We start from the raw sequence: 85,504 nt of genomic DNA, 5'->3' as shown, positions 1-85,504 counted from the left end.
GTACTCTATCAGGCTTTTCCGCCCTCCCTGACCGCCACCCCGCAGGCATGCGGAAGCGGAATCCGGGAGTAGGATCTGCACTCGATAGTTGCCGCCGACCTTCGACTCAATGTCGCGTTGGGGTCAGGCAGGGGTACGACAGTACATGCCGCTGGGACACGAGGCAAATCGTTTCCGGTGCGTCCCAAGAGCCGCCAACCGGCACCAGCCGTGCGGAACTGGGACTTCCTATGACCTACCCTTCTGAACAGTGTGTCGTCGCAGGACAGGCGTGACGACGCCGTACGATTCTCCGCCCCTGGGAGGCCCCATGACCACAGTGACGTCCCCTCTTGCCGGACGTGCCATCGGACTCGCGGCTGTGCCCGATCCCGTCTTCTCCGGTGCGATGGTCGGTCCCGGCACCGCCGTCGACCCCGTGCGTGAGCCCTCGGAGGCTGTTGCCCCGGTGGACGGCATCGTCGTCTCCCTGCATCCGCACGCGTATGTAGTGGTCGACGACCAGGGGCACGGTGTGCTGACGCATCTGGGCATCGACACCGTCCAGCTGAACGGCGAGGGCTTCGAGCTGCTCGTCAACAAGGGCGACACCGTCCAGCGCGGACAGGCCATCGTGCGCTGGGACCCGGCTGCGGTCGAGGCCGCCGGCAAGTCGGCCATCTGCCCCGTCGTGGCTCTCGAGGCCACGGCCGACTCCCTGTCCGATCTCCGTGAGGACGGCGATGTGAAGGCGGGCGACGCGCTCTTCGGCTGGAGCTGACGTCGCGGCCGCGAGAGTGCGGCGAGTGGGACATCCATCGCGGCGGCCCGGGGCCGCCGCTCAATCGGAGACGGGTGAAATGGAGACAACGCTGCGAGGCGTCGGCGTGAGCCACGGTGTGGCGATCGGCGAGGTTCGGCACATGGGCACGGCGGTGCTGGAGCCGCCGGCGAAGCAGATTCCGGCGGAGGACGCGGAGCGCGAACAGGGGCGCGCCCGCAAGGCCGTCGAGGCCGTGGCCGCCGATCTGATCGCCCGGGGCAATCTCGCCGGCGGCGAGGCGCAGGCGGTGCTCGAGGCGCAGGCCATGATGGCGCAGGACCCGGAGCTGCTGGCCGATGTGGAGCGGCGCATCGCGGTCGGCAGCACGGCGGAGCGGGGTGTGTACGACGCGTTCGCCACCTACCGCGAGATGCTGGCGGGCGCGGGCGAGTACATGGCCGGGCGGGTGGCCGACCTCGACGATGTGCGGAACCGGATCGTGGCACGGCTGCTGGGTGTGCCGATGCCCGGCGTGCCGGACAGCGACGAGCCGTATGTACTGATCGCGCGGGATCTCGCTCCAGCGGACACCGCGCTGCTCGACCCGGCGCTGGTGCTGGGCTTTGTCACCGAGGAGGGCGGGCCGACCAGCCACAGCGCGATCCTGGCGCGTGCGCTGGGTGTCCCCGCCGTGGTCGCGCTGCCGGGCGCCGGTGAGCTGAGCGAGGGCACCGTGGTCGCGGTGGACGGCAGCACCGGCGACGTCCATGTGGACCCGAGCGCCGAGAAGCGGGCGGAGCTGGCGAAGGCCGCGGAGGAGCGGAAGGCGGCGCTGGCCGCCGCCACCGGTCCCGGCGCGACGTCGGACGGGCACAAGGTGCCGCTGCTGGCCAATGTGGGCGGCCCCGGCGATGTGGCGGCCGCGGTGGAGGCCGGTGCGGAGGGCGTCGGCCTGTTCCGTACGGAGTTCCTCTTCCTGGACGACAGCAAGCAGGCGCCGTCCGAGGCGAAGCAGGTCGATGCGTACCGGAAGGTGCTGGAGGCGTTCCCCGAGGGCCGGGTGGTCGTGCGGGTGCTGGACGCGGGCGCGGACAAGCCGCTGGACTTCCTGACGCCGGCGGACGAGCCGAACCCGGCGCTGGGCGTGCGCGGGCTGCGTACCCTGCTGGATCACCCCGAGGTGCTGCGGACCCAGCTGACGGCACTGGCCAAGGCGGCCGAGGGGCTGCCGGTGTACCTCGAGGTCATGGCGCCGATGGTCGCGGACCGTACGGACGCCAAGGCGTTCGCGGACGCCTGTCGGGCTGCGGGGCTGGACGTGAAGTTCGGGGCGATGGTGGAGATTCCGTCCGCCGCGCTGCGGGCGCGCGCCATTCTGCAAGAGGTGGAGTTCCTTTCGCTGGGGACGAACGACCTCGCGCAGTACACCTTCGCCGCCGATCGTCAGGTGGGTGCGGTGTCGCGGCTGCAGGATCCTTGGCAGCCGGCGCTGCTGGATCTTGTGGCGCTGTCGGCCGAGGCCGCCAAGGCCGAGGGCAAGAGCTGTGGTGTGTGCGGCGAGGCGGCCTCCGATCCGCTGCTGGCGTGTGTGCTCACGGGTCTCGGTGTGACGTCGCTGTCCATGGGCGCCGCGTCGATTCCGTATGTGCGGGCGACGCTGGCCAAGTACACGCTTGCTCAGTGCGAGCGTGCTGCCGCGGCCGCGCGGGCCGCGGACACGGCGGAGGGCGCCCGCGCGGCGGCCCAGGCGGTGCTGTCCGGCGAGTAGTCGGCGGGTCAAGGAGTGTTCGGAAGGGGCTTCCCGCCTGGTGCGGGGAGCCCCTTCGCGCTGCTACCGGTGGGGGTCGGGGTCGTCCGGTGAGGTGACGGGGAAGCCGGGGCAGTATTCGACTCCCGGCTCCGGGGAGAGCGGTTCTCCGGTGGCCGCGTCGGTGCAGTAGGCGCTGAAGACCTCGCCGGCGGTCAGGGGAACCAGCAGGCCCTGATGGAGCCGCCAGCCATGGAGCCGGTCGGGGGTGTCGGGATTGCTGGTGCGCAGAACGATTCCGCCGGTGGTTTCCAGGGCCATGCCGACTGCGAGGACGGTGGCGAACTCCGCTGCCTCCGCCGGGTCGAGTGCGGCGACCGCGGTCTGTTCGGTGTCGGCGGTCGGGGCGGAGGGGACATCGGCGGATGTGTCGGCGTGCAGGACGGCGAGGAGTTGTTCGTCCGGTGCGGGGACGCTGCAGACCAGATGGTGGATGCCTGCGCCCGCCGTGTCGAGCAGGCGCCTGAGGGTGTGGAAGGCGCGCTGGTAGGCGGCTCGGCCGATGTCCTGACCGCAGTCGGCGCAGGCGCCGAGGCCCGCGAGCAGTTCTGTCGCGTACTCCTGGGTGGCTTGGCGCACCGCTGTGTCGATCAGGACGGGCAGCAGTGTGGTGAGCGGCTCTCCTGTGTAGCGGATGCAGGCGGTGTGGCCCGCGACGTCGGCGGTGAAGCGGCTGCGGCTGGCTGGGCAGTCGGGGTCGAGGCCGGTCGCGTCGCAGTAGTCGGCGAAGTCCTCCGGGTCGAACAGGGCGACGGCGGTGTGCTGTTGCCGCCGGGCGAGGCTGCGGAGCAGATTGTCGGCTTCTTTGAGATAGGCGGTGTGGTCGTCGAAGGCGAAGGTGCGGTACTGGCGCATCGCGCTGAAGTCCTGCTCGTCGGCGAGGACGGCGACGATGCCGGGGACTTCGCGGCGCAGGCTGTGCCTCCTTTCCGCCCTGCGCTTCCTTTCCGCCCTGCGCCTGCTTTGCGCCCTGCGCCTGGACGCGTCTGTGCTCTTCGCCGGGCCGGTGTTCCTGGTGTGCGCCATGCTGGACTCCCCCGTGCGCTCGGTCGATCAGGTGTGACTCACCGTAGCGTTCGGCACTGACAATGCGGGCTCGGCCAGTCGGCGGCGGATGAGTCTGTGCTGGGCGAGACAGGTGGCGGACAGTCCTGCGCCGAGGAGTGCCCAGCCGGCGGGGCCCGCCGCGAGGACGGCGGTGATGAGCAGGGGGCCGATGCCGCGCTGTGCGGACGTGGCCAGTCCGTGAACTCCGAGGTAGGCGCCCTGTGCGGTGGTGGGGGTCAGGGCGATGGAGAGTTCCCAGGAGGCGATGGCGTGCAGCATTTCGGCGAGGGTGAGCGCGGTGGCCGCGAGGGTGAGTGCGGCGGCGGCGAGCCATGGGCCGTTTGCCGTGGAGGGCGTGGAGAGGCTCAGGGCGAGGGTTCCGGCGGCGAAGAGCGCGGCGAGCGGCAGGAGGAGCCTTCTGGCCTGGGGTGTGGTGGCGCCGAAGCGGGCGAGTGGGATCTGGAGGGCGACCACGAGCACGTTGTTCAGGACGAGCAGGAGGGGTGCGAGTCCGGGCGGTGCGTCGGTGGCGTGCACGATCCACAGCGGCAGTCCGACTTTGAAGATCGTGTCGTCGAGGAGGAGGACGGTTTCGGTGGCCGTGTAGGCGAGGTAGGTGCGGTCGCGCCAGGGGCTGGCGGGTTTGTCTGTCGCGGGTGTGCCGTCGGGTCCGGCATGGGCGTGGGAGGTGTGGACGACACGGGTGGCGGAAGGGGCTTCGGCGCAGCGGAGTGTGAGGAGGGCGGCGGTCAGCGAGGCGACGGCGTTGCCGATGAGGAGGGATCGGTATGCGGTCGTGGTGCCGATGCCGAGGGCGGCTGCCGCGGCGATGCCGCCGATGGCGAAGCCGATGTTGGCGACGGTCCGGTTGACGGCCTGATAGCGGACGCGGTCGGGGCCTGCGATGCGAGCGGCGTAGAGCTTGGTGAGGACGTTGGCGGCGCGGTCGCCGAATCCGGCTGCGGACGCCAGGGCGAGGAGGAGTCCGTAGTGGTCGGTGGTGAGCAGGGCGAGTGAGGCGAGGCCGCGCAGCGTCTGCATGACGATGAGGACGCGGGTGAGGGGGAAGCGGTCGGCGAGGAGTCCGCCGATGGGCGCTCCGGCGACGCCGATGCCGGCGGACAGGGCGACGAGGATGCCGACTTCCGCGACGGTGAAGTCGGTTACGTAGGTGAAGTAGAGGGCGGCGGTGGCGGCCCAGAGGCCGGTGCCGGCCTTGTCGACGAGGGTGATCCACAGGAGGCGGCGGCCGTTGGCGCCTCCGGGGATGCGGTCGGCAATGCGGTTCTTCAGTGTGGCCCGGGGTGGCGGCAGGCTCACGGTTCCCCCTTGACGGAAATTATGTACTGATACATAGTTATCTACGTGGCAGCACAATATTCGATCGAGGGTACGACCGCCAGGGCAATCGCCGCGTCAGTGGAACGGGCGGTGTCCGGCGGTGCGTTGGGGCCGGGGGACGCGCTTCCGCCCGTACGCCGGCTGGCCGGGGAGCTGGGGGTCAGCCCCGGCACGGTCGCCACGGCCTACAAGGAGCTGCGCGGGCGCGGGGTGGTGGTGACGCGCGGCAGGGGCGGCACGGCCGTCGCCGCGGCTCCCGCCGTGGCGTCGCGGCGGCCGCCGAAGGTGCCGGAGGGGCTGCGGGATCTCGCGGGCGGTCACCCCGACCCCGCCTTTCTGCCGGATCTCATGCCGCCCGCACAGCTCTCCCCCGGTGCGCGGTCGCACCGTTCCGCCCCCCGGCTGCCGGAGCTGGAGGAGGCGGTCCGGTCGTGGCTGGGCGCGGACGCGGTGCCGGTCGAGCACATCACGTTCGCTCATGGCGCCCTCGACTGTGTGGCCCGGCTGCTCTCGGTGGAGCTGCGTCCGGGTGACGCGGTGGCCATGGAGGATCCCGGTTACCACCATCTGCTCGATCTTGTGCAGGCGTTGGGGCTGCGGACGGCGGCGGTGGCCGTGGACGACGAGGGCATGCGGCCGGAGGCGCTGAGCGCGGCTCTGCGGGCGGGCGCGCGGGCGGTCGTGCTGAGCCCGCGGGCCCAGAATCCGTACGGCGGGTGCTTCTCGGCCCGGCGGCGGGACGCACTGGCCGAGGTGCTGCGGTCGGCGCCCGAGGTGCTGACGGTGGAGAACGACCACGCCGCCGAGATCGCCGGCGCTCCGCTGCGCTCGCTCGCCTCGGCGGGCCTGGAGCGCTGGGCTCATGTGCGGACCGTGACCAAGTATCTGGGCACGGATCTGCGGTGGGCCGCGGCGGCCTGCGACCCGACGACCCTGGCGCGCCATGACGGGCGGCTGCTGCTGACCTCGGGGTGGATCAGCCATGTGCTGCAGCGGACCGTGCTCGGTCTGCTGGGCGACCCGGCGACGAGCGCCCAGGTGGCCGCGGCGCGGGCCGCCTATGCGGAGCGGAGGCGGACCCTGGTGGCGGCGCTGGCCTCGCACGGCATCGCCGCGCACGGTGTCAGCGGGATGAATGTGTGGGCGCCGGTGCGCGATGAGTCCGCGGCGGTGAACGGCCTGCGGTCCAGGGGGTGGTGGGTCGCTGCCGGGGCGCGGTTCAGGATCGCCTCGGGACCCGGTGTGCGGATCACGGCGGCCGGTCTGGAGCCGGCCGACGGCGTACGGCTGGCCTCGGATTTCGCGGAGGTGCTGGGCGAGTCCGAGGCCACGTACGGGGGGTAGTCCGGGACCGGGCGGCTTACCGGTTCTGGCCGTGACGGGTGCGGGCCAGTTCCTCGTAGAACCGCAGCAGTTCGAGGTTGTCGACGGAGCCGGGGTTGACGGCCTTGTCGATGGGCGTCCCCTGGAGGAGACGCTTGACCGGGACCTCGATGCGCTTGCCTGTGAGCGTGTGCGGGATGCCGGGCACCTCGATGACGTCGTCGGGCACATGGCGCGGGGAGAGCTGTGCGCGGATCGTCTGCTTGATCCGTGCGCGCAGTGCGTCGTCGAGCGTCGCGCCGGGTGCGAGGTGGACGAAGAGCGGCATCCAGTACCCGCCTTCCGCCTCCTCCAGGCCGATGACGAGCGACTCCTTGATCTCCGGGAGGCGTTCCACCGCCTCGTAGATGTCGGCGCTGCCCATGCGGACGCCCTGGCGGTTCAGGGTGGAGTCGGAGCGGCCGTGGATGACGACGGAGCCGCGTTCGGTGAGGGTGATCCAGTCGCCGTGCCGCCAGACGCCCGGGAACATCTCGAAGTAGCTGTCGCGGTAGCGGCTGCCGTCCGGGTCGTTCCAGAAGCGGATCGGCATGGACGGCATGGGGTTGGTGACGACGAGCTCGCCGACTTCGCCGGTCAGCGGCTTGCCCTGGGGGTCCCAGGACTGCAGATCGGTGCCGAGGCACGCGGCCTGGAGTTCGCCGATGTGCACGGGCAGCGTGGGCACCGCGCCGGCGAAGCAGCTGCAGACGTCGGTGCCGCCGCTGACCGAGGCGATCCACAGGTCCTGGCCGGCGTCGGCGAACTCATCGTGCAGCCAGCGGAACCCGTCAGGCGGCAGCGGCGAGCCGGTGGTGGCGACGCAGGTCACCCGCGACAGGTCGTAGTCGGCCGCCGGGTGGACGCCCGCCTTGCGGCAGGCCATGACGTAGGCGGCGGAGGTGCCGAAGACGGTCGCCTTCGTGTCCGCGGCGACGCGCCACTGTGCGCCGGTGTCCGGGTGGCCGGGGCTGCCGTCGTACAGGACCACGGTGGTGCCGGTCAGCAGGCCGGAGACGAGGAAGTTCCACATCATCCAGCCGGTGGAGGTGTACCAGAAGAGCCGGTCCCCGGGGCCGAGGTCGTTGTGCAGACCGAGCTGCTTGAAGTGCTCCAGCAGGATGCCGCCCTGGGACTGGACGATGGCCTTGGGGAGACCGGTGGTGCCGGAGGAGTACAGCACCCACAGCGGGTGGTCGAAGGGGACCTGTTCGAAGACCGGCTCGGCGTCGCCCGCGGTGACGTCGGACCACTCCAGGGCGCCCTCGGGAGCCGCGGTTCCCAGCAGCGGCACATGGATCACGGCGCGCAGGGAGGGCAGTTCGCGGCGGAGTTCCGCGACGGTCCCGGTGCGGTCGTGTTCCTTGCCGCCGTAGCGGTAGCCGTCGACGGTGAACAGCACGACGGGTTCGACCTGCTGGAAGCGGTCGAGGACGCTGCGGGCCCCGAAGTCCGGCGCGCAGGAGGTCCATACGGCGCCGACGGCGGCGGTGGCGAGCAGTGCGGTGACCGCCTGCGGGATGTTGGGGAGATAGCCGCTGACCCGGTCGCCGGGGCGTACGCCGAGGGCGCGCAGCTGTGCGGCGAGCGCGCCGACCTGGCGGCGCAGCTCCGCCCAGCTCACCGGCGTCGGCCCGTGTGTCTCGTCCACGTACAGCAGGGCCGGTTCCTGCGCGCGTGCCGGGTCCTCGGCGGTGCGCAGGGCATGCTCGGCGTAGTTCAGGGACGCGCCGGGGAACCAGCGGGCCCCGGGCATCCCGCGGTCGGCGAGGACGGTCTCGTACGGGCTGGAGAACCGCACCTCGAACCAGTCGGCGACCGCCCGCCAGAAGGATTCGAGGTCCTCGACGGACCAGCGGTGCAGCGCGGGGTAGCCGCCCTCGGCCGGGGCTCCGTGGCGCTCCGCGGCCCAGGCCTGGAACCGGGTGATCCGGGCGGAGGCGATCCGCTCGGCGTCCGGCTGCCACAGAGGGGCAGGATTCGCGCCTGAGGTCGCTGGTGTCGCTGAGGTCATGGGGCGGCTCCCGGATGGCTTGCTGGCTGTACGCGGTGTGTGCGTCCGGCTCGCGCACGTGCGGGGTGTGCGCGGGCGCGGCTGACAGGACGATGCCATGTGATCGTCCTTCGCACCAGGGCTCGCCGGGCGGGGAGCGGCCCGGCTCCTGGCAGCGGCCCTGTGGGGGGTGGGCAGGCGCCCGGCGGGGGTTCGGGAGCGGCCCGCCGGGGGGTCGGACAGGGCCCGGCGACATCCGGCCGGGGAAGGCGCGGTCTCGCCACGGGTGAACGGGAGTTGAACAATCCCCGTGTGGACGCAGCCTGATGGCAGGGTGAGCTGCATGGACGGCAGTGGACGGTGGTGGGCGGCGTGGACGGTCGTGATCTGGTGCGTTCGGTGAGGGCCATGGCGACGGTGCGAGGACTGCGAGCGGCGCGGTCGGCGTGGCGGCAGCGCAGAACGGACGCGGAGTGGCTGCCGGCCCGCGGGCCGGAGCGGGCGCGCGTGCCCGGGGCGGTGCAGGGCGCGGAGGCGCTCCCCGGGGGCGGTGTCATCCGGTTCGCCCGTTCGGAGCTGCGCATCCAGGTGGCGACGGGCGGCATGGTCTTCTGGGGGTGGGACGGCGCGGCTCCGGAGCCGTCGTACGCACTGGACGGGTCCCCTCCGGCCCCGGACCCCCGGGTGAAGCTGGAGCCGGACAGGGACGACGGCTGGCGGCTGGTCTCGGAGCGGTTCACGGTCCGGGTCCTCCGGCACGGCGCGGTGGAGATCCGCACGCCCGGCGGCGTCTTGCTGCGCCACGATCTGCCGCCGCGCTGGTGGGAGCCGGTGCGGGGCGGGACCGCGCGGTGGCTGCAGCGGACCGAGACGCCGGCGGACGCGCGGTTCTTTGGTCTCGGCGGGCGGGCGTCGGGGCCCCGGCTGCGCGACGGCGGGTACCGCCTGTGGAACACCGACCCGAAGAAGGCCTTCGGGCCGGGGGACGATCCGCTGTACCTCACCATGCCGGTGCAGTTCGTGGTGGCCGACGCGGGCACGCATCTGGCGTTCCACGACAACTCCTGGGAGGGGCGGGTCACGCTCCGCGAGGGCGAGGAGGGCGCGGGGTCCGGGCATGACCGGCCCGGTTCGGCGGAGGTGCGGATGGACGGCGGCCCGCTGCGCTGCTGGGTGGTCGTGGGCACCCCCGCGCGCGTGCTGGCCGGCTGGACGCAGCTGACGGGCAGACCCGCGGTGCCGCCGTCCTGGGCGCTGGGGCCGCAGCATGCGCGATGGGGCTTCGGCAGCGAGCGGGAGGTGCGGCGGATCGTCGCGGGCTACCGGGAGCGGGGGCTGCCGCTGTCGGCGGTCCATCTGGACATCGACCACTATGACGGCCATCGCGTCTTCACCGTGGACCGGGAGCGGTTTCCCGGCCTCCCGGCGCTGGCGAAGGAGCTCCGCGAGGCCGGGGTGAAGCTGGTGTCGATCGTGGACCCCGCGGTCAAGGCGGAGCCGGGCCATGCCGTCTACGACAGCGGGGCGGCGGCGGACGCGTTCGTACGGGACGGGCGCGGGCGCGAGGTGCGGGGCGTGGTGTGGCCGGGCGACTGCGTCTATCCGGATTTCACCGATCCCGGGGTGCGCCGGTGGTGGGGCGGGCTGTACGAGGAGCGTCTGGCGCAGGGGTTCAGCGGCGTGTGGCACGACATGAACGAGCCGGTGTCGTTCACGCCCTTCGGGGACATGACGCTGCCGCGGTCGGCCCGGCATGCCCTGGAGGGCCGCGGCGGCGACCACCGGGAGGCCCACAATGTCTACGGCCTGGCGATGGCCCGCGCCGGATACGAGGCGCTGCGCCGACTGCGCCCGGACGAGCGGCCGTTTCTGTTCTCGCGCTCCGGCTGGGCGGGCCTGCAGCGGTACGGGGGCACCTGGTCGGGCGATGTGGCCACGGGCTGGCCGGGGCTGCGCGCCTCGCTGGCGCTGGCCCTGGGGCTCGGGCTGTGCGGTGTGCCGTACTCGGGCCCCGACGTGGGGGGTTTCGACGGGCGGCCGTCGCCCGAACTGTATCTGCGCTGGTTCCAGCTGGGCGCGTATCTGCCGCTGTTCCGCACCCATGCGGCGATCGACGCGGGCCGCAGGGAGCCATGGGAGTTCGGGGACGAGGTCCTTGAGCATGCGCGGACGGCGCTGGCCGAGCGGGAGCGGCTGCGCCCGTACTTCGTGACGCTGGCGCATCTGGCGCGGATGACGGGGGCGCCGTATGCGCGGCCCGTGTGGTGGGACAGTCCGGAGGACCGGGTGCTGCGGGACTGTGAGGACGCGTTTCTGCTCGGGGAGGCGCTGCTGGTGGCTCCGGTGCTGGAGCCGGGCGCCGACCGGCGGGCGGTGCGGCTGCCGCGGGGGCGCTGGTACGACACGGCGACCGGGCGGGCCTACGAGGGACCCGGACAGGTGCTCGTTCCGGCGCCGCTCTCCCGGATTCCGGTGCTGGCGCGGGCGGGGGCGGTGATTCCGGTGTACGGGGTGGGCGACGGCGGCGAGGAGCGCCTGGAGCTGGAGGTGTGGGCGCCGGCGGCGGGGCGTACGGGCGGCGGTGTGGTGGTGCCCGACCCGGGCGACGGGTGGGTCCGCGCGGTCGCGGAGCGGTATGCGTCCCGCCGGGTGAACGGGCGGGTGGTTGTCGACCGCATCACCTCGGGCGGGCGGGCGGAGCCGCGCCGGCCGGTGCGGGTGCGGGGCGCATAGGGCCCGCTCCGCGGTCTCGCCGTGGGGCACGCGCGCGTGGCACACTTCTGACGCATCGTCAGGTCGGCCTGTCCGGGGAGGGTTCGTGAGGCGCACGCCCGTCGTGGACGGATGGTTTTCGCAACCGGGCCCCGAAGGGGCGGACCCGGACTTCCGGCTGCTGGGCACCCGCTGTACGGCCTGTGCCGCGGTGTCCTTCCCCCCGGAGGAGTCCTTCTGCCGCAATCCCGCCTGCGCGGGCGGCGAGCTGGTGCGGGTCCCGCTGTCGCGGCGGGGGCGGGTGTGGTCGTACACGGACAGCCGTTACCGGCCCCCCGCGCCATACCCCTCCGACCCGTCGGCCGAGTGGGAGCCGTACACACTCGTCGCCGTCGAGCTGGCGGCGGAGCGGATGGTCGTCCTCGGGCAGGCCGCTCCCGGCGTCGGGGTCGAGGCCCTGGAGGTGGGGATGGAGGTCGAGGTCGTACCCGGCGTCCTCTACGAGGACGGGGACACGGCGTGGACGACATGGCACTGGCGACCGGTGCACGGCGGCGGGCACGCCACGGGAGCCGGGGCATGAGCGGCGGCGACATCGCCGTCCTGGGGGCGGGGATGCATCCCTGGGGCAAGTGGGGGCGCAGCTTCGTCCGGTACGGCGTCGCGGCGGCCAGGGACGCCCTCGCGGACGCCGGGCTGGAGTGGCGGCAGGTGCGGTCGGTCGTCGGCGCGGACACGGTGCGGTGCGGCTACCCGGGGTATGTGGCCGGAGCGACGTTCGCGCAGGCGCTGGGCTGGCAGGGCGCGCGCGTGGCGAGCGTGTACGCGGCCTGCGCCTCCGGCGCACAGGCGATCGCCACGGCACGCGCCCAGATCCTGGCGGGACTGGCCGATGTGGTGCTGGTGGTGGGCGCAGACGCCGCCCCCAAGGGGTTTTTCGCACCCGCAGGCGGCGAGCGGCCCGACGACCCCGACTGGCTGCGCTTCCGGGTCCTGGGGGCGACCAATCCCGCCTACTTCGGGCTGTACGCGCGCCGCCGCATGGCGTGTTACGGCGACACGCCGGACGACTACGCGCGCGTGAAGGTCAAAAACGCGGCCGTCGGGGCACTCAACCCCAACGCCCGCTATCGCAGGGCCGTCTCCGCCGCGGAGGTGGCCGCCTCCGCGGTCGTCGCCGATCCGCTGCGGCTGCTCGACATCTGCGCCACCTCCGACGGAGGGGCGGCGCTGGTGCTGTCCGGCATGGACTTCGCCCGTCGGCACGGGGTCGCGGACCCGGTGCGCATCCGCGCGGTCTCCACGGTCACCCCGGTCTATCCGAAGACCGTGCTCGACCTCCCGGACATCGCCACCGACCCGGCCGTTGTCACCAGCCCGGCCGTTGTCGCCGACGCGGGCATCTCCACGGCCATCGCCGCCGACCCGGCTACCGCGGCGGGGACGACGCCGGCGGTCGGCTCCTTCCGGGCCTCGATCGCCCGCGCCGCCTACGAGGAGGCGGGCATCAGCCCCGAGGATCTGTCGCTTGCCGAGGTGTACGACCTCTCCACCGCGCTGGAGCTCCAGTGGTACGAGGACATCGGCCTGTGCGAGGAGGGCGAGGGCGCCTCGCTGGTGCGCGAGGGCGCGACCGCGCTCGGCGGGCGCGTGCCCGTCAACCCCAGCGGCGGCCTCGCCTCGTTCGGCGAGGCGGTGCCGGCGCAGGCCATCGCCCAGGTCTGTGAGCTGACCTGGCAGCTGCGCGGCGCGGCGGGGCCGCGGCAGGTGGCCGGGGCGCGCGTGGGGATCACCGCGAACCAGGGGCTCTTCGGGCACGGTTCGGCGGTCGTCGCACTTCGCTGACACTTCGCCGACACCCCTTGACACACCCCTTGGCACACCCCTTCCAGCGCGCACGGCACTCCCTGGGGAGCCTCGGACTTACCGCCGTACCCTCCATTCGCCGCCCTGAACTGCACTTGTCGCAGGCGTCCTTGACGCCCCATGACCACCGGTGAACACTGCCTGTTCGTCGGTAACACCGCAGCGCCATGAGCACATATCTCCTGTACGGACGACGGCCCGGGCCGAGCCTCGGGCGAGAGCCTAGGAGCCGCCATGAGCAACGGGGACATCTTCATCGGTGAGGTCATCGGCACCGGTCTGCTGATCCTGTTCGGCGCGGGCGTCTGCGCCGCCGTCACCCTCCACCGCTCCAAGGCCAGGGCGGCCGGCTGGGTCGCCGTCGCCTTCGGCTGGGGGCTGGGGGTGATGGCGGGCGCGTACACCGCCGCGCCCCTGTCGGGCGGGCATCTCAATCCGGCGGTGACGCTCGGCCTCGCCGTGGACACCGGGGAGTGGCGCAAGGTCCCGCTCTACATCGCCGCCCAGCTGACCGGTGCGGTCCTCGGCGCCGTACTGGCCTATCTGGTGTACTTCGCGCAGTTCCGCGCCAACGCCGACGAGGGACTGGCGCAGCCCACACTGGGGATCTTCGCCACGGGTCCGGAGGTCCGCAGCCCCGCCGCCAATGTGCTGACCGAGGTGATCGCCACGGTCGCGCTCGTGCTGCCGATCCTCGCCTTCGGCAGGAACGCCGGCATCGGCGTCGGCCAGATCCCCGGCCAGCAGGCCGGGATCTATGGCTCGGGCATTTCGATCCTGCTGGCAGCACTGCTGGTGGTGGGCATCGGCCTGTCGCTCGGCGGGCCGACGGGCTATGCCATCAACCCGGCGCGCGACCTCGGGCCGCGGATCGCGCACGCGCTCCTGCCGATCCCCCGCAAGGGGACGTCCGACTGGGGCTATGCGTGGATTCCCGTCGCCGGTCCTGCCGTCGGCGGACTCCTGGCCGGGCTCATCTTCAACGCCGCCTTCTGAGACCAGCCTTCTGAGACCAAGCATTCTGAGACCCAGCCCTCCGAAACTCAGCCTTCCGAAACTCAGCCTTCCGAGGGGAACGGACGACGCAGATGACGACGGACAGCACGGTGCGGACGGACCGATTCGTCGCGGCCATCGACCAGGGCACCACTTCCAGCCGCTGCATCATCTTCAGCCAGGACGGGTCGATCGTCGCCGTCGACCAGCGCGAGCACCGGCAGATCTTCCCCAAACCCGGGTGGGTGGAACATGACGCCGCCGAGATCTGGTCCACCGTGCAGGCCGTGGTCGCCGGCGCGCTCGCCAGAGCCGGACTGCAGGCGGGGGCGCTCAGCGCGCTGGGCATCACCAACCAGCGTGAAACGACGCTCCTGTGGGACCGGGCCACAGGCGCGCCCGTGCACAACGCCATCGTCTGGCAGGACACCCGCACCGCGGCGCTGTGCCGTCGGCTCGGCGGCGAGGACGGTCAGGACCGTTTCCGCGACGCCACGGGGCTGCCGCTGGCCAGCTACTTCTCCGGGCCCAAGGCCGCCTGGCTGCTGGACAGCGTGCCCGGGCTGCGCGGCCGGGCAGAGCGCGGCGAGATCGCCTTCGGCACCATGGACTCCTGGCTGATCTGGAATCTCACCGGCGGCGTGGACGGCGGCGTGCATGTCACCGACGTCACCAACGCCTCGCGCACGATGCTGATGAATCTCTCCACGCTGCAGTGGGACCCGGCGATCCTCCGGGCCATGAACATCCCGGAGGCGATCCTTCCGGAGATCCGCTCCTCGGCCGAGGTGTACGGGACGGCTGTGGGACCGCTGGCGGGGGTGCCGGTCGCCTCCGCCCTCGGCGACCAGCAGGCGGCGGTCTTCGGGCAGGCCTGCTATGAGACCGGCACGGCGAAGAACACCTATGGCACGGGCAGCTTTCTGCTGCTCAACACCGGCGCGAGGCCCGTGCCGTCCAAGAACGGGCTGATCACCACGGTGGGATACAAGATCGGCGACGCGGCGCCGGTGTACTGCCTGGAGGGCTCCATAGCGATTACCGGGGCCCTGGTGCAGTGGTTCAGGGACCAGCTCGGCATCATCCGCAGCGCCGACGAGATCGAGTCACTGGCGGCCGGCGTGGAGGACAACGGCGGCGCGTACATCGTGCCCGCGTTCTCCGGGCTGTTCGCCCCGTACTGGCGCTCCGACGCCCGCGGCGTCATCACCGGGCTCACCGGGTACGTCACCAAGGCGCATCTCGCGCGGGCTGTGCTGGAGGCCACCAGCTGGCAGACCCGCGAGGTCGTGGAGGCGATGTACCAGGACTCGGGCGTGCCGATCAGCACGCTGAAGGTGGACGGCGGCATGACCGCCAACAAGTTGCTGATGCAGCATCAGGCCGATGTGCTGGGCGTCCCGGTGATCCGTCCCAGGGTCTCCGAGACGACCTGTCTGGGGGCCGCCTATGCGGCGGGGCTCGCCACGGGCGTCTGGTCGGGGCTCGACGAGCTGAAAACGCAGTGGCAGCCGGACGCGGAGTGGACGCCGCGCATGGAGGCGGGCGTGCGGGAGCGCGAGTACGCCAACTGGCGCAAGGCCGTCGAGCGGAGCTTCGGCTGGGAGGAGGTCCCGGAGGAGGGCGGCGGCGCCGGGGCCTGAGCGAGCTCACGGCTCGTACCCCTGTCGGCGGGGGTACGGGCCGTGTCTCCCCGTGCGCGCCGTGCCCCCGGCGCGGGCCGCGTCCCCGTATGCGGGCCGCATCTCCCGTATACGGGCGGCAGGAGGTCAGGTCGCCGCCGGGCGGCGGATGCGATCGGCCTGTGTCAGCGCGTGTTCCACCACGGCCACCAGCACATCCTTGACCGACTCGCGCTCGCGCGCGTCGCACATCAGCAGGGGCACATCGGCATCGAGGTCGAGCGCGGTGCGCACCGTCTCCGCCGGGAAGCGGGCCGCGCCCTCGAAGCAGTTGACGGCCACGGTGAAGGGGAGTCCCCGGCGCTCGAAGTAGTCGATCGCCGCGAACGAGTCGTCCAGCCGCCGGGTGTCGGCCAGGACGACCGCGCCGAGCGCGCCCTGGGCGAGTTCGTCCCACAGGAACCAGAAGCGGTCCTGGCCCGGCGTGCCGAACAGGTACAGCACCAGGTCGTCGCGGAGGGTGATCCGCCCGAAGTCCATCGCCACGGTGGTGGTCGCCTTGGCCTCTACGCCCTCGGTGTCGTCGACCGGGCGGCCCGCCTCGGTCAGCGACTCCTCGGTGCGCAGCGGTCTGATCTCGCTGACCGCGCCGACCAGCGTTGTTTTGCCCACGCCGAAGCCGCCTGCCACCAGCAGCTTCAGCGTGACCGGTGCGACCGGCGGAGCCGTCCGGCGGCTAGAGCGCCCGAAGACCATTGATCACCTCGCGGAGAATGCTCACATCCGGCAGTTCGGCCGGGGGGATGGGACGGGTTACCTGGACCAGCCGGTCCTGGACGAGATCGCCGACGAGGACGCGGACCACCCCGACGGGGAGGTCGAGACCTGAGGCGAGCTCGGCGATCGACTGCGGGATCTCACCGCAGCGTTCGACGATCTCCACATGCTCGGGCGAGAGCGTCTGGTCGCGGCCGGGGGCGTCGGCCGCAGCGTCCGGCACGACCAGTGCGATCAGGTCGAGCCGGTGGGGGGCGGTGCTGCTGGTGCGGCCGCGGGTCATCGCGTACGGGCGCACCACCGGTCCCGCGTCGGCGTCGAACCACTGGTGCGGCGGCGACGGCGGCCTTGGATAGGGCGGGGGGCCGGGTGGAGGTCCGGGCGGAGTCGGCTGACCGTGCCGGGCCGGGTCACTCATGCCGTCCACGCCCCTGTTCAGCCGTCGGCGGCCAGGCCGGTCCGTGGCGCCGTGCCGAGGTGGGCTCCGACCTTCTTGACCATCAGCGCCATCTCGTAGGCGATCAGGCCGGCGTCGGAGTCGGCGTCGGCGAGCACGGCCAGGCAGCTGCCGTCGCCGGCGGCGGTGACGAACAGGAACGCCTCGTCCAGTTCGACGACGGTCTGGCGGACCTGTCCCGCGTCGAAGTGGCGGCCAACGCCCTTGGCGAGGCTGTGGAACCCGGAGGCGACGGCGGCGAGATGCTCGCCGTCCTCGCGGGTGAGGCCGCGGGACGCGCCGGTGGCGAGGCCGTCGCGGGAGAGCACCAGGGCCTGGCGGATGCTGCCGACGCGGTCGACCAGTTCGTCGAGGAGCCAGCCCAGCTCGCCGGCGCCTGGTGCGGCGCCCCGGACGGGTGCGTCGGCGTCGGTGGCGTTGGATGCTGCGGCGTACGGTGCGGTCATCGACCGTCCCCCTCCGTTGTGGTTCTGGTTGTTCTGGCGTTTCTGGTGGTGCCCGTGTCGTTGCGGTTGCGTGTGTTATCGCGGTTGCGTGTGTCGTCGCCTGTGCCGTCGGGGCCGCCTTCGCTGCGGCCGCGCCGCCAGCCGCGCTGCATGGCTGCCATACGGTCGCGGACTTCCTCCGGATCCCGCCCGGTTTCCTGCCGGGTCCCGAGACGGACGGTCTCCGGGTCCGCTTCGCGCAAGAGCCGGCTGGCCTGTCTCACCCGGCGGGGCAGCCCGTCGGACGGCCCGGACAGAAGCGGGGCGCCGCCCTCCGGAGACGGAGCCGACGGCGGTGGCGGATCCGGCGGATCGGGTACGGGAACGAGCGTCGGCGGCTTGCGGCGCGGCAGCGGCGCCGGTCCCCCGCGCCGCTGCCGGGGCGGCGGCTGTGACGGCTGCTGACGCCTGTCGTCCGACAGGGGATGACGTCGCCCGCGGGGGCCGTCCCAGGAGCCCTCACCGCCGGACAGGTCGTCGACGTCGCCGGGAAGGGACACGGCGGCGTTGAAGGGCGGGGGGTCGAAGTTCGATGTTTCGACAGGACCGACAGGAGGTTCGAGTTCCACGGGGCCGTCCAGCAGGGCCGATTGCTGCGCCGGGAGCACGCTGAACGTGCCGTCGCCGCGCTGTCTGCCGTCGCGGCCCCGTCTCCCGGCGGGGCTCTCGCTCTTGCGGTCGAGCCGGAAGCCCGCGCCCCGGGTCTCGGGGGCTTCGGTGAGCAGCGCGGCCGGGATGAAGACGACCGCGGTGGTGCCGCCGTACGGGGACGGCTGGAGGGAGACCCGTACGCCCTGGCGCTGCGCGAGCCGGCTGACGACGAACAGACCGAGCCTGTCGGTGTCGGAGAGTTCAAACTCCGGTGTCTCGGCCAGCCGGAGGTTGGCGTCAAGCAGGGCGTCCGCTGTCATGCCGAGACCTCGGTCGTGGATCTCCAGGGTGAAGCCGTTGGCGACCTGTTCGCCGTGGACGTGGACGGCGGTGTGCGGGGGCGAGAACACGGTGGCGTTCTCAAGGAGTTCGGCGATGAGGTGGGTGAGGTCGGCTACGGCGGGGCCGACGACGCCCAGCCGGAGCAGTCGGCGCACCTCGATGCGCTCATAGTCCTCGACTTCGGCGACTGCCGCCCGTACGACGTCCATCAGCTGGATCGGCTTGCGCCACTGGCGGGAGGGCGCGGCCCCGGAGAGGATCACCAGTCCCTCGGCGTGGCGGCGCATCCGGGTGGTGAGGTGGTCGAGGCGGAACAGGTCGGCGAGTTCCCCGGCGTCCTCGGTACGCCGCTCCATGGCGTCGAGGAGCGCGAGCTGACGGTGCAGGAGCACCTGGTTGCGGCGGGCGAGGTTGACGAAGACCTCGGAGACGCCGCGGCGCAGCTCGGCCTGGCGGACGGCTGCCTCGACCGCCGCCCGCTGGAGTGTGTTGAGGGCCTGTCCCGCCTGGCCGATCTCGTCCTTGTCGTACTCCAGACGCGGGGCTTCGGTCTCGACGTCCACCTGTTCGCCTGCGGCGAGGCGGCGCATGACGCTGGGCAGCCGTACGCCGGAGACTTCGTGGGCCTCCTTGCGCAGCCGGGTCAGGGAGCGGACGAGGTCGCGTCCGACGCGGACGGAGACGATGACGGAGAGCAGGAGGGCGAGGAAGCCGAGGACTCCGGCGATGCCCGCCTTTATGAAGACCTCGCGGGCGGCGGGTTCGACACGGTCCCGGTAGCGGTCCCCCGCTTCGGCGGCCTCGCGGGCGAGGTCGTCGAGGACGGGGCGGGCGGCCTGCTGCCAGCGTTCGGCCGCCGCCGCGCCGAGGCCGGCGGCCGGGCCCTGGGCGATGAGGCGTTCCTCGGCGTCGCGCAGGGCCGATGTCCGGGGGCTGCGCCAGATCTGCTGGTGGATCTCGCGATCGCGGGCGGGCAGGTTCTCGTACCCGGCGTCGTAGTGGAGGGTGCGCTGGGCGACGAGGTCGGTCAGCGCGCGGATCTCCGGACCGGTGATCTTCCGGGTGGTGAGGGCGGAGGCGATCAGCGCGTCCTCGCGGGAGAGCGTCTCACGGGCGCGCATCAGGCTGACCAGGGCGCGGCCCTGGCGCTCCAGCGCGACGTCGTCCAGCGCATGGAGGGTGGTCAGAAAGCCGTGGCAGGGGTCGACGACGCGGTTGTAGAACTCCAGTGCCTGGCGGCGGGAGATCTCGCCTGCTTCGACGGAGCGGCGCAGGGCGCCCAGACCGTCCAGCGCGTCCAGCAGGGAGTCGAGTTTCCGGGCGCTCTGGGGACTCATGGCGTCACGGACGCCGGATCGGCCGGCGTTCTGTCTGACCGCTGCGACGGCGCGGTCGGTCGCCTCGCGCTGCCGGTGCAGCACGGGCAGGGCATCGGCCGCTCTGGGGTCGGCGAGATAGACCAGGGTCTGGCGGCGTTCTTCCTGGATGACATGGACGGCGTCTTCGACGGGGCGGCCGACTTCGCGGGCGACCGAGCTGACGTCCAGCAGCCTGCCCGCTTCGCGGCCGGTGAGCACGGTGGCGAATCCCCACAGCGCGGTGAGGGAGACAAGAGGGATGAGCAGCAACGTCACGATCTTCCGGCGGATCGACTTACCGCGAAGGCGCATGCCCTCCCCCTGCTCGGACCGGCCGGCGATGGCGGTGTTCCTTCAGCAATGGCGGTGTTCCGTCAACAAACGGCGCGAGCCTACTACTGCGGCAGTAAGGGCTCGAAGGCGCGTCCGGACGATTTTCGGACGGCTGCGGCCGGTCGGGGCGCCCCGGACACCGGGGGTGCGGGGCATCCGGGGAGTTCACATTCCGGGGTGCGGGCCTGCTGCCTGACGGTTCGCCATTTCCCCGAGGTGCGCGGTTGGCTGGAATTCTGCTGTCCGGGACGCTTTCCGAGGAATCTTCCGGCCTGGTCAATCGTCCTTGTGTACGGGGGGATTCACCGTGAGGACGGGGGATTCAGTGCACTTAATGCGGGCATCCCTCCTTATGTCGGATATAGGTGGGGAGTAGCAGGGGCCATGAGTACGGGAGAGCGCCGGCAGCTGTGGGTGGAGGAGCCTGCGGCGAGGCGGCGCATGGCCGACCCGGTGCGCACAGCCGCGGTGCGTGCGGTGCTGATCGCGGCCCTGACGCTGATCCAGGCCATGGTGGCGTTCTTCTGCACCGTCGCCGGATCGTGGCTGGCGTTTCCCATGGTGCTCTCCAGCGTGGCCAGCACGGTGGTGGCGACCTGGGCAGTGCTTGACGTCTGGGTGACCCGCCAGGTGTGGAACCAGCGCCATGGGGTGGTGTCCGAACCCAGCAGCACGGCACGGCGGCTGCGGCGTGAGCGGCGCCGGGCGAGGGTGTCCAGAGCGGTCTGAACAGGCCGCGCCTCGCGCCCCGCCGCGGGGGTGGCGGGGCGCGGGGGCAGCCTACGGCCGGGGCGCGGCGCCGGCCTCCTCCTCTGTGCCGCCGCCCGGAGCCGGGACCGCCTCGGGAGCGTGCTCAGGGGCGTGCTCGGGGGCCTGCTCGGCGGCGGCTTCCGGGGCACGGTCCGGGGCACGTCGGAACATACGGGTAGCGGTGATCTCCCCGTGCACGGTCTCCCCCGCCGGGTCGATCTGCGGCAGCCCGGGCCGCAGATGCTCCTCCACACTGATGTACTTCAGCCCCGCCCGCAGATCGGCGTCGTTGCGCAGCCGGATGACCAGCGGGAACTCCGCGAGCGCCGTGGTGTCGAACAGACCCGTCGTATAGAGCAGCTGCACGCCCAGCGCATCGGAGACGGCGCGCTGGAGCTCCAGCAGATAGGTGGCGTTGGCGCGGCCGATCGGATTGTCGAGGAACAGTGTGCCCGCGTGCCGGTGCCGGTCGCGCCCGCGGTCGTTGCTGCGGAGCGCCGCCATGGTGCAGTACAGGGCGATGGCGGCGGTGAGGAGCTGGCCGCCGGAGAAGACATCGCCCATCTGCCCGACCGGGACCCGCTCGGCGCGGAGCACGGCGTCCGGCTTGAGGATCTCCACCGCGACGCCCTTGGGCTGCAGCGCCGCCTGAACGCCCCGCAGCAGCAGCGACATGCCGTCCCTGCGGCCGTCCCCGTACGCACCGGAGGAGCTCTTCTTCACCGCGGTGCGCGTGGCCTCGTCGATGACCTCGCCGAGCCGCTCCGTGAGGGTGGCCTGATCCGGCTCTTCGAAGCGGATCCGCAGGAACTCCTGTCCCGACCACTCCCCCAGGCCCTCGGGGAGCCGGGACAGCCGCTGCGCCGAACGGAGCGTGGCCAGCGCGGACTCGACCAGGCCGCGCAGCCGGTCGACGATGGTGTCGCGATTGCGCTCCAGCTGCGCCAGCTCGTCGGTGAGCACCCGCAGCCGCGGAGCGAACGCCTCCGCCCACTTGGCCGCATGCTCGGGCAGGGCGGCGGCCGGGAGTTCCCGGATCTGCTGGCGGGCCGGGGTGCGCACCTGCTCGTAACGGGTGGAGTTGGCATGCCGTACGAGTACGTCAGACGCCTCCCGCACGGCCGCCTCCGCGGCCGACAGATCGGTGGCACAGCCCCGCAGCGAGCGCCGGGCCTCGGCGGCGGCGCGGCGTGCCTCCTCCAGGCCCGAGGGGTACGGCTCCGAGTCCTCGGCCGGCTCGTCCTCCGGCTGGTGGTCGCGGAGCAGGTCACGCAGGAGCGCGGCGGTCTCGTCGAAGCCGCTCGCGGCGTCCTCGGCGGCGCGGTGTGCCCGGAGGAGGCTGCTGTGCGCGGCGCGGGACGCCTCCAGCTCGTCCGTGCGGGAGGCCAGTTCGGCGTTGGCCGTGCGCAGCAGGGACTGAGCGTGGTCGGCGTCCGCGGGGGTCAGCTCGTCCGGGAGCCCGGTGTGCGCCTCTCCGTCGGCGGGAGCGAGGCGCTCCGCCTCGCCGCGGAGCCTGCCGAGTTTCTCGCTCGCCTCCGAGGCCCGCTGCTCCAGCAGTTGGACGCGGGACTCGGCACGGGCGGCGGCGGCCTGGCGGGAGGGGCCGTCGGCGCCGTCCATGCTCTCCAGGAGCTGTGCGGCTCGGGTGCGGACCTTGTTGGTGAGACGGTCCAGTTCGGCGAGGGCGGCGCTCTCGTCGCTTTCGGCACGGGCCTGTTCGGCGCGGAGGTCCGCGCCGACGCCCACCTTCTCGTACAGCTGGGACGCCGCCCGGTAGGCCTCCCGCAGGGCGGGGAGGGACGGGCGGGGCGCGTCGGGGCCGCCCGCGGGCTCGTCGCGTGCGGCGTCCTCGTCGTGGGCACTCTCCGGGGCGTCCTCAGGGACGTTCTCGGGGACGTTCTCAGGGGCGCCCGCGATCTCGGCGCGCTCGGCGCGCAGGGCGCGGGCCGTGCGGTGCGCGTCGTCGGCCGCGCGCTGAGCGGCCCTGCGGTCCTCGTCCGCGGCCTTGGCCCGCTCCAGGCAGGCGGCGGCGCGGGACTCGGCCTCGGCGGCGTCATCGGCCAGTTCGCGCAGTTTGACCTGCCAGTCGGCCCGTTCACGCAGCCGGAAGGCGAGCCCCGCGAGGGCGTCGGCGGCGCGGCGGGCACGCTGGGCGGCCTCCTGGCGCTCGTCGCGGACCCGCGCGGCGTCGGCCGCGGCCTCCTCCGCCTCCGTGCGCACGGCTCGCGCCTCGGCCAGGGCCTGCTCGGCCTCTTCAGCCGCCTCGCGCGCCGACTGTGCGGCGTCGGCCAGTTCGGCGAGCATGCCCGCGGGGCAGTCCGCCCGCCATGAGCCGAGGCGGGCCGCGAGCGAGCGGTCGCCCGCCAGCCGCGCCGCCAGCGTGCGGATCTCCTCGTCCCGGGCCGCGGCCCGTGCGCGCAGCGCGTGCCGTTCCTCGTCGGCGGCGTGCTCGTCATGCATGGCGGGGTTCGGCGGTACGAGGAACACCTCGCCGCCGGCGTCGCCCGCGTCGCGGCCCGGCACCGGGGCCAGCAGCGCCGCCGCCGTGCCGACCGCCACGGCGGAGCGCGGCAGCAGCGCCGCGCCCGCGAGCGCCTCGCGCGCGCGGGCGTGCGAGGCGGGGTCCGTGATGACGACGCCGTCGACCAGCTCGGGCCGTGCGGCGAGCACGGCCGCGTGGTCGGCGGGGTCGACTGCCTGTGCGAGATAGCGCCAGCCCGGAAGGGCGGGGATCGCGTGTTCGCCGAGGAACTCCACGGTGGCCAGGACGTCGGGGCTCGGCGGCAGCAGCCCCCCGTCGCCCAGCGCGCCCAGGATCCGCGCGTCGTCCGCGGCAGCCGTCCGCAGCTCGAACAGCTGCCGCTCGGCGGAGGCGATCGAGACGTCGAGCAGCTCCCGCAGTTCGTCCGCGTACCGGTCGAGCTCCTCGGCGGCCAGCGGCCCTTCCGCGGTACGGCGGGGAGTCCTGCCCTTGGCCACGGCCTGTGCTGCCCCAGCCGGGCCGCCGGGCTGCTGATTGTGCGCGGTCTGCTCGGCATGCCCCCGCCCGCTGGCATGCCCGGCGGCAGCCTGCACGGCGTGAGCCGTGGGGGTTTCATGCGCGACGGAGTCTGAACCGGTACCGGCGGTACCGGCGGTACCGGCGGGACCGGCGACGGCCTGTGCTGCCTCCGCGGGGCGGGGCGCGTTGCCGTGCGCGGTCTGCTCGGCGTGACCGGCACCGGTCGCGCCCCCGGCGTTGACGGCGGCGGTACCGCCAGGACCGGCCACATCGCCCGGAGCGCCCCGCTCAGCCTCACCAGCACCCGACACACGTCCGGCGGAGGCAGCAACCACACCGCCAGGACCGGCCACATCGCCCGGAGCGCCCTGCACAGCGTCACCGGCGCCCGACGCACGGCCCGCGGAGGCAGCAGCCACTCCGCCGGGACCGGCCGAGGTGGCGGATGTGCCGTTGCCCTGGCCTGCGTCCCCGGCAGTTGCCGGGGCCTGGTCTGCTGAGCCGGGCGGGGCGACGGCCGCGCTGACGGCATGACCCGAGCCCGTTCGGCCGTCGGCCGCGTACGTCGCCGCGCCTGCGGGGCGGGTGGACGCTTCGGCGGTCGGGCGTCCGGCTGCGGTGTGCGCCGCCGGTCGGCCGGACCGGCCCGCAGCCCCGGCGCCCGGGAGGCCACCGGGCGTATGCGCCGAGGCATCGGCCGTGCCGCTGGCGGCGCTGTCGGCGTGCTCGCGCACGGGACCGCCTCCGGCCGCCGTGGGCTCGGGCGTGCCGGTGCCGTGCGCGGTGTCCGCACGGCCGTCGGCGCCCGACACCGTACGCGGGGCCGGGACGGTCGCGGGCTGGGGCCGCAGGGCGGTGCTGGGCAGGCTGAGCAGTTCCGCCAGACGGTCGTCTTCGGCGATGGACTGGGCGGCGCGCCGTTCGGCGTCGTAGGCGCGTTCCGCGGCCTGGGCGGCGTCTGACGCGCGGGCGGCGGTGAGTTCGGCGCGGGACTCGGCGGCGGCCGCCTCCTTTGCGCGGTCGGCCGTGCCGCGCGCGGCCTCACGGGCGGCGTCCCAGGCGGCCACGGCCGTCTTCTCCGCGTCGCTGGCGGCGAGCGCGGCGCGTGCCGGGTCGGCGTCCGGAGCGCTGTCGTCGAGCCAGCCGGCCCGTACCGCCTCGGCGGTCTCCTGCTCGACCTCGGCGAGCCGCTGCCGCAGATGCCCGATCTCGCTGCGGGCGCGCTGCGCTTCGGTGGCCGCGGCCGTGGCGTCGCGGTGGGCGGCCTCGCCCGCCTCCTGGAGCGCGGCGGACCGCGCCTCCTGTTCGTCGGCCACCCGCTCGCCGTCTTCGGCCGCCCGGTGCAGGGCGCGGACGAGGTCGGTCGCGGCCCTGGCGCGGGCGGCAAGGGCCGGGGCGGCGTCGCGCTCGGCCTCTCGGATCGCCGCGGCGACGCGTGCGGAGCGGTCGGCCGCGGCCCGGTGGCGCAGCACGGCCTCGGCCGCCTGCCAGGCGGAGTGGAGGGTGCGTGCGTCGTTCAGCTCACGGCGCTGGGCGGCGGCGCTCTTCTCCGCCGCGGCGAGTGCCAGCGAGGCGTGGCGGTAGGCCAGTTCCGCGGCGACGAGGGAGGCGCGGCCGCGGGCCTGTTCGGCCTCGGTCACCCGGTGGGCCGCGGAGGTGACCTGCTGGGCGAGGTCCGCGGCGCGTCCGCGCTCCCCGGCGGCGCGGGCGGACAGCTTGCGGGCGAGCGTACGGGTGCGGCGCTCGGCGCTCGCGTGGATCTCGCGGGTGCGGGTGCGGATCGCCGCGGCCTCCACGATCCTGCCGAGCAGTTCCACCGACCCGGCGGTGAAGTCGCGCTCCGCGGTGAGTTCGGCGCGGCGGCCCAGCTTGTTGCCGAAGTTGCCGACGAGGTCGGCGAGCCCGTCGGTGTCGCGGGTGTCGGTGACGGCGCGCAGCAGCAGATCGGTGAAGTCGGAGTCCTTCTTGACCGCGAAGAGGCCGGCCGCCTCGCCCTCGTCGGCGTTCATCTCACGCTGGTAACGGAAGAGTTCGGGGTCGAGGCCGAGGTCTCCGAGGTGTTCCTTCCAGCGGTCGTGGATCTCCTCCCAGTACACCTCCAGATGCGGGTAGGCCTTGCCCGCCTCGGTGAGGGCGTCCTTGAAGCCCTTCATGGTGCGACGGCGGCCCTGCGCGCCGGACGCGCCTTCGACGGGCGGGCGGACGGCGGTGGATTCGGCGACGGGGAGGTTGTCCAGGCTGAGTCCGGGGCCGGGCCGGAAGGAGTACCAGGCTTCGGCGAACTTCCGCGGGTCGTTGGAGACCTGGCGGCCGCGCCATTCGCTGACCTTGCCGACGACGATCAGTTCGCCGGTGAGCGTGTGCTGCCACTCCAGGGCGACATGCCCGCAGTCGTCCGCGAGGAGGAACTTGCGCAGCACTCCGGAGCTGGCGCCGCCCAGGGTGTTGCGGTGGCCCGGCAGCATCACCGAGAAGATCAGCTTGAGGAGGACGGACTTGCCTCCGCCGTTCTCCAGGAAGAGCACGCCGGCGGGCGCGGGGCGGCGCGGCGGGCCGACCGGCTCCTCCTCGAAGAACTCGCCCTGGGCGGGGGCGGGGTTGGGAACGGGTTCGCCGACTCCGCGCAGGTCGAGCACGGTGTCGGCGTAGCGCGCACCGGCCGGCCCGATGGAGTAGAGGCGTACCCGGGACAACTCGTACATGGCGGTCGGACTCTCAGTCGTCTTCTCGGTCGGAGGCTGGGGGATGTGCCGGGGCGGGCGCCCGGCTCATGCGTGGAAGGGCAGTCCCGCGTCGGGGGCCAGCTCCAGGTCGTCGCCCTGGGGCGGGGGCAGGAGGGTGGCGGAGCCGTCCGACACCGGGACGACGCCGAGGTCCAGCAGTTCGGCCATGGCGGCGCTGCCCGCCATGTCGCGCACCTGGAGCTGGTAGCGGGCGGTGGTGCGGTACGAGCCGCCCGCGTCGTCCCCGGTCCGCTGGAGGAAGCCGGAGTCGGCGAGGAAGCCGACGGCCTTGCCGATGATGCCGGTGGTGGAGCCGGCGAGGCGGCGGGCGTCCTTGGTGGCCCCGGTGGCGCTGCGACGCGCATAGATCCGCCAGGCGGCCTCAAGCCCGGGGGCGTCGGTGGCGGGGTCGGTGTTCTCGCCCTGCTGCTCGGCCCGTTCCTCCAGGCGGCGGCAGGCCTGGCGGACGAAGGAGTCGACGCCGTTGACGGTGATACGGCCGATATAGCCGTCGTCGGCGAGGTCTTCGGGGCGGGGGAAGGCGAGGGCGGCGACGGCGAGGTGGGCGAGGCCGTGCAGAAAGCGGTCGGCGGAGTCGGCGGCGGCGCGGCGGGCGTAGTCGCCCATGCGGACGGCGAAGACGGAGTCCTCTCCCGCGGTGACGGCCATCCCCGCGCGCGGGGAGACTTCGAGGACGACGAGCCCGAGGCCGGTGGCGACGGCGTCGGCGAGCCGGGCGAAGGCGCTGTCCTCGCGGTAGCGGCGGAGCAGCTCCGTGTACTCGGCGTCGCGGGCGGGGAGCAGCTTGGGCTGGAGGCCGAAGGAGACGAGCCGGGCGGCGTCGGCCGCGTCCGCGGGGGTGACGGCTCCGCCTGGGGCGGGGGTCGCCGCGGCGGGTGCGTCCGCCTCATGCCACGCGTCGATGCGCTCCACGGCGTGGGAGGGGTGGTCGCTCACGGCTGGGGCTCCTTGTCGGGGGTGGTGCGGGCGGCGGTGCGGCGTGGGGCGGGGACGGGAGCAGAGGCGGGGACGGGGGCCGGAGCGGGGGCGGGGGCGGGCGGCAGGCTCATGCGGTGTCCTTGCGGTCTGCGGCCATGCCCGCCGCGTCCAGCAGTGCCGTGCCGACGATGAGGTCCGCGCCGCCGAACTCCGGGTCGTCCAGCTCCGTGCCGTCGTCGACGGCGAAGAGCAGGCGCTGCTCGCCCTGGCGGTAGGCGGTGCCCACCGGCGGACTGGCCGCGTGGACGGCCAGCAGGGCGACCAGATAGGGCAGTTCGGGGTCGCGCCTGCGGGCTTCGGCGAGCAGCCCGGAGAGCCGCCGCGGCGCGTCGTGTTCCAGATCGAGCAGCTCCATGGCGGCGGCGAGCTGTTCTTCGCTGAAGCGGCTGTCGTCAGGGGTGGCGATGAGGTCCGGCTCTGGCATCTCCGCGCCCAGGTGGGCACGCTCGACGGGCGGGGTGAGCAGCAGGTCGACGAGGTCGCCGAGACGCACCGAGGCGGGGGTGCGCAGCCCGGCGCCGTGGGCGAAGTAGGCGTCGGTGACGCGGGTCGCCTGCTCGACGGGGAGGGGCAGCAGGGGCGCGACGAGCTGCCCGTACAGATCGAGGCCCGTGCGGGCGGCGGGCGGGGCGAAGGCCTGGCGGTCCTGTTCCGCGCGGAACAGGGGGCCGGCCTCCAGGAGCCTGGACTGGAGCTGGGTGTGGCGGCGGATGCAGTCCTTGACGATGTCGACCAGTTCGGCGGCGCGCCTCTTGTGCTCGGGGTCGGTGGCCTCGTCACGTGCCTTGCGGATGTTCGTCAGGATGGCGTTCTCGTGGCGATAGCGGTCGGCGACGTGGTCGAGCGCCTCGGCGATCATGTCGGGGACGGTCTCAAGCCAGTCGACGGCGCGCACATTGCGGCGGGTGGCCTCCAGGGTGCGGCGCAGGGTTTCCGCGTACTGGACGGTGCGGTAGCGGGCCTGCTCGGCGGCGAGCTGGGCGTCGGCGAGACGGCCGCGGCTGATGAGGACCTCAAGCTTGACCTCGGCGGCGATCTGGGCGCTGGTGACGTCCGTGTCGAGCGCGCCGACCAGGACGTTGACGGCTTCGTCGGTGGTGCGGAGGTAGACGCTGCCGCCGTAGCCGGGGACTTCCTCGATGAGCTTGAAGTCGTAGTCACGGCGGGTGTAGGCGCCGTCGGGGCCGAAGGTGCCGTAGACGGCGCGGAAGCCGCGGTCGACGCTGCCGACGTTGATCAGGTTCTCCAGCACCCAGCGGGCCACGCGCTCATGCTCGGCGGCGGGGCGGCGGGGGGTCTGGGCGGCGACGCGCGGCAGCAGCCTGGCCACTATCTGGTCGTGGTCGGCGCCGGTGTCGAAGTCCATGGTGAGGGTGACGAGGTCGATCGCGGCGAGGGCGACCTCGGCCATGGAGTAGACGGAATACTCGCCCGCCAGATTCGCCTTGCGCACGTCGAGGTCGTGCAGCGGCGCGGTGCAGGCGAGCGCGCGCAGCCGCCGCGCCAGCCCTTCGTCGGCGGCCGGGCCCTGGGCGGGCCGCGGCCCCGCGCTGAGCTGGGGCGGAACGAGGTCCGTCGAGGCAGGCGAAGTCACGGTGCACAGGTTAGGTCCTTGCACTGACACCGGTCGAAACGGCACGGAAACCTCGCGGGCGCGGCCCCCTTCGCGGCCCGGCCGGGGTGCCGGGCCCGGTACGCCGGCCGCCGCTGTGTGCACGGGGCCACGGCCGGGTCCGCCGGGGGCGGTTCAGGTCTCGTCGTCGGCCACGATGTCGCCGTAGGCCTCGACGAGCTGCCTGCGGGAGTCGTCGAGGTACTCGATCAGCAGGCGTTCGGCGGCTGTGGGCTCTCCGGCGCGCAGAGCCTCCAGAATTGCCCGGTTTCGCACCAGAAAGGGCTGATGCAGTCGGCGCGGGTCGTCCACGACATGGAAGGCGAGCCGCAGTTCGGCGAGGACCCCGCGCATCAGCTCGTCGGTGCGGGCGCTCCCGGCCAGCGCGACCAGTTCCCGGTGGAAGTGGATGTTCGCGGTCGAGACGCCTTTCCAGTCGCGCTCCCGCGCGGAGCGCTCGCCGTCCGCGACGGCCGCGTCGAGTTCGTCCAGTGTGTACGGGGGGTCGCCGAGGCCCTGGACGACGGCGCACTCGACGAGACGCCGGGTCCGGTAGATGTCCTCCACGTCCTGGACGGCGAGCATGCGGACGAAGACGCCGCGGTTGAGTTCGTGCACGAGCAGCCGCTCGTGAGTGAGCAGGCGGAACGCCTCGCGCAGGGTGTTGCGCGAGACGCCGAGGGCCTTGCCGATGGCATCCTCGGAAAGCCGCTCGCCGGGCGGGAAGTAGCCCTCGGCGATCCTCGTGCGCAGGATGTCCGCGACACGTTCCGCGGTGCTGGTGCGGCCCAGCAGCGGCCGGTCGTCCGCCAGTCCGCCGATGCCCGGCTCCGTCATCCCCACAACGCCCTCTCTCCCTCGCCGGCCGCTGCCGCCGCCGGCGCGCGCAGGTGCTCGGCAGGAATCCTAGAAGCCGCCGGCGAGCAGCCGCGCAGAACGACTGTCCACAGGTCTTGTCGGATCGTTCAACAATCCCCTACTTTGGCGAAACCGCACGGTCTCAGCAGCACCCTCCCTTTCGACTGCGAGGTGCAGATGAGTACGACCCAGCCCCAGTCCCAGCCCCAAACCCAGACCGGACAAGGCCGACTGCCGGACGACACCGGCGCGTTCGCATGGCTGCGCGCCCTCGGACCGCGAGGGCGGCGCGCCTTCGCGGGAGCGTTCGGCGGCTTCGCCCTCGACTCCTACGACTACTTCACCCTGCCGCTGAGCATGGTGGCGATCTCGGCGTACTTCAGCCTGGACCACGGCCAGACGGGCCTGCTCACCACCGTCACCCTCGTCGTCTCCGCGATCGGCGGCGCGCTCGCCGGCATCCTGGCCGACCGGATCGGCCGGGTGAAGGCCCTGATGGTCACGGTGACCACCTATGCGGTGTTCACCGTCGCATGCGGCTTCGCCCCCAACTACGAGACCCTGCTGGTCTTCCGCGCCCTCCAGGGTCTCGGCTTCGGCGGCGAGTGGGCGGTGGGCGCGATCCTGGTCGCCGAGTACGCCACCGCCAGACACCGCGGCCGGACCCTCGGCGCGGTGCAGAGTTCCTGGGCGGCGGGCTGGGCGCTCGCCGTCATCGTCTACACCGTGGTGTTCCACTTCCTGGACCCGGACACCGCCTGGCGGGTGATGTTCTGGACGGGCGCGCTGCCCGCCCTGCTGATCGTCTACGTCCGGCGGAACGTCAGCGACGCACCCGAGGCGGCAAAGCGCCGCACCTCCAGCAGCGGGCGCGGCTCCTTCTCCGCGATCTTCCGGGGCGATCTGCTGCGCATCACCGTGTTCGCCACCCTGCTCTCCACCGGGGTGCAGGGCGGCTACTACACCCTGGCGACCTGGGTCCCGACCTATCTCAAGACCGAGCGCGGGCTGACCGTCGTCGGCACAGGCGGCTATCTTGCCTTTCTCATCTCAGGCGCGTTCATCGGATATCTCACCGGCGGCTATCTCACCGACCGAATAGGGCGAAAGCGGAACATCACCCTCTTCGCGGCGCTGTCGGCGGCCGGAATCCTGGCGTACACCAGCATCCCGGAGGGGTCGAACGGGCTGCTGCTCGTCCTCGGCTTCCCCCTCGGGTTCTGTATGTCGGCCATCTTCAGCGGGTTCGGCTCGTTCCTCAGCGAGCTCTATCCGACGGCGGTACGCGGCACGGGCCAGGGATTCACCTACAACAGCGGTCGTGCGGTGGGGGCTTTCCTGCCGACGCTCGTGGGATTCCTCTCCGACAGCTGGGGCGTGGGCGGAGCGCTGGTCTTCGGAGCGGCGGGGTACGGACTTGCGGTGGCGGCTCTGTCCGGGCTGCCCGAGACACGTGGCAGGGAGCTTGTGTGACACCGGTCTCCATTGACCTCAACGCCGACCTCGGCGAGGGCTTCGGCCGCTGGCGGCTGACCGATGACGAGCAGCTGCTGTCGGTCGTCACCAGCGCCAATGTCGCCTGCGGCTTCCATGCCGGGGACGCGGCCACCATGCGCAGGGTCTGCGGTGCGGCAGCCGAGCGGGGGGTGCGGATCGGCGCCCAGGTCGCCTACCGCGATCTGGCCGGCTTCGGACGGCGCGCGATGGATGTGCCGCCGGACGAACTGGCCGCAGAGGTCGCCTATCAGATAGGCGCGCTGGAGGTGTTCGCGCGGGCCGCCGGGTCCGCCGTCTCCTATGTCAAACCGCATGGCGCGCTCTACAACCGCGTCGTCCACGACGAGCAGCAGGCCGCAGCCGTCGTCGAAGGGGTCGAGCTGACCGGTCTGCGGCTTCCGCTGCTGTGTCTGCCCGGGTCGACGCTGCACGCTCTGGCGGAGAAGGCCGGACTTCGCGTCGTCGCCGAGGCGTTCGCCGACCGTGCCTATACGGCCGGGGGCACGCTCGTCCCCAGAGGGTCGGACGGCGCGGTCATCCACGACCCCGCGGAGGTCGTGGAGCGTTCCGTCTCCCTGGCCCGCTTCGGCGTCCTCACCTCACACTGCGGTCAGCCGGTCGCGGTCCGGGCACGCTCGCTGTGCCTCCACGGCGACACCCCCGGGGCCGTCGGACTCGCCCGGCGGGTACGGGCACAGCTGGAGGGCGCGGGCGTGCGGGTGGAGGCGTTCGTATGAGGGTGCTGCCCATGGGGGACCGGGCGCTGCTCGTCGAGCTGGCAGACGCCGCGGAGGCGCAGGCCCTCCATGCCGAGCTGCTGCGCCGGCGGGCGGCCGGATCGCTGCCGCCGGTGCGGGAGATCGTGCCCGCGGCGCGGACCGTTCTCCTCGACGGCCTCGACGACCCCGCCGCGCTGGCGCGGCAGCTCCCCCAGTGGGCGGTTCCGCCGCTGTCCGCAGCCGCGCAGGAGGTGATCGAGATTCCCGTCCGTTACGACGGGCCGGATCTGGCCGCGGTCGCGGCCTGCTGGCGGACGTCCGAGGAGGAGGCGATACGCATCCACGCGGCCGCCGAGTACCGGGTCGCGTTCTGCGGATTCGCGCCGGGCTTCGGCTATTTGACCGGGCTGCCCGAGCAGTACGCCGTGCCGCGCCGCCCCACGCCGCGCACCTCCGTCCCGCCGGGCTCGCTGGCCCTCGCCGGACCGTATACGGGGGTGTATCCGCGCTCCTCCCCCGGCGGCTGGCAGCTGATCGGGACGGCGGACACGGTGCTGTGGGACCCGGCGCGGGAGCCCGCCGCACTGCTCACGCCGGGCGCCCGGGTGCGGTTCACGGTGGAGCGCCGATGACCGACCGGGCCCTCGCGGTCGTACGGGCCGGGGCGCTGACCACCGTGCAGGACCTGGGGCGGCCCGGCCATGCGCACCTGGGAGTGCCGCGTTCCGGCGCGCTGGACCCGTCCGCGGCCCGTCTCGTCAACCGGCTCGTCGGCAACGCGGACGGCGCGGCCGTGCTGGAGACCACGCTCAACGGGTGTGCGGTGCGGCCCCGTTGTGCGGTGACGGCAGCCGTGGGCGGCGCGCCCTGCGCCGTGACCGTCGACGGGCGGCCGGCGGCCTGGGGCGCTCCGGTGCGCGTCCCCGCGGGTGCGGTGCTGGAAGCGGGGCCCGCGGTCAGCGGGCTGCGGAGCTATCTGGGTTTCGCCGGGGGGATCGCGGTCGACGCGGTGCTGGGCAGCCGGTCGGCCGATCTGCTGTCCGGGCTCGGGCCGCCGCCGCTGTCCGAGGGCTCGGTGCTGCCGCTGGGCACACCGCGCGGGCCGTCGCCCGCGCAGCCGGATGCGGCCCCCTGGCCGGGCCCGCCGGCCGAGCTGGTGCTGCGCATCCGGCTGGGCCCGCGCGACGACTGGTTCACGCCCGAGGCGCCGGCGGCGCTCGCCTCGGGCGCGTACCGCGTCTCATCGGCGAGCAATCGCATCGGGCTGCGCCTTGAGGGCCCTCCGCTGCGGCGGGCGGTGACAGCAGAGCTGCCCAGTGAGGGCTTGGTGCTGGGGGCGGTGCAGGTGCCTCCGGACGGACGGCCGGTGGTGTTTCTGGCCGACCATCCCACGACCGGCGGCTATCCGGTCGTGGCGGTGGTCGATGAGCGGGACCTCCCGGCGGCGGCCCAGGCGCGGCCCGGCGCCCCGGTGCGGTTTGTGCCGGCGGTCCGCCCGAGTCACAGCTCCGGACGGCGTCACAGCTCCGGCCGACGTCTCGACTCCCGCGGGCGTCTCGACTCCCGCGGGGGTCACGGCTCCCGCGGGGGTCACGGCTCCGGCGGGCCGTAACCTCCGCCGCCCGGGGTGGTGATGACCAGGACGTCCCCTGTGCCGACCTCCGCCGCGTCGACGCCGTGCAGCTCGTCCACGGCGCCGCCGGCGCGCTCCACGCGGTTGTCGCCGAGGGCGCCAGGCGCGCCGCCCGCCATGCCGTACGGCGGGATGCGGCGATGTCCGGTGAGCAGGGCCACCGTCATCGGCTCCAGGAACCGGATGCGGCGGACGACCCCGCAGCCGCCGTGCCAGCGGCCGCGGCCACCGCTGCCTTCCCTGATCGCGAAGGCGTCCACGCGCACCGGGTAGCGCCACTCGAGCACTTCGGGGTCGGTGAGACGGGAGTTGGTCATATGGGTCTGCACGGCGTCCGCGCCGTCGAAGCCGTCGCCCGCGCCCGAGCCGCTGGCGACGGTCTCGTAGTACTGGACGCGGTCATTGCCGAAGGTGACGTTGTTCATGGTGCCGGACCCCTCCGCCTGCACGCCCAGAGCCGCGTACAGGGCGCCGGTCACGGCCTGCGAGGTCTCCACATTCCCGGCGACCGTGGCCGCGGGATAGACGGGCGCGAGCATCGAGCCGTCCGGCACACGCACGTCGAGGGGTTCGAGGCAGCCGCTGTTGAGGGGGATGTCATCGGCGACGAGCGTGCGGAAGACATAGAGCACGGCCGCCATGACGACGGACTTGGGGGCGTTGAAATTGCCCGGCTGCTGCGGGGAGGTGCCGCTGAAGTCCAGCACGGCGCTGCGTGCTTCGCGGTTCACCCGCAGCGCCACCTGGATCACGGCCCCGGCGTCGGTCTCGTAGCGGCAGTGGCCGTCGTGGAGCTGGGCGACGATACGGCGGACGGACTCCTCCGCGTTGTCGCGGACATGGCCCATATAGGCCTGTACGACGTCCAGCCCGAACTGGTCGGTCATCCGGGCCAGTTCGGCGATGCCCTTCTCATTGGCGGCGATCTGGGCGCGCAGATCGGCGATGTTGACGTCGGGGGCCCTGGACGGATGGCGTGCGGAGGTGAGCAGCTCGCGGGTCTCCTTCTCCCGCAGCCGGCCGTCGCGCACCAGAAGCCAGTTGTCGAAGAGAACGCCCTCCTCGTCGATCGTCCGGCTGAAGGCGGGCATGGAGCCGGGGGTGATGCCGCCGATCTCGGCGTGGTGGCCGCGGGAGGCGACCAGGAAACGCAGTTCCCCACCCTCGTATACCGGAGTCACCACCGTCACATCCGGCAGATGGGTGCCGCCGTGATAGGGATCGTTGATGGCATAGACGTCGCCCGGGCGCATCGTGCCCTCGTTGCGGCGCAGCACCTCCTTGATCGACTCGCCCATGGAGCCGAGATGGACGGGGATATGGGGCGCGTTGGCGATCAGGTTGCCCGTGGAGTCGAACAGGGCGCAGGAGAAGTCGAGCCGCTCCTTGATGTTGACGGAGTGGGCGGTGTTCTCCAGACGGACGCCCATCTGCTCGGCGATGGACATGAAGAGATTGTTGAAGACCTCCAGCAGTACGGGGTCGACAGCGGTGCCGACGGCGACGCGGCTCGGCCTGGGCCGCACCCGGGTCAGCAGCAGATGCCCGCCGTCGCCGGCCGCGGCGCTCCAGCCGGGGTCGACGACGGTCGTCGCATCGGCCTCGGCGATGATGGCGGGCCCTTCGACGGTGTCGCCCGGCCGCAGGTCGCCGCGGTGATGGAGCGGGGTGTCCCGGCGCTCTCCGTCCACGAACATCCGCACGACGGCGCGCGGGGTCAGGCGGGCGCCCGCACGCCGGGCCGCGCCGTCGGGGACGGTCTCATCGGCGATGACCGGGCCGACGGGGCCCGCCCGGCCCACCGCCTCCACCGAAACCGCCTCGGCGACGACCGGCTTGTCCATGGTGAAGGCGTAGCGTGCGCGATGGGCCGACTCGAAGGCCTCCCGCATCGCGGAGACGCCGTCCAGCGGGACCGGAAGGCCGGCGTCGGTGCCCGCGTAGCGCAGCAGCACCCGGGCATGGGTGGTGATCGCGTCGTCCGGCACGGCGTCGGCGCGCAGTTCGGCGCGGGTGCGGTCGGCGAGGTCGGCGCACAGCTCGCGCACCCGCCGCCCCGTGGCCTCGGTCAGCTCCGCCTCGACGGACTGCTCCCGCATGGCGGTGGCGTCGGCCAGCCCGATGCCGTACGCGGAGAGCACCCCGGCCAGCGGCGGCACGATCACCGTGTCGACGCCGAGTGCGTCGGCGACGGCGCAGGCGTGCTGTCCGCCCGCGCCGCCGAACGAGGTGAGGGCGTAGCGGGTGATGTCGTGTCCGCGCTGTACGGAGATCTTCTTCACGGCGTTGGCCATGTTGAGGACGGCGATCTCCAGGAAGCCGGCCGCGACCTGCTCGGGGGTGCGGTCGGCTCCGCTCTCCTCACGGACCCGTGCCGCCAGCTCCGTGAAGCGGTCGGCGACGGTGCGGGCGTCCAGCGGCTGGTCGCCGTCCGGGCCGAAGACGGCCGGGAACCAGTCGGGCTGGATGCGGCCGAGCATCACATTGGCGTCGGTGACCGTCAGCGGGCCGCCGCCGCGGTAGCAGGCGGGTCCCGGTTCCGCGCCCGCGGAGTCGGGTCCCACACGGTAGCGGCGGCCGTCGAAGTGGAGGACGGAGCCGCCGCCGGCCGCGACGGTGTGGATGTTCATCATGGGGGCGCGCATCCGCACGCCCGCGACCTGGGTGCCCAGTTCCCGCTCAAACTCGCCCGCGTAGTGGGAGACGTCGGTGGAGGTGCCGCCCATGTCGAAGCCGATGACCCGGCCGTGGCCGGCCTGTTCGGAGGTGCGGGCCATGCCGACGACGCCGCCCGCGGGGCCGGACAGGACGGCGTCCTTGCCGCGGAAGTGGGCGGCTTCGCGCAGTCCGCCGTTGGACTGCATGAACATCAGCCGGATGCCGCGGAGTTCGCTCGCCACCTCTTCCACATAGCGGCGCAGGATCGGCGAGAGATAGGCGTCCACGACGGCAGTGTCGCCGCGTGGCACGAGTTTGATCAGCGGGCTGACCTCATGGGAGCAGCTCACCTGGGTGAAGCCGGCGGCGCGGGCGGCCTCGCCGACGGCCTTCTCATGGGCGGGGTGGCGGTAGCCGTGCATCAGCACGACGGCGGCGCTGCGGAAGCCGTCCTCGTAGGCCGCCCGCAACTGCTCAGCCACGGCGTCGGATTGAAGGGGACGCACCGTCTCGCCGTGCGCGCCGATCCGCTCGGGGACCTCGATGACACGGTCGTACACCGCTTCGGGCAGGACGATGCGGCGGTCGAAGATCCGTGGCCGGTTCTGGTAGGCGATGCGCAGGGCATCGCGGAAGCCTTCGGTGATGACGAGGACGGTCGGCTCGCCGCGCCGCTCCAGCAGGGCGTTGGTGGCGACGGTGGTGCCCATCTTGACGCAGGCGACACGCTGCGCGGGCACCGGTTCGCCGGGGCCGAGGCCGAGCAGCAGCCGGATGCCGGCGACGGCGGCGTCCCGGTAGCGGTCGGGGTTGTGGGACAGCAGTTTGCGGGTGGCGAGCCGTCCGTCGGGCCTGCGGCCCACGATGTCGGTGAAGGTGCCGCCACGGTCGATCCAGAACTCCCAGCGCCCGCTCATTCCCCCATTCTGGCAAGCGGAACGTCCAGCGACACGGCGGCGAGCGCGGCGGACAGGGCGTGTTCGGCGCTGCGGTCCAGGCGTGCGCTGGTGCCGCGCGCCCAGTGGCGCACCTCGGAGCCGGCCAGCCGCAGCAGCTGCGGCAGCAGATCGGTGCAGCGGCGGGCGACCCACCCAGTGCCCGCGGTGGCGAGCCACAGGACCGTGTCCGCGCGGGTGGGGGCGGGCTGGTCCGGCGTCAGGGCGGGGGCGGGGCCGTGGGCCAGGCCGCGCTGGGCGAGCAGCTCATGGAAGGAGGCCGCGATCGTCCGGTGTCCGCGCTCCGAGGGATGCAGGCGGTCGGCGCTCCACATGGCGCGGTCGGCGACCCACACGGCGTCGCAGGCGTGCAGATGGACCGCCCCGTAGCGTGCGGAGACCGCGTGCACGACGGCGTTGACGGCCCGCTGACGTCTCGCCAGGGGGCGGGCGAGCGGCGCGGGGAGCGCCAGCATGCTGCCCGGATCGGGGAGACAGGCGGTGAGGACGACGGCCCCGGCCGCGGTGAGCTGCGCGCAGACGGCGTCGAACCGGCGGGTCAGCGCCGCGATGTCGAAGGTGCGGCGGAGCGTGTCGTTGACTCCGACGAGTACGGAGGCGACGTCGGGGCGGCAGGCGAGGGCCTCGGGGGTCTGACGCTCGGCGACGTCCTTGCTGAGCGCCCCGCTGACGGCGAGGTTGTGGAAGTCGGCGGGCGCGTCGGACTGCCCCAGGCCATCGGCGAGCAGCGCGGCCCAGCCGCGCCAGCCGTCGCCTGCGCGGTCGCCGACGCCTTCGGTGAGCGAGTCGCCGAGCGCGACGAAGCGCAGCGGACGGCGACGCGGTTCCGGCTCGGCGGGGTGCACCGCGCCGACGCCGGCGCGCGGTTGGCCGGCTGCGGCCGGTGCGGCGTTCGGGGACCGTGCGCCCGAGGCGTGGACCACCGGCTCGGTGGGGCGCCCGCCGATCCGGTGGTGCGCCGTGCCGGCACGGGCATGCCGCTGGTCGGCGGCGGCCGAGTCGGCATCGCCGGATGCCCCCGCGGCCGAGATGTGAACCGCGGGCTGGGCGGCAGCCGCCCCCGGTGCGTCGGGCGCCGCCGCGGCGGCATCCCCGGCCGGGGAAGCGGGGACAGCCGGGAGCGGTCTCTCCTCGTGTACGGGCTCCACGGCGCCCCGCCGCCCCGGCCGGGTGGAGGAGGGCGGGGTATGCGGTCTCCCCGGGGTCACGCGGTGGGCCGGGCGTCCGCTGCGGGCAGTCGGCGCGCCGGACGGGCCGGGCGCGGGCGGAGTGCGGCTGTCGCCCCGGGGCGGCAGCGGCGCCCCGGCCATGGAGCCGTCCACCGCATGCGCACGCCGTTGGCGCGGATGGGCGGCGGCTGCGCGGCCGCCGGCTGCCCCAGTGGTCGCGTCCGGCTGACGGCTGACCCGCGGGACGCCGCCGAGGGCCTCTGGCAACGCCTCCGGGCAGGCGGCTGACGACCCGGCCGGTGCGGCCCCTCCGCCGGGCGTGTCGGCGGCTCCCGTGCGTATCGGGCGGTCTGCGCCGTGGAGCGTGCCGCGCGGCTCCAGAGGGCGTCTGCCGTCGTCGGCCCCGGCGGGATTCCCCAGTCCGCGGCCCGGCGCGCGGGTCATGTCGTCACCTCCGGGGGAAGGGTCCCCGCGGGCCGGCGACCGGCGGGCCATGCCCCGGCGGGAGGCGGCCCGGCCGGCGGTGCGCCGAATACGGGCAGGGGCTCTGCGGCATCCGCTTCGGCGTCGCCCTCGGCCCTCGCGGCGCGTGCCTTGGCCGGGTGGTCCTCGGCGAACGCGGCCGGGGCACGCGCCCCGGCGGTACGGGGCTGAGCGGACCGAGTCCGGGCGGCCCCGGCCCCGTCGGCCCGGACCTCGCCGGACGGGGCCCCGGCGTTGCGGGACACAGCGTTACGGGCCACAGCGACGCAGGGCGCATCGCGGCGGACCTCCACAGAACGGGACCCAGCGGACCCGGCCGCGCCTGGGGCGTCCCCGGCGGTACGGGACCCGGCGGACAGGACCCCGTCCGACCGGACCCCGGCATTACGGGCCACAGCGACGCAGGGCGCATCGCGGCGGACCTCCACAGAGCGGGACCCGGCAGACCCGGCCGCAACCGCCTCGGCGGGACGGGCCTCAGCAAACCCGGCCGTGGTCGCAGCGTCCCCGACGGCGCGGGACCCGGCAGACCAAGACCCGTCGGGACCAGCCCCCTCACGACGCGCCTCAACAGCCCCGGCCACAGGCACACCGGCGACACGGGACCCGGCGGGCCGGGTGTCGTCCAGCGCAGGCCCCTCGGGGCGGGTCGGCGGGGCGTCGTGGGCGGTGAGGAACGCGGTCACCGAGCGCTGCCAGTCGAAGAGTTCGGCCCGGGCCCGCGCCGCCGCGCGCCGGGTGTGTTCCGGGCGGGCGAGCAGGTCCTGCACCGCGTCCGCGAAGTCCTCAGGGGTGTCGGCGGCGGCCGCGCCCGCGTCGCCGATGACTTCGGGCAGGGCGGAGGAGGCGCTGGCGACGACGGGTGTTCCGCAGGCGAGCGCCTCCAGTGCGGAGAGGCCGAATGTCTCCGCGGGCCCCGGCGCGAGGCACAGATCCGCCGCGGCCTGCAGGTCGGCGACCTTCTCGCGGTCGGCGACATGGCCGAGGAACTCCACCGGCAGCCGCTCGGCAAGCGCCCGGCGGATCAGCGACAGCTTGAGCGGGCCTTCGCCCGCGACCACGAGCGTGGCCCGCACTCCCCGCTCCCGCAGCTTCGCAAGCGTGTCAAGCGCCATGCCGGGACGCTTCTCCACGGAGAGCCGTGAGCACATCAGCAGCAGCACTCGCGCGCCCGCGGCGTGCTTGGCCCTCAGCACCGTGCTGCGCCGGCCCGGCCGGCAGTGCTCCAGATCGACGCCGAGCGGGGCGCGCACCACATTGCGCGCGCCGATCCGGACGAATTCGCGCTCCGCCCACTCGGTGGTGCACACGATGCGCGTATAGGACCAGGCGCTGCGCCGGTTGAGCCGGTCGGCCGCCCGCTCCGCGGCCTTCCCGGGCAGCCCCCAGGTGCGCAGCACGCCGTCCGCCGTCTCGTGCGAGACCATGACCGCGGGGATGCGGCGGCGGCGCGCCCACTCGCCGGTCCAGCGCAGCGTGGTGCGGTCGGAGACTTCCAGCCGGTCGGGCTCCAGGCTCTCCAGCACCTGCCGCAGCCGCCGCCGGCCGGCGAGCACCCGGTAGCCGCCGGTGCCGGGGATCTCGGGTCCGGGCAAGGTGATGATCCGCCCCTGCGGGGTCTGCCGGTCGCTCTCCAGGTCGCCGGGGACGATCAGCACGGGTTCATGGCCCGCTGCCAGATATCCCGCGCCGAGTTCGCGCAGCGCCGTGCGCAGTCCGCCGGAGGACGGCGTGACGAAGTTGGCCAGCCGTACGATGCGCAGGCCCCGGTTGCCGTGCGTGGCGGACGTGGCGGACGTGCCGTTTATGCCGGGCGTGCCGTTCATGCCGCCACCGCCGCCGTGCGCGCACCCAGCACCTCGGCGTAGTGGTCGATCAGCAGATCGCCGATGACGGCCCAGGTCCTGCCCTCGACGGCGGTCCGCGCCGCCTGTCCGCAGGCGGTCCTCAGGTCGGGGTCGGCGGCGAGCCCGCGCACCGCGTCACGCACCGCGTCCGCGTCGCCCGGGGCGACGAGCAGCCCGGTGCGCCCGTGGCCGACCAGGTCGAGGGGTCCGCCCGCGGCGGGCGCGACGACCGGCACTCCGCTGGCCATGGCCTCCTGCACGGTCTGGCAGAACGTCTCGTACGGCCCGGTGTGGGCGAAGACGTCCAGCGAGGCGAAGACGCGGGCGAGGTCGTCGCCGGTTCTGCGCCCCAGGAAGGCGGCCTTCGGCAGCGCGGTGCGCAGCGATGCCTCGCTCGGCCCGTCGCCGACGACCACGACCCGTACGCCTGGCAGCTCGCAGACGCCGGACAGCAGCTCCACATGCTTCTCTGGGGCGAGCCGTCCGACATAGCCGACGATCAGTTCGCCGCCGGGGGCGAGTTCGCGCCGCAGTTCCCCGTCACGCAGCTCGGGGCGGAAACGGGCCGTGTCGACACCGCGCGGCCACAGCCGCACCCGCTCCACGCCGTGCTGCTCCAGATCGCGCAGCGCGGCGGTCGAGGGGGCGAGCGTGCGGTCCGCGGCGCTGTGCACCGCCCGGATGCGCCGCCAGGCCGCTGACTCGCCCGCGCCCACATACGTACGGGCGTATCCGGCCAGATCCGTCTGGTAGACGGCGACGGCCGGCAGTCCGAGCCGGGCCGCCGCCGCCATGCCGCGCACACCGAGCACAAAGGGGCTGGCGAGGTGGACCAGGTCGGCACGGTGGGCGGCGATGGCCGCCGCGACCCGGCGGCTCGGCAGAGCCACCCGGACCTGCGGATATCCGGGCAGCGGGAGCGAGGGGACGCGTACGACGGGACAGGGCGCGGTCCGGTCGCAGTCGTCCGCCGCGGCCGCGGCCGGCGCTATGACAAGCGGTTCATGGCCGCGTGCGGCGAGATGCCGGGCGGTCTGCAGGGCGCAGTGCGCCACACCATTGACGTCTGGCGGGAAGGATTCAGTGACGATGACGACACGCATATCCGTGTTCTCGTCGCGCCCGGGGTGGCTGCGCCAACGTGGATCTTTCCGCCCGTGAAACGTCCCATGAGCGTTTGTCGCCGCCGCGGGCCCATCTCAAGACGAATGGTCACACAGCGGTCGCCTGAGTCACCAAGGCCCCCATGAGGCGATCCGGACATCCCGGGGGCGGCGTCAGACGGGCATCACAGGGGTGGCGTCAGACGGCCGGCGTGTCCGGTCCGATTCTGCTCCGTACGGCGGTCTGCACCTCGGCCTCCTCGACGGGGTCGGCGGCGAGTCTGCGCAGACGTTCGGCGACGCGCACATCGCCGGTCTCGGCGTGCAGCGCGGCGACTTCCCGTGTCGTCTCCTCGCAGTCCCACAGGCATTCCACGGCGAATCCGGTGGGGAAGGAGGGGTCGGTGGCGGCCAGGGCGCGGGCGGCGCGGCCGCGCAGCTGTGAGGAGGCGGTCTCCCGGTACACATGGCGCAACACGGGAGCGGCGCATTCGATGCCGAGACGGCCCGCGCCGTCGACGAGCGACCACAACCGGGGCGCGTCGGGGCCGTCGGCCCGCACGGTCTCACGGAGCGCGCCGAGGACGAGGCCGGCGTCGCGGGCTTCGCCGCGGCAGGCGAGGACTCCGGCGGCGGACGCGCCGAGGGCGTCGGGGCGGTGCACCCAGCGGCGGGCGCGCTCCACCGCGTCGTCGCCGCACATGCGCTCGAAGGCGGAGACGGCGGCTTCGGCGACCGTGCGGGAGGGGCTGAGCGCGGCTGCCTCGATGAGGTCCAGGACGACGGGGTCGCGGGTTTCGGCGAGATAGTGCAGGGAGGCACAGCGTGCGCCGTCCTGGCCGGAGCGAGCGGCCTCGACGATGGCGGGGCGGTCCTCGGGCCCGGCGACGGCCGTGAGACATCGGGCGGCGGGCACATGGAGGACGCTGCCGCGCTCAAGGCCCTGCTCGGCCCAGTCGAAGACAGCCTGCACGCTCCATCCGGGGCGTGGCCCGGCGGGGCGCAGCTGGCGCTGCCAGCGGTCGAAGGAGCCGGCTTCCTGGGCGGCGCGGACCCGGGCGCCGATGGCGTCGCGCTGGTCCTCGGCCCACAGCCGCCAGGGGCGGGGCTCGAAGGCGTCGCGCATGGCGAGGGCGAGTTCGGCGTCGCCCTCGGGGGTGGCCGGGAAGCGGGCGAGGACGGGTGCGGCGAGCGCGCGCAGCCCGGCGTCGGTGTCGCGCAGGGCCAGTTCGTCCAGGGCCCAGGCCCAGTTCGATCCGGCGGCAGCGTACCGGCGCAGCAGGGCGAGGGCGTCCCCCCTGCCGTACGAGGCGAGGTGGCCGAGCACCGCGAGCGCGAGGCCGGTCCTGGTCTCGTCGGGGTCGAGACAGTCGTCGGCGTCGCACAGATGGCGCTCGATCTCCTCAAGGCTGCCGTGGAGATCCAGATAGAGGCGTGCGTAGTACAGGGAGCGGTTCTCGACCTGCCAGTCGTGGCGGGGGTCGTGCAGCACGCAGTGGTTGAGGGCGGCGAGCGCTTCGGCGCGCGGGGCGGCGAGCGCGTGCAGGGTGCCGTCGCCGCGCCCTCTCTGCAGCAGGCCGAGGAGCGTGCCGCTCGGCGCTATGACTGGATCGAACATGGAAAGAGCCTCACATCAAGCTGTCGACGCGACCGGGGAGTGGGGATGCCATGGGGGCAGTTCCTAGGCCGCGCGGCAACATGCTGGGCCGCCCGTCGTCTTCCGCTTGGTGTAGACCATCTTCCTGCCTCTCGTCGGTGGCCCCAGGGGGACGCCCGGATGAAGTCCGGGGTAGGGCCCGACGTCATGATGACCCACCCATATCGCCACCGCGACCACATTTACGGCAGCCCCCTCGCCGCGGTGACGTGGACTTTCCCGGGAACTGCCGCACGGCGTCCCAACTGCCGTTCAGCGGTTGCCGAACAGTTCCAGAAGGTCTGTCTTCCCAAACATCCGCGCCGTATCCATCGCGGACGGAGCGCCTGCCTCCGGATCGGCGCCCCCGGCCAGCAGGGCGCGGATCACGGCATCCTCGCCCTTGAAGACGGCTCCGGCGAGCGGGGTCTGGCCCCGGTCGTTGGGCCGGTCCGGCTCGGCGCCGCGCTCCAGCAGCACCCGCACGGCGTCGGCGTGCCCGTGGTAGGCGGCGAGCATGACGAGCGTGTCGCCCTTGTCGTTGGCGAGGTTCGCCGGGACTCCCGCGTCGACGTAGGCGGCGAGCGCCTCCGTCTCCCCCCTGCGCGCCAGATCGAAGACCTTGGCCGCGAGCTCGATCACCTCGGGGTCGGGTGTTTCGCTCATCCGGGGGACCACCTTTCAACTGCTTGCTTGCCGTGCATGCCGACTGGAGTGAACCGACAGGGTACTGCCCGCGCGCCGCCTTGACGATCAACGAGCCGATCGTCCGCCAGCCGAGTGAAACCCATGACTTTTCACCCATATGCACCTTTTGTCGCATAGATACCTGCTGTGAGCCTGGAACAACTCATGGTGACTGTCCCCATCAACCAGGAGAACACTCATGATTCTGTCGATCTCCGGTGTCGTGCTGCTCGGCATCATCGTCTTCCTGTTCTTCCGGAAGGACGGGCTCAAGGCGTCCCACGCCCTGGTCTGCGCGCTGTTCGGCTTCTATCTGGCGGGCACCGCGATCGCCCCGAGCATCACGGCGGGCGGCGCGAGCCTGGCCAGCCTGCTGGGCGGAATCCAGTTCTGACGTGGCCCGTCGACCGCTCCCCCGCGCCCTTGGCTCCCGGCTCGGCGGAGCCCGGCCTGTCGGCCCCCGGGTCCTCGGCAGCCGCATCGTCAGCGGCGGCGCCGCGCAGATCGCCCGCAGCCGGGAGATCGCGCGCACCGCCGCGGACGGCGCGGCGGACGTGCTCCATCCGCTGATCACGATCGCCCGCGGGCTGCGCCGGCTGGCCGGGGCGGCACGCCGGCGGTGGGCCGACACCCCCAGGGAACGGCGCGGTCCCGCCCTGTGTCTGGCCGCCGGCGGTCTGCTGCTGCTCGCGCTCATCCCGTACGGACCGCTGCTCGGGCTGATCGCGCTGATGGGCGCGGCCGCGTGGCAGGGCCGGGAGCGCACCCCTGCGCGCAGCGGTCCGGACCCTGCCGAGAGCCGCAGGCTGCAGGCGCTGTACGAGGCGCTGGTGCCGTACTTCTCCGTGGCGGAGGACCCCGCGCCGCTGTTCCGGCACGGCGGGGAGTGGGACACGGCGTTCAGCGAGTGCGCCTTTGACGCGAACGGGCGGCTGACCAGGCTGCGGGTGAACTACCCCGCGTACTTCACGGACGGCGAGCCGCAGGCCCGCGCCCGCATCGAGCAGCTGCTGCACGCCAAATCTGGGCGCGGCCGGGAGTACCTCTTCACCTGGGAGGAGGAGGCCAATGAACTGCTGATGACGGTGCTTCCCGCGCTGCCCGCCACCATCGCCGCGCAGCGGTTCGTCACCGTCCCCGGGGAGACGGTGCTCGGCTTCACCGATCCGGACGCGGTACAGCGCACGGTGCCGGTGAGCGACGCCGGCGGGGCGGCGCAGGACGCGCCCGCGGTCGTCTGGCGCACGGGGGCGCGGTCGGCCGAACCGCATCTGCTGGCCGTCGGCACGCCCGGCAGCGGCACCTCCACGCTGCTGAGGTCCATCGCGCTGCAGGCCCTCCAGCACGGGGACGTGCTGATCATCGAGGGCGGAGGCGGCGGAGAGTACGCGTGTCTGACCGGGCGCAGGGGCGTGCTGGCGGTGGAGTGCGGGCTGTCCGGTGCGCTGGCGGGCCTGGAGTGGGCGGCGCATGAGACGGAGCGCCGGTTGATCGCGGTGAACCGGGCGCGGCAGACGGGGCGTCCCGCGCCCGAGGACGTCCGGCGTCCGCTGTGGATTCTCCTCGACCGGCCGAGCGTCTTCGGCCATCTCGCGGCGGCGGACGGGCACACCGATCCGCAGCAGCTGCTGTCCGTGCCGCTGCGGCACGGCAGGGCGGCGCAGGTGACGGTGGCGGTGGCCGAGCAGTTCGACGGGCTGGAGTCGCTGGCCGAGCCGGTGCGCACATACACGCGGGCGCGGGTGGTCCTCGGGGCGGTCTCCTGCGAGCAGGCGGCATCCGTGCTCGGCGTCCAGCCGCACACGACGCCGGTGCCGGCGGTCCCGCCCGGCCGCGGGTACGCCCGGCTGGGTGCGGGGCCGGTGGTCCGCCTCCAGGTGCCCGCGACGCCGGATCCGTACGACGACGCCGCGGCCGAATCGCACCGGCGGGCAGTGCGGGGGCTGCTGCCGGAGCGGCAGGACGAGGGGACGCCGGAGCCGGTGCGGGCGACGGCCCGCGCAGACGGCTGACCGGGGGCCCGCGCCCGGACCCCCGCGCCTCGTACTTCCCCCGGCTACCTCCCCCAGTACCGCTGCGAGGTGCCCTGGGCCGGGCGGGGCTGTTTTCGTACGGCGGCTTCGCGAAGCGGAGACCCATTCCCGGGCCGCGCTGGGAGCGGTAACGCGCGGGCACGCGCGGCGAACGCTGGCGGCCAGTGCCGCGACCGGCAAGCTTTGCCTCCGAGGACCGTCGTCCGATGCCGGGCGCCCCCGCGCCCGAAGGACTGCGAGGGAGACCGCCAGGCGGCCGGAAGCCCCCGCAGCGGAGCTGCTCGGGCTTTTGGCCAGCGCAGTGTGAGAGCGCCTCCCGGGCCCGCAGGGTCAGAGGGAGTGCGTGCAGGGCGGCGCGACGAAGCAAAGCCTGCTGGGAGGGACGCTCGAGAGCGTCGTCGAAGTGGCGTCGTCCGCCCGGAGGGCGGGCCGGGCGGCGTCTGGCGCCGAGGGCGCCCCGCGCCCCAAGGGCTGCGGAGGACCGCAAGGCAGAGGATGGGCGCACCCCCGGCCGAAGGCTGGGGGAGGGTCCATGCGGAGCATCGGCGACCGACGGCAACGCAGCGCAGGGCGCCTCCCGGGCCCGCAGGGCCCAGGGAGAGCGCCTGCCAGGCATCGCCCGGCAGGCGGGACTTCGGCGACACGCCCCAGCCCGCCGCCGCACGGCCAACACCAGCAGACGCACCCGGCATCTCACGCGCACACGCCACGAACACCAAGCCACGCCCAGCCCGCCGCCGCACGGCCAACACCGGGAGACGCGCACGGGGTCTCAGGCCACGAAGGTGCGCGGGGACTCCGCACCCGTCGTCGCGCCCGTTTCGACCAGGCGGGCCGCGGCGGCGAGGCGGGTCGCCGCCTCGTCGGCGACGGGGCCGCCGACGGTGAAGGGGAGGCGGACGTACCCCTCGAACGCGCCGTCGACTCCGAAGCGCGGACCCGAGGGGACGCGCACTCCGACGCGTTCGCCGGCCTCGGCGAGGCGGGAGCCGGAGAGGCCGCCAGTGCGGACCCAGAGGGTGAGCCCGCCGTGGGGCACCCGGAACTCCCAGCCGGGCAGCTCCCGGCGCACCGCGGCGACCAGCGCGTCCCGGTTCTCCCGGGCCTGGGTCCTGCGCACGGCGACCGCCTGCTCCCAGCCGCCGGTCCGCATCAGCCAGTTGACGCCGAGCTGCTCCAGCACGGGCGTGCCGAGATCCGCGTACGCACGGGCCGCGACCAGGGAGCGGATCACATCGGGCGCGGCCCGCACCCAGCCGATCCGCATGCCCGCCCAGAACGCCTTGCTGGCCGATCCCACCGTCAGGACCGTGCTGCCCGCCGGGTCGAACGCGCAGACCGGCCGGGGCATGTCGATGCCGTCGTCGAGATGCAGCTCCGACATGGTCTCGTCGACGACGAGCACCGTGCCGGCCGAACGCGCCGCGTCCACCATCGCCCGCCGCTGGTCCTCGTCTGCCAGCGCGCCCGTGGGGTTGTGGAAGTCGGCGACCACATAGGCCAGCCGGGGCGCCGCCTCCCGCAGCACCTGCCGCCAGCGCGGCAGATCCCAGCCCGCCAGCCCCTCCGCCATGGCGACGGGCACCAGCCTGGCCCCGGCCTCGCGCATCAGCTGGAGGATATTGGCGTAGCTGGGCGATTCGACGGCGATGCGCTCGCCGCGCCCGGCGAACAGATGGCAGATGGCGTCGATCGCCCCCATGGCGCCCGTGGTGACCATGATCTGCTCGGGCATGGTCGGAATGCCCCGCTCGGTGTAGCGGTCCGCGAGCATCCGCCGCAGCGCGGGCAGCCCGGCCGGATAGTCGCCGTGGGTGTGCGCATACGGAGGCAGTTCCTCCAGCGCCCCCTGGATGGCACGGGTCAGCCATGGCTCGGGCGCGGGCAGCGCGGCGCAGCCCAGGTCGATCATCGAGCCGAGGGACTCCGGGGGCAGCGGTTCCAGGCCGCGGGCGGGCAGCGGATTGCCCGCGGGGACGGCCGTCCAGCTGCCCGCGCCCCTGCGGGACTCAAGGAAGCCCTCGCCGCGCAGCGCCTCGTACGCGGCGGCGACCGTCGTACGGCTCACGGAGAGGGCGAGCGCCAGCTCCCGCTCGGCGGGCAGCTTGGCGGCGACGGGCACCCTGCCTTCGAGGACGAGCAGTCTGATCCCGTCGGCCAGCGAGCGGTACGCGGGGAGCTTGCGCGCCCCCGGTCCGCCAGGCCGCGGCTGCTGGGCGCCGAGCTGTCGGGCGAGCTGCGCCGCCCCCACCGCCGAGGTCCACTGCGTCATGGAATTCAGTCCACCTTCCGGAAATTGGCCATGGCTGGCATTCATTCCATGGCCACAGGGTGTCATGCATCAGTCCACGACGACACCCTGGGGGGTTGCTCTGTGTCCAGGCATCTGTCCCGCCGACTGCTCCAGCTGTACGCCGGTCTGGCGCTGTACGGGGCGAGTTCGGCGCTGCTGGTGCGTGCGGGGCTCGGGCTTGAGCCCTGGAACGTGCTGCATCAGGGGCTTGCGGAGCTGACCGGCCTGACCATCGGCGTGGTGTCGATCATTGTGGGCGCCGCGGTGCTGCTGCTCTGGATTCCGCTGCGGCAGCGCCCGGGCCTCGGCACGGTCTCGAACGTCTTCGTCGTCGGTCTCGCCATGGACGCGACGCTGGCCGTCGTGCCGGACGCCCGCACACTCCCCGTACAGATCCCCGTGATGATCACGGGGATCGTGCTGAACGGCGCGGCGACCGGCCTCTACATCGCCGCCCGCTTCGGGCCGGGGCCGCGCGACGGCCTGATGACCGGACTGCACCGGCTCACCGGCCGGTCGATCCGGCTGATGCGCACCCTGGTCGAGGTGACGGTGGTGGCCACGGGTTTCCTGCTCGGGGGGACGCTGGGTGCGGGCACGGTGGCGTACGCACTGGCGATCGGCCCGCTCGCCCAGCTCTTCCTGCGCGTCTTCGCCATCTCCGGACCGGACGGAGGCAGCATGGTGGTCGCCGGCCGGACACCGGGGCGGGTGATACTGCGAAGGTGACACGCGTACGCCATCCCTATCTGGACCATCCGGCCACGCTCGCCTTCGCGCACCGCGGCGGGGCGGCCGACGGGCTTGAGAACACCGCCGCCGCCTTCCGCCGCGCCGCCGCGGCCGGGTACCGCTACTTCGAGACGGATGTGCACACCACCGCCGACGGCAGGCTCGTCGCGTTCCACGACCCGACCCTGGACCGGGTGACGGACGCCCGCGGCCGGATCGCGGACCTCCCCTGGAGCGAGGTGCGCCGTGCGCGAGTGGCGGGCCGGGAGCCGCTGCCGCTCTTCGAGGAGCTGCTGGAGGAGTTCCCCGAGGCACGCTGGAACGTCGACCTCAAGGCGGAGTCGGCGCTGACGCCGCTCGTCGATCTGATCCGCAGGACCGGCGTCTGGGACCGCGTCTGCGTGGGCTCCTTCTCCGAGGGGAGGGTGGCCAGGGCCGCCCGGCTCGCCGGGCCGCGGCTGGCGACGTCGTACGGGGTCCGCGGGGTGCTGGGGCTGCGGCTGCGTTCGCTGGGCATCCCGGCGGCGGTGCGCCTGGGCGCGGTCTGCGCGCAGGTGCCGCAGTCGCAGAACGGCATTCCGGTGGTCGACCGCCGCTTCGTCCGCGAGGCGCACGCCCGTGGGCTGCAGGTCCACGTCTGGACGGTGAACGACGCGGATCGGATGGCGGCGCTGCTTGATCTCGGCGTGGATGGCATCATGACCGATCATCTGGAGACGCTGCGCACGGTGCTGACCGACCGGGGAGTCTGGGTCTGAGCCCGCACGGTCCGAGCCGGCTCGCACGTCTGACGACGGACGAGCGAGAGGGCGCGGCGTGACTGCGGACACCGCGGACCGGGCGGCCGGCCCGGACGGGCCAGGCCATCCGGCAGACCGGATACGCGAGCAGCGGGGCTGGTACTTCTACGACTTCGCCTGCTCCGTCTACTCGACGAGCGTGCTCACCGTCTTCCTCGGGCCGTATCTGACGTCGGTGGCCAAGGCCGCGGCCGACGCCGAGGGGTTTGTCCATCCGCTGGGCATCCCGGTGCGCGCCGGGGCGGTGTTCCCGTACGCGGTGTCGGTGTCGGTGGTGCTGGCGGTGCTGCTGATGCCGCTGGCGGGTGCGGCGGCCGACCGTTCGGGCCGTAAGAAGCCGCTGCTGGCGGCGGCCGCGTACCTGGGGGCGGCGGCAACCGCGGGCATGTTCTTCCTGGACGGCGACCGCTATCTGCTGGGCGCGCTGCTGCTGATCGTCGCCAATGCCTCGCTCGCGGTGTCGATGGTCCTCTACAACGCCTATCTGCCGCAGATCGCGGAGCCCGACGAGCGGGACGCGGTCTCGTCGCGGGGCTGGGCCTTCGGCTATACGTCGGGTGCGCTGGTCCTGGTGCTCAATCTCGCCCTCTACACCGGGCATGAATCCTTCGGCCTGTCGGAGGCCGAGGCGGTGCGGATCTGTCTGGCGTCGGCCGGTGTGTGGTGGGGGGCGTTCACTCTGGTGCCGCTGCGCCGGCTGCGCGACCGGCGGGCCGCGCCGAACGGCGAGGGCGCGGTGGGCTCCGGCTGGCGGCAGCTGCTGGCGACGCTGCGGGACATGCGGCGCCATCCGCTCACCCTCTCCTTCCTGCTGGCGTACCTCGTCTACAACGACGGGGTCCAGACGGTGATCTCGCAGGCGTCCATCTACGGCTCCGAGGAGCTGGGGCTCGACCAGACCACGCTGATCACGGCGGTGCTGCTGGTGCAGGTGCTGGCGGTGGCGGGCGCGCTCGCGATGGGGCGGCTGGCCCGGAGCTACGGGGCGAAGCGCACGATCCTGGGGTCGCTGGCGGTGTGGACGCTGATCCTCGCCGCCGGCTACTTTCTGCCCGCCGGACGGCCGATGTGGTTCTTCGTGCTCGCCGGAGCGATCGGGCTCGTCCTCGGCGGCAGCCAGGCGCTGTCGCGGTCGCTCTTCTCACATCTGGTGCCGCGCGGCAAGGAGGCGGAGTACTTCTCCGCGTACGAGATGAGCGACCGCGGACTGAGCTGGCTGGGGCCGCTGGTCTTCGGGCTCGCGTATCAGCTGACCGGCAGCTACCGGGACGCGATCATCTCCCTGGTGGTGTTCTTCGCCCTCGGCTTCCTGCTGCTGGCGCGGGTGCCGGTGCGGGAGGCGGCCGCCGCCGCGGGGAATCCGGTGCCCGACCGGATTTAGACGTTGAAGTGAAAGGGCGGTAGTGTACGCCTTTGGCCTGCCAGGCGGACCGTTACTGCGCGCGGAAGAAGTGAAATCACGGGGTGACACTTTCTGTCAGATGTGACAAACCGGGCACTGGTGGGTACCCCCATACATTGGGAAAGCAGCGGCACGACGGGCGACGCATGACCCGGAACGGGAATCTTTACCGCCGACCGGACGTTGACCGGATGACGACGACAGCGACACCTGTCCTGTGGGCGACAAGCCCGGGAGGCACGATTCATGAGTGAGCGAGCTCTCCGCGGCACGCGGCTCGTGGTTACCAGCTACGAGACCGACCGCGGCATCGATCTGGCCCCGCGCCAGGCCGTGGAGTACGCATGCCAGAACGGACATCGTTTCGAGATGCCGTTCTCGGTTGAGGCGGAGATTCCGCCGGAGTGGGAGTGCAAGGCGTGCGGCGCGCAGGCACTCCTGGTGGACGGGGACGGCCCCGAGGAGAAGAAGGGCAAGCCGGCGCGGACGCACTGGGACATGCTCATGGAGCGGCGCACCCGCGAGGAGCTGGAGGAGGTGCTGGCCGAGAGGCTGGCGGTCCTGCGGTCGGGCGCGATGAATATTGCGGTGCATCCGCGGGACAGCCGGAAGTCCGCGTGATCGCGTGATCGCGTAGCTCCAGGGCACCGCGAGCCGCGGGGGCGGACCACATCAGGTGTGGTCCGCCCCCGCGGCTTTGGCATGTCCGGGGGATCCGGCCTCCGGCCCCCGCCGGCGGCCGGGCCAACGCCGCGTCGGGCGCAGAACGCCGACGCGCCCCAGAGGGACCCGGGAGCAAGCCCTGCGCAGCAAGCCCCGCCTCCCCGATCAGAGCCAAGGGCACGCGCCCAGCGCGAGCAGTCCGCCCCGGCCACAAGGTCCCGCCAGGAGCCGGACAGGCGCGCGAAGCGACCCCACCACCCCCGACGAGCGACCCAAACCCCAGACACAACACGGAACGCCGAGCCACGCAGCCCCCACCGAGGCGCGGGACCAGCCCGCGCGGAGCACACAACCGCCCCAAACGCACGCCCCAGCCACGCAGCCCCCGCCGCGGTGCGGAACCGGCCCGCGCGGAGCGCCGGGCCGGTGGCGGGGGTGGGGCCACAGCCCCGTGTTCATAGGGCGGGTGGGTGGGAAAGGCCCGTGCCCGGGGCGGGGCGTTACTGCGTCAGGGGCGGGCGGGGAGTGTCCTCGCCCCCGTCCGGCGGCGGGGTGTCACGGATGACCTCGCCCGGGACGACCTTGCCGTCCGGCCGGTGGATGCGGGCCTGCTGGTACGCGTCACCGAACGCCCCCGGCACCGCCGCCCGCCGCACACGCCGGCTCAGCCCCTTCCGCAGCGGCGGGATCAGCAGCAGCAGCCCCGCCGCGTCGGAGATCAGCCCCGGCAGCATCAGCAGCAGCCCCGCGAGCATCAGGAAGCCATTGCCCGGGCTGCCGCCGGCCTGCGGAGCTGCTGCCGGAGCCTGAGACGGAGAATGCGACTGCAGCGCCTCCGTCAGCGCTGTGAACGCCCTGCGGCCCGCCCGCTTCATGACCGCCGCGCCCAGCACCGCCCCGCCGACCAGCAGCAGGAGCACCGTGAGCCCGCCGGCCGCCCGGCCGACGATCATCAGCAGCCAGATCTCCAGCACCAGCCAGGCGGCGATGGCGAGGGGGAGCAGGGAGCGGGGGCGGGAACGTCGGTGGGCCGTCGGTGTCGGTGCGCCGGTCGTCATGCTCCCAGTGTGCCTGGGAGGGGGCCGAACCGGCGATCAGCCCTTGCCACGGCCGAGGAGACGATTCGCCCGCCCCGTCACACCCCACGCGGTGACCCGCCACAGCGCCTCGACGACGATGTCCCGGCTCATCTTGGAGTCGCCCAGCTCGCGCTCGACAAAGGTGATCGGGACCTCCACGACGTGGAATCCCGCCGCCACGGCCCGCCGGGCCAGATCGACCTGGAAGCAGTAGCCCTGGGAGGCCACGTCGCCGAGGCCGAGGCCCTTCAGGGTGTCGGCGCGGAAGGCCCTGAATCCGCCCGTGACGTCCCGGATCGGCACTCCGAGGACCAGCCGCGAGTAGGTGCTGCCGCCGCGGGAGAGGAACTCCCGGTACTTGGGCCAGTTGACGACCCGTCCGCCCGGCACCCAGCGCGACCCGAGGACCAGGTCCGCCCCCTTGAGGGCGGTGAGCAGCCGGGGCAGTTCCTCGGGCTGGTGGGACCCGTCCGCGTCCATCTCGATCAGCACGTCATAGCCGTGCTCGATGCCCCACTCGAACCCGGCGAGGTAGGCCGCGCCGAGCCCCTCCTTGCCCTTGCGGTGCAGCACATGCACCTGCTCGTCATCGGCGGAGAGCTCGTCGGCGAACTTGCCGGTGCCGTCGGGGCTGTTGTCGTCGGCGACGAGGACGTCCGCGTCGGGCACGGCGGCGCGCACCCGGGCGACGATCGGCCTGATGTTCTCCGCCTCGTTGTAGGTCGGGATGATCACCAGGGCCTTGCCGAGCGGCGTGTACCGCCTCTCCTGGGCTTCTCCCCCGGGAACCCCACCACCGTTTGTCACTGCTGCCCCTTTGTTTCGTACGCAGAGACCAACCATAGCGAGCACCTGTGCCCGGGCTGCGGACCAGGACCCGGCGTCCTTCGGGCCGACCTGGTACCCGCTGGCTGCGGATCGACCGAGAGCCGTTGTCTACTGAACGCCGGGCCCCACCCGAGTCACACCTGCCGGCCGGCTGAAACCTTCCCTCGCCCCCGAGGCGCGGGCGCTGAACCTGGCTCCCAGTGGCAGTGCCCGGTGCGGTGCGCTGCCCCATGGCCCAGCGGCGTTCGACGACTGCGTGGGGGTCTGCCGGCCGGACGTCCCGTGGTGGACTCGGCCGAACCTACCCGCCGGTGGGCGCTGGCTGTCAACACTCCCCCGACCTGCGGTGTTGCGCCGTGCCACCAGGTCAGCGACGAAGATCCGCAGGTCGCGGGGCGAGCGCGGGCCCGCAGTCGGCGACTGTGCGAAATGCCCGCACGTCACTCATTCAGCCGGTCGAAGACCATTTGTCCGAAGACAACGGTACGCAGACAGACGGGCAGGTCGGCGCCGGGGCTGAGATCGGGCAGCCCCGGGGTGCCCGAACGGGGGTCGGTCGACCAGCGGGCCACACGGTCGTCGGGGGCCTGCACCACGAGCTCCCCGGTGTGCCAGACGGCGTAGTCGGCGGGGGCTCCGGGGACCAGGACGCCCGCGTCGTCCCGGCCGACGGCCCGCCAGCCGCCGCGCGTATGGGCGGTGAACGCGGCACGCACGGAGATCCGGTGCTCCGGGGTGTGGTGGAAGGCGGCGGCGCGGACCGTTCCCCAGGGGTCCAGGGGGGTGACCGGGCTGTCGGAGCCGAAGGCGAGCGGAACTCCGGCGCGCAGCAGCGCCGCGTACGGGTTGAGGGTGCGGGCCCGCTCCACCCCCAGGCGCTGGGCATACATGCCGCAGTCGCCGCCCCAGGCCGCGTCGAAGGCGGGCTGGACGGAGGCGGTGAGGCCGAGCTCCGCGAAGGCGGCGACGGTCTCGGGGGTGAGCATCTCCGCGTGTTCGACGCGGTGCCGCGCGGCGCGGACGCGGGCGAGGCCCAGCCGCTGGGACGCGGCCCGCACCCCCTCGACGACGGCGCTCAGCGCGGCGTCGCCGATGGCGTGGAAGCCTGCCTGCAGCCCGGCCTCGGTGCAGGCCGTCACATGCGCGGCCACGGCCGCCGCGTCGAGGTACGCGGCGCCGGTGTGCGGGGCGTCGGCGTACGGCTCGTGCAGACAGGCCGTGTGCGAGCCGAGGGCGCCGTCGACGAAGAGGTCTCCGGCCGCGCCGATCGCGCCCAGCTCGCGAATGCGCTGGGCGTCCTTCGCGGATGCGACCTCCTCGGCCCAGTAGCCGAGGACGCGCGGGCCGGGCTCCGCCGCCGCGAGAGCCAGCAGCGCGGTGAAGTCGCCCTCGTCGCTGATGTCCGGGCCCGCGCACTCATGGACGGTGCCGATGCCGAGGGAGGCCGCGCGGGCGAGTGCCGCACGCTGGGCGGCGGCGCGCTGCGCCGGGGTGACCGCGCCGTGGGCGGCGGCCCGCACGGCGTGGTGGGCGGCGCGGGTGAGCGGGCCGTCGGGGTGGTATCCGTCGAGGCCGGCGACGCCGGGAACGAGGTCGAGCAGCGCGCTCGTGACGACCGCCGAGTGGACGTCCACGCGGGGCAGATACGCCGGCCGTCCGCCGGCGGCCTGGTCGAGTTCCAGGCGGGAAGGCGGCCGCTGCTCGGGCCAGCGCGACGCGTCCCAGCCGTGTCCGAGGAGAACCCGGTGCTCGGGGTGGGCGGCGCTGTGGGCCCGCAGCAGCGCCAGCGCCTCGCTCAGACTGCGGGCGGCCGACAGATCGAGCCCGGTCAGCGCAAGACCGGTGCTCGTGGTGTGCACATGTGCGTCGGTGAACGCCGGAGTGACCAGGGCCCCTTCGAGGTCGACCACCTCGTCGGCTCCGGAGGCGAAGGCGTCGGCGGCGCCTTCGGAGCCCACCCAGGCGATATGCCCCTTCTCCACGACCATCGCGGTGGCGAAGGGGTCGGCGGGGCTGTGGACTTCTCCGCGGCGCAGCAGCACGGTGCGGTGTGCGTGCGGGTCGCCCTCGGGGGCGGGGGCGGGACGTTCGGCAGTCATGGAGCCAGCCTAGAGATCGGGCGGGCCACCGCCTGCGGCGGGCCGTTTCCCGGGGGCTCCGCCCCCGGACCCCGCGCCTCAAACGCCGGCGGGGCTGGATTCTGGCCCTCGCCCCTCGGATCGCCGGCGAGGCTGAATGTGCGCGTCCGATGCTGGCGAGGCTGGGTTTCTGACTCTCGCCCCCAAGCACCGGTGGGGCTGAATGCGCGCGTCCAACGCTGGCGGGGCTGGAGCCAAATCAAGCCTGTTGGGTGCACCTCCGTGGGGGTACTCCCGGACGGAGGTGGGGGAGGTAGCTGGGGAGTTGGAGGACACGGCCTTCAGGCCGTGCCGGGGGCGGCGGCGCGAAGCTGCCGCCCGCCAGGGGGCGCGGGGCGCGCCAGCCCCGCAGCCCCTCCCCCCGGAGGGGGGTCTGGGGGCTTAAGCCCCCAGTTACGGGAACCCCGACACCGCGGCCCCGCCCGGCCGGCCGCGCTAAATCCGGGGCGGTCGCGCCTCATACGGCGTGGACAGCACGACCGTGGTGCGCGTGGAGACGCCGGAGAGCGAGCGGATGCGGGTGAGGAGGTTCTCCAGCTCGTGCGGGGTCGACACCCTCACCTTGAGGATGTAGTTCTCGTCCCCGGCCACGCTGTGGCAGGCCTCGATCTCGGGGACGCCGGCCAGCCGGTCCGCGATGTCGTCGGGGGCGCTGGGGTCGAAGGGTTTGACCGAGATGAACGCGGTCAGCGGCAGCCCCACGGCCTCGGGGTCGACGACGGCGGCATAGCCGCGGATGACTCCGCGCTGCTCCAGGCGGCGTACGCGCTGGTGCACGGCCGAGGTGGACAGGCCGGTGGCCTTGCCCAGGTCCGTGTAGCTCATACGCCCGTCCTTGACGAGCAATTCAACGATCTGGCGATCCAGCTCCTCCATGCGGATCAACCTATTGCCCCGGACGCGTTCCGGCACAGTCGGAACGCGTCGGCGGTCGCCCGCGGAGCACTCCGGGGGCCGCCGTCCGGCCCGGACGCGCCCGCGCGGCGGCATCTGCGCCAGGCATGTGACGAATGCCACAGCTCGCCCGTCGAGTGGATCGTGACCCGACGGTTACCTGCCTGGCGCGAGGGGAATTGCTTGCTGTGGCCGAGGCCGCATGTGCCCGATCGGCCCACGTGAGGGGGAGATTCTCCATGCAGAGCACCGAGAACACCGGACGCACCGAACCGGAGCCTGTTGATCCGGGCGGTCCTCTCGATCGCATCGATCCGCATGAGCAGCTGGACCAGGGCGAGCCGGACGCCGACGCCTACGACACCTACGAGATGTACCGGGTGATCTGCCCGGACTGCGCCCAGCCGATCGCGCTGCTGGCGGACGAGGACGCCCTTCCGGAGCATGCGCTGTGCCCCACTCCGTGGAACCCGTTCGGGTTGACGGTGTGCGCGGGCACCGGGCGCGCGGCGTCCGAGGCCCATCCCGCGGACGACACGCGCGGGGCCCAGGAGCAGGACACGGCCCTGCTGCTGACGCTTCCTCAGGGCCTCGACTGGCGGACACAGCCCTTCTCCCATGTGGGCGGGCCCGGTTCGCGCCCGCTGAAGGCCCCGGTGACGCCGCGGCAGCGCCGCGCGGCCTGACCGCGCTCCCCGCTCAGCCGGTCACCAGTAGGCTCCCTGCACCATCGCGGCGAGAGCCGCATGGTGCAGGATCAGGCTGTCCGGGTTCGCGGGGGGCTCGATCTCACCGAAATGGATCTGCCGGTAGGCCACCCTGAGCATGACGATCGCATGGCGCAGCGCCGCGTAGAGGGTGTAGAAGTCCATATCGCGCGGGGTGTGACCGGTCAGCTCCGCGTATCTGCGCTCGACCCTGTCGCGGCGGAGCAGTTCGGGCAGCCCCCGCTGGCCGAAGGCGACCGTCAGGTCCTGGAAGAAGCGGTGCAGATAGACGGTCCAGCCGAGGTCGACCTCGCGCGGGGCGTATGCCGCCATCTCCCAGTCCAGCACGGCCGCCGGTGCAAAGCCGTCGTAGATCACATTGCCGATGCGGGCGTCGCCCCAGTTCAGCACGGACGGGCCGGGGTCCGCCGGCCAGTGGTCCGCCAGCCACTCGAAGGCCGACTCGATCAGCGGCGAGGGCGGCAGACCGTCCACGACCCAGGCGTAGTAGGCGCGTTGGCCCTCGACATGGCGGTGCAGCGCGCTGTCCGCTCCGGGTGCCGCGTGCTCCACGGGGAACTGGTCGTGCAGCCGGGCGAGGAGGCTGAGCGTCCCTTCTTCGAGCCTCGCCCGCTCGGCGTCCGACGCGGCGTGCAGCCAACTGCCCTCGTAGGTGTACGGCATGACGTCCGGCGGGACACGCCCGGCGACGCGTTCCATCACAAAGAAGGGCGCACCGAGCGGTCCCGGGTCCTCTTCCAGCCACAGCACGCGCGGCACAGGCACATCGGTGTGGCGGGCGACGTCCCGCATGGTCTCGTACTGCCGCCGCATGTCGTACACGGGGAAGACCGTGTACGCGTCCGGGTCGGCGGCCAGGCGCAGCGCGCAGGACCGCAGGGGCGGCCGGGGGTGCTCGATGTCGAAGAGCAGGGTCTCGCTGGACATGCCGTTGGCCTCGGGGGCGGACAGTCCGGTGACCCGGGCGCCGGGCAGCCGGGCGGAGAGCCACCGGGTGAGCCTCTGGCCCAGCTCTTCCGGGTCGCGGGTGGTGGTGCGGGGACGTGGCGCCGTGGCCATGGCGTGCTCCTCGCGGGGGGAGGTCGTGGGGACGGGGGTGTCAGGGCGCGACGGAGTCATAGCCGGTGAAGCCGCTCGGGTCATGGCGGCCGAACGAGCCGTGTTCGAAGATGCCGTAGCCGGTCCGGCCGTCGAAGACGACCCGGGCGGAGTGGTCGGTGACGCCGTAGGCGGCCATCGGATGCACGGAGGGGTCGAAGGGGTCGGAGACGTCGTAGCTGCGGCGGTCGGTCCAGTCCCGCCCCTGCCAGGTGCCGTGCTGCCAGTCGGCGGCGGGCGGATACCCGGCCCCCACGGCGAGGGGCGAGGAGGCGAGGATCTCGACGCGGGCGTCGAGGGGATCGCCCGCCGGGCCGTCCAGCCGGATCACGGCATGGTCGGGGCTGCGGGTGCCCGGGCGGTAGGAGATGCCCGCGCGCGGCCAGCCGAGCTGTACATCGCGGACCCCGCCGTCCCGCACGAGCACGGCGTCGTTGAGTGTGCGGTATCCGTCGGCGTCCTCCTGAACGACGACCATCAGGAAGCGGTCGTCGAAGCGGACGGGCATCCAGATCCAGTGGAAGCCCTCGGGCGCCGACTCCGCGGCGCGTCCGGGCTCCTCTCCGGGGATCGGGCGCACGCCCCAGCTCCGGTCGCGGGTGCCGGTCCACCGGCCCTCGGAGACGGTCAGCTCCTCACCCGCGACCGAGATGACGCCCGCGCATCGGCCCGCCTGGACGAAGCGCCGGCCTTCGAGCGTCAGCCTGCCGTCCCGGCGCTGGATGTGGTGCGGTTCCCACAGCGCCGGGAAGTCCGCCGTCCAGACCAGGTCGTACGCGAGGCCCCGCGGGTCGTCCGGGTCCGGCTCGCAGGTCAGTCTCAGCCGGTGCAGCGGCTTGTCGACAGCAATGCGAAGAGGGCCGACGGCGAGGTTCATCCGGTCGTCGGCCAGCGCGTCGGAGGCCCGTACGCAGTGCAGCCGGTCGCCGAGGCGCAGTGTGGCGAAGGCGTCGATGACCCCGGTGTTGGGGTAGACCCCCAGGCCCGTGATGAGCAGTGCCCGGCCGTTGTGGTCGAAGATCTGGAAGATGCAGCGGTCGTATGCGTTGCGGTCGCCGGTGGCCACATGCTTCATGGACAGGGGCACCTGGTGGACCGGGTATTCGTCCAGGGGTACGGGGCGGTCGTCGGGCACGGGCGGCCTCCTGTGACCTTCCGGCGCGGCAGGGGCGTCTGACGGTAAGTCAGAAATCTTGAGGGCGCCAGAGGCCGGACGCCCCCCTGTGCACCACGGCGCGCGGCGACGTCGGCCGCCATGCCGGGTACAGTGCGAACTGGCACTCGGTTCGCACCTCCGGTAACCCGCCCCGGATGCCGGGCGTTGGCCCGATATGACCCTGCTGTACTCCGCGACCGGTCACACCAGAGCCACACCGATGAGCGCCGCGCCCGCCCCGGCCCCGGCGCACCGCGCAGCTGCCGAAGAATCGCTTCGTCACCCGGCCGTCCATCCGCGGCCGCCCGATCCGCCCATCTATGCGGAGCTGCTGCGGCTGTGGGCGAGCCAGGGCAGGGCCGTGCCGGGGCGTCGCGACCCCGAGTGGAGCAGGCTTGCGACGCCCCCGCGGTGGAGCGGGCGGATCAGCGGCTCTCCGGCCCGGCCAGATGGCGGGCGATGACCATGCGCTGAATCTGGTTGGTGCCCTCGACGATCTGCAGCACTTTGGCCTCGCGCATCAGACGCTCGACCGGGAAGTCCTGTGTGTAGCCGTATCCGCCGAGCACCTGGACCGCATCGGTGGTGACGCTCATGGCGGCGTCCGTGCAGAACAGCTTGGCCATCGCCGCCTGCTGGGAGAAGGGCAGCCCGGCGTCGCGCCGCCTAGCTGCGGTCAGATACAGGGCGCGGCCCGCCTCGATGCGGGTGGCCATGTCGGCGAGCATAAAGCGCAGGCCCTGGAAGTCCGCGATGGGCCGGCCGAACTGCTGTCTGCCGGTGGCGTAGGAGACTGCCTCGTCCAGCGCGGCCTGGGCCACGCCGACGGCGCAGGCCGCGATGCCGAGGCGGCCCGAGTCAAGGGCGGAGAGGGCGATCGAGAAGCCCTGCCCCTCCTCGCCGATCCGCCGGGTGTCGGGGATGCGGACCCCGTCGAAGTTGACCAGGGCGGTGGGCGATCCCTTCATGCCCATCTTCTTCTCCGGGGCCCCCGCGCTCAGACCCGGCGCGTCGCCCGGCACCAGGAACGCCGTGATGCCGCGGGCGCCCTCCTGGCCGGTGCGGGCCATGACCGTGTAGAAGTCGGCGACGCCGCCGTGGGTGATCCACGCCTTGGCGCCGGTGATGACCCAGTCGTCGCCGTCGCGCACGGCCTTGGTGCGCAGGCTGGCGGCGTCCGAACCGGACGCGGGCTCGGAGAGGCAGTACGCGCCGAGCAGCCCGCCGCCCAGCATGGCGGGCAGATGCTCGGTCTGCTGCTCCTTGCTGCCGTATCCGGCCAGGGCGTGGCAGGACAGGGAGTGCACGCTGACGCCGAGGCCGACGGTGAGGCGGGCGGCGGCCAGCTCTTCGAGCACCTGGAGATAGACCTCGTACGGCTGGTCGCCGCCGCCGTACTCGGAGTCGTACGGAAGGCCGAGCAGCCCGGACTCGGACAGCAGGGAGAAAATCTCGCGCGGGAAGCGGCCGGCGTCCTCCTCCTCAGCCGCCCGGGGAGCGATCTCCCGCTGGGCGATGTCGCGTACCAGGGCGATCAGATCCCTGGACTCCTCCGTGGGCAGCTGACGTTCCACCGGCTGCGGGGCGCGGTCGGACATTGCGGCGCTCTCCTCCCTGTCGGGCGCGGCGGCGGACGCGCACTGAGGGTGAGGGCGCGCCGCCGGGTCTCTCTGCCAGGCCGATGCTGCCCCTCCGGGTCGCGGAAGTGGCTCGGCGGCGGCTGTGGCGCGTTGAGTATGCCCGATCAGCGGACTTCCGTCACGGGCTGTGGACAGCGGCCGACCGCAGCCGCGGGCCGCGGACCGCTCAGCGGATGCCGACGGCCGCCAGGGCGTGACGCTGGGCGGGGCCGGGGAAGGCCGGCCAGTAGACGTAGCAGACGCCTCCGGTGCCGGAGACCACCTTTCCTTCGGCGTTGTGGCGCTTGGTGCGCAGCCAGATCTTCTCCCACTCGGCGCGGCGGTAGACCCGGCGCACGGCCTCGTTGCCCGGCGACGCCGGGTCATTGGCGATCACGTCGCCCGTCTCGGTGAAGCCGATGACCGTCATCAGATGCCCGGCCGTGCCATAGCCCGCGCCGGTCAGCTCCTCCTCCCGGAAGGACTGGGAAGTGATCACCGGGATGCCGGCCCGGATCAGGGTCTCGACGTCGGTCAGCGTGTGCAGCCGGGTGACGACGGCGCTCATATCCCGGTAGGAGGCCGCGTAGGCGGCGTTGAAGGGCCAGTTGCCGCAGCCTTCGTACTGGTAGTCGTAGGTGAACCGGGCGGCGTGGCAGACCTGGGGGTCGTCGAAGTCCGGGTTCACCCACGCGAGGTCCTCGGCCGTGGGCCTGCGGCCCCAGTACTCGATGATCATCTGGGAGGAGGTGGGGCTGCACCAGGCCTCGCCGCCGTTGTCGTACTCCGGGTACCGGCCGATGTGGATGTTCTGCGAGTACCGGGGCACCCGCAGCTCCCGGGCGACGCACGGCCGGGACTCCGGGACTCCAAAGCGGTCCGGGATGTCGGAGGCCATGGCGCCCAGCCGCCGGACGACGGGTGTCAGACGGGTGCCGGGGGCGCGGAAGAGCGTGATCCGGAGCCGGTACGACTCCAGGCGCAGCCCGCTCGCCGGGTCGTCGACGGCGAAGGTGTCCGTCCAGACGGTCGCCCTGCCGTCGCTCTGGCCGTCGACCGAGGTACGGCGGATGTCTCCGTCGCCCGCTGCCCACCGGCCCATGGTGAACCAGGGTGTCAGACCGCCGTCGGAGTAGCGTCCGCGCAGCTCGATCCCGATCCAGGTGCCGGCCGGGGTGTCGGCGTTCCACGAGGCGATCACCTCGGTCGCGGGGACGCGGGAGCGGTGGACCGGGGAGGTCCAGGTGGCGTACTCCCACAGGGAGGTCCGCCCGGTGTGCGGGTCGGCGTACTCCGTGCGGCCCGCGGGGGCGGCGATGACGAGCCCGGGCCGGCGGCCGCCGACCGGGCGGGTGCCGGCCTGCTCGCCGCAGCGCCAGTCGGTGTACGAGCTCCAGAAGCGGTTGTCGATCAGCGGCGCGGGGTGCGGCGGCCGGCCTCCCCGCGCGGCGGTCCGCTGCGCGGCGGCCGCGGGACCCGTGGCCTCGGCAGCCGCGGCCTCAGGCGCCGCCGAGGCCAGCGGCAGGGCCCCGGCCCCGGCCGCCGCGGCGGCGCTGAGCACGGTACGTCGGGATGCGTGTCCGGTCATGGCTCCCCCAGGAAGCGGGTGCAGAGGTCAGGTGCACGTCAGTGGCACAACTATCCGGGGTGCGGACGCACTTCTGCCAGAAGCCGCGCGACGCGTCGCGTTTTCGCTCTCCCGCTTAGGGTGGCGGCATGGACGAGACCCCCCGGCTCGCGGCTGAGCTGCACCGCCTGGCCCCCTCCTGCGGGCCGGTGCGGCTGATCGCCGTGGACGGGCACGCCGGGTCGGGCAAGAGCACCTTCGCCGCGCATCTGGCCACGGCCCTCGGCCCGGCCGCCGACGAGAATGCCGCCGCGGCGCCTGTGCTGCACCTCGACGACCTCGCCACCCACGAGGAGCTGTTCTCCTGGACCGAGCGGCTGCTGGAGGCGGTGATCGGCCCGTTCTCCCGCGGGGAGTGCGCGCACTATGCCCCGTACGACTGGATCCGACGGCGCTTTTGCACATCGCAGCCGCTGCCCGCCGCGCCCGTCGTGATCGTCGAGGGGGTGGGGGCGGGGCGGCGTGCGCTCCGCCCGTACCTCGCCCGGCTGTTGTGGATGGAGCGCGGGCCGGAGAGGTCCTGGGAGCGCGGCCGACAGCGGGACGGAAGCGGACTTTCCGCCTTCTGGGACGAGTGGACCGTGGCGGAGACCCGCCATTTCGCCGGCGACCCCTCGCGGCCGTTCGCCGATGCGCTGATTCATGAGCGCCGTGAGGGTTACGAGTGGCTGCCGGGACCTGTGACGTCAGCACGATCGCACCATGTCGTCACACTGGGTGATGAATCCCATCGGGTGCGCTGAGCGGCCGGAAACGATGGCTCGAGTGTGCCTCAACCCTGCTTGACCGGGAGGGCGCAGAGGTCTTACGTTCTCAATGTGCGGCTTTCCGAAGCCGCCGCGTACGCGAAGCCCCCGGTTGTTCCCCCGTGACCGGGGGCTTCGTTCTGCCCTGGCACGTGTCCCCCTCCGCCCCCCCCTGCTCCGTTCACCCGATTCGTTCACCCTGGGTCACCTTCACCGGATCGGTCGCGGCGGTCTTCGTGGCGCGCCCTTTGCGCAGGTACGATGCACCCCGGCGGGGTGAAGTCCCCTCCACGGCAGGGTGGTTCAGCACTCGGCCGACGGGCCCCCGCCCGGCGGGACGAGATCCGGTGCACAGTTTGTGGGGGGATATGGGCAGCCCTATGGACAGCGGCACTCAAGGCGTGCACGCCCCCGCCGACCTCGCCTGGGTGCGGGGAGTCGACGCCTACACGATGGGCGCCTATCCGCAGGCCGAGGAGGAGTTCCGGACCGCCGTGCGGCTGGACCCCCAGATGGCGGACGGCTGGCTCGGGCTGCACGCCCTGCGCATCGACACCGCCACCGCGCTGCTGCGCATGTACGGCGCCCGTGACCGCTTCGGCGAGCAGCGCACCCGCCACCGCCGCACCCTGAACTCCTGGTACTGGCTGGGCTGGTGGGTGCAGCCCGTGCTGGAGAGCCCCCGCGATCTGCTGCTCGCCCATGCCTCGCACTGGCTCGACGGCCGCCATGTCCCGGAGCTTGACCGGGCGCTCGCCGCGCTCCCGCCCGTCGACGCCGACCCCCAGGTGCGCTTTCTGCACGCCTGCCGGGCCTATCTGGTCAAGGACTGGGAGCAGCTCGTACGCCATACGGAGCCGCTGGTCGACGATCCCGTGCTGGGCATCGAGGCCGGGCTGTTCGGCGGGATGGCCCGGGTCAGGCTGGAGATGTACGGTCAGGCGGAGCCGCTGCTCTCGGCCGCGCTGATGCGCTGCCGCAGCGAGCAGCCGCAGCGCAAGGAGCTGCGGTACTGGCTGGCCCGGGCGCACGAGGGCACGGGCCGCAGCGCGGCGGCGCTTCCGCTGTACCGCGCCGTGCACAAGATCGACCCCGCGTTCATGGACACCTCCGCCCGGCTCGCCGCGATCGCGGAGTACGACGCCGGCATCGACGGGGTCGACGGGGCCGACGCCTTCAACGCCTACGCCGGACCCGCCGGGCTGGCCAGCGTGTCGCTGACGGGGATCGGCCCGGACCTGCCGGAGACACAGTCGGAGGGCGAGTCGCTCCCGGCCGAGGCCAGGCCGGGGCCGGACGCACAGCCGCCGCTGCCGGGGGCGCCCCCGCCCGACGCCGCCTCCGGATTACACCGCAGGGCGACCGTGCCGCAGCAGCCCGCTCCCCCGCCGTTCCCGGCCGGGCCCACCGACCCGCTGGCGCTGGAACAGGCACTGGCGGAGCTGGAGCGGATGGTCGGTCTGGAGCCGGTGAAGCGCCAGGTCAAGGCGTTGTCGGCACAGTTGAGGATGGCGCGGCTCCGGGCGGGGCAGGGGCTTCCCGTCCAGCCGCCGAAACGTCACTTTGTCTTCTCCGGTCCCTCCGGCACCGGCAAGACCACGGTAGCGCGGATTCTCGGCCGGGTCTTCTACGCCCTCGGGCTGCTGCACGGCGACCATCTGGTGGAGGCCCAGCGGGCCGATCTGGTGGGCGAGTTCCTCGGCCAGACGGCGGTGAAGGCCAATGAGCTGATCGACTCGGCGCTGGGCGGGGTGCTGTTCGTGGACGAGGCGTACAGCCTGTCCAACTCCGGCTACAGCAAGGGGGACGCCTACGGCGACGAGGCGCTCCAGGTCCTCCTCAAGCGGGCCGAGGACAACCGCGACCACCTGGTGGTCATCCTGGCCGGCTATCCGGAGGGCATGGACCGGCTGCTGGCCGCCAACCCGGGGCTGTCGTCCCGCTTCACGACCCGCGTGGACTTCCCTTCGTACCGCCCCCTCGAACTGACCGCGATCGGCCAGGTGCTGGCGGCGGAGAGCGGTGATGTGTGGGACGAGGAGGCGGTCGACGAGCTGCGCTCCATCAGCGGCCATGTGGTCGACCAGGGCTGGATCGACGAACTGGGCAACGGCCGGTTTCTGCGCACCCTGTACGAGAAGAGCTGCGCCTATCGGGATCTGCGGCTGTCCGGGTATGCGGGCACGCCGACGCGTGAGGATCTGGCGACGCTGCGGCTGCCGGATCTGATGCAGGCGTATGGCGAGGTGCTCTCGGGCCGGGGCCCACAGGCCCCGTAACCCGGGGGCTCCGCCCCGGACCCCCGCGCCTCAATCTCCCCCAGACTCCGTCCGGGGGGACCCCAGGCGGGGCTCATTTTGTCCTCAAGCGCCGGACGGGCTGGATTTTCCAGCCCGTCCGGCGCTTGAGGACACGGCCGAAGGCCGTACCGGGGGCCGGGGGCGGAGCCCCCCGCGCGGGGTCTGGGGCGGAGCCTCGGCTATGCGCCGGCGCCGTCCTGGCTTGTGCCGCGTTCCTCAGCCAGGGCACGCAGTGCGCGTGCGTCGCGGATGGCCTGCTTCTTGGCGATGCCGGGCTGGATGCCGAGGGCGGGCAGGCTGGTGCCGTCGCTGAGGTCCAGGAAGACCCAGGGGTCGCCGGGCCGCAGATTGACCCGGAGGATCTCCGCCCAGTCGAGGCGGCGCGTCCGGGTGAGGTTGACGACGGTGACGCCCGTCTCGTCGGCGACGACCTTGGGCCGGCTGAGCAGCGCCAGCACGCCGAAGAAGAGCAGCGCGGTGACGATGAAGCTGACCCGCTCCCCCGGGTTGAGGCGCTCCAGCGTCACGGCGACGGCGGTGATGACCGCGAACATGACCGCGCCCACGGAGAGCAGGACGACACGGGTGCGGGTCGGCCGGAAGGTGACCGGGAGCGCGGGGGTGCGGGGGTCGGAGGCGGCGGCGGTCATGGCGTCGGGGGCATCCTGGGGTGAGCGGCCCGGCGGCCGCGGAGGGACGGCCGCCGGAACCGGGGACGGTCGGTCAGAGACGGCAGGCGTGGATGGCCGTGGTGAGGATGGCCCGGGCGCCCAGCGCATACAGATCGTCCATGATCCGCTGCGCCTCCTTCGCCTCGACCATGGAGCGCACCGCGACCCAGCCCTCGTGGTGCAGCGGGGAGATCGTCGGGGACTCCAGACCGGGGGTCAGGGCGACGGCCTTCTCCAGGTCCTCGACCCGGCAGTCGTAGTCCATCATCACGTAGCTGCGGGCGACCAGGACGCCCTGGAGGCGGCGCAGGAACTGCTGCACCTGGGGGTTCTCGGCATCGGCGCCGGTGCGCCGGATGACGACCGCCTCGGAGGTGAGGATCGGCTCGCCGACGATCTCCAGGCCCGCGTTGCGCAGGCTGGTGCCGGTCTCCACGACGTCCGCGATGACCTGGGCGACGCCCAGCTCGATGGCGGTCTCGACCGCTCCGTCGAGGTGGACGACGGAGGCGTCGATGCCCTGGTCGGCGAGGTGCTTGGCGACGATGCCCTCGTAGGAGGTGGCGATCGTCATCCCGCCGAAGTCCGCCGGGCCCTTCGCCGTGCCCGGCTTGGCGGCGTAGCGGAAGGTCGAGCGGGCGAAGCCAAGCTGCAGGATCTCCTCCGCGTTGGCGCCGGAGTCCAGCAGCAGATCGCGGCCGGTGATGCCGATGTCGAGCTTGCCGGAGCTGACGTAGATCGCGATGTCGCGGGGGCGGAGATAGAAGAACTCGACCTCGTTCTCCGGGTCGACCAGGACGAGTTCCTTGGACTCCTTGCGCTGCTGATAGCCCGCCTCATGGAGCATCGCCGACGCAGGTCCGGACAGTGAACCCTTGTTGGGGACGGCGATGCGCAACATGAGACGGGCTTCCTTTGCTCTTCAGTGGGGTGATGCGGGACTTAAGACGTGAGGGCGGGGTGTTTCACAGGTGGGCGTAGACGTCGTCGAGGGAGATTCCGCGGGCGACCATCATCACCTGGACGTGGTAGAGGAGCTGCGAGATCTCCTCGGCCGCTGCCTCCTTGCCCTCGTACTCGGCGGCCATCCACACTTCGGCGGCCTCTTCGACGACCTTCTTGCCGATGGCATGGACGCCCTTGTCGACCAGCTCGGCGGTGCGGGAGGTGGCGGGGTCGCCATGGGCGGCCTTGTGCTGGAGCTCGGTGAAGAGCTCCTCGAACGTCTTCTTGGACATGGTGCTCCCACCCTACGCGGAAACCCCGGCGCCTCAGCGCCAGGGTTCAGATACTGAACGCAGGGTGGCCGCGGTGGCCACGGCGGCGGTGACCGCCTCATGGCCCTTGTCCTCACTGGAGCCCTCAAGGCCCGCACGGTCCAGCGCCTGCTCCTCGGTGTCGCAGGTCAGCACGCCGAAGCCGACGGGGACGCCGGTGTCCACGCTGACCTGTGTGAGGCCCTGGGCAACGCCCTGGCACACATAGTCGAAGTGCGGGGTGCCGCCGCGGATGACGACGCCGAGGGCCACGACCGCGTCATAGCCGCGGCCGGCCAGCACCTTGGCGACGACGGGCAGCTCGAAGCTGCCCGGGACGCGCAGCAGCGTGGGCTCGTCGATGCCCAGCTCGTGCAGGGCGCGCAGGGCGCCGTCGACCAGTCCGTCCATCACTTTCTCGTGCCACTGTGCCGCGATCACCGCGACCCGCAGGTCGCCGCAGTTGCGTACGGACAGTTCGGGTGCGCCCTTGCCGCTCACGTTGCTCTTGCTCCTTGTGATCTGGTTCTGCCGGTTGTCACTGTGCTCTGGTTCTGCCGGTTGTCACTGGTTGCCGCAGGCCGCCGCCGGGGCGGCGTCCAGCCCGGGCAGGTCATGGCCCATGCGGTCCCGCTTGGTGCGCAGGTACCGCAGATTGTGCTCGCCCGCCTGGACGGGCATCGGCTCCCGGCCGAGGACGGTCAGCCCATGGCGGGTGAGCGCGGAGATCTTCTCGGGGTTGTTGGTCATCAGCCGCAGGCTGCGTACGCCGAGGTCGGCGAGGATCTGCGCGCCGGCCGCATAGTCGCGGGCGTCGGCGGGCAGGCCTAGTTCCAGATTGGCGTCGAGGGTGTCGCGGCCGCGCTCCTGGAGTTCGTATGCCCGCAGCTTGGACAGCAGGCCGATGCCGCGTCCCTCGTGGCCGCGCAGATAGACGACCACGCCGCGCCCGGTCTCGGTGATCTGCCGCATGGACGCCTGGAGCTGGGGGCCGCAGTCGCAGCGCAGGGAGTGGAACACATCGCCGGTCAGGCACTCGGAGTGGACGCGGACGAGCAGGTCCTCGCCGTCGCCGACGTCGCCGTGGACGAGGGCGACATGCTCGACGCCATCGACGGTGGAGCGGTAACCGTAGGCGGTGAAGCGGCCGTAAGCGGTCGGCAGATCGACCTCGGCCTCGCGCCGGACGGTGGGCTCGCTGGAGCGGCGATAGGCGATCAGATCCTCGATGGAGATGATCGTCAGTCCGTGCTTGCGGGCGAAGGGGACCAGCTCGGGCAGACGCAGCATGACCCCGTCCTCGCCGGCGATCTCGACGATCGCGCCTGCGGGGCGCAGCCCGGCGAGCCGGGCGAGGTCCACGGCGGCTTCGGTGTGTCCGTTGCGCACCAGCACACCGCCGGGCTTGGCGCGCAGCGGGAAGATATGGCCCGGACGTACGAAGTCGGACGGCTGGGCGGCGCGGCTCGCCAGGAGCTGCAGGGTGGCAGCGCGGTCGGCGGCGGAGATGCCGGTGGTGACGCCGTGGGCGGGGCCCGCGTCGACGGAGACCGTGAAGGCGGTCTTCATGGACTCGGTGTTGTGGTCCACCATCTGCGGCAGCTTCAGGCGGTCCAGCTCGTCGCCCTCCATGGGGGCGCAGATCAGCCCGCGGCACTCGCTCATCATGAAGGCGACGATCTCGGGGGTCGCCTTCTCGGCGGCGATGACGAGGTCGCCTTCGTTCTCGCGGTCCTCGTCGTCGACGACCACGACGGGCCGGCCGAGGGCGATGTCGCGGATGGCCTGCTCGACCGGGTCGAGGGAGAGGTCCTCGGCGTCGGTGGAGTACCAGGTGGGCAGTGCGCTTGTCATGCCGCCGCTCCTTCCAGGACGGGCTTGGCGCTCCCTCGGGAGCGGAGCCACCAGTCGCGCATGCCCCACAGGACGAGCGCGAAGTAGATCACATAGACGATGCCGGAGAACGCGAGGTCGCTGCGGAACGCCAGGGGTACGCCGACGATGTCGACGAGCAGCCAGGCGAACCAGAATTCGACGAGTCCACGGGCCTGCGCGACCATGGCGACGAGCGTGCCGACGAAGATGTAGGCGTCCGCCCAGGGGCTCCAGGACAGCGAGGGGTACAGGGTGAACAGTCCGCCGACGGCGAGGGTGCCGAGCACCGCGGCGGCGGCCAGCGCGGCCCGCTCGCGCCAGGTGGCGAAGCGGACGGCGATGGAGCCGTCCTGGGCCTGCTGCCGGCCGCGGGTCCACTGCCGCCAGCCCCATGCCGCGACGCCGATGACCAGCAGCTGCTTGCCGACGCCGCCGGAGAGCTGGGCGGAGGCATAGGCGCCGACGAGGATGACGCCGGAGAGCAGCTGGGCGGGCCAGGTGAGGACGGAGCGCCGCCAGCCGAGCGCCAGGGCGATCAGCCCGATCACATTGCCGGTCATGTCGGACCATTTGATGTGCTGGCCGAAGGCCGTGAAGGCCTCCGTGTTCAGCCAGGACAGCGCGCTCACCGGGCGGTCCCCTCGGCCGTGCGGTCGTCGTCAGCGCTGCCGTCGCGGGCGGCGCGGTGGCCGAGCATCCGCTCGACGTACTTCGCGATGACGTCGACTTCGAGGTTGACCGGGTCGCCGGGGCCCTTGATGCCGAGGGTGGTCAGGGCGAGCGTGGTGGGAATGAGGCTGACGGTGAAGTAGTCGGGGCCTGCGTCGACGACGGTGAGGCTGATGCCGTCGACGGTGATGGAGCCCTTCTCCACGACATACCGGGCGAGGTCCGCGGGGAGGGAGATCTTGACGATCTCCCAGTTCTCGGAGGGCTTGCGTTCCAGGACGGCGCCGACGGAGTCGACGTGTCCCTGGACGATATGCCCGCCGAGCCGGTCGCCGACCGCCGTGGGCCGCTCCAGATTGACGCGGGAGCCGACGGCCAGCGCGCCGAGGCTGGAGCGGTCCAGGGTCTCGGCCATCACATCGGCGGTGAACTCCCCGTCCGCGGTGTCCACGACGGTGAGGCAGACGCCGTTGACGGCGATGGAGTCGCCGTGCTTCGCGCCGTCGGTGACGACGGGTCCGCGCAGTCGGAAGCGGCAGGCGTCGCCGAGTTTCTCGACGGCGGTGACCTCGCCCAGCTCTTCGACGATTCCGGTGAACACGCTCAGCGCTCCTTGGTGGTGGCGGGGGTGGCGGTGATGCGGAGATCGGGGCCGATGCGGACGGTCTCGGTGATGTCGAGCCGTGCTGCCTCGGCGATCGTGGCGATGGAGGGGTCGGCGAGGGCGGCGGGGCCCGCGCCGAGGAGTACGGGGGCGAGATAGCCGACGACCCGGTCGACGGCTCCCGCGGCGAGGAAGCTTCCGGCGAGCGTCGCCCCGCCTTCGAGGAGGACGGAGCGGATGTCACGCTCGTACAGGGCGCGCAGCAGGGCGGGAACGGACAGACCGCGGTCCGCCCTCGGCAGCCGTACGACGTCCGCGCCGGCGGGCGGTTCGCCGCCCGCGTCCTCGGCGACCGCGATCAGGGTGGGTGCGGCGTCGTCCAGGACGCGTGCACCGGGCCTGACGGCCGTGGCCTCGGTGTCGACGACGACGCGCAGCGGCTGGACGGGGGCCGCGCCGGCGCCGGCCGCGGTGCGCACGGCCAGGTGCGGGTCATCCGCGCGGGCGGTGCCGGAGCCCACGATCACGGCGTCGGCGAGGGCGCGCAGCCGGTGGACGTCGGCGCGGGACTCGGCGGAGGTGATCCAGCGGCTGGTGCCGTCCTGCGCGGCGATCCGGCCGTCGAGGCTCGCGGCGTACTTCCATGTCACATGGGGGCGGCCGAGGCGTACGGCGGTGAGCCAGGCGGCGTTCCCGGCCGCGGCCTCGTCTTCGAGGAGGCCGGAGGCGACCTCGACCCCGGCGGTGCGCAGGGTGTCCGCGCCGCCCGCCGCCTGCCGGTTCGGGTCGGCGACGGCATAGACGACGCGGCGGACTCCGGCGTCGATCAGCGCCTGGGCGCAGGGGCCGGTGCGGCCGGTGTGGTTGCAGGGTTCGAGGGTGACGTACGCGGTGCCGCCGCGGGCGCGCTCGCCCGCCGCGCGCAGGGCGTGGACCTCGGCATGCGGTCCGCCCGCGCGCTGGTGGCAGCCCTCGCCGACGACAGCTCCGTCGGGACCGGCGATGACACATCCGACGACCGGGTTGGGACTGGTCGCGCCGAGTCCGCGGGCGGCGAGCTCGATGGCTCGGCGCATGGCGGCGATGTCGGCTGCGGTGGCCACCGGGTCCTCCTGCCTCTCGGGCACGGACTCCGGGGCCTGTCGATCAGTGAACGACAGAGAGCGGAAACGACTCGGCACACGGGGACGCCGGGCCCGAGACGCCCCGCCGCCTGGACACGGCGAACGGCGCGTTCGGCCGGCGAATCGTGCCGACTCGCCCGCCGCGCACTGCCTCCCATCCGGACTTTCACCGTCGGTCCAGGAATTTCACCTGGTCAACCGGCCGCTGGCTGCGGACGGGTCGCGGACTGTAACCGCCGGTTCGGAATTGCACCGACCCCGGAGTGCGCTGCTGCTGATACAGGGCAAGTCTGCCACGACTGATCCGCAGGCATGCTTGAGAACGGCTGTGGCCTGACTCACACAGCGGTCCGACGATATGACCGCCGATGGCGACTTCCGAGTATTGGTACAGACCTATTGACTCACTGGTCTAGTCCTCTTAATCTCTGCGTCACCTCCGAGGAGGCGGCCCGTCGGTGTGCGCACGCCCGGGCCCCAACACGACCCACCTTTACCGCCAGTTGTGTTCCGCCGATCCCTCCCCAGGAGGCCGACCGTGCACTCCCCCACCCCGCTCGCGCGCCCGCGCCGAGCGAGATCCGCGCTGCTCGCATCCGCCGCGGCGCTCGCCGGGCTGCTGTTCAGCTCGCTGACCGGCGGCGTCTCACACGCCGCGGACCATGAGTCCTGTCGCCCCGACGGCCTGTATACGACCCCGGGCGTCGACGTCCCCTACTGCTCCGTCTACGACGCCGAGGGCCGCGAGAAGATGGGCGCGGACCACCAGCGCCGCGTCATCGGCTACTTCACGGGCTGGCGCACCGGCGAGAACGGCCAGCCGGCCTATCTCGCCTCCGACATCCCATGGGACAAGATCACTCACATCAACTATGCGTTCGCCCATGTCGACAGCGCCAACAAGCTGTCCGTCGGCGCGGACGGCCCGGACAACGCGGCCACCGGAATGACCTGGCCTGACGTCGCCGGGGCCGAGATGGACCCGGAGTACGCCTATAAGGGCCACTTCAATCTGCTCGGCAAGTTCAAGAAGCAGCACCCCGACGTCAAAACCCTGATCTCGGTCGGCGGCTGGGCCGAGACCGGCGGCTACTTCGACGCCAGCGGCGACCGGGTGGACTCCGGCGGCTTCTACACCATGGCTGCCAACGCCGACGGCTCGGTCAACCAGGCGGGCATCGACACCTTCGCCGACTCGGCCGTGGACTTCATCAAGACCTACGGGTTCGACGGCGTCGACATCGACTACGAATACCCGACGACCATGAAGGACGCGGGCAACCCGCTGGACTGGCAGGTCGCAGGCGGCCGGCGCGCGGGCCTGGTGAAGGGCTATGCGGCGCTGATGAAGACGCTGCGCGAGAAGCTCGACCGGGCGGGCGCGGCGGACGGGCGGCACTACATGCTGACCGTGGCGGCCCCGTCCTCCGGCTATCTGCTGCGCGGCATGGAGACCTTCCAGGTCCAGAAGTACCTGGACTACGTCAACATCATGTCGTACGACCTGCACGGCGCGTGGAACGAGTACGTCGGCCCGAACGCCTCGCTGTTCGACGACGGCAAGGACGGCGAACTCGCCGCGGCCGGCGTCTACACCACCTCCCAGTACGGCGGCATCGGCTATCTCAACACCGACTGGGCGTACCACTACTTCCGCGGTTCGATGCCCGCGGGCCGCATCAACATCGGCCTGCCGTACTACACCCGCGGCTTCAAGAATGTGCAGGGCGGCACGGACGGGCTGTGGGGCAAGGCCCCCTCGTCGAGCTGCCCGGCCGGCTCCGGGCTGACGAAGTGCGGAGACGGCGCGGTCGGCATCGACAATCTCTGGCACGACCTGGACACGGAGGGCAACGAGTCCCCCGCGGGCTCCAACCCCATGTGGCACGCCAAGAACCTTGAGGCGGGCGTCGTCGGCGACTATGTCACCCAGTACGGCTTCCCCGCCGACACCCGGCTGACCGGCGACTACGTCCGCAAGTACGACTCCACCCTGGTCGCGCCGTGGCTGTGGAACGCCGAGAAGAAGGTCTTCCTGTCCACGGAGGACGAGCAGTCGGTCAGCGCCAAGGCCGACTATGTGGTGGACCGGGGCATCGGCGGCACGATGGTCTGGGAGCTGGCCGGCGACTACGGCTGGAACGCGGCCAAGGGCCAGTACGAGATCGGCTCCACGCTCACCACGGCGATGTACGAGAAGTTCAAGAACGCCTCCCCGTACGGGGCCGAGCGGGCGACGATCGCGATGCCGAGCGAGGCGGTCGACATCGATGTGGAGTTCGGGCAGTTCCCGCTGGGCGACTCCAACTACCCCATCAGCCCCAAGCTGAAGATCACCAACAATACGTCGGCGACGCTGCCGGGCGGCACGGAGTTCCGGTTCGACTATGCGACGTCGGCGCCGGACAACGCCAAGGACCAGTCCGGCTGGGGCACGACGGTCATCCGCAGCGATCACACTGGGGACAACGTGGGCGGCCTCAAGGGCGACTATCACCGCGTGTCGCTGAAGCTGCCCGGCTGGCAGTCGCTGGCGCCCGGGGCGTCCGTGGAGCTGGACTTCGTGTACTACCTGCCGACGTCGACGCCGTCGAACTGGACCGTCTCCTTCGACGGGAAGACCTACGGACTGGCCGGGGACCTGGCGCGCGGCACGACGGTCGTCGAGCCCGGATCGGGCACGGACCCCTCGCCCGAGCCGTCGCCGGACCCCACTCCGGACCCCTCTCCGACGCCTGACCCGACGCCGGGCGAGTGCACCGCGCCCGCCTGGGACGCCTCGACCGCGTATGTCGGCGACACGACCGTCTCCCACGACGGGCACACCTGGAAGTCCAAGTGGTGGACCCGGGGAGAGGAACCCGGCACCACAGGCGAGTGGGGCGTCTGGCAGGACCTGGGCGCCTGCTGACAACCTGGCAGACCGGCCCGGCGGCGCGTCCCGGCCCTTGCCGCCGCCGGGCCCCTGCCACCCTGGCCGTATGACGTCGAGACGGTGACAGGCGGCACGGGCACGCTGGGACGCCGGGTCACCGGCCTGCTGACCGAACGCGGCCAAGACGTGCGGGTGCTGAGCCGGCATGCGCAGCCGTACGCGGTCGGTTGCGCGACGCCCGCGACGAGTCGGCTCTGCACCCGGCGCTTGACGGCGCGGCACCCATGAGTCCCGGCCGGTCCGGCCTTCGGCGAAGCGGCCCAGCCGTCGTAAGGGACGGCGGCGACCGGCGGGCGCCGAGGACCGCGGCCGCCTCGGCGGCCCGGGCACCTGCGGGACGTCCGCGAGCAGGGCCCGGCAATGTCGGCCCGTCAAGGTCCGTCGTCCTGCGCTGAAAGCGCCCTCCCGTGCCCGGAGCGCCGCGAGGCAGAGCATGTGCCGCGCGACGAGACCCAGGGGTTCAGGCCCCCGGTGTGAACAGGTCGTCCTGGGCCGCGTCGCGGGCGGCGAGGAGGGCGCCGCTGAGGATCGCGCGGCCGCCGAGGGAAGCCGGGCGGACCTCCGTGTGGAGCGGGGAGAGTTCGGCGAGCCGGGCCTCGACACGGCGGGCCAGGGGCTCGCCGCCCGCGTGGCCGATCTCGCCGCCGAGGACCACGCAGCCGGGGTCCAGCACCGCGGCCACCGCCGCAGCGCCCAGGGCGATGCGGTCCGCGAGGGCGTCGAGGAAGTCATCCCGGCCGGCCGCGACCGCGCGCTCCGCGCCGCCCGAGGCGTCGGCGCCGTACTCCTCAGCGAGCGCGCACACGGCCGCCGCGCCGACCAGGGAGTGGAAGCCGCCGCCGCAGTCCGCCGCGGACGGCAGCCCGGACGGGCCGGGGACCGGGAGAAAGCCGATCTCCCCCGCGCCGCCGGACGCTCCGCGGCGGAGCTTCCCGTCCAGGACAAGCGCCGCGCCCACGCCCTGGCCGAGCCAGAGCAGCGCGAAGGTGTCCCGGTCGCGGGCGGCCCCCATGCGCTGCTCCGCGACGGCCGCGAGGTTGGTCTCGTTCTCGACGAGGACCCGCGCGGGCAGCCGCTCCTGGAGCGCGGCGACCAGCCGCCGGTGCCAGGCTGGCAGTTTGGCGCTGTCGCGCAGCTGACCGCCGGCCGGGTCGATGAGTCCGGGCGCGCCGATGCCCACGCTGTGCAGCCGCCGTGCGCCGGCCTCCCGCGCGGTCCGCTCCAGCAGGGCCACGGCCTGCTCGACCGCGGCATCGGTGCCATCCTCCATGTCGGTCCCGGCGCCGCCGGAGTCGCCGGAGTCGTCGATCGGGAGTGCGGCCTCGGCGAGCGTACGGCCGAGCAGATCGGCGACGATCACACTCACCCCGCCCGTCCGCACATCCAGCGCCGCCAGATGGGCGCGGTCGGCGACGATGCCGTACAGCCGGGCGTTGGGCCCGCGGCGCTGTGCGCCGGACTCGCCGACGACGGTGATCAGCCCGGAGCCCTGGAGGCGTTCCACGAGGTCGGCGACCGTGGGCCGGGACAGCCCGGTCAGCGACTTCAGCTGCCCTGCCGTCAACGGGCCCTCCTCCTGGAGGAGTCGGAGGGCGAGCCGATCGTTGATGACCCGGGCGGTGCTCGGTGATGCCCGCATACCCAGATCCTTTCAGACGCCTCTGGGAACTATTTATCAGGCAGGGTTCCTGATAGTTTACTGGCCATTGCGACCCTTCCGGGGGAGGACAGGGGAGGACATCCATATGCCGATCGAGACGGCCTCAGCAGCGCCGGCCCAGCTGAAACGGGCGAGGTACGCCGTGGCCGCGGTCTTCTGCGTGCACGGGGCGGTCACCGGCAGCTTCGCCACCCGCATCCCGTGGATCCAGGACCACACCGGGGTGGGCGCGGGCCAGCTCGGCCTCGCGCTCGCCTTCCCCGCCATCGGCGCTTCCCTGGCGATGCCGCTGGCCGCCGCGGTCGCACATCGCTTCGGCGCACGCGCCGCACTGCGCGGGCTGCTCGCCCTGTGGACGCTGTCCCTGACGCTGCCCGCCCTCGCCGTCGATCTGCCGACCCTCTGCGGGGCGCTGTTCGTGTTCGGGGCGACGGCGGGCATGTCCGACGTCACGATGAACGCCCTCGGCGTCGAGGTGGAGAACCGGATGGGCCGCTCCATCATGTCCTCGCTGCACGGCATGTGGAGCGCGGGCGCGCTCCTCGGCTCCGCGGGCGGCACGCTCGCCGCCCATCTGGGCGGTGACGCCCGGCTGCACCACGCGCTCGCGGCCGCCGTCCTCACCGTCTGCGGACTGATCGCCTGTCAGGGGGCGCCGGATCCGCGCAGCGCTCCGGAGGACGACCCTCCGCCGCGGTTCGCGCTGCCGCCGAAGTCAGCGGTGCTCATCGGCGCGGTGGGCTTCTGCGCGGTGTTCGCCGAGGGCGCGAGCCTGGACTGGTCGGCGGTCTACCTCCGGGATGTGATGGACACGTCCGCGGGGCTCGCCGCAGCCTCCACCACCGCGTTCGCGCTGACCATGGCGGTGGCGCGGCTCGCCGGGGACCGGGTGGTGGACCGGTTCGGCGCGGTGCGCACCGTGCGTACGGGCGGTGTGCTGGCCACGGCGGGCGGTCTGCTGGTGGTGGCCGGACCGCACCCGGCGGCGGTCATGGCCGGGTTCGGGCTGATCGGCCTGGGGGTCTCGGTCGTGGTGCCGCTCGCCTTCGCGGCGGCGGGGCGCAGCGGCCCCAACCCCAGCCAGGCCATCGCCGGAGTCGCCACCATCACCTACACCTCCGGGCTGATCGCCCCCTCGGCGATCGGCGCGGTCGCCGACGCGACGAGCCTCGTGGTGTCCTTCGGACTGGTGACGGCGCTCGCTCTGGGGCTGACGGCGGGCGCCGGAGTGCTGCGCTCCGCAGGGCGGGAGGCCGTGCAGTCCCCCGCGGCGCAGGAGCCGGCGGCGAGGTGAAGAGGCGGAGAGGTGAAGGGCTGAGGCGCGGGCCGCGCAGGGCGCTGGATTCCCCCGTTCCGGGCATGGCGCGGTCCGTGTATGGCCGCTTCCGCCATACGCCTGGGACCCTGCCTGCATGGCGCAGACGGAGCACTTCCCGGCACTCTCGGTGGACGGCGTCGTGAAGCGGATGCGGGCGCTGCACGACAGCCTGCCCGCGACGGACGGGGTCGCGGTCTTCAACCGCGTCTATCTGTCGGTCACCGAGGAGATCGGCAGGCGTATCGAGCGGGGTGAGTTTCCCGACCGGGCGGCGGCCGTCACCCTGGACGTCCTGTTCGCGGAGCGCTATCTGTCGGCCGTGGACACGGCGGCTGCGGGCGGTCGGCCGCCGGCGTGCTGGCGGCCGCTGTTCCAGCACCGCCGCCACCCCGGGCCGAGACCCGTGCAGTTCGCCCTCGCGGGCATCAACGCGCACATCGGGCACGATTTGGCGCTCGCCGTGGTGGACGCCTGCCGGGCGCTGGGCTGCGTACCCGGCGATCTGGAGGACGAGTTCGAGCACGTCGGCGACATCCTCGTCCTGCTTGAGGAGCGCATCCGTGAAGATCTGATGCCGGGGCCCGACCTGCTGGAGGTCGCCGACCCGCTGACCCATCTGCTGGGCTCCTGGAGTCTGGAGCGCGCCCGGGACGCCGCCTGGTCGGCGGCCCGGCTGCTGTGGGGGATGCGGAAGTTGCGCGGTCTGGCGGAGGAGTTCACCGAGCGGCTCGACACCGGTGTCGGGCTGGTCGGCCGTTGTCTGCTGACGCCCCTTCCGCAGGCGCGCTGAGTGCGACCTGGCCGGCCCGTGTGCCGTCGGGCAACACGGCGGCGCGGGCGCGGCGCCGCGGGCGCATGGCCTGCCGTGAGGGGCGTGGGCGTGCCCGGGCCCGGGCTGCCCGGCGGACAGGCAGAAGGCCGGGCATGGCTTCGCCCGGGGCCGGCCGGATCGCGGCCGCCCCGGGCGGGTCCAGGGGGCCGGGCTGCCGCCCGGTCAGTCCTCCGGCAGCTCGACCGGGGCGATCTCGTCGTACAGATCGCCGGGGCCGGGGTTGGACGGGTCGGTGGCCCCGCCGAGCTGGTGCATCACGCCCCACACGGCGTTCAGCGCGGTCTGCACGGCTCCTTCGGCCCAGCCGGCCGTCCAGGAGATGTCGTCGCCCGCGAGGAAGATCCCCCGCTTGTCCTCGGGCAGCCGGTCCTGCATGAAGTGGGTGAACAGCCGCCGCTGGTAGCGGTAGTGGCCGGGCAGGTTCGCCTTGAACGCGCCCATGAAGTACGGCTCGTTCTCCCAGGACACGGTCACCGGGTTGCCGATGATGTGCTTGCGGATGTCGACATGGGGATAGATCTCCCCCAGTGACTTGAGCATGACCTCCATCCGCTCGTTCGCGGACAGCGGCAGCCACTTCAGGCTGTCGTCGCACCAGGTGTACGAGAGGCAGATGACGGCCGGCTTGTCGGGGCCGTCGTCCAGCAGATACGTGCCGCGGGTCATCCGGTCGGTGAGCGTCATCGACATGGTGTCGCGCCCCGTGGCCTCGTCCTTGTCCAGCCAGAAGGGCCGGTCCACGGGCACGAAGAGCTTTGACGACTCCATGTAGTGCGTGCGCTCGATCGCCGTCCAGTGATCGATGGGGAAGAGCGAGTCATCGCACTCGATCTTGGACAGCAGCATCCAGGACTGCGCGGTGAAGATCGCCGCCCGGTAGGTGCGGATGTCGCCGGCGGCGTCGGTGACGGTGATGCGGTTCCCCGCGGTGCGGTGCAGCCGCGTCACGGCCGGGCGCGGCTCGCCCTCGTGCAGGGACTTCAGCGAGGTGCCCGGCGACCAGTGCACGATCTTGGCCGGTTCGCGCTCCCACAGCCGCAGCGGGAGCTGCTGAGAGCCGCCGACGATGCCGCGGTGGTGGTCGTCCGCCTCGGTGTAGACGACGCGGAGGATCTCCAGGATCGAGTTGGGGAAGTCGGTGTCCCAGCCGCCGGTGCCGAAGCCGACCTGGCCGAAGATCTCGCGGTGGCGGAACGACTTGAAGGCCTCGGACTCGCAGAGGAAGCCGTAGAAGGTCTGGTTGTCCAGCTTCTCGACGAGCCGGGCCCAGATCTCCCGGATGCGCGGCACATCGCGCTCGCGCAGGGCGCGGTTCATGTCGGAGAAGTCCGCGCCCTCCTCCAGGCAGTCGTTCCACGCCTGAGCCACATCGCGGTAGACCTGAGGCAGGTCGTCGATGGTCTCGGCGTAGTGCGACTCGCCCTTGAGGTCGACCACGGTCGACGGCGTCGCCGCGGCCAGCGGGTTGGGGAACGCCTTGGTGGTCAGCCCCACCAGGTCGATGTAGTGCTGCAGCGCGGTGGACGACGGCGGGAAGCGCATCGCGCCCATCTCGGCGGTCAGCGAGGGGTCGCAGCCCTCGAAGCCGACCGTGCGCAGCCGGCCGCCGATCTGGTCGGCCTCGTAGACGACGGGCTTGAGGCCCATCTTCATCAGCTCGTACGCGGCGATGATCCCGGAGAGCCCGCCGCCGATCACCGCGACCTCCGCGCCGTGCTCGGTCGCGGGTATCTGGCCGAGGCCCGCCGGATGGGCGAGGAAGTCGTCGTAGGCGTAGGGGAAGTCCGGGCCGAACATGGTGATCGGCGGCTGCTGCGCGTCGGTGTGCTGGACGGCGTTGGGCACCGTGGACGTCATGGGGCGGGGACTCCTGGTCGTGCGGGCCGCCGGGGAGGGGGCGGGCAGGCGGGGGTCGGGAGGGCTGTCAGGTCTGCGGATACGGCGGGGCTGTCGGGTCTGGCGGGGCTGGCTCCGGGCCGGGCGGGCGGGCCGCTCAGGTGAGGGAGCCGTAGAGCCCGGGGCGGCGGTCGCGCAGATAGGTGTTCTCGGCGCGGGAGGCGGCCAGCAGGGCGGGGTCCGCCTCACCGGCGATCAGTTCCTCGCCGCGTCCGGCGCGGGCGCGCACCGTCCCGTCGGGGGAGGCGAGGCAGCTGAGCCCGGTGAACTCGAACTCGCCTTCCCGGCCGGTCCTGTTGGCGTACGCGACATACATCTGGCTCTCGAAGGCGCGCACCGGCACCAGCTTCTCGGCGACGAACGGGAAGGGATGCATCAGGGCGGTGGGCACCGCGAGGAGGTCGGTCCCGGCCAGTGCGTGGGCGCGGACGTTCTCCGGGAACTCCACGTCGTAGCAGATGGTGATGCCGATCCGCAGTCCGCCGAGCTCCGCCTGGACAACCGGCTCGTCGCCGGGCGTGAAGTGGTGCTGCTCGAACGGTCCGAAGAGATGCGTCTTGCGGTAGTTGGCGAGAGGCACTCCGTCCGGGCCGATGAGCTGCGCCGCGTTGTGGACCAGATCGCCGTTGCGCTCGGGGTAGCCGTAGAGGACGGCCAGGCCGTGGCGGGCGGCGAGGTCGCCGACGGCGCGGGCGCAAGCGCCGTCGGCCGGTTCTGCGAGGCGGGGGACATCGTCGCCGATGGCGTACCCGGTCAGGAACATCTCGGGGCAGACGAGCAGCCCGGCGCCCGCGCCGGCGGCCTGAGCCGCGTATGCGTCGAGGATCTCGAGGTTCTTCGTCACGTCGCCGGGGATGCCGGAGCTCTGGAGCAGGGCGGTGCGCAGCGGCGGCATGGGCATACCTCGCGAAGGGGTGTTCGGGGGACGCATCGACGGTACGGTCCGCTGCTCGTCCGGGACAAGGCGCGACCGTTGCACAGGGGCCGGTGATCTGTTGCGCATTGCGGGGCGGTCCCGGCGATTCATTGCGCGGTCCGTGTTTCCGCTGGCCGTGTGGGGGCGGAGGCCGTGGGTTCCGCGGGCGCTACGCGGGCGCGCCGGAGGAGAAGCGCCGCAGCAGCGGCGAGAGCACCAGCACCGACTTGGTGCGCTCCACGAACGGCTCGCCCGCGATGCGCTCCAGCACCCGTTCGAAGTGGCGCATGTCGGAGGCGAAGACCTGGACGATCGCATCCGCCTCACCGGTGACGGTGGAGGCGGACGCGATCTCCGGGTAGCGCTTGAGGCCGCGCTCGATGGCCTCGGGCGAGGTGTTGCTGCGGCAGTAGATCTCGATGAAGCCCTCGGTCTCCCAGCCGAGCGCGGCCGGGTCCACCCGTACGGTGAAGCCGGTGATCGCGCCCTCGGCGCGCAGCCGGTCCACGCGCCGCTTCACGGCGGGCGCGGACAGGCCGACCATCGCGCCGATGTCCGCGTAGGAGCGGCGCGCGTCCTCTGCCAGGGCGTGGACGATGCGTTCGTCGAGGTCGTTCAGTCGCACGGAGGGTGGATCACTTCTCTGCGGTGGCCAGTCGGGAGCGGCGCATGCCGTACAGGAAGTAGACCATGAGCCCGGCGGCCATCCAGACAGCGAAGACCACCCAGGTGACGGCGTCGAGCTGCAGCATGTTGTAGGCGCAGAACAGGAAGCCCAGTACGGGGAACAGCCAGCCGAACGGCACCTTGAAGGTCCGCTCCATGTCGGGGCGGGTGCGGCGGAGCACCACGACCGCGATATTGACCAGCGCGAAGGCGAACAGCGTGCCGATGCTCGTGGCGTCCACGAGCTTGCCGAGCGGGACGACCGCGGCGAGCAGCCCGCAGAACAGCGACACGATGACGGTGTTCAGGCGCGGGGAGCCGGTCTTCGGGTCGACCTTGCCGAAAGCCTTGGGCATCAGTCCGTCGCGCGACATCGCGAAGAGGATGCGGGTCTGGCCGTACAGGACGGCGAGGACGACGCTGGCGATGGAGATCACCGCACCGGCGGCGAGCAGGGTGCCGTAGACGGTCTGGCCGCTCACATCGTTGAGGATCGCGGCGAGGGATGCCTCGGAGCCCTCGAACTTCGTCCAGTTCCAGGCGCCCACGGCGACGCCCGCGACGAGTACGTACAGCGTGGTGACGATGATCAGCGAGAGCATGATCGCGCGGGGCAGGTCGCGCTTGGGGTTCCTGGCCTCCTCGCCCGCGGTGGAGGCCGCGTCGAAACCGATGTACGAGAAGAACAGCGTCGCCCCGGCGGCGCTGACGCCCGCCATGCCGAGCGGCATGAAGTCGGCGTAGTTGCCGGATGTGAAGCCGGTGAAGCCGACGGCGCAGAACAGCAGCAGCGCGGCGATCTTCACAACCACCATGACCGTGTTGGCGCGGGCGGACTCGCGGGCTCCGCCGATCAGGAACACCATCGCGAGCAGTACGACGATCAGCGCGGGCAGATCGATCAGGCCGCCTTCGCCGGGCGCCGTTGAGAGCGCCTCGGGGAGGGTCACGCCGATCGTGCCGTGGAGCAGTTCGTTGAGATAGTCGCCCCAGCCGACCGCCACGGCGGCCACGGACACCCCGTACTCCAGGATCAGACACCAGCCGCACACCCAGGCGACGAGTTCGCCCATCGTCGCGTAGGCGTACGAGTAGGAGGAGCCGGAGACGGGGATCGTGCCGGCCAGCTCGGCGTAGGAGAGCGCGGAGAACAGCGCGGTGAGACCGGCGATCACAAAGGCGACGGTGACGGCGGGGCCGGCGACGGGCACCGCCTCGCCGAGGACGACGAAGATGCCGGTGCCGAGGGTGGCGCCAATGCTGATCATGGTCAGCTGCCACATGGAGAGCGAGCGGCGGAGGCTGCCGCCGTCGCCCTGTCCGCCCTCGGCGACCAGCTGCTCGACCGGCTTGCGCCGCATCAGCCGGGAGGCGGCCGGCCGGCTCCGGGCGGTCGCGGGCCCTGAGGCGGTCACGGGCCCTGAGGCGCTCGCCGGCCCGGTCGCGGGGCGTGGCTCGGTCGCGGACGGGGCTGCGCCGTGGTCTGGCATCGGGGCTCCTTCATGGCCGCGGGTCGGCGGCGGGGACCGCGGCGGCCCGCGGGCATGACGGAGAGAGCCCGCGCATGAGGGGGAACCGCCGAGCAGGCGGTCACCGCCACTCCTGGTACGGGCAGTGAGCCTATGAGCCGCTGGCCGTACGGGTAATGCAGGGTTGTTGCGCATCCGTGGATGATCATTGCGCGGTGAACGGCGGGCCGGGGAATCATTGCGTTCCGCCGCCGGTCCGCTGAACGATCAGCCGAACGATCAGCCGAACGATCGGCTGAAGGACCGCCGAACGAGCGGCCTACAGCTGGCGCAGCCGGTCGGCGATCTCGCGCAGCAGCTCCGGGTCGTGCCGGGCCGCCTCGCCGGCCGCCGGGGGCGCGGCCGTGACAAGCCCGGCCTCGACGAGATCGGCGAGCAGGACGCGGACGACCGTCAGCGGCAGATCCGCGTCGGCGGCGACCTCCGCGACAGTGTGCGGCCCGCCGCGGAGAAGGGTCAGCAGCGAGCTGCGGGCATGGTCGAGCCGCGGCTCGACGCCGGGCGGTAGGTCCTCCGCCGGGACGGCCGCGACCCGCGACATCAGATCGAGGCTGTGCGCGGCGGCAGGGCGGGTCCGGCCGCGGGTGACCGTGTACGGGCGCACCATCGGCCCGGTCTCGTCCTCGTACCAGGTCTCGCTCACGGCGAATCTAGGCGTCGCCCTCGCCGTCCGCGGCACGGGCGGTCACGGCCATATGGCGTCCCACCCGCCTGACCAGCAGGGCCATCTCATGGGCGAGCTGACCGACATCGGTCTCGGCGCCGGAGAGTACGGCGAGGCGGCTGCCGTCCCCGGCCGGGGTGACGAACAGGAACGCGTCATCGAGCATGACCATGGTCTGGCGGACGTCCCCGGCGTCGAAGCGGTCGCCGGTCTCTTTGGCGAGGCTGTGGAAGCCGGCGCAGACGGCGGAGAGATGCTCGATGTCCTTGCGGGCCATGCCCTTGGAGGAGCAGATCGCGAGGCCGTCGGCGGTCAGCAGCACGGCCTGGCGGACATGGTCGGTCCTGGCCAGCAGATCGTCCAGCAGCCAGCCGAGGTCCGCCTGTGCCCCGCCGGTGGGTGCCTCAGCCATCGTGCCCCGTCCTTTCGTCGGTGGTGCGGGCCTCGCCGCCGCGGCCCCGGTCGAGGCCGCGCTGGAAGGACCCGAAGATCGAACGCATCTGCTCGGGCGTGACCTCACGCCCGGCCCCTTCACCCCGCGCGGGCGCCCCACCGCGCAACGGCTCGGCAAGCGACGCCTGCCGCACCCGC

The 85,504-nt window shown here is 72.9% G+C and carries 66 protein-coding genes, 1 pseudogene and 1 riboswitch; of the genes and pseudogenes, 25 read left to right on the top strand and 42 right to left on the bottom strand.

Annotation, left to right across the window (positions count from 1 at the left end; all coding sequences use genetic code 11):
• The first annotated feature begins 310 nt into the window (after nt 1–310).
• Both OF819_RS22275 and ptsP read left to right on the top strand, forming a co-directional pair.
• On the top strand, nt 311–760 hold the full coding sequence (locus OF819_RS22275) for a PTS sugar transporter subunit IIA (RefSeq protein WP_267245384.1): 450 nt from the start codon (nt 311–313) through the stop codon (nt 758–760).
• Nucleotides 761–839: 79 nt separating this feature from the next.
• A complete protein-coding gene (ptsP, locus tag OF819_RS22270; RefSeq protein ID WP_267245383.1) occupies nt 840–2,510 on the top strand; it encodes a phosphoenolpyruvate--protein phosphotransferase in 1,671 nt (556 codons plus the stop codon).
• 63 nt (nt 2,511–2,573) lie between these two features.
• Here ptsP and OF819_RS22265 read toward each other — a convergent pair whose 3' ends face one another.
• Nucleotides 2,574–3,575, bottom strand: a complete 1,002-nt coding sequence (locus OF819_RS22265; protein WP_267245382.1) for a hypothetical protein — start codon at nt 3,573–3,575, stop codon at nt 2,574–2,576.
• Nucleotides 3,576–3,602: 27 nt separating this feature from the next.
• The gene (locus tag OF819_RS22260; RefSeq protein ID WP_323748953.1) at nt 3,603–4,916 is read right to left on the bottom strand and encodes an MFS transporter; all 1,314 of its coding nucleotides are present in this window, start codon (nt 4,914–4,916) and stop codon (nt 3,603–3,605) included.
• Nucleotides 4,917–4,961: 45 nt separating this feature from the next.
• Here OF819_RS22260 and OF819_RS22255 point away from each other — a divergent pair, with 45 nt between their 5' ends.
• Nucleotides 4,962–6,281 (top strand): aminotransferase class I/II-fold pyridoxal phosphate-dependent enzyme, encoded by a 1,320-nt coding sequence (locus OF819_RS22255; RefSeq protein WP_267245381.1) that lies wholly within the window; start codon nt 4,962–4,964, stop codon nt 6,279–6,281.
• Nucleotides 6,282–6,297: 16 nt separating this feature from the next.
• Here OF819_RS22255 and OF819_RS22250 read toward each other — a convergent pair whose 3' ends face one another.
• Nucleotides 6,298–8,313 (bottom strand): acetoacetate--CoA ligase, encoded by a 2,016-nt coding sequence (locus OF819_RS22250; RefSeq protein WP_267245380.1) that lies wholly within the window; start codon nt 8,311–8,313, stop codon nt 6,298–6,300.
• Between the two features lie 351 nt (nt 8,314–8,664).
• On the opposite strand from OF819_RS22250, the gene OF819_RS22245 reads away from it, so the two are divergent.
• The 5 genes from OF819_RS22245 to glpK all read left to right on the top strand — a co-directional run bounded on the left by OF819_RS22245 (nt 8,665) and on the right by glpK (nt 15,509).
• Nucleotides 8,665–11,025, top strand: coding sequence for a glycoside hydrolase family 31 protein (locus tag OF819_RS22245; protein ID WP_267245379.1), 2,361 nt, complete (start codon nt 8,665–8,667; stop codon nt 11,023–11,025).
• Between the two features lie 85 nt (nt 11,026–11,110).
• A complete protein-coding gene (locus OF819_RS22240; RefSeq protein ID WP_267245378.1) occupies nt 11,111–11,587 on the top strand; it encodes a Zn-ribbon domain-containing OB-fold protein in 477 nt (158 codons plus the stop codon).
• The gene (locus OF819_RS22235) at nt 11,584–12,849 is read left to right on the top strand and encodes a lipid-transfer protein (RefSeq protein ID WP_267245377.1); all 1,266 of its coding nucleotides are present in this window, start codon (nt 11,584–11,586) and stop codon (nt 12,847–12,849) included. Before OF819_RS22240 ends, OF819_RS22235 begins: the two co-directional genes overlap by 4 nt.
• Nucleotides 12,850–13,104: 255 nt before the next feature.
• Complete coding sequence (locus OF819_RS22230) at nt 13,105–13,866, top strand: MIP/aquaporin family protein (RefSeq protein ID WP_267245376.1); 762 nt, start codon at nt 13,105–13,107, stop codon at nt 13,864–13,866.
• 92 nt (nt 13,867–13,958) lie between these two features.
• Nucleotides 13,959–15,509, top strand: a complete 1,551-nt coding sequence (gene glpK, locus OF819_RS22225) for a glycerol kinase GlpK (protein WP_267245375.1) — start codon at nt 13,959–13,961, stop codon at nt 15,507–15,509.
• 126 nt (nt 15,510–15,635) lie between these two features.
• Here glpK and OF819_RS22220 read toward each other — a convergent pair whose 3' ends face one another.
• From OF819_RS22220 to OF819_RS22205, 4 genes are read right to left on the bottom strand one after another with little or no spacing between them, the layout of a single operon-like run.
• Nucleotides 15,636–16,244 (bottom strand): GTP-binding protein, encoded by a 609-nt coding sequence (locus OF819_RS22220; protein WP_267245374.1) that lies wholly within the window; start codon nt 16,242–16,244, stop codon nt 15,636–15,638.
• A complete protein-coding gene (locus OF819_RS22215) occupies nt 16,225–16,683 on the bottom strand; it encodes a DUF742 domain-containing protein (RefSeq protein ID WP_267245373.1) in 459 nt (152 codons plus the stop codon). Before OF819_RS22215 ends, OF819_RS22220 begins: the two co-directional genes overlap by 20 nt.
• A 17-nt stretch (nt 16,684–16,700) precedes the next feature.
• A complete protein-coding gene (locus OF819_RS22210; RefSeq protein WP_267245372.1) occupies nt 16,701–17,168 on the bottom strand; it encodes a roadblock/LC7 domain-containing protein in 468 nt (155 codons plus the stop codon).
• Nucleotides 17,165–19,810, bottom strand: coding sequence for a nitrate- and nitrite sensing domain-containing protein (locus tag OF819_RS22205; protein ID WP_267245371.1), 2,646 nt, complete (start codon nt 19,808–19,810; stop codon nt 17,165–17,167). The genes OF819_RS22210 and OF819_RS22205 overlap by 4 nt, the downstream gene beginning before the upstream one ends.
• Before the next feature lie 405 nt (nt 19,811–20,215).
• Here OF819_RS22205 and OF819_RS22200 point away from each other — a divergent pair, with 405 nt between their 5' ends.
• Complete coding sequence (locus OF819_RS22200) at nt 20,216–20,560, top strand: hypothetical protein (protein WP_267245370.1); 345 nt, start codon at nt 20,216–20,218, stop codon at nt 20,558–20,560.
• Between the two features lie 51 nt (nt 20,561–20,611).
• Here the strand turns inward: OF819_RS22200 and OF819_RS22195 are convergent, their stop codons facing one another.
• The 4 genes from OF819_RS22195 to OF819_RS22180 all read right to left on the bottom strand — a co-directional run bounded on the left by OF819_RS22195 (nt 20,612) and on the right by OF819_RS22180 (nt 29,753).
• On the bottom strand, nt 20,612–26,284 hold the full coding sequence (locus tag OF819_RS22195; RefSeq protein WP_267245369.1) for a hypothetical protein: 5,673 nt from the start codon (nt 26,282–26,284) through the stop codon (nt 20,612–20,614).
• A 66-nt stretch (nt 26,285–26,350) separates the two neighbouring features.
• Nucleotides 26,351–27,262 (bottom strand): hypothetical protein, encoded by a 912-nt coding sequence (locus OF819_RS22190; protein WP_416370595.1) that lies wholly within the window; start codon nt 27,260–27,262, stop codon nt 26,351–26,353.
• 109 nt (nt 27,263–27,371) lie between these two features.
• Nucleotides 27,372–28,898, bottom strand: a complete 1,527-nt coding sequence (locus OF819_RS22185) for a hypothetical protein (RefSeq protein WP_267245368.1) — start codon at nt 28,896–28,898, stop codon at nt 27,372–27,374.
• Nucleotides 28,899–29,051: 153 nt separating this feature from the next.
• On the bottom strand, nt 29,052–29,753 hold the full coding sequence (locus OF819_RS22180; RefSeq protein WP_267245389.1) for a GntR family transcriptional regulator: 702 nt from the start codon (nt 29,751–29,753) through the stop codon (nt 29,052–29,054).
• 198 nt (nt 29,754–29,951) lie between these two features.
• Between OF819_RS22180 and OF819_RS22175 the strand changes: the two genes are divergently transcribed.
• Genes OF819_RS22175 through OF819_RS22160 form a run of 4 tightly spaced genes read left to right on the top strand, consistent with a single transcriptional unit; the run spans nt 29,952 to nt 33,602 of the window.
• The gene (locus OF819_RS22175; RefSeq protein ID WP_267245367.1) at nt 29,952–31,247 is read left to right on the top strand and encodes an MFS transporter; all 1,296 of its coding nucleotides are present in this window, start codon (nt 29,952–29,954) and stop codon (nt 31,245–31,247) included.
• A complete protein-coding gene (locus OF819_RS22170; protein ID WP_267245366.1) occupies nt 31,244–32,008 on the top strand; it encodes a LamB/YcsF family protein in 765 nt (254 codons plus the stop codon). The genes OF819_RS22175 and OF819_RS22170 overlap by 4 nt, the downstream gene beginning before the upstream one ends.
• On the top strand, nt 32,005–32,622 hold the full coding sequence (pxpB, locus tag OF819_RS22165; protein WP_267245365.1) for a 5-oxoprolinase subunit PxpB: 618 nt from the start codon (nt 32,005–32,007) through the stop codon (nt 32,620–32,622). Before OF819_RS22170 ends, pxpB begins: the two co-directional genes overlap by 4 nt.
• Nucleotides 32,619–33,602, top strand: a complete 984-nt coding sequence (locus OF819_RS22160) for a biotin-dependent carboxyltransferase family protein (protein ID WP_267245364.1) — start codon at nt 32,619–32,621, stop codon at nt 33,600–33,602. Before pxpB ends, OF819_RS22160 begins: the two co-directional genes overlap by 4 nt.
• On the opposite strand, the gene OF819_RS22155 is transcribed toward OF819_RS22160, so the two are convergent.
• From OF819_RS22155 to OF819_RS22130, 6 genes and pseudogenes are all read right to left on the bottom strand, one after another.
• Nucleotides 33,581–37,198, bottom strand: coding sequence for a hydantoinase B/oxoprolinase family protein (locus tag OF819_RS22155; protein WP_267245363.1), 3,618 nt, complete (start codon nt 37,196–37,198; stop codon nt 33,581–33,583). The genes OF819_RS22160 and OF819_RS22155 overlap by 22 nt on opposite strands.
• Nucleotides 37,195–38,082: an SGNH/GDSL hydrolase family protein gene (locus OF819_RS22150; protein WP_267245388.1), complete on the bottom strand. Its 888-nt coding sequence runs from the start codon at nt 38,080–38,082 to the stop codon at nt 37,195–37,197. The genes OF819_RS22155 and OF819_RS22150 overlap by 4 nt, the downstream gene beginning before the upstream one ends.
• 1,439 nt (nt 38,083–39,521) lie before the next feature.
• Nucleotides 39,522–40,715: pseudogene (locus tag OF819_RS22145) on the bottom strand (glycosyltransferase); the annotation flags it as partial.
• Nucleotides 40,712–41,839 carry a glycosyltransferase family 4 protein gene (locus OF819_RS22140; RefSeq protein ID WP_267245362.1) on the bottom strand — a complete coding sequence of 376 codons (1,128 nt, stop codon included), beginning with the start codon at nt 41,837–41,839 and terminating at the stop codon, nt 40,712–40,714. The gene OF819_RS22140 and the pseudogene OF819_RS22145, both read right to left, overlap by 4 nt.
• A gap of 199 nt (nt 41,840–42,038) precedes the next feature.
• Nucleotides 42,039–43,457 (bottom strand): HEAT repeat domain-containing protein, encoded by a 1,419-nt coding sequence (locus OF819_RS22135; RefSeq protein ID WP_267245361.1) that lies wholly within the window; start codon nt 43,455–43,457, stop codon nt 42,039–42,041.
• A gap of 291 nt (nt 43,458–43,748) precedes the next feature.
• On the bottom strand, nt 43,749–44,141 hold the full coding sequence (locus tag OF819_RS22130) for an ankyrin repeat domain-containing protein (protein ID WP_267245360.1): 393 nt from the start codon (nt 44,139–44,141) through the stop codon (nt 43,749–43,751).
• Nucleotides 44,142–44,361: 220 nt separating this feature from the next.
• Between OF819_RS22130 and OF819_RS22125 the strand changes: the two genes are divergently transcribed.
• Together OF819_RS22125 and OF819_RS22120 are read left to right on the top strand one after the other, a co-directional pair.
• Nucleotides 44,362–44,556 (top strand): hypothetical protein, encoded by a 195-nt coding sequence (locus OF819_RS22125; RefSeq protein ID WP_240138611.1) that lies wholly within the window; start codon nt 44,362–44,364, stop codon nt 44,554–44,556.
• A gap of 1 nt (nt 44,557) precedes the next feature.
• Nucleotides 44,558–46,174: a hypothetical protein gene (locus tag OF819_RS22120; RefSeq protein WP_416370594.1), complete on the top strand. Its 1,617-nt coding sequence runs from the start codon at nt 44,558–44,560 to the stop codon at nt 46,172–46,174.
• A 793-nt stretch (nt 46,175–46,967) separates the two neighbouring features.
• On the opposite strand, the gene OF819_RS22115 is transcribed toward OF819_RS22120, so the two are convergent.
• Complete coding sequence (locus OF819_RS22115; RefSeq protein WP_267245359.1) at nt 46,968–48,467, bottom strand: PLP-dependent aminotransferase family protein; 1,500 nt, start codon at nt 48,465–48,467, stop codon at nt 46,968–46,970.
• Nucleotides 48,468–48,515: 48 nt separating this feature from the next.
• On the opposite strand from OF819_RS22115, the gene OF819_RS22110 reads away from it, so the two are divergent.
• The 4 genes from OF819_RS22110 (at nt 48,516) to OF819_RS22095 (ending at nt 52,043) form a co-directional block, all read left to right on the top strand.
• Nucleotides 48,516–49,217 (top strand): YczE/YyaS/YitT family protein, encoded by a 702-nt coding sequence (locus OF819_RS22110; RefSeq protein WP_267245386.1) that lies wholly within the window; start codon nt 48,516–48,518, stop codon nt 49,215–49,217.
• Nucleotides 49,214–49,978: a glycerophosphodiester phosphodiesterase family protein gene (locus OF819_RS22105; RefSeq protein ID WP_267245358.1), complete on the top strand. Its 765-nt coding sequence runs from the start codon at nt 49,214–49,216 to the stop codon at nt 49,976–49,978. Before OF819_RS22110 ends, OF819_RS22105 begins: the two co-directional genes overlap by 4 nt.
• Nucleotides 49,979–50,036: 58 nt before the next feature.
• Nucleotides 50,037–51,401: an MFS transporter gene (locus OF819_RS22100; RefSeq protein WP_416370593.1), complete on the top strand. Its 1,365-nt coding sequence runs from the start codon at nt 50,037–50,039 to the stop codon at nt 51,399–51,401.
• 267 nt (nt 51,402–51,668) lie between these two features.
• A complete protein-coding gene (locus tag OF819_RS22095; protein ID WP_003959706.1) occupies nt 51,669–52,043 on the top strand; it encodes an RNA polymerase-binding protein RbpA in 375 nt (124 codons plus the stop codon).
• Nucleotides 52,044–52,585: 542 nt separating this feature from the next.
• On the opposite strand, the gene fxsA is transcribed toward OF819_RS22095, so the two are convergent.
• The 4 genes from fxsA to OF819_RS22075 form a co-directional block, all read right to left on the bottom strand.
• Nucleotides 52,586–53,143, bottom strand: a complete 558-nt coding sequence (fxsA, locus tag OF819_RS22090) for an FxsA family membrane protein (RefSeq protein WP_267245357.1) — start codon at nt 53,141–53,143, stop codon at nt 52,586–52,588.
• 36 nt (nt 53,144–53,179) lie between these two features.
• Nucleotides 53,180–53,971: a polyprenol monophosphomannose synthase gene (locus OF819_RS22085; protein ID WP_267245356.1), complete on the bottom strand. Its 792-nt coding sequence runs from the start codon at nt 53,969–53,971 to the stop codon at nt 53,180–53,182.
• 461 nt (nt 53,972–54,432) lie between these two features.
• Nucleotides 54,433–56,091 carry an amidohydrolase gene (locus OF819_RS22080; RefSeq protein WP_267245355.1) on the bottom strand — a complete coding sequence of 553 codons (1,659 nt, stop codon included), beginning with the start codon at nt 56,089–56,091 and terminating at the stop codon, nt 54,433–54,435.
• 474 nt (nt 56,092–56,565) lie between these two features.
• Entirely contained in the window at nt 56,566–57,006 is a 441-nt protein-coding gene (locus tag OF819_RS22075) for an Lrp/AsnC family transcriptional regulator (protein ID WP_267245354.1), read from the bottom strand.
• Between the two features lie 257 nt (nt 57,007–57,263).
• Here OF819_RS22075 and OF819_RS22070 point away from each other — a divergent pair, with 257 nt between their 5' ends.
• The gene (locus OF819_RS22070; protein WP_267245353.1) at nt 57,264–57,710 is read left to right on the top strand and encodes a hypothetical protein; all 447 of its coding nucleotides are present in this window, start codon (nt 57,264–57,266) and stop codon (nt 57,708–57,710) included.
• A 21-nt stretch (nt 57,711–57,731) separates the two neighbouring features.
• On the opposite strand, the gene OF819_RS22065 is transcribed toward OF819_RS22070, so the two are convergent.
• The 4 genes from OF819_RS22065 to OF819_RS22050 form a co-directional block, all read right to left on the bottom strand.
• Nucleotides 57,732–58,811 carry a phosphotransferase family protein gene (locus OF819_RS22065; protein WP_267245352.1) on the bottom strand — a complete coding sequence of 360 codons (1,080 nt, stop codon included), beginning with the start codon at nt 58,809–58,811 and terminating at the stop codon, nt 57,732–57,734.
• A 40-nt stretch (nt 58,812–58,851) separates the two neighbouring features.
• Nucleotides 58,852–59,985 (bottom strand): hypothetical protein, encoded by a 1,134-nt coding sequence (locus tag OF819_RS22060; RefSeq protein ID WP_267245351.1) that lies wholly within the window; start codon nt 59,983–59,985, stop codon nt 58,852–58,854.
• Between the two features lie 446 nt (nt 59,986–60,431).
• The gene (locus OF819_RS22055; RefSeq protein ID WP_267245350.1) at nt 60,432–61,604 is read right to left on the bottom strand and encodes an acyl-CoA dehydrogenase family protein; all 1,173 of its coding nucleotides are present in this window, start codon (nt 61,602–61,604) and stop codon (nt 60,432–60,434) included.
• 208 nt (nt 61,605–61,812) lie between these two features.
• Complete coding sequence (locus OF819_RS22050; protein ID WP_267245349.1) at nt 61,813–63,213, bottom strand: peptidase C39 family protein; 1,401 nt, start codon at nt 63,211–63,213, stop codon at nt 61,813–61,815.
• A 128-nt stretch (nt 63,214–63,341) separates the two neighbouring features.
• Here OF819_RS22050 and OF819_RS22045 point away from each other — a divergent pair, with 128 nt between their 5' ends.
• Both OF819_RS22045 and OF819_RS22040 read left to right on the top strand, forming a co-directional pair.
• Nucleotides 63,342–63,995 (top strand): uridine kinase family protein, encoded by a 654-nt coding sequence (locus OF819_RS22045; protein ID WP_267245348.1) that lies wholly within the window; start codon nt 63,342–63,344, stop codon nt 63,993–63,995.
• Nucleotides 63,996–64,378: 383 nt separating this feature from the next.
• Nucleotides 64,379–66,277 carry an AAA family ATPase gene (locus tag OF819_RS22040; protein WP_267245347.1) on the top strand — a complete coding sequence of 633 codons (1,899 nt, stop codon included), beginning with the start codon at nt 64,379–64,381 and terminating at the stop codon, nt 66,275–66,277.
• A 200-nt stretch (nt 66,278–66,477) separates the two neighbouring features.
• Here OF819_RS22040 and OF819_RS22035 read toward each other — a convergent pair whose 3' ends face one another.
• The 8 genes from OF819_RS22035 to ribD form a co-directional block, all read right to left on the bottom strand.
• Nucleotides 66,478–66,948, bottom strand: a complete 471-nt coding sequence (locus OF819_RS22035; protein ID WP_267245346.1) for a PH domain-containing protein — start codon at nt 66,946–66,948, stop codon at nt 66,478–66,480.
• 73 nt (nt 66,949–67,021) lie between these two features.
• Nucleotides 67,022–67,870 (bottom strand): ATP phosphoribosyltransferase, encoded by an 849-nt coding sequence (gene hisG, locus OF819_RS22030; protein ID WP_267245345.1) that lies wholly within the window; start codon nt 67,868–67,870, stop codon nt 67,022–67,024.
• A gap of 64 nt (nt 67,871–67,934) precedes the next feature.
• On the bottom strand, nt 67,935–68,207 hold the full coding sequence (locus tag OF819_RS22025; RefSeq protein ID WP_004990764.1) for a phosphoribosyl-ATP diphosphatase: 273 nt from the start codon (nt 68,205–68,207) through the stop codon (nt 67,935–67,937).
• 33 nt (nt 68,208–68,240) lie between these two features.
• On the bottom strand, nt 68,241–68,726 hold the full coding sequence (gene ribH, locus OF819_RS22020; protein ID WP_267245344.1) for a 6,7-dimethyl-8-ribityllumazine synthase: 486 nt from the start codon (nt 68,724–68,726) through the stop codon (nt 68,241–68,243).
• 63 nt (nt 68,727–68,789) lie between these two features.
• Nucleotides 68,790–70,079: a bifunctional 3,4-dihydroxy-2-butanone-4-phosphate synthase/GTP cyclohydrolase II gene (locus OF819_RS22015; RefSeq protein ID WP_267245343.1), complete on the bottom strand. Its 1,290-nt coding sequence runs from the start codon at nt 70,077–70,079 to the stop codon at nt 68,790–68,792.
• On the bottom strand, nt 70,076–70,729 hold the full coding sequence (locus OF819_RS22010; RefSeq protein ID WP_267245342.1) for a nicotinamide mononucleotide transporter family protein: 654 nt from the start codon (nt 70,727–70,729) through the stop codon (nt 70,076–70,078). Before OF819_RS22010 ends, OF819_RS22015 begins: the two co-directional genes overlap by 4 nt.
• A complete protein-coding gene (locus OF819_RS22005; RefSeq protein ID WP_267245341.1) occupies nt 70,726–71,370 on the bottom strand; it encodes a riboflavin synthase in 645 nt (214 codons plus the stop codon). The genes OF819_RS22010 and OF819_RS22005 overlap by 4 nt, the downstream gene beginning before the upstream one ends.
• A 2-nt stretch (nt 71,371–71,372) precedes the next feature.
• Nucleotides 71,373–72,476: a bifunctional diaminohydroxyphosphoribosylaminopyrimidine deaminase/5-amino-6-(5-phosphoribosylamino)uracil reductase RibD gene (gene ribD / locus OF819_RS22000; RefSeq protein WP_267245340.1), complete on the bottom strand. Its 1,104-nt coding sequence runs from the start codon at nt 72,474–72,476 to the stop codon at nt 71,373–71,375.
• Nucleotides 72,477–72,637: 161 nt separating this feature from the next.
• A riboswitch (FMN riboswitch) is annotated at nt 72,638–72,768 on the bottom strand.
• Between the two features lie 267 nt (nt 72,769–73,035).
• On the opposite strand from ribD, the gene OF819_RS21995 reads away from it, so the two are divergent.
• Complete coding sequence (locus OF819_RS21995; RefSeq protein WP_267245339.1) at nt 73,036–75,408, top strand: chitinase C-terminal domain-containing protein; 2,373 nt, start codon at nt 73,036–73,038, stop codon at nt 75,406–75,408.
• Nucleotides 75,409–75,892: 484 nt separating this feature from the next.
• On the opposite strand, the gene OF819_RS21985 is transcribed toward OF819_RS21995, so the two are convergent.
• Entirely contained in the window at nt 75,893–77,071 is a 1,179-nt protein-coding gene (locus OF819_RS21985) for an ROK family transcriptional regulator (RefSeq protein WP_267245338.1), read from the bottom strand.
• Between the two features lie 106 nt (nt 77,072–77,177).
• On the opposite strand from OF819_RS21985, the gene OF819_RS21980 reads away from it, so the two are divergent.
• Nucleotides 77,178–78,386: an MFS transporter gene (locus OF819_RS21980; protein WP_267245337.1), complete on the top strand. Its 1,209-nt coding sequence runs from the start codon at nt 77,178–77,180 to the stop codon at nt 78,384–78,386.
• Between the two features lie 118 nt (nt 78,387–78,504).
• Nucleotides 78,505–79,200: a DUF5995 family protein gene (locus tag OF819_RS21975; protein WP_267245336.1), complete on the top strand. Its 696-nt coding sequence runs from the start codon at nt 78,505–78,507 to the stop codon at nt 79,198–79,200.
• A 204-nt stretch (nt 79,201–79,404) separates the two neighbouring features.
• Here OF819_RS21975 and OF819_RS21970 read toward each other — a convergent pair whose 3' ends face one another.
• The 7 genes from OF819_RS21970 to OF819_RS21940 all read right to left on the bottom strand — a co-directional run.
• A complete protein-coding gene (locus tag OF819_RS21970) occupies nt 79,405–81,099 on the bottom strand; it encodes a flavin monoamine oxidase family protein (protein WP_267245335.1) in 1,695 nt (564 codons plus the stop codon).
• Nucleotides 81,100–81,235: 136 nt separating this feature from the next.
• Nucleotides 81,236–82,033, bottom strand: coding sequence for a carbon-nitrogen hydrolase family protein (locus tag OF819_RS21965; RefSeq protein WP_267245334.1), 798 nt, complete (start codon nt 82,031–82,033; stop codon nt 81,236–81,238).
• A 190-nt stretch (nt 82,034–82,223) separates the two neighbouring features.
• Nucleotides 82,224–82,679, bottom strand: a complete 456-nt coding sequence (locus OF819_RS21960; RefSeq protein ID WP_267245333.1) for an Lrp/AsnC family transcriptional regulator — start codon at nt 82,677–82,679, stop codon at nt 82,224–82,226.
• Between the two features lie 10 nt (nt 82,680–82,689).
• Nucleotides 82,690–84,210 carry an amino acid permease gene (locus OF819_RS21955; protein ID WP_267245332.1) on the bottom strand — a complete coding sequence of 507 codons (1,521 nt, stop codon included), beginning with the start codon at nt 84,208–84,210 and terminating at the stop codon, nt 82,690–82,692.
• 298 nt (nt 84,211–84,508) lie between these two features.
• Nucleotides 84,509–84,892, bottom strand: coding sequence for a DUF742 domain-containing protein (locus OF819_RS21950; protein WP_267245331.1), 384 nt, complete (start codon nt 84,890–84,892; stop codon nt 84,509–84,511).
• 7 nt (nt 84,893–84,899) lie between these two features.
• A complete protein-coding gene (locus tag OF819_RS21945; protein WP_267245330.1) occupies nt 84,900–85,325 on the bottom strand; it encodes a roadblock/LC7 domain-containing protein in 426 nt (141 codons plus the stop codon).
• On the bottom strand, nt 85,318–85,504 hold a 187-nt coding region (locus OF819_RS21940), incomplete at its 5' end, for a hypothetical protein (protein WP_267245329.1). The genes OF819_RS21945 and OF819_RS21940, both read right to left, overlap by 8 nt.

The sequence above is a fragment of the Streptomyces sp. PR69 genome, assembly GCF_026420845.1.
Taxonomy (GTDB): Bacteria; Actinomycetota; Actinomycetes; order Streptomycetales; family Streptomycetaceae; genus Streptomyces.
Note: the sequence above shows the minus strand (reverse complement) of the source record. Positions and strands in the feature narration are given on the sequence as shown.

Coding starts and splice junctions, on each gene's coding strand:
- OF819_RS22275 (WP_267245384.1), top strand. CDS start 311: ATGACCACAGTGACGTCCCCTCTTGCCGGACGTGCCATCGGACTCGCG.
- ptsP (WP_267245383.1), top strand. CDS start 840: ATGGAGACAACGCTGCGAGGCGTCGGCGTGAGCCACGGTGTGGCGATC.
- OF819_RS22265 (WP_267245382.1), bottom strand. CDS start 3,575: ATGGCGCACACCAGGAACACCGGCCCGGCGAAGAGCACAGACGCGTCC.
- OF819_RS22250 (WP_267245380.1), bottom strand. CDS start 8,313: ATGACCTCAGCGACACCAGCGACCTCAGGCGCGAATCCTGCCCCTCTG.
- OF819_RS22235 (WP_267245377.1), top strand. CDS start 11,584: ATGAGCGGCGGCGACATCGCCGTCCTGGGGGCGGGGATGCATCCCTGG.
- OF819_RS22230 (WP_267245376.1), top strand. CDS start 13,105: ATGAGCAACGGGGACATCTTCATCGGTGAGGTCATCGGCACCGGTCTG.
- glpK (WP_267245375.1), top strand. CDS start 13,959: ATGACGACGGACAGCACGGTGCGGACGGACCGATTCGTCGCGGCCATC.
- OF819_RS22220 (WP_267245374.1), bottom strand. CDS start 16,244: ATGGTCTTCGGGCGCTCTAGCCGCCGGACGGCTCCGCCGGTCGCACCG.
- OF819_RS22215 (WP_267245373.1), bottom strand. CDS start 16,683: ATGAGTGACCCGGCCCGGCACGGTCAGCCGACTCCGCCCGGACCTCCA.
- OF819_RS22210 (WP_267245372.1), bottom strand. CDS start 17,168: ATGACCGCACCGTACGCCGCAGCATCCAACGCCACCGACGCCGACGCA.
- OF819_RS22205 (WP_267245371.1), bottom strand. CDS start 19,810: ATGCGCCTTCGCGGTAAGTCGATCCGCCGGAAGATCGTGACGTTGCTG.
- OF819_RS22200 (WP_267245370.1), top strand. CDS start 20,216: ATGAGTACGGGAGAGCGCCGGCAGCTGTGGGTGGAGGAGCCTGCGGCG.
- OF819_RS22195 (WP_267245369.1), bottom strand. CDS start 26,284: ATGTACGAGTTGTCCCGGGTACGCCTCTACTCCATCGGGCCGGCCGGT.
- OF819_RS22180 (WP_267245389.1), bottom strand. CDS start 29,753: ATGACGGAGCCGGGCATCGGCGGACTGGCGGACGACCGGCCGCTGCTG.
- OF819_RS22175 (WP_267245367.1), top strand. CDS start 29,952: ATGAGTACGACCCAGCCCCAGTCCCAGCCCCAAACCCAGACCGGACAA.
- pxpB (WP_267245365.1), top strand. CDS start 32,005: ATGAGGGTGCTGCCCATGGGGGACCGGGCGCTGCTCGTCGAGCTGGCA.
- OF819_RS22160 (WP_267245364.1), top strand. CDS start 32,619: ATGACCGACCGGGCCCTCGCGGTCGTACGGGCCGGGGCGCTGACCACC.
- OF819_RS22155 (WP_267245363.1), bottom strand. CDS start 37,198: ATGAGCGGGCGCTGGGAGTTCTGGATCGACCGTGGCGGCACCTTCACC.
- OF819_RS22140 (WP_267245362.1), bottom strand. CDS start 41,839: ATGCGTGTCGTCATCGTCACTGAATCCTTCCCGCCAGACGTCAATGGT.
- OF819_RS22135 (WP_267245361.1), bottom strand. CDS start 43,457: ATGTTCGATCCAGTCATAGCGCCGAGCGGCACGCTCCTCGGCCTGCTG.
- OF819_RS22130 (WP_267245360.1), bottom strand. CDS start 44,141: ATGAGCGAAACACCCGACCCCGAGGTGATCGAGCTCGCGGCCAAGGTC.
- OF819_RS22125 (WP_240138611.1), top strand. CDS start 44,362: ATGATTCTGTCGATCTCCGGTGTCGTGCTGCTCGGCATCATCGTCTTC.
- OF819_RS22115 (WP_267245359.1), bottom strand. CDS start 48,467: ATGACGCAGTGGACCTCGGCGGTGGGGGCGGCGCAGCTCGCCCGACAG.
- OF819_RS22110 (WP_267245386.1), top strand. CDS start 48,516: ATGGCCACAGGGTGTCATGCATCAGTCCACGACGACACCCTGGGGGGT.
- OF819_RS22095 (WP_003959706.1), top strand. CDS start 51,669: ATGAGTGAGCGAGCTCTCCGCGGCACGCGGCTCGTGGTTACCAGCTAC.
- fxsA (WP_267245357.1), bottom strand. CDS start 53,143: ATGACGACCGGCGCACCGACACCGACGGCCCACCGACGTTCCCGCCCC.
- OF819_RS22080 (WP_267245355.1), bottom strand. CDS start 56,091: ATGACTGCCGAACGTCCCGCCCCCGCCCCCGAGGGCGACCCGCACGCA.
- OF819_RS22075 (WP_267245354.1), bottom strand. CDS start 57,006: ATGGAGGAGCTGGATCGCCAGATCGTTGAATTGCTCGTCAAGGACGGG.
- OF819_RS22070 (WP_267245353.1), top strand. CDS start 57,264: ATGCAGAGCACCGAGAACACCGGACGCACCGAACCGGAGCCTGTTGAT.
- OF819_RS22065 (WP_267245352.1), bottom strand. CDS start 58,811: ATGGCCACGGCGCCACGTCCCCGCACCACCACCCGCGACCCGGAAGAG.
- OF819_RS22055 (WP_267245350.1), bottom strand. CDS start 61,604: ATGTCCGACCGCGCCCCGCAGCCGGTGGAACGTCAGCTGCCCACGGAG.
- OF819_RS22050 (WP_267245349.1), bottom strand. CDS start 63,213: ATGACCGGACACGCATCCCGACGTACCGTGCTCAGCGCCGCCGCGGCG.
- OF819_RS22045 (WP_267245348.1), top strand. CDS start 63,342: ATGGACGAGACCCCCCGGCTCGCGGCTGAGCTGCACCGCCTGGCCCCC.
- OF819_RS22040 (WP_267245347.1), top strand. CDS start 64,379: ATGGACAGCGGCACTCAAGGCGTGCACGCCCCCGCCGACCTCGCCTGG.
- OF819_RS22035 (WP_267245346.1), bottom strand. CDS start 66,948: ATGACCGCCGCCGCCTCCGACCCCCGCACCCCCGCGCTCCCGGTCACC.
- hisG (WP_267245345.1), bottom strand. CDS start 67,870: ATGTTGCGCATCGCCGTCCCCAACAAGGGTTCACTGTCCGGACCTGCG.
- OF819_RS22025 (WP_004990764.1), bottom strand. CDS start 68,207: ATGTCCAAGAAGACGTTCGAGGAGCTCTTCACCGAGCTCCAGCACAAG.
- OF819_RS22015 (WP_267245343.1), bottom strand. CDS start 70,079: ATGACAAGCGCACTGCCCACCTGGTACTCCACCGACGCCGAGGACCTC.
- OF819_RS21985 (WP_267245338.1), bottom strand. CDS start 77,071: ATGCGGGCATCACCGAGCACCGCCCGGGTCATCAACGATCGGCTCGCC.
- OF819_RS21980 (WP_267245337.1), top strand. CDS start 77,178: ATGCCGATCGAGACGGCCTCAGCAGCGCCGGCCCAGCTGAAACGGGCG.
- OF819_RS21975 (WP_267245336.1), top strand. CDS start 78,505: ATGGCGCAGACGGAGCACTTCCCGGCACTCTCGGTGGACGGCGTCGTG.
- OF819_RS21970 (WP_267245335.1), bottom strand. CDS start 81,099: ATGACGTCCACGGTGCCCAACGCCGTCCAGCACACCGACGCGCAGCAG.
- OF819_RS21965 (WP_267245334.1), bottom strand. CDS start 82,033: ATGCCGCCGCTGCGCACCGCCCTGCTCCAGAGCTCCGGCATCCCCGGC.
- OF819_RS21955 (WP_267245332.1), bottom strand. CDS start 84,210: ATGCCAGACCACGGCGCAGCCCCGTCCGCGACCGAGCCACGCCCCGCG.
- OF819_RS21945 (WP_267245330.1), bottom strand. CDS start 85,325: ATGGCTGAGGCACCCACCGGCGGGGCACAGGCGGACCTCGGCTGGCTG.